We start from the raw sequence: 112,543 nt of genomic DNA, 5'->3' as shown, positions 1-112,543 counted from the left end.
GGTCCTCATCGCCACGCGCTGCCTCTCGGCGCTGAACGTGGCGCCGAGGATGGTCTGGCGTTCGAGACCCTGATTGGCCATGTCGAGCGTGACGCGTCCTTGCGCCATCACCACGATGCGCGTGGCGAGCATCAGGAGTTCCTCGATATCGCTGGTGACAAGGACGACGGCGGCACCATTCTCGGCGAGCCGCCGGCATAGGGCGTGGATTTCCGCCTTGGAGCGGACGTCGACGCCGCGCGTCGGCTCGTCGAGCAGGAAAAGGCGCGTGTCGCCGGCAAGCCAGCGCCCGATCATCACCTTTTGCTGGTTTCCTCCCGAAAGGGTGGAGACCGGGTCGGTCAACCGGCCGTATTTGACGTTGCGCTCCGACAGCATGGCGCGGGCGCCGATGCGCGCGGCGCGCCAGTTCACCACCGGCAGGAAGCCGGCGACCCGGTATCGCGACAGGCTCGGCAGTAGCGCGTTGTCGAGGATGGGATGGTGCATGACCAACCCCTTGGTGCGCCGATCCTCGGGCACGTAGGCGACGCCGGCTCTGATACGCTCGCCAATCCCCATCGCTGGAAGCCTCGATCCGTCGATCCGGATCTCGCCGGATGCCAGCGGGTTGGCGCCCCAGATCGTCTTGAGCAGGCTGGACCGCCCGCTGCCGACAATGCCGTAGAGGCCGACGATTTCCCCGGCGGCGACCGACATGTCGACGCCGGCGCGCACCGGCGAAGGGCGGATATCCGAGAGTTGAAGGACCGCCGCGCCAGTGTTGATCGCGCCGGAGGCATCCTCCTGGCGAAACCCTTCGCCGGCCATCAGGGCCACGATACCGTCCCGGTCGATCTGCTTCATCGTGCCGCTGCCGACCGAGCGGCCGTTGCGCAACACGGTGTATTCGTCCGCCACGGCGAACACCTCGTCCAGCCGGTGCGACACGAAGATCATGGCGCAGCCATGCGCGGCGAGACGCCGGACGATGCCGTGCAGCGTCTCGGCCTCCGCCTCGCTCAGCGAAGCCGTCGGCTCGTCCAGGACGAGCAGCCTCGCTTCGTCCATCAGCGCGCGCAGGATTTCGACCAGCTGGCATTTCGCCGTCGACAGGCGACCGACCGGCACGTCGATGTCGACGTCGAGCCCGTAGCGGTCGCGGATGCCGGCAAACCGGCGCCGCATGGCGCGCCAATCGATGAGGCCGGCCCGGCGCGGGTACCGGCGCCCGACGAAAGCGTTTTCGAAGGCGGAGAAGCCGGGCACAAGGTTCAACTCCTGATGCACGAATCTGAGACCGGCCGTTTCTGCCGCGATCGGGCTTTGGGGGGCGAAAGGCCGGCCGTCGAGGAACATCTCGCCGGCATCGGGTGCATGGACGCCCGACAGGCACTTGAACAGGGTGGACTTGCCGGCCCCGTTTTCGCCCAACAGGGCGTGGACCCGGCCCCGCGCGACGGACATCGCGACGCCGTCAAGCGCCACGATGCCGCCAAAACGCTTCGTGAGGCCGCGGATTTCGAGCATGGTCCGCAGGCTATTCGCAGCTGACGCCGAGGCTTGCGCGGTCGATCACCGTAGCGTCCACGAAGATTTCGCGTTCGGCCGGCTGCTGCCCCTCCATGATCGCGCCGATCTGCTCAACGGCCTTGCTGGCGATGCCGGCGAAATCCTGCCTGACGGTTGCGATCAGGTTGGTGCACTGGCGGATCAGGTCCACGGCCTGCGGATTGCCGTCGATGCCGGCGATCAGCGCCGCCGAATCCGGCAGATCGCTTTGGATCGCCAGCAGAGCGCCGATCGCCGGCTCGTCCCAGGCGGCCCACACGCCGTCGATGTCGGCGCTATACTGGCGCACGAAGGTCTCCATCGCCTGGCGGGCATTGTCGATCGGTCCCGGAACCTGGACGTAATGCTCGGCGATCACCTTGATGCCGTCGTTCTTCCCCAGCGCCTCGTCCAGCGCGAGTTCCCGCTGGCGCACGCCGGGATGCGCCGAATGGAAGAACTTGACGATATCGCCTTCGCCGCCCAGCGCCTCGAACAGGTAGTCGGACAGGATCGTGCCGAGACGGAAATTGTCTGTGGTGATGTTGACCGACACGCCATCGGCGAGCGCGCCGTCGAGGGCGACCACGGAAATGCCTTTCGCGGCGGCCGCGGCCACCTGGTCGCCGATCTGGTTGGGGTCGACGCTGACCAGGACAATCGCGGACACCCCGGCATTGGTGACATCCTCGACACGGCTGGCGAGCTGCTGGAAGTCGCCACGCGTGTCGACGACGTTGACCGTCCAGCCCTTCGCGCCGGCTTCCGACGTGAAGGTCTCGACCATCTCGTTGGTCGCGACTGAACTCAGATACGGCGTGAGCACGGCCACGTCCTCGGCATGCGCGGCGGATAATTGCAGCATCGTAAGCCCTGCAAGCATGGAAAGCGTTTTTCTCATGACGTCCTCCTGTCGTTTGAGTGCTTTTCTGTCTGTACGTCGTATGCGTGAAGGGTCGGCGACTGCTCGCACGCGAAGCGCGAGGCGGCAAGATAGGTGGAAAAACGGCGGTCGTGCCAGCCGACCCGCTCCCGCCGCGGCTTGACATGGCCATCCGCTGGCCGGGCCTTTGGCCTGATGCCGAGCTTCGGAGCGATCATGCGCAGGGCGCCGAGCGCGGCGGTTTCCTGGCTGTCGTCGAGCACGGCGATCTCACGGCCGAGCACGTCGGCCATGATCTGGCGCTGCATGTAGTGCCGCGCCGCACCGCCGATTACAGTGAGCGGCGAGGGCGGCAAACCCGCCATATCGAGGTTGTGGCGCACGGCGAAGGCAATGCCTTCGATCGCGGCATAAGCCATCGCCTCTGCGGTCGTTGCGTGGTCGAGGCCGAGGAATGCACCGCGCACGCGGCTGTCCTCGAACGGGCCGCGTTCTCCCTTCAGGTAGGGAAGGAACATCGCGGCGGGCGGCGACATGTCTTTCGCCGCGGCTCCCACAAGCAACTCTTCGAGATCTCGGTCCGTCGTCTCGGCCAGCCAGTCGAGCGCCGCGCCTGCCGTCAGGAAGGGAGAGACGATGATCACACGGTCGCGGCGAAGGGGATCGGCGAGCGTGTAGATTTCGCGGGGAGGGGCGGCGTCCGCCAGGTCGAGCGTGGCCGCCACCCAGCCGGTCGTGCCGAGATAGCAATAGGCCCGGCCGGGACTGTCGGCGTATGCACCCCAGGTCGCGGTGGCCGCGTCGCCGGCGCCGTTGAAGACCGGAATGCCGGCGGGAAGCCCTGTGAATTTTGCTGCCTCGACCGAGAGATGCCCGACGATTTCGTCGCCGGCCAGGATTTTCGGCAGGGCGGTGGGGTTGATGCCGGCGGCCACGACCAGGTCGCCGTCCCAGTCGCGCGTCGTGATGCCCATCAGGCCGGTCGTCGACGCTGTCGTCGGATCGATGGCACAACTGCCGGTGAGGCGGAACGAAATCGCATCCTTTGCCCCGAAGGCCCAACGCACATCCCGCCGACCTGTTGCCGCTGGAACGAACCTCGGCAGCATCATCAGCTTGAGGATCGTATGTGCCGGGTCGAGCCTGTTTCCCGTGCGCTTCGCGTAGTCGGCCGGAAGCCGGGCGCTGAGTGTGGCGATCTCCTCCTCGTCAAGACGGCGATCGGAATAAAGGACGGCCGGGGCGAGGGGACGGGCGGCCGCATCGAGTGCGATCAGGTTCTGCATGGAGCCGGTCAGGACGACGGCCGAAGCATGGCTGGAGTCCGGAAGCTCGGCGACGGCCCCGGCGAATGCCTGCCACCATTCGTCGGGATCCTGCTGATGCGAGCGCGGGTCGGGCGAATGGGTGGTGACCGGCCGCCTGGCGACGGCCCGCACCGCCCCTTCGCTGTCGAACTGGACCGCCTTCAACACCGAGGAACCGATATCTGCGGCGATCACCGCTCCCGTGCCCAATCCGCACCTCCCGTTCTTGCCCCGATTGTGCGGGGCAGGGGACACGGCCTGTCAATCGCCGGGAGGCGAAGGGCTCCATTCGGCGTCCTGAAATGGACCGGCGATGCCGAAAACGGCCTTTCAGTTATCGTCAGGGAAGGCGAGGCGGGAAGGATTGACGCCGAAATGGCCCCGGAACGCTGCCGCGAAACGGCCGGCATGCGCATAGCCAACGGCCCCGGCGATGCTGGCTATCGGCAGGTCGCTGCGCTCCAGCAGAACACGCGCATGCTCCATGCGCCGCATGGTCAGGTATTCGTGCGGAGAAAAGCCGGTGAAGCGCCGCATGCCCGCCGACAGCGCCCGCTGGGATATGCCGATCCTGGCTGCGAGCGCGCCAACAGGCTGCGGCAGTGCGGCCGGATCGTCGAGCAGGCGCCGAAAGCGGCCAACATAATGCGGTACCGGCCCGCCGGCTAGCGCCTCGACGGTCGCGACTGTCGTTGCCGGCACATGATCGAACAGCGTCTCGAGGACCGCGTGGACGAGCGGCATGGGCGCGAGCGCTGTCGCTTCCGCCTCGATTTGCTCGGTTACCATCACGCCGATCAGGCGTGCGATGCGGCGTCCCTCGGGTGAGCTCAGGTCGAGTTCGGGACGGAACATGGGTGTTTGGCGCACGGGTGATCCGGTGCGCCGCTGCCAGGCGCTTTCCACGAACGTCCGGTCCAGCCGCAGCATGATCTGCGTGGTGTCTTCATGCCAGTTCGAGCGGATATAGGTTCCGGGTGACAGGACGAGACCGCCGCCGACGCGGGAATGCACGCGGTTGTCGCCGTAAAGGATGTCCACGCCGCCTCTGAGCGGGAACTCAATCATGTAGAACGTGTCGAAGCTCCCCGCGTCGACGACCAGCCGCGGCCCGTAGCGCAACAGGTTGAGCGACGCCTTGCCAAGATCGATCGCGTGGTGCCTGAAATCGAGTTCGACACTCCTCTGGTGCCCGAATTCCAGCCGGTGGCTGCGGTAGCGCTGCGACAGCGCTGCGACGGCCTCGCCGACGCTCTGCGAGCGCAGGCCCGGCAGGCGGGCAAGCCGGTTCGATGCATCGACAAGCTCGAGCGTGCTCATGGGCCAACGATATTGGCAGGCCGCGGTGCTGTCCATTGCGGCGAAGGAGGGAACAAGTGCGTGGGGCACGCCCGCCAGACCTTCGCCAAGTTTGACTTGAATATCAGTTCGTTACCATTGCGCATGGCGTGCGTCGTGACGTTTGACTTGTTCCCGCCAGATACAGCCCAATTCGGTTCGGTCAACCGTCGGGAGCACAAAACATGTCACGCAACCCAGATCCGAACTCGTTCCGTTTTGGACCTGACGAGAGCGGGATGTTCGGGATTTTCGGGGGTCGGTTTGTCGCCGAGACCCTGATGCCGCTGATCCTGGATCTGCAGGCGCACTGGGACGCCGCGCGCAAGGATGATGCGTTCCAGGCCGAACTCGAACATCTGGGCCGGCATTATACCGGACGGCCGTCGCCGCTCTATTTCGCCGAGCGGCTGACCGGGAAGCTCGGCGGGGCCAAGATCTATTTCAAGCGCGACGAGCTGAACCACACCGGCTCGCACAAGATCAACAACTGCCTCGGCCAGATCCTGCTCGCCAGGCGCATGGGCAAGACCCGCATCATCGCCGAGACGGGTGCCGGCCAGCACGGCGTGGCGACGGCGACGGTGGCGGCGCGCTTCGGCCTGCCCTGCGTGGTCTATATGGGGGCGACCGACGTCGAGCGGCAGGCACCGAACGTCTTCCGCATGAAGCTGCTCGGCGCGGAGGTGCGGCCGGTATCGTCGGGCCATGGCACGCTCAAGGACGCCATGAACGAGGCGCTGAGGGACTGGGTGACCAATGTCGAGGACACCTATTACCTGATCGGCACGGCGGCGGGCCCGCATCCCTATCCGGAGCTGGTGCGCGAGTTCCAGTCGGTGATCGGGCGCGAGACCCGGGAGCAGCTGATGGAGGCCGAGGGCCGGCTGCCGGACCTGCTGGTGGCCGCCGTCGGCGGCGGCTCCAACGCGATCGGGCTCTTCCATCCCTTCCTCGACGACCGCGAGGTCGCGATCGTCGGCGTGGAGGCCGGCGGCAAGGGGCTTTCCGGCGACGAGCATTGCGCCTCGCTGACGGCCGGCCGGCCCGGCGTGCTGCACGGCAACCGCACCTATCTGCTCCAGGACGGCGACGGCCAGATCAAGGACGGGCATTCGATCTCGGCAGGTCTCGACTATCCCGGCATCGGGCCGGAACACTCGTGGCTGAAGGAAGCGGGCCGGGTCGAATATGTGCCGATCATGGATGACGAGGCGCTGGAGGCGTTCCAGCTCTTGACCCGGGTCGAGGGCATCATCCCGGCGCTCGAGCCGGCCCATGCGCTGGCCGAGGTGGTCAAGCGGGCGCCGAGGATGGGCAAGGATCAGATCATCGTCATGAACCTGTGCGGCCGCGGCGACAAGGACATCTTCACCGTCGGCAAAATGCTGGGCATGGAGCTCTAGGCACGTTTCGAGGCAAGCCATCCGGGAGGTGGACGCATGTTCGAAATCTACCGATCCAGACACAATCCGCATCATTACGTGGCGATCCGCACCGATGATGCGCGCGAGAACCCGCAAGGCATCCGCGAAAGCCGCAACCTCGCCTTCATGACGCGGATCGAGGACGACAACGAGCCGCGCATCGCGTTTGACGCCGGCATGGCGCGCAGCCGTATCGAGCGCGACGGCTTCTACGCCTTCGCGGTCACCATCGAGGTGCGCGAACATGCCGAGTGAGGTACGGCGATGATCGAGGTCCACGTGACGTTCGCCAGCGCCGAAGAGGCGGCCAGGCTGGCGCGCGCCGTCCTCGAGGCGCGACTTGCGGCCTGCGCCAACATCGTCGAGGGCGTGCGTTCGCTGTTCTGGTGGGACGGCCAGATCGCCGACGAGGCCGAGACGCTGGCGATCTTCAAGACCGGCGCGGAGCGCGCCGAGGCGCTGGAGGCGTTCATCGCCGAACATCATCCCTATGACACGCCGGCCATCATCCGCCACATGAATGTCGGCGCAAACCCGGCTTTCGAACAATGGATCGCGGCCGAGACCACGGCAGAAGGAAACGCATGACCGAGACCCGCATCGACCGCCGCCTGGCGAAGCTGAAGGCCGAGGGACGCCCGGCGCTCGTCACCTATTTCATGGGCGGCGATCCCGACTACGAGACCTCGCTGTCGATCATGAAGGCGCTGCCGGGCGCGGGCAGCGACATCATCGAGCTCGGCATGCCGTTCTCCGACCCGATGGCCGACGGGCCGGCGATCCAGGCGGCGGGCCTGCGCGCGCTCAAGGGCGGGCAGACGCTGAAGAAGACGCTTCAAATGGCGACGAGCTTTCGCGAAGATGACGACGAGACGCCGATCGTGATGATGGGCTATTACAACCCGATCTACATCTATGGCGTCGAGCGTTTCCTGACCGACGCCAAGGCGGCCGGCATCGACGGCCTCATCATCGTCGATCTTCCGCCGGAAATGGACGCCGAACTCTGCATCCCGGCCCTCAAGGCCGGCATCAACTTCATCCGCATGGTGACCCGCAATGGCGATGACGCGAGGTTACGACATTCCTTGGCCAATGCGAGCGGCTTCGTCTATTGCGTTTCGACCAACGGAACCACGGGACTGACTGCCCCCGACCCTTCGCAAGTCAGCGCCTTTGCCGAGCGGCTGCGCTCGATCACCCCTTTGCCGATCTGCATCGGATTTGGCATCAAGACCCGAGGCGATGTCATCACATTCGGCGGTATGGCCGACGGCGTGGCGATCGGGACCGAACTGGTCAGGACGATCGAGGGCGAGCCCGCCAGCGCTGTTTCGCGCGTCGTCGCCTATGTCGGTGGCCTGACGGAGCCGTGATCGCGGAGCGTGGCCGGGCTTTCAGACCGGCCACTCCGGGACCGGACCGTCTCCTATCGGCCCCTCTCCGGGCAAGCTCCTGCTGGCGGGTTTGCGCGCCCAAATCTGAAGTTCGCGGAATTTCGCTTTGCTCAGACAGCAGTCGTTCGCAGGGAGCCGATATTCGCTTCACCTAGTCGATGTTCGCCAAACTCTGAACCTGACACTCGTTGGGTCGGCACGCTGGCGCCCCATTCCCATGTCCCGTGTTTGGTCCGGGTGGTGGCCGAAAAGCAGAGATTCTCTTAGCGGCCCCGCAACAGCACTTTCTGATCGGCAACCTATCCTCATGCCATCGATCAGCACCAACAGCGACGTCCAACTGAATGCGCCGCGCGATTCGCCCGAAGGCTAATTCGCTGGAACCCACTCGTTCATCGCTCCAACCGCCAGCAAATAGCCGCGCGGGCCAAGTCCCGCGATCACTGCCGTAGCGACCTTCGATACCAGCGAACGGTGGTAGATTTCTTCGCGTCGGTGGATGTTCGAGATGTGCAGTTCGATGATCGGGCCGGGAAACATCTTCAGTGCGTCGAGGATGGCGATCGAGGTAAAGGTGAACGCGGCCGGATTGATGACGATGCCGACCGCCGGGCGATCGATTGCCTCGTGGATCCATTCGATGATTTCATATTCGCGGTTCGATTGCCTGAATTCCAACGGCGTCTCGCCGGCCGCTTCCCGGCAGATATTTTCCACTTCGGCCAGCGTCGTTCGACCGTAGATTTCGGGTTCGCGCGTTCCGAGGCGGTTCAGGTTGGGGCCGTTGATGACGTAAATCGGTGCGGTCATTGACAGTCAGCCTTGGTATCCCAGCATGCGGGGCAGGAAGAGAACGAGATCGGGAAAGAAGGTGATCAAGGCGAGTGAGGCGAGCATCGCGTAGAGGAAGGGCAGGATGTCGCGCACGAGCGCGCGCAGCGACACCTGGCCGATGTTCGTCATGATGAACAAAAGCAGACCATAGGGCGGCGTGATCAACCCGATCATGATGTTGACGACGCAGACGATGCCGAAATGGACCAGGTCGACCCCGAGGGCCTGGGCGGTGGGGATCAGCACCGGAATGACGATCAGGATGATGGTGGTACCCTCGAGCAGGCATCCGAGCACCAGCAGCAGGATGTTGACGATGATCAGGAACATCGTCGGCGTCAGGTCGAAACCCTGCAGGAAAGCGCTCAGCGTGCGCGGGATGTTTTCGACCGTGACCACGTAGTTGAAGACGAGCGCGCCGGCGATCAGCATGCCGATTGACGCGGTAGTCCGCGCGCTGGACAGAAGTGTCTGGTAGGTGCTGCGAAACGTGACCGTGCGATAGAGCAGGGCCGAGATCAGGAAGGCGTAGGCGGCCGCGATCGCGGCGGCTTCCGTCGGCGTGGTGAAACCCGAATAGATGCCGCCCAACAGCACCACCGGCATCATCAAGGCGGGAAAGGCGCGGATGGTGATGCCCGGGATTTGCCGCAGCGGAACCGGGTCCTCGACCGGGAAATTGCGGCGCCGCGCCCGCCAGACAACCAGGACCATCTGCAAAAGGCCCATCAGCAGGCCCGGCACCATGCCGCCGAGGAACAGGTAGCCGATCGACGCGTCGGACACGAGCGCGTAGAGCACCACGGGGATGGAGGGCGGGATGATTGGCCCGATGACCGCGGTTGCTGCGGTGAGGGCAGCGGCGAAGCTTGCCGGATAGCGGCCGCCATGGGTCATCATTTTCTGCATCATCTTGCCGACGCCGGCCGCATCGGCGATCGCCGAACCCGACATGCCGGCGAAGATGATCGACTGTACCACGTTGACCAGCGCCAGGCCGCCGCGAAACCGGCCGACCAGCGTATTGCAGAAGCGCAGGAGGCGCTCGGTCATGGAGCCGGTGTTCATGATCTCGGCGGACAGGATGAACAGCGGGACCGCCAATAGGATGTAGCTTGTGTACATGCCGTTGAGCAGCTGTTCGGCGGCCGTGCCCATGTCGAGGCCGGCCAGATAGAGATAGGCGATCGAACCCGCGATCATCGCGTGCCCGATCGGCAGGCCCAGCAGGCTGAGCGCTATGATGGTGACCAGGCAGAGTGCGAACGGGTCGGCGAGGCTCATAGGCTGGAGCCCGCATGCTCCGGATCGCGCCGGCGCGGATTGCGGCTTCGGATCGCGCCCCACAGCAGCCAAGCGTAGCGCACGATCACCGCCGCGGCGAAGAAAAGGTAGATGGAAAACAGCAGATCGAACCGGATCTTCATGTAGGCGGTCGCCTGCACCTTCATGAAGGTCACGTAGTCGAGGACGGCCGGATACGAAAAAAGGTAGATGACAAGCAGCACTACGGAGAAAACGATCGTCATCGCCCTGCGAACGCCCGGGCCCACCGCCCCGTAGATGAGATCGAACCGTATTTCCTCGTCCTCGCGCAGGACGAAGGCCGCCCCCCAGAGAACCAGCCACAGCCAGGTGATGACGGTTAGTTCCGAGGTCCAGCCGATGGGGAAGTTAAGAAAGTAGCGGAAGATGATCTGCGCCATGAAGGCGAGGAACATCACGACCAGCAGTATGGCCAGGACGTTCTCGGCGCGCCGATAGAGAAACTGCCCGATGCGAGCGAGCGGCATTGCGACCTCCGAGCCGGATGCCGCGCGGCATGGGCCGCGCTTCAGGTTGGCGCGGCCCGCCGGCTTGAAGCGGGCCGCGGATCGTTCAGGCGAGGATCAGAGCGCGTTGATGCGATCGACCATGCCGTCCGGCCAGTCCTTGGCCAGGTCCGATTCAAGATACATCTTCTGGGCATGCGCGCGGAAGGCGTCCACGTCCGGCTTGTAGAGTTCCAATCCCTGTTCCTTCATGAACGAAGCCAGTTCCTCCTCACGCTTGAGATGCTCGGCAGTGCTCCATTCGATGGCGGAGTCGGCCGCGGCCTGGACTTTCTCCTGCTGTTCGGGCGTCAGCTTGTTCCAGGCATCCAGCGAGATGGTCAGGAGATCGTAACCGACCAGATGGGAGGTCAGCACGATCTGCTTCATCACCTCGTAGAATTTCATGTTCTGGACGTTCGGGAGCGGATTGTCCTGCCCGTCGATCGCGCCGGTCTGCAGTCCCGTGTAAACCTCGGCATAGGCCATCGGCACGGGGTTCGCGCCAAGCGCGGAGCCCAGGAATTGCCATGCGTCGCCGCCCGGCATCCTGAGCTTGACGCCGGCCATGTCGGCAGGCGTGCTGATCTTCTTGTCGAGATTCAGACCAACCTGGCGCGAGCCGAAATAGGTGGGACCCAGGATCTTCACGCCGAGCTGGTCCTCGACCATCTGCGTCATTTCCTTGCCTGCATCGCTCTCGAAGAAGGTGCGCAGATGATCGGCGTCACGGAACAGATAGGCCGAGGTCAGCACTGACCAGGCCGGAATCTGGTTGGACATGTCCTGTGGGGCGATGTTGCCCATCTCCAGATTGCCGCGTTGCAGCGCGACCAGTTCTGTTCCCTGCTTGAACAGTGTGCCGCCGTAGTAGCCCTGATAGTCGAAATCCTCGCCGATCGCTTCGGCGAACCTCTTCATCATCTCGGCGCGGATGTCCTGTTCCGAGAACACGGCCGAAAAGCGCAGCCCGATCTTCTCCTGCGCGGTGGCTACCGTGGCAAAGGCAGTGAGCGCAAGGGCGGAGCCCGCCGCTACCAGCGTTCGTCTCGTGAATTCGATCATGGCTAATCCTCCCAGGCCATTGTGGCAACGGCCTCCCGGCAGGCGGACCGTCGTGGCCCAAGTCTTGCCACTAGACAGTTTCTTGATCAATAGGCATTATCAAAAATCTCATAGATTTCTGAATATGTCATTCGCCGGAGGAACGCAAGCGGATTGCCGCTTCAAGGCTGACCTGCGATGAAGGTGAGAACGGGAACGCCACCATGACCGATCTCAGCTCTGCCTTGGACACCGCTGGCGAAGCCGCCTATCGCGCCATCCGCCACGACATCATTTTCGGGAAGCTTCAGCCGGGGGCCCGGCTGAAGCTGGAGCGGCTGCGCGCGCCCTATCGGGCGAGCGTCAGCACGCTTCGCGAGACACTCAACCGGCTTTCGTCCGAGCGACTGGTACTGGCGGAAGGGCAGCGCGGGTTCGAGGTTGCGCCTGTTTCACAGGACCATTTCAGGGAGGTGGCGGCCCTGCGCGAACTCCTCGAAAGCCACGCCATGCGGGAATCGTTCGAGCGCGGCGACGTGGAGTGGGAGAGCCGGGTGCTCGCGGCACACCACAAGCTGGCGCGCATGGAAGTACGAATGGAAAGCGGCGACCGCTCTGGCACCGAGGACTGGAAGCGCTACGATCGGGAGTTCCATGCCGCGCTGATATCGGCCTGTGGCTCGGTCGAACTGATGGCGGCCCATCGGCAGATATTCGATCATTATCTGCGCTATCAGATCATCGCGGTGATCTATCGCGGCGGCGAAGCCTCGGGGGAACATCGGCAGTTGCTCGAATTTGCTCTCGAACGCGATCACGCGCAGGCCTCACAGGTGCTCGGCCGGCACATTGGCGCGTGCGTCGAGCATACCGTCCGGCACGGATTGCTGGTGACGTGACCGAAAGGTTGCGGGGTTGCCGATCTGATATTATCAGGATCGTATGAAGCACGATGTCTCGCTGCCTTCCGCCGCTCCGGTCCCGACAATCGGAGAAAATGCCTACCGTCGGATCAGGTCGGACATCATCTTCGGCCGCCTCGCACCCGGTCAGAAGCTGAAGCTCGAGCGCCTGCGCGATGCCTATGGCGCGAGCATCAGCACCTTGCGCGAAACCCTGAATCGTCTGGCATCCGAAAGCCTTGTCGTGGCGGAGGGCCAGAGAGGGTTCGAGGTCGCGCCGGTCTCGGTCGAGAATTTGCGCGAGATCGCGGCGTTGCGGCTGCTGCTTGAGGGGCATGCTCTCAAGCAGTCGTTCGCGGCCGGCGACATGGAATGGGAGGGGCGAGTTGTTGCCGCTTACCACAAGCTTGCGACGATGGAACGGCGCATGCACGATGGTGATCGCAGCGAAACCGAGCTCTGGAAGCGCTATGATTGGGAGTTTCATCAGGCACTGATTTCTGCCTGCGGTTCGACGGTCCTCATCGAGACCCATGCCGGCGTGTTCGACAAATATCTTCGCTATCAGATGATTGCCCTTTCTTTCCGCGGTGACATCGCGGCCGAGGAACACAAGATCATGCATGATTGCGCGCTGGATCGGGACGCGGCGCGTGCCCGGGACGTGCTGGTCAGGCATGTCGAAGGCGGGGTCGAGCACGCCCTCTCCAAGGGTACGATACGGTAGTCGTCTCCGGTCGAGGCCATGCTCTTGAGAGTTTGTGGAGGAGGGCTTGAAGCTGCTCGGCGATGCGGCCATCGCAATGTGGTGGAGCGTGGACGACGCTCACCTGGCTGAGTTCCATGAATGGCATTCGAGAGAGCATCTGCCGGAACGCTTGAGCATACCGGGCTTCAACAGAGGCTCGCGTTGGCGACAGGAGAACAGCGGCGCGTTTTTCGTTATCTACGAATTGGCCACCTATGCGATCTTGACGTCGGATGCCTATCGGGCCCGACTGAACAATCCCACACCCTGATCAACCAAGATGATGCCCCTCCATCGCGGCATGACCCGCAGCCAATGCCGCGTCGCCGCGAGCAAACGGCGGCGGGATCGCGCCATTCATGAAGACCATCCGGCTGTCCCCCGGCCCCGGCGCGGAGAGCGGACTGGAGAGCTTCCTGTGCGGTCTCGTTTCCCTGTTGCCGGAAAGGACGGGTTTGACCGGGGCCCATCTCCTGAAAACCGACACACCGAGCGCCGCCGAGACAACCGAGCAACGGATTCGCGGCGGCGATGCCACGGCTGACTGGGTATTTCTGTTGTCGGGGCATGACGTCGAAGCCCTTGAGGAGGCTTGCACCACCCATCTTGCCCTTGGGATGCTTCGCAGGTGTGGTGCCAGCGAACTTCACTGCGATGCGGCTTTCAGGCTTGTTCATGCGGTGACGTCAGCGGACGTTCGCTGACGAGTTCCGGCGGAGCCCGTGCGCCCGCACGGTCCTGCGGTAGCCCATCATGCGGACGGGCGCTCAAGGAGAATGTCATCGGATAAAACAAAAAACGCCAGACAAAACGGAGTTTGTGTGTTGCTGAAAGTGCGTTCGATCGCTAACTTGTCCGGAACAATCGGTTCGCAACACCAGAGATGATCATGGGTTCCGTCCGGCTCGGCCTCATCGGAGCCAACATCGCCCGCTCGCAATCGCCTCGGCTTCACGTGGAAGCGGGAAGGCTCTGCGGTGTCGAAGTTAGGTATGAACGCCTGGTGCCGCGCGATCTCGGGCTGGACTTCGGGGCCGTGTTCGATCGCTGCCTTGACGAAGGTTTCCGCGGCGTGAACGTCACCTATCCCTACAAGGAAGAGGTCGTGGCGCGCGTCAAGCTCTCCGATCCGCCCACGGCAAGAATCGGCGCCTGCAACACGGTGCTGTTCGGGAATGGCGGCCCGCTGGGACACAATACGGACCATTCCGGCTTCATTTCCGCATTCGAAGCGTCGTTCGGCAAGACGGCTCCCGGCAAGGTGGCGCTGGTGGGCGCTGGCGGAGTGGGCAAGGCGATCGCATTTGCACTGGTGCGCCTCGGCGCCGGCGAATTGCGCATCTTTGACACTGATCCGGGCAAGGCGCATCGTCTCGCGGCGATGCTGTCGGAGGCCGGGGCGGCGCCCCGGGTGATCAGGGCCACGTCCACCGAGGAAGCGGTCGAGCATGCGGACGGGCTGGTCAATTGCACGCCGATCGGCATGAGTGGCCATTCCGGATCTTCGATGGAACGCCGGCACATGGTCGGAGCGTCCTGGGCATTCGATGCTGTCTACACGCCGGTGGATACGGATTTTCTACGCTCCGCCGCCGACGCCGGACTGGCGATCATGACCGGGTGGGAACTGTTCTTTTATCAGGGACTGGATGCGTTCCGCCATTTCACTGGTGCCGAGGTTGACCCCCTGTCGCTGCGGCGAGTCCTGCGGGCCAACGACGAGAAAAAGCTTCACGCATGAAGACTTCGATCGCGACGGTATCGATCAGCGGCGATCTGCGCGAGAAGCTGGCCGCGATCGCCGCTGCGGGCTTCGATGGCGTCGAGATTTTCGAGAACGACTTTCTTGCCTTCGACGGGACCCCCGCGGAAGTCGGGCGCATGGTGCGCGAACACGGGCTGGAGATCACCTTGTTCCAGCCGTTCCGCGACTTCGAGGGCATGCCCGAACCGCAGCGCGCCCGAACCTTCGACCGTGCCGAACGCAAGTTCGACCTGATGGCCGAACTCGGCACCGACCTGATGCTGATCTGCTCCAATGTCTCGCCTCTTGCGCTGGGTGGTATCGATCGTGCCGCCGCTGATCTGCGCGAGCTTGGAGAGAGAGCCGCCAAACGTGGACTCCGCGTCGGTTACGAAGCGCTTGCCTGGGGGCGCCATGTCAGCGATCACCGCGACGCTTGGGAGATCGTGCGCCGTGCGGACCATCCCAATGTCGGCTTGATCCTCGATTCCTTCCACACGCTTGCGCGCGAGATCGATGCCGATACGATCCGGTCCATACCGGGCGACCGCATCTTCATCGTGCAACTGGCCGACGCGCCGCGTCTGGCGATGGACCTGTTGTCGTGGAGCCGGCACTACCGCAACATGCCCGGCGAAGGCGACCTGCCGGTTACCGCCTTCATGCGTGCGGTCGCCGCCACCGGCTATGCGGGGCCGCTGTCGCTCGAGATCTTCAACGACCAGTTCAGGGGCGGCTCGCCGCGCACCATCGCCGTCGACGGGCGTCGTTCGCTACTCAATCTGATGGACGAGGTGCGGCGGGAGGAGCCGGCGGTCGCGATCGCCGTGCCCGACATGCCGCCACGGGTCAGCGTTGAACGTGTCGAGTTCATCGAGTTCGCGACCAGCGAGGAAGAGGCTACCGAACTGGGCCGGATGCTGTCGACGCTTGGCTTTTCGCCACGCGCGCGGCACCGCTCCAAGGACGTGGTGCTGTGGCGCCAGGGACCCGAGCGGTCCGGCATCAACATCGTCATCAACACGGAGCGGGAAGGGCTCGCCCACTCCTCTCATCTCGTTCACGGCGCCAACGCGTATGCCATGGGGATCCGCGTGGCAGACGCGGCGGCCACGGTCACGCGCGCCCGCATTCTGGGTGCGGAGCCTTTCGAGCAGCGGCATGGGCCGGGCGAGCTTTCGATCCCGGCGATCCGCGGCGTGGGCGGCGGCGTCATCTACTTTATCGACGGCGGCGAGTTGTCTCGCGTGTGGGATATCGAGTTCGAGGCGCTGGCTCAGCCCGAGGAACAGGACGCCGGCCTGCTAGCGATCGACCACATCGCCCAGACGATGAACTACGAGGAGATGCTGACCTGGGTGCTGTTCTACACCTCGATCCTGAAGACGCGAAAACTGCCGATGGTCGACGTCGTCGACCCTGGCGGCCTTGTGCGCAGTCAGGTCGTCGAGGCCGACGGCGGCGCACTCCGACTGACCCTGAACGGCGCCGAGAACCGCAAGACCCTGGCCGGCCACTTCCTCGCCGAAAGCTTCGGATCGACCGTACAGCACCTGGCCTTCGCGAGCGCCGACATTTTCCGATCCGCCGATCGGGTGCGCTCGCTCGGGTTCCGGCCGCTGGAAATATCGCCCAACTACTACGATGATCTGGAGGCGCGCCTCGGGCTGGAACCGGAACTGACTGGTCGCATGCGGGCCGCCAACATCCTCTACGACCGGGATGGCGATGGCGAATATTTCCAGTTCTACAGCGGCAACTACGGCGAGGGCTTCTTTTTCGAGATCGTCGAACGCCGCGGCGGCTACCGGGGCTATGGCGCCGTCAATGCTCCGTTTCGCATCGCGGCGCAGAAGCGCGCGCTCAGGCCAAAGGGCATGCCGAAGGCGTGAACCAAGCCTGTGGCGCCTATATCACGATGAAATCCGCGCCACCCTAGCCGCGTTCCTTTGAATATCCGAGCCTGGAGCCGTCGGACGGCATCTGGGGCCGAAACGGGCCAGGCAGCTTCTACATGCGGAACGCAAAAAGCGGGCGTTTGCATTGGGGTGGTCCGCTCGACTGCCATTCCTGATGATTGACGTACCTCATCCAAATCGCGATATACGGCGCGGGAGGGTGCGAATGGCGCGGCCGACAGTCAACGATATCGCGAAGGCCGCAGGGGTGAGCCTTGCAACGGTCGATCGCGTCCTCAACGCGCGGCCAGGCGTGCGCGAAAAGACGGTTGCCCGCGTCAATAGTGCTATCGAACAGCTTGGCTACGTCCGCGATGTCACGGCGGCGAACCTGGCGCGCCAGCGCCGTTATCGGCTGGTGTTCGTACTCCCGGACATGCCGGCCCTCTTTGTCCGAACGCTGCGCGACGCGATTAACGAGGCCATTGCGAACTCGGTCACCGAGCGGACCGATGTTCGCATCCTGACGTTCCCGAACGACAATCCGCACGCCCTGGTCAGATCGCTGCGCGAACTCGGCGCCGACGATACCGACGGCGTCGCGATCTTCGCTCCGGAAACACCCCATCTCCGCGATGCCATTGTACGGCTGAAGGCCGAGGGCATACCTGTCGTGGCGCTGGTTTCCGACCTTCCGAACACGGAGCGCGACCATTTCATTGGCGTCGACAACGTCGCGGCCGGGCGCACAGCCGGCTTCCTGATGGGGAAATTCCTAGGAAATACAGGCGGTTCGGTCATGGTTCTGGTCAGCTCGATGCAGGCTCGGGATAATGTCGAGCGGCGTCTGGGCTTCGATCAGGTGATGGCTGAATCCTTCCCCGAGATTGAAGTGCTGCCGTCGCTGGAGAACCACGACAATGAAGACCTCACTGCACGTGTTGTCACCGCCGTGCTGGCGGAGCGAGGGGATATCAACGGCATATATTCGGTCGGCCACGGCAGTCACGCGCTGGTCGATCTGCTGCGCGGTTATGGGCGCCGGAGCAACATAACGGTCATCGGCCATGAGCTTACCGATGTTACGCGCGACGCGTTGCGCGATAATCTGATGGACGCCGTCATCAGCCAGAATGTCGGCCATATCGTGCGCAGCGCCCTGCGGGTATTGCGCGCCAAGAGTGACGGGCTCGACATAGTCCAGTCGCAGGAACGCATCAGAATCGAGATTGTGGTGCGCGAAAACCTGGTCTGATCCGCTGGGCCGCGGCCCTTTAAGAACCCGTGCAATTCCGGCTGCCAGTCGACGCAATCCACGATCGTCAGATTCTGAGTTGACATGAGGTACGTACCTCATTTAGTTTGAGGTACGTAAGCTTATGTTTGCGTCTTTTCGGGAGGACCCATCATGAAACGTGCCCATCTGGCATCCGTTGCCGCTATTTCGCTTACTGCAGCGTTCGCCTCGAGTGCCGCGCAGGCCGAGGACCTTACGCTTTGCTGGGCCGCCTGGGACCCGGCCAACGCTCTGGTCGCGCTGTCGAAGGACTTCGAGGCCCAGTCCGGCCACAAGATGAGCTTCGAATTCGTGCCGTGGCCGAACTTCGCCGACCGAATGCTCAATGAGCTGAATTCCGGCGGCCAGCTTTGCGATCTGATGATCGGGGACAGCCAGTGGATCGGCGGTTCCGCCGAGAACGGCCACTATATCAAGCTCAACGACTTCTTCGACGCCAACGGCATCAAGATGGACGACTTTATCGACGCGACGGTGGTCGGCTATTCGCAGTGGCCGAAGAACACGCCCAACTACTGGGCGCTGCCGGCATTCGGCGACGTCGTCGGCTGGACCTACCGTAAGGACTGGTTCGAGCGGCCGGAGTTGCAGGCCGAATACAAGGAGAAGTACGGGCGCGATCTCGCTGCGCCCAAGACCTTCGCCGAGCTCAAGGATATCGCCGAGTTCTTTCAGAATCGCGAGATTGACGGCAAGACCGTCTATGGCGCGTCGATCTACACAGAGCGCGGTTCCGAAGGCATCACCATGGGTGCGATGGACGTGCTCTACAGCTTCGGCTTCAAGTACGAGAACCCGGACAAGCCGTACGAGATGGAAGGCTTCGTCAACTCGCCAGGCGCCGTGGCGGGACTCGAATACTACAAGGCGCTGTATGATTGCTGCACGCCGCCGGGGTCTTCGAACGGCTACATGTCGGAAGGCATCGATGCCTTCAAGTCGGGCCAGGTCGCGATGCAGATGAACTTCGCCTTTACCTGGCCGGGCTTCGAGACCGACGCCAATGTCGGTGGAGGCAAGACGGGCTATTTCGCCAACCCCGCCGGCCCCGATGGCGACCAGTTCGCCCAGCTGGGCGGCCAGGGAATCTCGGTGGTGGCCTATTCGCAGAAGAAGGACGCCGCGCTTGAGTATATCAAGTGGTTTGCGCAGCCCGAGGTGCAGGCCAAGTGGTGGTCGATGGGCGGCTTCTCCTGCCTTAAGGCTGTTACTCTGGCGCCCGAGTTTCCGCAAAGCCAGCCTTACGCCCAGACCTTCCTCGACTCGATGGCGATCGTGAAAGACTTCTGGGCAGAGCCCAGCTACGCAACTCTGCTGCAGGACACCCAGAAGCGCTTCCACGACTATGTCGTGGCAGGGCAGGGCACGGCTCAGGAAGCCCTGGACGGCCTGGTCAGGGACTGGACGGAAAATTTCGAAGACGACGGCAGGATTTAAGATCGGTCCTCCCTCGAGCCCCCGCCCGGCGTCGGCCGGGCGGGGACCCCGTGCGCTGAAAGTCGTCCCGCGGTTTGCTGCGGAAAGGCGCCAGATCGTTTATTGCTAAAGTGTCCCAGCCATGTCTGAATCAGCGATGGACCGGATTGCGCAGGCAACGCCGTCAGGTATCGCGCGAAGAATGCGCGGACTGAGCGATCGCGCAATCGCCTGGATATTCGTTGCGCCTACCATCTTCCTGCTTCTGGCGATCAACATCTTCCCGCTCGCTTGGACGATCAGACTCAGCCTGACGAACTACCGGGCGAACCGGGCCGGCGCCGAGTTGGAGTGGGTCGGGCTCCGCAACTACACGCGCATTCTCACCGATCGCGACATCTGGCTGACCATGCAGGCGACCGCGCACTTCCTGATCTGGACATTGGTCCTGCAGGTCGTCTTGGGCTTTGCGCTTGCCTATCTGATCAACAAGAAGTTCCGCGGCAATGATCTCTGGACCACGATCATCGTCCTGCCGATGATGCTGTCGCCGGCGGTAGTGGGCAATTTCTGGACCTTTCTCTACCAACCGCAGATCGGGCTGTTCAACTACGCGGTGTCGTTCTTCACGGGCATCGACCCGTCATCTTTTTCCATGATCGGATCGGTTGATCTCGCCCCTTGGGCCATCGTCATCGTCGACACATGGATGTGGACGCCGTTCGTCATGCTGATCTGCCTGGCCGGCCTTCGCTCGATCCCAGGATACATCTATGAAGCGGCGGCGATCGACCGCGCTTCGCCCTGGCGGCAATTCTGGACGATCACCGTCCCGATGGTGCTGCCCTTCCTGATGCTGGCGGTACTGTTCCGCGGCATCGAGAACTTCAAGATGTTCGACCTCGTCGTGCAACTCACTGGCGGTGGGCCTGGCTCGGTGACGGAACTCACGTCCATCAATCTCAAGCGCGAAGCATTTGAGAAATGGCGTACCGGCTATGCCTCTGCTTACGCGATCATTCTATTTGTCACCGTCTTCGGCCTGGCGTCGATCTACGTGAAGGCGCTCAACAAGGTGAAGGAACGATGAGCAGCTATTCGATCACCGAGCCTTCTCCGAGGCAGAAATGGGTGGCCGGGACGATGGTCGTCCTTTATGCGGTCGTTACGCTTCTGCCACTGGTGTGGATCGTCGCTACCGGCTTCAAGTCGCCTTCGGACGCCATCGCCTACCCGCCAAAGGTGATCTTCGAACCGACCCTAGAAGGCTATGTGAACCTTTTCACGACGCGCACGCGAATGAACCCGGAGGCGCTTGAGGCACATGGCCCACCGCAGACCTGGTACGATGCCATCGTGCGCCAGTACGACATGGTTATCTCGGGCCCGTCGCGGTTCGGCGATAGGTTCCTGAACTCGGTGATCATAGGCTTTGGGTCTACGTTTCTGAGCGTCTTTCTCGGCACGCTCGCTGCCTACGCATTCAGCCGGTTCAAGGTGCCGCTGAAGGATGATCTTCTCTTTTTCATCCTTTCGACGCGGATGATGCCGCCAATCGCCGTGGCAATCCCGATCTTCCTCATGTTCCGCACGCTTGGCCTCTCTGACACGCATCTGGGGATGATCCTGCTCTATACGGCGGTGAACATCTCGCTCGCGGTCTGGCTACTGAAGGGGTTCATTGACGAGATCCCGCGGGAATACGAGGAGGCGGCGCTGATCGACGGCTACACGCGCTTCCAGGCCTTCTACAAGGTGGTCCTGCCGCAGGCTGCGACCGGCATCGCGAGCACGGCGATCTTCTGCCTGATCTTTTCCTGGAACGAATACGCTTTTGCCGTTCTGCTGACGTCGGGGACAGCGCAAACCGCGCCGCCGTTCATCCCGACCATCATCGGCATCGGCAAGGATTGGCCGGCCGTCGCGGCTGGAGCCACACTGTTTCTCCTCCCGGTGATGATCTTCACCATTCTGCTTCGCAAACATCTGCTGCGTGGCATCACTTTTGGGGCGGTGCGCAAATGAGCGAGATCATCAACGGACTGCTCCGCCTAAGGCGCGGCCCGTGGGAGATGCTGGCATCGATCCTCATTGGCCTTGGCGTCGTGATGCTGATGCAACCCTACGTGATGTGGGCCTATTCCTGGTCGTTCATCGTAACGCTCGCCGGCACGGTGATGTTCATCATCGTCAGCCATTTCCGGGAGTAGGAGGAATGGCCGAGATCGTCATCCGCAATCTGCGAAAGGAGTTCGGTGAGTTCGTTGCCGTGGAGGGATCGGACTTTACCATCCGAGACGGTGAGTTCTTCATGCTGCTCGGACCTTCGGGCTGCGGCAAGACGACAACGCTGCGCATGATCGCCGGGCTGGAATTGCCGACATCCGGCCAGATACTTCTTGACGGGCAGGATGTGGCGCAGATGCCGGCCAGTGCGCGTGACATCGCGTTCGTGTTCCAGATGTTTGCGCTCTACCCGCACATGAACGTTCGACGGAACATATCCTATCCGCTGATCAGTCAGGGCATGCGCCGATCGGATGTCCGGCAGCGGGTTGGCGAGGTTTCGCGCATCCTTGGCATCGAAGACATTCTCGATCGGCCGGTTGGCGCCCTGTCGTCAGGCGATCGGCAACGTGTCGCGCTCGGCAGGGCCATCGTGCGCGAGCCGAAGGCCTTTCTCATGGACGAGCCGCTTGGTGCGCTCGATGCCGAGTTCCGTGAGCACATGGCGGAGGAATTGCGGGCGCTGCACGACCGCATGGGCGCGACAACCGTCTATGTGACTCATGACCAGCTCGAAGCCATGCAGATGGGCGACAAGATCGCGGTCATGAACCACGGCGTCGTGGAGCAATGGGGAACGCCGCAGGAAATCTATGACGATCCCGCGACCATGTTCGTCGCCGATTTCATCGGCTCGCCGCCGATGAACTTCCTGCATTTTGATGGGCCTTTGGAGCCTCACGCGAACAGCGTGGCGCTTGCGGAAGCCGCGGTCGCAATTCCCAGACTGGAGCAGCAGACCCAGGCTCGGAAATTCGCACTGGGTGTCAGGCCAGAACATATCAGGCTGGAGGACGATTCATCCTATCGCGGACAGGTTATCGCGACCGAATATCTCGGCACGACACAGATCGTCACGCTCGATACGCCAAATGGCGACGTCAAGGCGCGTGTCCCCTCCGATCAGCCGGCGCGTATCGGCGACATGACCGGGCTCGCCTTCAACACCAAAACGCTATCATTGTTCGATGCCGAGACCGGCTCGAGCCTGATCCTGGACCGGCCGCATCTCAGAACGGTCGGAGCAAGGGAGATTGCTCATGGCTGAAGTTGTGCTCGAGGGCGTCTCCAAGTCGTTTGGAGACATCGATGCCGTCAGCAACGTGACGATGACAGTGCCCGACGGGGCATTCGTCGTGCTGCTTGGCCCCACCGGCGTTGGCAAGACGACCACGCTCAGGCTCATTTCCGGACTGGAGACGCCGGATGCGGGAGATATCCGGATCGGCGGCCGGAGCGTAATTGCCGACACGCCCGCCCAGCGCAACATCGCGATGGTGTTCCAGCAATACTCGCTCTATCCCCACCTGACAGTTCGCCAGAACCTCGAATTTCCGCTTCGCTCGCCGATCCTCAACACGCCGCAGACGCAGATTGAACGCCGCGTGGCCGAGGTGGCCGACGTGTTGCAGATCGCGCACAAGCTCGACAACAAGGCAACGGCGCTTTCCGGCGGCGAAATGCAGCGGGTGTCCATCGGCCGGGCGCTGGTCCGCAGACCTCAGGTCTTCCTGATGGATGAGCCGCTGAGTTCGCTTGACGCCAAGCTGCGCGCCGATCTGCGGATTGAATTGAAACGCATCCAGTCCGATCTGGGTTCGACCCTTGTCTACGTTACGCACGATCAGGTCGAGGCAATGACCATGGCCACTCATGTCGGCGTGCTTGACCGGGGTCAGCTTGTCCAGTTCGGAACACCGCGCGAAATCTACGAAAATCCGGCCAGCCTCTACGTGGCAACGAGGCTCGGCCAGCCACGTATCAATACCTTGCCAGCGGGGGTCTTCGGCGGCGCACCCGATAGGGCAGCGACCATTGCCTTGCGGCCCGAACACATCCGCGAGGGTGACGGCAAGCCGGCAAGTGTCACCCGGGTCGAGCATCTCGGGGATCAGACCCGGCTACACTTGCTCATAGAGAACCACGCGCTGGTCACGCTCGTCGACGCGCACACCACGTTGCGGCCCGGCGACACGATTTCGCTGCGGCCCGAGAGGCCGCTCTATTTCGACGACCGTGGCGCCCGTGTCATTTGAGGAGAAGTGCATGGCACAGTTTTACAATACGAAAGACACCCTCGTTGTCGACGCGGTTGACGGGGTGCTGCGTGGTTCCGGAGGACGGCTCGCCCGACTCGACGGCTACCCGCATATCAAGGTCGTCTTTCGCACCGACTGGGACAGGTCCAAGGTCGCGATCGTGTCGGGCGGCGGATCGGGCCACGAGCCAGCTCATGCCGGTTTCGTAGGCCAGGGAATGCTCACGGCCGCTGTCTGCGGCGATATCTTCGCCTCGCCTTCCGTCGATGCGGTTCTGGCCGCAATCCTTACCGTCACGGGCAAGGCCGGCTGCCTGCTCATCGTGAAAAACTACACGGGCGACAGGCTCAATTTCGGCCTTGCGGCCGAGCGCGCGCGCGCCTTCGGCCTCAACGTGAACATGGTCATAGTGGACGACGACATCGCTCTGCCGGACCTGCCGCAAGCGCGTGGGGTAGCCGGAACGCTGTTCGTACACAAGGTGGCTGGGGCGCTGGCCGACGCCGGTCAGGACCTCGACTCGGTCACGTCTGCTGCCCAAAAGGTTATCGACAGCGTCATATCGATAGGCATGTCGCTCGATACCTGCACCATTCCCGGCTCGCCGAAGGATGACCGCATCCGGCCGGGCCACGCCGAACTCGGCCTTGGCATCCATGGGGAAGCCGGTGCCGAGCAGGTGATCTACAAGGATGCCAAGCATGCCATGGCGACCGTGGTGGGGCGCCTTGAACGGTCGCTCAAACCAGGGCCGCATGTTGCGTTGCTGAACAATCTGGGGAGCACCACTCATCTGGAAATGTCGATTCTTGCCGAGCAACTGGCGCGTTCGGCGATCGGGGAGCAGATCAAGTGGATCGTCGGCCCGGCAGCGATGATGACCTCACTCGACATGCACGGTTTTTCCCTGTCGCTGGTGCCAGCAACCAAGGAACTCGAAAGTGCCTTGCTGGCGCCCGTCGCTCCAGCAGCCTGGCCGCCGCTCGAAGCATTTGGCAAGGTCGAGAAACATCCGCTGCCCGACGGTTTGACGCCGATTCAGCCGATGCCATCGGCATTCCCGGCAAGGCGCGATCTGATCCGCAGATGCTGCGAAATCATGATCCGCGCCGAAGCCGCACTGAACGCGCTGGATTCGAAGGCAGGTGACGGCGACACCGGAACCACCCTGGCAACCGCTGCACGTGCCCTGATGAACGCACTCGATCGCCTTCCTTTGGCCGATCTGACGCAGCTCTACCGTGCGGTGGGGATGGAACTCAGCCAGACCATGGGTGGCTCGTCCGGTGTTCTGCTGGCAATCTTCTTCACCGCCGCCGGAGATGCTTCGGCCAGCGGCAAGGACTGGATCGCATCACTGTCTGCCGGACTGAACCGCATTCGTCAGGTGGGAGGTGCAGAACCGGGCGACCGCACGATGATTGATGCGCTGGTTCCCGCCCTCGAAGCGCTGCCGCGGGGGATCGACGCTGCGGCCAGGGCCGCGCGCGGGGGCGCAGACTTCACGGGCACGATTCGGCGCGCCAAGGCCGGACGCGCCAGCTACATTTCCGAGGAACGGTTGCGCGATGTCAACGACCCGGGTGCGGAGGCGGTGGCGCGGCTGTTCGAAAGCCTGTCCGTCGGCGGTGGCATCGGACAGGCTGCGGAATAGGACAGGCCGGTGAATGACTGCCGCGGACATGGCGACGCGACGTAGGTCTCTATGGCCGAAAAGCGGGCGCAAAGCCGCTGAAGTGGCCGAAACAACCGGCACTCCAGGCGCTGTCGCGTCGATATCCAAACTGCCACACCCGGTGAGAATAAGGACCGGAGCCTTAGGCATCTGAGCAGGTTTCACACAGCCCCGACAGTTCCACCGTTGCCCCCTCGATCCGGAAACCCTGCTTGCGCGCTATCTCCGCCAGCAGCCGGGCAAGGGACGAATCGTGAGTCTCGGTCGCCTGGCCGCATCGGGCGCAGACGGCAAAGACCGCATGACCCCGCCTTCGGCAGTCAGTGTGGGTACAAAGCGCATATGCGCTGACGCTCTCGATCTTGTGGACGATGCCTTCGGCAATCAGCTGGTCGAGTGCTCGATAGACCTGTACAGGCGAGCAGAAGCCCTCGCCGCGAAGTTGCCGCAGGAGGTCGTAGGCGCCCACCGGTTTGTCCGTTTGTCTCAAGGCGTCCAATACCAGCCGCTGGTTGCGTCCGTGCCTGCCGCGGCCAGGCCCGGCAGCAGCCTCGTCTTCAACTGCGTTCATCAAACGCTCGATTCGTTACGGTATAACGTTCTTGACGAGCGTAATAACATAACATATTCACTCGTCAAGCGTGTCCACCGGCGCGCTCTCGGAGTTTGCAATGTCGGCCTGCGTGACCTTCAAAGACCTGACGCTCGGCTACAACAGCCATCCGGCTGTTCACCACTTGAATGGCGTTGTCCGCAAGGGGTCTCTCACCGCTGTCGTCGGGGCGAACGGATCGGGCAAGTCGACCCTCATGAAGGGCATCGTCGGTGTACTCAAGCCTATGGCAGGCAGCTGCAAGGTCACGCCCGGCCTGAGCCTCGCTTATCTGCCTCAGCAGTCGGAGCTCGACCGCACTTTTCCCGCGCGCGTCGTTGATCTCGTTTCGCTCGGCCTGTGGCCACGCCGTGGGCTGCTGGGGCGCTACGGGCCTGAGGATCGGGAGGCGGTGGCCAAGGCGCTTTCGGCCGTCGGCCTGGAAGGTTTCGAGAGCCGGCCCATCGACACGCTTTCAGGAGGCCAACTCCAACGCGCGCTCTTCGCGCGCGTGCTTGTCCAGGATGCGGATCTGATCTTGCTGGACGAACCCTTCAACGCCATCGACATGAAAACGGTCGCCGACCTTGTCGCGCTCATCAAGCGCTGGCACGGCGAGGAGCGGACCGTGATGGTGGTCGTTCACGACCTTGATGTGGTCCGACACCATTTCCCGGAGGCGCTGCTGCTTGCCCGCAGCCCGATTGCATGGGGCGAAGCCCGCAGGACGCTGTCGCCGGAGAACCTGCTGCGCGCCCGTCAGTTCCACGAGGCCTGGGACGAGGATGCTCCGTGGTGTGCGCCCGGCGATGTGAGCGGCCATGATCATCATGATCACGCTCATTCGCATGGCGATCATCAGCGAGGGACAGCCTGATGAGTGGATTGTACGACTTGCTGCTCGGGCCGTTCATCGAGTTCGCGTTCATGCAACGGGCTCTGCTGGGGGCGGTGCTTCTTTCGATCAGCGCTTGCCCGGTCGGCGTTTTTCTGATGCTGCGCCGCATGAGCCTGACGGGTGACGCGATGGCTCACGCCATCCTGCCCGGCGCGGCAGCCGGCTTTCTGCTGTTTGGGCTCGAGATCGTTCCGATGACGCTTGGCGGCCTGGTCGCCGGCGTGGTCGTGGCGATTGCGGCCGGCTCTGTGTCGCGTCTGACCGTCCAGAAGGAAGATGCCTCGATGGCGGCCTTCTACCTGATCTCACTCGCGCTGGGCGTGCTGATCGTGTCCATGCGCGGATCGAACGTCGATCTCATGCATGTCCTCTTCGGCACCGTCCTCGCCCTCAACAACGAGGCGCTGACGCTGATCGGCGGGATAACGGTACTCACCCTGGCATCACTGGCTGTCTTTTGGCGCGGCCTTGTCGCCGAATGCCTCGATCCGCTGTTCCTGCGTTCCGTGTCGCGATTGGGGCCGCCCGTCCACTTCGTCTTCCTCGGACTGGTCGTGCTCAACCTGGTAGGTGGTTTCCAGGCGCTTGGAACGCTGTTGGCCGTCGGTCTGATGATGCTGCCCGCGACTGCCGCCCGGTTCTGGACCGTTCGGTTGGAATGGATGTGCGTGCTTGCGGTCGCAATCGGCATTGCGTCCTGCGTCTCCGGACTTCTTCTTTCCTACCATGCATCTCTGCCCTCGGGTCCTGCCATCATCCTGTCGGCGGGCATGATCTATGTCGTCTCCATCGTTGCCGGCACGCGCGGCGTCCTCGCGACGCGGATCCAGCATCACTCTCATCGTACAGCCTGACAGAGGAGTTTATCGCAATGTCCAAACTGGCAAAGCTTGCCGCGGCCGCAAGCATCATGACGCTGGGCCATACGGCGATGGCTTCGGCGGAAAACCTCAACGTCGTGGCCAGTTTCTCGATCATCGCCGACTTTGCCCGCAATGTCGGTGGCGACAAGGTCGATATCACCACACTGGTGGGGCCGGACGGCGATGCTCACGTCTACGAACCCAGGCCAGCCGATGCGGCGGCCGTCGGGGCTGCCGATGTTGTTCTCGTGAACGGGCTGCAATTCGAAGGATTTCTTCAGCGCCTTGTCGAGGCGAGCGGCACCAAGGCGCCCGTGGTCGAACTGACCAAGGGCGGCGAGGTCCTCAAGAGTACGGAAGAAGACCACCACGACGGGGAAGAGGCCAGGCACGACCATGAGGCGGAGAAGCACAAGCACGAAGAGGGGGAAGAACACGCTCACGACAAGAGCGGCGAACACGCCCACGAGAAAGAGGAGGAACATGCCCACGAAGGAGATCATGGTCACCATCATGGCGAATTTGATCCCCATGCTTGGCATTCCGTCCACAACGCCGAGGTCTACGTGAAGAACATCGCCGACGCGTTCTGCGCAGCCGATGCGGCCGGCTGCGACACCTACAGGGCCAACGCCGAAGCCTATGGTGCAAAGCTCGAGGCGCTCGAGAAAGAGATCGAGGCCGTGGTGGCAGCGATCCCGGAGGACAAGCGCACGATCATCACCTCGCATGATGCCTTCGGATACTTCGAGCACGAATACGGGCTGAAGTTTCTGGCACCCGAGGGTGTCTCCACCGAGTCCGAAGCCTCGGCAGCAGATGTCGCAGCGCTGATCCGGCAGGTCAGGGAAGACGAGGCGTCGGCGATCTTTGTCGAAAACATCACCAACCCGCGCCTGATCGAGCAGATTGCGTCCGAGACCGGTATCAGGATCGGTGGCACGCTCTATTCCGATGCTCTGTCAGGGGAAGATGGTCCTGCCGCGACCTATATCGACATGATGCGGCACAACGTCACCACGATCAAAGGCGCTATCCTGGGCAGCTGACGGCCTTCATGACGAACGGAGAGGCGGGGTGATCCGCCTTTCTTTCGGCCTGAAGCAGTAATGTTATAACATATGAGACGAGAAGAGATGAAAAAAATCTTTGGCATGATCGCCTCCGGGTTATTCGCAGGTGTGAGCGTGGCGACCGCGCAAGCCGACGAAATGACGGCATGGCGCCTGTTCGTGTCGGATCATTCCGAGCCGAAGGTAACGGCGGTGGACGCCGTCAAACGCGAAGTGATCGACACTTTCCAGGTGAAGGCGCCAGCGGCACTCTACCGCAGCAGTAGCGGTGCCGCCGTCTTCGCCGTACAACGGGATGGCAACGTTGTTTCAACGATATCGACCGGCATTGCATTCGACGACCATGGCGATCATCGTGATCTGGACGTCGAAGCGCCGCGACTAACCGGTGCTGAGATTGCCGGCGGATATCCGGTCCACTTCGTCGAACACCACGGCCAGTTCGCCGTCTTCTTCGACAAGGAAGGTGCCGCCCGCATTTTCGGCGAACGGGACGCACTGAATGGCAAGGCGACAAGCCGCGAGGTGAGTTCCGGCGCTCCACATCACGGGGTCGCGGTCGCCTTTGGCGGTCACGATCTGGTGTCCGTTCCTGACTTACAAGAGCCCTCCAACCTGCCTGTTGGTATCGGCGTGCTGGATCGCGTGGGCGCGGAGTTAGGTACGGTCGCCGAGTGTCCCGACCTGCACGGTGAAGCGGCGTCGGGCAACATCCTTGCCTTCGCCTGCTCGACAGGACTTCTCGTCGTCACTTATGGCAAGGTTGCGCCTGAGATACGGCACCTGCCCTATGCAGATGGCCTTCCGGATGGAAAGGCGACGACGCTTCTGGGTGGTCGTGGCCTGCAGTACTTCCTCGGCAACTATGGACCGGACAAGGTCGTGCTGATCGACCCGACCGCCGAAGCCGATGCCTTCCGTCTGGTCGAACTGGCCACGCGCCGCGTCCACTTCGCCGTCGATCCGGTCCGGGCGAGGTTCGCCTATGTCTTCACCGAGGATGGACAGTTGCACCAGCTCGACGTGGTCCGTGGTGAAATGCTCGCCTCGCTCAAGCTGACCGACCCCTACTCGATGGATGGGCCTTGGTCCGATTCGCGCCCGCGCGTGGCTGTTGCAGGCGACAACATCGTTGTCACGGACCCGCTGCAATCGAAGCTCCATCTGGTCGATGCCGCCTCCTTCACGAAGGCCGTCGAGATCGCCGTCGAGGGCCGTCCCTTCACCATCGTGGCCGTCGGTGGTTCCGGCCAGACGCATGAGGGCAAGGAAACCCACGCTCATCACCACGGCGACGGCCAAATCTACAAGGGCTATTTCGAGGACAGCCAGATCAGCGACCGCCCGTTGTCGGACTATGCCGGCGACTGGCAGTCGGTCTACCCCTATCTTCAGGACGGCACGCTGGACCCTGTCTGGATGCACAAGGCGGAGAACGGCGAAACGAGCGCCGAACACTACAAAGCCTACTACGAGGCCGGGTACCGGACCGATGTCGAGCGCATCACGATCGAAGACGGCACGGTCACCTTCTACCGGGCGGGCAAGGCTTCGGCGGGCCGCTACGCATATGATGGCTATGAGATCCTGACCTACGAGAAGGGCAATCGCGGCGTCCGGTTCATCTTCAGGAAGACCGGGGGCGACAGCGATGCGCCGCAGTTCATCCAGTTCAGCGACCACAAGATCGCGCCGGAGAAGGCCGACCACTATCACCTCTATTGGGGCGACGACCGCGCCGAACTGCTGAAGGAACTGAGCAACTGGCCAACCTACTATCCGGCATCGCTGAGTGCCGGGGACATCGTCGCCGAGATGCTGGCGCACTGAAGGACAACGCTATGTTCGACGTCATTGTCATCGGCGGAAGCTTCGCCGGGTTGACTGCCGCGCTCCAACTCGGGCGCGCGAGCCGGTCGGTTCTCGTCGTGGATGCCGGTTCACCGCGCAACAGGACGTCTGCCGGGGCCCACGGGGTGGCTGGCTGGGATGGTGTCGCACCTGGAGAAATCCTGGCGCGCTTCCGCGACGATCTCGGGCGCTATCCCACCCTGCAAAGCCGGAATGGAGAGGTGATCCGCGTCGAGGGCAGCCGCGACTCCTTTGTTGTCTGCCTGGCGGACGGCGCGGCGATCGCGGCCAGGCGCATCATCCTGGCACATGGCGTCCACGACATCCTTCCGGACGTCCCCGGCCTCGGCGATGGCTGGGGCACGCGGGTGCTCCACTGTCCCTACTGCCACGGATACGAGGTCAGGGGAGAGCCGCTCGCCGTCCTCGCCGTTCACCCGTTGAGTGCTCATCAGGCACTGATGCTGCGTGCGGACTGGAGCACAAGCATCACGTTTTTCACCGGCGGCATGGACGGCTTCGATTTTGACGCGCTCGAACGGGCAGGGGTGCGGGTTGACGCTCGCGGCCTGAAGGCCGCGCAGCCCGACGACCACGGTATCAGTGTCGTGCTGTCCGATGGATCTTCCCAACAATATGCCGCGATGTTTGTCGGACCGCGAACGTCGCTCGCCGGCAGCCCTGCCGAACAGTTGGGCTGTGCCACGGCCGAAGGGCCAATGGGCAATTTTGTTCGGGTAGGGCCGATGGCCCAGACCACGATCCCGGGCGTCTTCGCCGCAGGCGACCTCGCAAGGCCGGCACCCAATATCAACTTCGCCCTGGCCGATGGTGCGCAAGCGGGAATCGCCAGCCACGCCTCCCTGCTTTCCTCCGATCTTGTCCCCCAACTTGAGATCGCCTCATGACAGACCAGCGCCTGCCCGTCACCGTGCTCTCCGGCTTTCTTGGAGCCGGCAAGACCACCTTGCTGAATCACGTTCTCAACAACCGCGAAGGCCGACGCGTCGCCGTGATCGTCAACGACATGAGCGAAGTGAACATCGATGCCGCACTGGTGCGCGACGGAGGCGCAAACCTCTCGCGCACCGAAGAGCAATTGGTGGAGATGACCAATGGCTGCATCTGCTGCACCTTGCGCGACGATCTTCTCAAGGAGGTGCGCCGTCTTTCACAACAGGGACGCTTCGATCACTTGCTGATCGAAGGAACCGGTATCGCCGAGCCGCTACCCGTCGCGACCACGTTCGATTTCCGCGACGAGAACGGCGAGAGCCTGTCAGACGTGTCGCGGCTCGACACGATGGTCACGGTCGTCGATGCCGTCAATCTGCTGAAGGACTATTCCTCGCACGACTTCCTGCGTGATCGCGGCGAGGTCGCCGGTGACGCCGACGACCGTGCATTGGTCGACCTTCTCGTCGAGCAGATCGAGTTTGCGGACGTCATCGTTCTCAACAAGGTTTCGGAGGCAACGGCCCATGACCTTGATCTGGCTCGCAAGATCGCGCGCGCCCTGAACCCCGACGCAGAGCTGGTTGAAACGGATTTCGCCAGGGTATCGCTCGACAAGATACTCGACACCGGCCGCTTCGATTTCGAGAAGGCGCAGACACATCCGCTCTGGTTCAAGGAGCTGAACGGTTTCACGGAACATGTTCCCGAAACCGAGGAATACGGTATCCGCTCCTTCGTCTATCACGCGCGCCGTCCGTTCGAACCAGCGCGGCTTCAGGCGTTCATCAACAGGCCGTGGCCCGGCGTCGTTCGCGCCAAAGGCTTCTTCTGGCTCGCCACAAGGCCGCATTACGTGGGTGAAATCAGCCAGGCGGGCGCGCTGATCCGCACCGGAAAGCGAGGGCTCTGGTGGGCAGCGGTACCGAAACACCGATGGCCGGATGATCGCGAATGGCGTGCTGCGATGAAGCCCTATCTGGATCCGATCTGGGGCGACCGTCGACAGGAGATCGTCTTCATTGGCTGCGACCCGATGAACGAGGCGCAAATCCGGGCGGAGCTGGATGCATGCCTCCTAGACGACCACGACTTCATGCCCGGGCGCTGGCAAGATCTGCCTGATCCATTTCCGTCTTGGGGTCAGCAAGCCGCGTGAAGCGAGGGAGAAGGAGGAGTTAGGCGTTGGCACTGGCCATGCCGGTCGTCCTTGCATCGTAGATCGGGCAAATCAGAACGCCGCCTGCCGGTGGCGATCGGCTTGGTCAGCAACTTGGGGCGGAGGACTTGCCTCCCAGCGGTTCCTCCGCGCCTGAGCTGGCCTGCCCGGCGGTGCGACCATTGGTGGGTCGCACCGCCGGTGTGCATTTCGCGGGCATCAAAGCATACCCTTTTGATCGACGCCGACGGAGAGAGCCATTGCCAGACCTCCTATCGGCGATCTCGATACCAAAAGGTTCTCAGACACCAACAAGGATAGCAACATCTCGCGTCATCGGACCAAGTTCGCTCAAATCCGAGCAAACACGTCGATTTGCGCCGATTTTGGCAAGAAATTAAATAAAATCAGTATATTGCGGATAGTTAAGCGTGGAAATTTCGGCGAAAGGGAGGGCGAGGAGAAGAGGGGCTGGTGCCCAGGGGCGGAATCGAACCACCGACACGCGGATTTTCAATCCGCTGCTCTACCAACTGAGCTACCTGGGCTTCGGCGAGCCGACTGGCCGCCACCTTGCATCTTGCCGAAAGTCTCCGGCCCGAAAGCGCGTGGGTTATAGCACGTGTTCCGGGCCTGTCCAGCGCCTGAAAAACGAAAATTCCGGCAGCGAAGATGGCGGCGCTGCGCGAAGCTGAGCGGCCGCCAAGCGCCCGGCATTGATACCGCCCCTCGCAATCGGGATTGCACCTGATCGGCGATGGCTGCGTCGAGTGAGCGTCAGCGTGCGTGATGGTTTCGCGGCCACCCCCTGCCGTTTCGTCCAGAGATACCCCGGCGCCGTCCAGTCGGGACAAGTTACGTGCTCCAGGTGGTCCAACGCCGACGAGCGCCATGAACGGCTTCTTAATCCACGCATGGCTAAAATTCCGGATGTGCGAGCTGCGAACGGGGACGACAGGGAGCCGGCATCGGCCGGCGCGGCTGACAGGCATGGAGCAACAGGAGGTCAGGGCCTTGTGCGAGGACGACGTGCCCGAGGTGGCGCGGCTGTTCCAGTCGATCCTGCGCAAGACCCGCGCCCCGGTCACGTCCGATCTCGAAGCCTATCTGGGCCGGATATTTCTCGACAGTCCCGACCGCGATCCGGAAATCAATTCGTTCGTTCACCTGCGTCACGACGGAAAACCCGACGGCTTCGTCGGGGTGTTGCCGCTGCCGATGCTTGTCGACAACCGCCATGTGCGCGGCGCCCTGTGCGGCACCCTGATGGTCGACAACCATGCCGGCAACCCCTTCGCCGGTGCCCGGCTGATGCGCGCCTTTCTCGGCGGACCGCAGGATATCTCGCTGACCGAGACGGCGAACGACATCTCCACCACGATGTGGCGCAAGCTGCGCGCCACCGTGCTGCCCGACCACAGCCTGGAATGGCTTCGCATCATCCGCCCGGCCGGGTTCGCGGCCGAGATGGTGGGCACCGCCTTTGCGCCGCTGCGTCTCTTGCGCCCCTTGGCGCGGCCGCTCGATGCCGTCATGCGCCGCCGGGGGGGAGGGCCGCAGTGGTCGCATCTGCCCGTCGAGGCCCCGGAAGGAACGCTCGAAAGTTCCGAAGTTGACGACGACGAGACGGCTGATCTCTTCACGACCTTCACGGTGGGCTACGCGGCGCGGCCATCGTGGCGACCCGACAGCCTGTCGCGAATGATAAGGGAGTCGCGGCGCAAGGCCGCCTGGGGCACGATGGTGCGGCGCAAGGTGGTTGCCCGCGGTGGCCGGCCGGTCGGCCTGTTTCTCTACTACGGTGACGCTGGCCGCATTGGCCGTGTCGTGCAGATTCTGTTTGCGCCCGGCCAGGCTGGCGCCGTCATCGATTCCATGCTGGCGGACGCCGCCGGCCGCGGCCTGGTGGCCTTGCGCGGCCGCACCATGCCGGCGCTGCTGGAAGCGATGCTCGGGCGCCGCTTCGCCTTCGTCCATGCGTCGTCAAGCATCGTGCATGCACGCGACAGGCAATTGCTCGAACCTTTCCTTGCCGGGAAAGCCTTCTTCAACGGCTTTGCGGGAGAATCCTGGTCGCGTCTCATCGGAGATCGCTTTGACTGAACGCGCAGCGAGGAGACCGGGCAGCCCATGTGCGGCATAGCGGGCTATTTCGGTGATGCCGTCGCGCCCGGTGACGGCGCGGCGCTCTTGTGGCGCATGTGCCAGGCGCTGGCGCATCGCGGCCCGGACGGGCAGGGTGCTCATATCGGCCGTGACATCGGCCTCGGCCATCGCCGCCTCGCCGTCATCGACCCCGGCCAACAGGCGTCGCAGCCGATGGCGAGCCACAGCGGCGAAGTCTTCATCACCTACAATGGTGAGGTGTTCAATTTCGTCGAGTTGCGCGAAACCCTGCGCGCACGCGGGTGCCGGTTCCGCACCGCGAGCGATACCGAGGTCGTGCTGCAGCTCTACGAGGAGTTCGGTCCCGATTTCGTCACCATGCTCAATGGCGATTTCGCCTTCGCAATCTGGGACGGGCGTTGCCGGCGGCTGATGCTGGCGCGCGACCGCATGGGCGTGCGCCCCTTGCTTTACGCGTGGCGGGACGGAACGTTCTATTTCGCCTCGGAGGCGAAGGCACTTCTCGAGGTGCCGGCGGTCACGGCCGAAGTCGACCCGCTGGCGCTCGACCAGATCTTCACTCTGTGGTCTCCGATCGCACCGCGCACCATCTTCAAGGACGTATTTGAACTCCCGCCGGCGCAGGTGATGATCGTCGATGACGGCCGCGCCCGGTCGTACGCCTACTGGTCGCTGACATTTCCGGACCGCGGGGAGCAGGCGGCAGATCGACCCGAGAGCGCGATTGCCGAGGAATTGCGGGCCTTGCTCGAGGACGCTACCCGCATCCGCCTGCGCGCCGATGTCGAGGTCGGCTCGTTCCTTTCCGGCGGGCTCGATTCGTCGCTCGTTTCCGCGCTGGCGGCGCGTGAAGCGCCGGGTGGCCTCCGCACCTTCGCGGTCACCTTCGACGACCCGGATTTCGACGAAAGCGGGTTCCAGGAAACGATGGCGGCCGCCCTCGGAACGCGGCACCATGGGGTGGCATGCCGCGGCGAGGACATTGCGGCGGCGTTCCCGCAAGTGGTCCGCCAGATGGAACGTCCCGTGCTGCGCACGGCACCGGTGCCGCTCTACCTGCTCGCGCAGGAGTTGCGGTCGCAGAACCTGAAGGTGGTGCTGTCGGGGGAAGGGGCCGACGAGGTCTTCGCCGGGTACGATCTTTTCAAGGAAGCCCGCATTCGCCGCTTCTGTGCCCGACAGCCGGCCTCGGGTTTGAGGCCAAATCTGTTCCGCAGGATCTATCCCTATTTGAGTTCGTTGCAGCAGCAGTCCCCGGAGTTTCTCGCGGCCTTTTTCGGGATCGGCGCTGATGCGGCGGACGATCCGCTCTATTCGCACCGGCCGCGCTTCCGCGCGACGGCGGGTGCGAAGAATTTCTTCTCGCAGGAGTTGCGGTCGACGCTTGCCGGCTACGACGCGGCCGACGAGCTGGCAGGCATGCTGCCAGCAGAGTTCGGGCGCTGGCATGTCCTGCATCAGGCGCAATATCTCGAAACGCGCTTCCTTCTGCCCGGCTACATCCTGTCGAGCCAGGGCGACCGAATGGTGATGGCGCACGGCGTGGAATCGCGATTTCCGTTCCTCGACCACAGGCTGGTCGAGTTCGCAGCCCGCATCCCGCCCGGCATGAAGCTCAAAGGCCTGCGCGAGAAGCATATACTGCGCGCCGCGGCGGAGGGCCTGGTGCCTGCCAAGATAGCCGAACGTCCCAAGCAGCCATACCGTGCGCCCGACAGCGCTTCCTTCGGCGGTGCCGAAGGCGCCTGCGCTGAACAGCTGTTCTCGGCCGACGCGCTCGCCGAGACCGGTCTGTTCAACCCGCGTGCGGCGGCAAAGCTTTACGAAAAAAGCCGGCGTGGTCTCATCGCCGGCTTTCGCGACAACGCCGCCTTCGTCGGCATCCTGTCAACGCAACTTTGGGCGAGGGAATTCGCCACACCGTCCCGGGCCGCGCCAACGGCGCTTGCCGGCTGAGAATTCGAACCGAGAAAGGCCATCGCCATGTCCGATACCGTCCACCAGCAGGTGCGCGACTTCATCGTCGAGAACTTTCTCTTCGGTGACGACAAATACCCGCTCGAGCACAGCGTTTCGCTGATCGAGAGTGACCTCGTCGATTCCACCGGCATCCTTGAGTTGGTCTCCTATCTCGAGGAGCATTTCGGGCTGACGATCGCCGACGCCGACATCGTACCGGCCAACCTCGATTCGATCGACAACATCGCCGCCTTCATCGCGCGCAAGCGCGGCGAGGGCCGAAGGCTCGCCGGCTAGGGCGCGGCGGTGCGCGTCGAAGACCTTCTGCGCGAAAGCGCGGCGGAGCGTCCCGAGAAGGTCGCGCTCGTCGACGGCCCGGCGCGCATGAGCTACGGCGACCTTGATGCAGATTCTGACCGGCTAGCTGCAGGGCTGGTGGCGTTGGGTGTCGAGCGGGGCGACCGCGTCGTCATCCTCATGGACAACATCGCCGAAGCGGCGCTGTCGATCTTCGCGGTGCTGAAGGCCGGCGCCGTGTTCTGCCCCGTCAATCCATCACTTAAGGGCAACGGGCTCGGCCAGTTGCTCGCCGACTGCCGACCGCGGGCGGCGTTGACCCAGGCGAAATACGCCTCCGGGTGCGCGGCCGCGGCGGAAGGATTGGCGGAGCCGCCGCGGATCGTGGTGGCGCGGGCGCAGGGGCCGCTCGTAGCCGGGCTTTTACCGTTCGAGACGCTCGTGGGGTCCGCCGCGCCCCGTCCAACGCACATCGGCGCCGAAGCCGATCTGGCGATGATCATCTACACATCGGGCTCGACCGGGCAGGCCAAGGGCGTGATGATGCAACACTCGGCGATGCTCGCCGTGTCGGCCTCGATCGCCTCCTATCTCGGCAACAGTGCCGATGACGTTGTGCTTGGTGCGCTGCCGCTCTCCTTCACCTACGGGCTCTACCAACTGATCGTTTCAGTCCGCACCGGCGCCACGCTGTTGCTGGCCAAGGGTTTCGCTTTCCCGCATGCGGTGATGGAGGAAGCACGCAAGGAGGGTGTCACCGGGTTGCCGCTGGTGCCGACCATGGCCGCGATGCTTTTGTCGATGAACGATCTTTCCGCAACGAGCCTGCCGGCACTGCGCTACATAACCAACGCCGCCGCCCCCTTGCCGGCGGCCCACATTGCCGGGCTGCGGCGTCTGTTCCCGGGCGCGCACCTGCATTCGATGTACGGGCTCAGCGAATGCGCACGGGCGACCAGCCTGCCGCCGGAGGAGATCGACCGCAAGCCTGAATCGGTCGGCAAGGCGATCCCGGGTACCGAAGTCACCATCGTCGACGGCGAGGGCCTACCGGTCGCGCGCGGCGACACAGGGGAACTTGTGGTGCGCGGACCGCATCTGATGCTCGGCTACTGGGAGAACGAGGCGGCCACGCGCGAGGCGCTCCGGCCCGACCCGGCGACCGGCGAGACGCAACTGCACACGGGCGATCTCTTCCGCGCCGACACGGAGGGTTTTTTGCATTTCGTCGGGCGCAAGGACGACATCATCAAGATCCGGGGTGAAAAGGTAGCCCCGTGCCGGGTCGAAGCCGTGCTTCACGGTTGCTCGGGTGTACGCGAAGCCGCCGTCACCGGCGTGCCGGATGCGCTCCTCGGCAACGTGCTGCACGCGACGGTCGTCGCCTCGGACCCCGACCTCAGCGCGCGCGCCGTCATGCGCCACTGCGCGCAGCATCTGCCTGACTTCATGGTGCCCAAGGCGGTCGCCTTCCGAGACGCCTTGCCAAAGACTGCGAGCGGCAAGGTCGTGCGCCGCCTCGTGCAAGCAACAGGAACAGTCGAATGAACCATCGTCCGACCTTCTCCCCTGCCGCGCTTTCGATCGATGCGGCCGCCGAAACCAATCGCATCGCCGCGGCCATGCGCGAGCAACTTCGCGGCCCGCTGCGCAAGCGCGGGCTCGTGCTCGGTCTCTCCGGCGGCATCGATTCCAGTGTCTGCGCGGGCCTTGCCGCGCGTGCCGTCGGCGCGAAAAACGTTCACTGCCTGCTGATGCCGGAGAACGATTCCGATCCCGAAAGCCAACGGCTTGGCCAACTGGTCGCCGACACCTTCGGGCTAACGGCCGAGGTGGAAGATATCGGGCCGGCATTGGAGGCAATGGGCTGCTATCGCCGCCGCGACCGGTTCATCCGCGAGATCGTTCCCGAATACGGGCCTGGCTGGACGTCGAAGATCGTCTTTGCCAACGCCATGACCACTTCGGGCTACAATATTTCCTCGCTGGTAGTGCGCAGCCCGGATGGCGAAGTCGCCAGGCACCGCCTGTCGGCCGCGGCCTATCTCGGCATCGTGGCCGCGACCAACATGAAGCAGCGCACGCGCAAGCAGCTCGAATATTATCATGCCGACCGGCTCAACTACGCCGTGATCGGCACGCCCAACCGGCTCGAGTACGATCAGGGCTTTTTCGTCAAGAACGGCGACGGGGCGGCGGATGTGAAGCCGATTGCCCATCTCTACAAGTCGCAGGTCTATCAGCTCGCCGAATATCTTGGCGTGCCGGAGGAGGTGCGCACCCGACCGCCGACCACCGACACCTATTCGCTGCCGCAGACGCAGGAAGAATTCTACTTCGCGCTGCCCTACGACAAGATGGACCTCTGCCTCTACGGGCTTGATCACGGATTGCCGGCAACGGCCGTCGCCGGTGCGGCCGCGCTCAGTGCTGATCAGGTCGATATGGTCTGGAAGGATATCGCGGCGAAGCGCAAAGTGGCGCACTACCTGCATCTTCCGCCACAGCTTGCGGCGCCGCTCGCATAGCTTCAGACTGCGCGCGGCGCGCCATCTGAAGGGGAAGTCGCATGTCCGATCTGCCGTCGACCGAGACGCTGGTGCTGGAGCGGGACGACGGCTGGCTCACGATCTGGCTCAATCGACCGGACGCCCGCAACGCACTCTCGGCGGAGATGTCCAGCGAACTCGCGGCGGTAGTAGCGGCGCTCTCCGGCGATCGCAGCATCCGGGGGATCACCTTTCGCGGCAAGGGCGAGGTTTTTTGCGCCGGCGGCGATCTCAAGGCCTTCCGGGCACTGATGCGCGAGGACGTCTCCAAGGCCGAGGTGGTCGCCTTCAGCCGTAGCGCCGGCGAGCTCTTCCACGCCGTCAACACCTTGCCTCAGGTCACGGTCATGCTGGTCCATGGCGCGGCCATGGCCGGCGGGCTGGGGCTTGCCTGCGCCGGCGACATGATCGTGGCGACCGAGGATGCGAAATTTGCGCTGACCGAGACCATGCTCGGCATTCCGCCGGCGCAGATCGCGCCGTTTGTCGTCCAGCGCACCGGAATAGCCGCGGCCCGGCGCATCATGTTGACAGCGGCGCGGTTTGACGGTCGGGAGGCTGCAAGGCTCGGGATCGTGGACAAGACCGTTCCCGATGTTGCGGCCTTCGCCGCAGTCGAGGCGAAAATCAGGGACAGTGTTCGCCGGTGTGCGCCCGGCGCCAACGCCATCACCAAGAACATCGTGCATGCCGCTGGTCGCATGGGTCCCGAAGCCATGCTCGACCTTGCCGCCGACGGCTTCGCCGAGTGCCTGCTCGGTGAGGAGGGGCGGGAAGGCGTGGCCGCGTTTCTTGAAAAGCGAAAACCGCGCTGGACGTGACGATATGGGGCGGGTCTTGAACGGAAAAATCGTTCGTATCGGCAGTTCGTCTGCCGCCTGGGGCGACACCACGCTCGCCGCTCGGCAACTCGTCGAAAAGGGCAAGCTCGACTATCTGGTTGGCGATTATCTCGCCGAGGTGACCATGGCCCTGCTCGCCCGGGCGCGGGTTAAGGCACCTGAAGGCGGCTTCGTGCCGGACTGGCTCGCCTCGGTGAAGCCGGTTCTGACGGATATCAAGCGGCAGGGTATCAGGCTGGTCACCAACAGCGGCGGCATGAACCCCGGCGCTTGCCGGGACGCCTTTCTGGTCGCGGCCGCCGAGGCCGGGCTCGATTTCAAGGTCGCCGTCGTGACGGGCGACGACCTGTCCGGGCAGGCTGCGGAGATCGCGTGCGCGGCGCCCGCGGAGATGTTTTCCGGTGCACCGCTGCCCGAACGCTTCGCGTCGGTCAACGCCTATCTCGGCGCCACCCCAATCGCGCAAGCGCTTTCCGACGGCGCCGACGTGGTGATCACCGGCCGCGTGGTCGATTCGGCGATGGTGCTCGGACCGCTGATCCACGAGTTCGGCTGGCAGGTCGAGGATTACGACCGCCTCGCCGCGGGCAGCCTTGCCGGCCACGTCATCGAATGCGGAGCCCAGGCGACGGGTGGGCTTTTCACCGACTGGGAAGAGGTTGCCGGCGGCTGGCACGATATGGGCTTCCCGATCGTCGAATGTGCGGCGGACGGCAGCTTCGTCGTCACCAAGCCGGCCGAGACGGGCGGTCTGGTTTCGGTCGGGACCGTCGCCGAGCAGATCGTCTATGAGATCGGCGACCCGCGCGCCTATCGGCTGCCGGATGTCACCTGCGACTTTTCCGAGGTGCGGCTCGAACAGCTCGATGTCGACCGCGTGCTGGTCAGGAATGCGAAGGGCAGAGCGCCAGGGTCGGACTACAAGGTCTGCGGCACCTACCTCGACGGCTTCCGGTTGATGACCACCTACATGATCGCGGGCTGGCGGGCTGCCGACAAGGGCCGCCGAACGGCCGACGCGCTGATCAGGCGCACCGGGGCGATCATGGCCGCACGCGGCTTTAGCCCCTATCGCGAGGTCTCGGTCGAATGCATCGGCGCCGAAGATACCTATGGCGCGGCACGCAGGGATTTCGAGGCGCGCGAGGTCATCGTCAAGATCGGACTGAGGCACGATGATCCCAAGGCGCTCGAAATCTTTGCCCGCGAGTTTGCCCATCCGGGCGTCGCGATGGCTCAAGGCCTCACCGGCGTCCTGCATGGCCGGCCCAAACCGACGCCGGTGCTGCGCGTGCATTCCTTTCTGTGGCCGAAGGCGCGAGTGCCGGTCGAGATTGAAGTCGATGGGGAAGCGCGCCGGGCGACGATCGCGGATGGGGGAGCTTCGAACGATTTGCCGCCCGACGCGCCGCCGCCTGCGCCGTTGCGGGGCGCCCGGACCGTGACCGTTCCGTTGCGGGCCCTGGCCTGGGGGCGAAGCGGCGACAAGGGCAACCATGCCAATATCGGCATCATCGCCCGCCGGTCCGAGTTCTATCCCTACCTTTGCGAACAGGTCACGGCTGAACGCGTCGGCGGTTTCTTCGCGCATTACCTTGAGGGCGAGGTCCGGCGCTACCTCTTGCCGGGGTTCAACGCGCTCAATTTCCTGCTCGAAGACGTGCTTGGCGGCGGCGGAACGGCATCGCTACGCTACGATCCGCAGGCCAAAACCTACGCCCAGATGCTGCTGGACCTGCCCGTCGAAGTGCCGGCGGCGTGGCTGGAACCGCGTGGCCCGCTTTCCGGATGGCAGCCCTGAGCGGCGTTGCGGCGCATGGAGCGAGCCCAAGCCCAAGAGCAAGCCCAGGGGCCTTATTCCTTCGCTCCGTTGTCCTTCCTGCGCAGCAGGTAGGTGTCCATCACCCAGCCGGCCTTGTCGCGGGCCTTCGCCCGCGCCTCTGTGATTTCAGAGGATTTCTCTGAAAGCCGCCCGGCAATCGCGACTTCGGATTCAGTGCCGAGATTGGCGCCCCAATAGATGTCGAACTCGTCGGCATCGACCGTTGTGAAGGCCAGTTCGCCGTCAAGCATCACGACGATGCTGTCGGCGGTACCGGGTCCTTCCTGGCCGAGCCTGCGGCCGGTTGTGACGTGGATCGGCCCACCGATCGTGTTGAGCGCGATCCGGTGCCGTGCGGCGAGCGCCTGAATACTGGTGATGCCAGGGATGACCTCATAGTCGAACGCGACATCGCCCTTCGCCGCCAGCCGCTCGACGATGCGCAGCGTCGAATCGTAGATCGAGGGATCGCCCCAGACGAGATAGGCCGCGGTCTCGCCGTCCTTCACGTCCTCGCTCAGCAGCCGGCCCCAGATATCGCCGATTGCCTCGTGCCAGTCGTCGACGACCTGCCGGTAGGACAGGTCGGGCGCGGCGCGCTTCGGTACCTTGTAGGCAACGGTCCGCCAGTCTGTCCTGGTCATGAAGCGGCGGCAGATGTCGTGGCGCAGCGCCGCGAGCCCGTCCTTGCCTTCCTTTTCAGGCACGAGGACAACGTCGGCGCTGTTGAGCGCGTCAATCGCCTGCACCGTCATGTGGTCCGGGTCGCCCGCGCCGATGCCGATGATCAGGAGCCTGCGCATGAGGCGGCTAGCCCTCCGAAACGCCTGCCTCCGCGAAGCTTGCCATGCCGTTGTGGCAGGCAAGCGCGGAACGCAGGATGTTGACGGCAAGGCAGGCGCCCGACGCCTCGCCGAGCCGCATGCCGAGGTCGAGCAGGGGCGACAGCGAAAGCGCTTCCAGCAGCCGGCGATGCGCCGCCTCGGCGGAGACATGACCGGCGATGGCATGATCAAGACCGCCGGCCGAGAGTTTTGCCAGGGGCGCGGCGGCCGCGGTGCAGACGAAGCCGTCGAGCACGACCGGAATGCGATGCCGGCGCGCGGCCAGGGTGGCGCCGAAAATGGCGGCGAGTTCACGACCGCCGAGCGCGGCCAGCACGGCAAGCGGGTCACCGAGCCGGCCTGCGTGCCGCGTCAGGCCCTCGTCGATCACCTCCGCCTTGCGTTTCAGCCCGGCATCGTCGACGCCGGTGCCGCGTCCGGCCCATTCGCCGCCGTTGCCGCCAAACAGCCCTGCCGCCACCGCGGCCGCGACGGTCGTGTTGCCGATCCCCATCTCCCCCAGCACGATCAGGTCGGCGTCCTGCGCGACCGCGTCATGGCCGGTGGAGACGGCCGTCAGGAACGCGTCATCGTCCATCGCCGGTGCTTGCGTGAAATCGGCCGTCGGCTTGTCGATGTCGAGCGGCACCACCGAGAGTTCGGCGCCGGCAGCCTTTGCCAACTGGTTGATGGCCGCGCCTCCGGCGGCGAAATTCGCCACCATCTGCGCCGTCACCTCGGCCGGAAAGGCAGAGACGCCGCGTGCGGTGACACCGTGCGAGCCGGCAAAGACGATGGCGCTCACCCTTTGCAGGGCGGGTCGCTCCTTGCCCTGCCAGCCGGCCAGCCGGATGGCGATCTCCTCCAGCCGGCCAAGGCTGCCCGGCGGCTTGGTCAGGACCCCCTGGCGCAAGCGTGCCGCTTCGGCCGCCTTCGGATCGATGAGCGGTAGGTCCGAGCAAGCTCTCCTGAGATCGTCGAGCGTGGCAAATCGCGGCATGAGGTCTCCCGTAAGGTCAGCCAAAGAGGATGCAGGCGCAAAGCAGCACGACGATCTCGGCCCCTTGCTGCAGGGTGCCGAGCACGTCGCCGGTGCGCCCGCCGACCTGCTGCATGGCCAGCGTGCGGAGCGCGAAGAACCAGAGCGCCAGCGCCAGCGCGACGAGCAGCGTGCCGCCGAAACCGAAGGGCAACAGCGCCAGCACGCCAAGAACGAGTGCGGCCTGCATTGCCGGCATGCTGATTTCGCCAGCACCGGCCGACAGGCCCTCGTCCCGGGCATTCGGCGTCAGATGCATGAAGGCGGGCAGCAGCGCGCGCGAGGCCATGTGCGCCGCCACCAGCGCGATCAGCAGATTGCCCGGCGTCACCAGCGCCGTCAGCGCCAGCCAGCGCAGCAGGATGGTGATGGCGAGCGCGCAGACGCCGTAGGTGCCGATGCGGCTGTCGCGCATGATGTCGAGCTTCTTCTGCCGGTCGTGACCGCCTCCGAAACCGTCGGCGACATCGGCAAGCCCGTCCTCGTGCAGGCAACCGGTCACCAGCATCGTCGCGGCAAGCGCCAGCGCCGCTGTCATTCCGGTATAGAGCCCGGCCCAGCCGGCCGCGACATGGACGAGCCAGGCGACCAGCGCGACGGCAAGGCCGGCGAGCGGGGCGGCCCACACCGATTCGCCAAAGCTGCGGCGATCTGCGGGCAGGGCAGTCACCGGCAGCCGCGTGAAGAAACCCAGCGATTGTCCGATGTCGGCCAGGAGCTGCCGCGCGGGTGGAAGGTCGGCCATTTCAGCCCCTCGCAATCGCGTGGAAGAAAGTGCCGGTGACATTGCCGCGCCGAGCGCCGGAAGGCCCGAGTGGATTGCCGCCGCCGTCGGCGATCTCTGCCAGCGGCTCGTCATTGCCGGGGTTGGTGACGCGGGCATAGTGGAATTCGTGGCCGCGAACGGTCTCGCCGGCCTTGCCGATCGGGCAGTCGGCACGAAGGCGCGCCTGACGATAACCGAGATTCATCTTGCGCTTGGCAAAGCTTGTCTCGTGACCAAGCAGACCGAGCATCGGATGCCGCACCTCTTCCGCATCCTCGATCGCGTCGCCGAGCACCATGAAGCCGCCACACTCGCCATGGACCGGGCGGGTCTGCGCAAAGCGCGTCATGCCCGCACGGAAGTTCGCGGCCTTCGCGAGTGTTCCCGCGTGCAGTTCGGGATAACCGCCCGGCAGCCAGCAGGCGTCGCACTCCTCGCCCGGTGCCTCGTCGGCGAGGGGGGAAAAGGGTCGGGCTTCGACCCCGGACTTTACCCAGTGGCCCAGAACATGTGGATAGACGAAGGAAAAGGCGGCGTCCTGTGCGATCGCGATGCGCCGCCCGGGCGGCGGCAGGATCGCGTCGAATGCACCGCCCATTGGCGCGAGCGGCGAGGCGAGGTCGGCGACCCGGTCGAGGTCGATGGATTTTTCCATCGTGTCGGCCAGCCGCTCGATGAAGGCGTCGATTGCGGCGTGCTCGCTTGCCTGGACGAGGCCAAGATGACGTTCCGGCAGGGCCATGTCGGGATTGCGGTGAATGGCGCCGACGACCGGGATTCCGATCGCCTCGATCGCGTCCCGCGCCAGCTGTTCGTGGCGAGGGCTGGCCACCTGGTTGAGCACGACAGCGGCGATCTCGACCTCCGGGTCGTGCGAGGAGAAGCCGCGCGCGATCGCGGCGGCGGTCTGCGACTGGCCGGAAACGTCGAGCACCAGCAGCACCGGCAACCGGTAGCGCCTGGCGAGGTCGGCGGCCGCACCCGAACGGCCTGGTTCGGCGACGATGCCGTCGAAAAGGCCCATCGCCGACTCCAGAACCACCAGTTCGGCATAGGCTGCCGTCTGGCCCGCGAGCGCGTCGAGCAGCGCCGGCGCCATTGCCCAGCTGTCGAGATTGACGCCGGGCAGTCCCGTCGCTGCGGCGTGGAAGCCCGGATCGATATAGTCCGGACCGGACTTCGCGCCGCGCACGCGCACGCCGCGGCGTCTGAAGGCGCGCAGGAGGCCTATCGTCACGCTGGTCTTGCCGGACCCGGAGCGTGCCGCGCCGACGATCAGGCCTCTGGCGCTCATGCGCTTTTCACCAGATTGGCGAGCTGGCCAAGTTGGGCGCGCATCGAGACGATCTCGCCAATGACGATCAGTCCCGGCGAGGTGATGCCGGTATTCGCAGCTTCCTGGGTGATTCTGCCGAGCGTCGAAACGAGCACCCGCTCCTCAGGCGTCGTCGCGGCGGTGATGATGGCTGCAGGTGTCGCCGGCGCGAGCCCACCCCGGACCAGCGCGGCGGCGATCTTGGCGAGATTGGCCAGCCCCATATAGACGACGATCGGCTGCCCGGTCTTCGCCAGTGCCGCCCAGTCGAGATCGTCGGGCGTTCCCGCGGCATGGCCGGTTGCCAGGATGATCGCCTTGTTGAAGCCGCGCATGGTGGCAGGAATACCGGCACTGGCGAGCGCGCCGAAGGCGGAGGTCACGCCGGGCAGGATGCGGAACGGGATGCCGGCGGCAGCCAGCGCCAGGGCCTCCTCGCCGCCGCGGCCGAAGACGTAGGGATCGCCGCCCTTCAGGCGCAGCACGCGCTTGCCGCGGCCGGCGAGCGCGATCAGAAGCGCGGTGATGTCGTCCTGGCGGGCCGATGCCTTGCCGCCGCGCTTGCCGACGAAATGCAGGTCCGCACCGTCGGCGGCGCGCAGGATCGAGGCGTCGACCAGGGCGTCGTAAATCACCGCGTCGGCCTGCGCGAGCGCTGAGACGACGTCGAGCGTCAACTGGCCGGCATTGCCGGGCCCGGCGCCGGCAAGCCAGACGTGACCGGGCTCGAACTCGACGATCTGTGGCGCCAGCCGGGCAAGGGCCTTGTCGAAACTCATGAAGCCTCCCTGCCACGGAAGCGGCGCTGATAGCCGGCGTCGTAGAGTGCGCTTTCGCGGAATTCCTGCGCCGTCAATCCCGGTCCCACGAAGATGATCGCGGTGCGCTCGATCGGCTCCGCGGCGACGAGGCCGGCAATGGTCGCCAGCGTGCCGCGCACGATGCGCTCGTCCGGCCAGGTCGCCCGGACGACGATAGCCACCGGGCAGTCGCTCCCGTAGAGCGGTGTCAGTTCAGCCACGACCTGCCCGAGCGCATGAATGGCGAGATGGATCGCGAGCGTCGCTCCGGTGGCGCCGAAGCCAGCCAGCGTTTCCCCTGACGGCATCTGCGAGGCGCGGCCGGACACACGCGTCAGCACCAGGCTTTGCGCGACCTCCGGAATGGTCAGTTCACGGCCCAGCGCGGCCGCCGCGGCCGCAAAGGCCGGCACGCCCGGCGTCAGCGAGTAGGGGATGCCGCGCCGGTCGAGCCGGCGCATCTGTTCGGCCACCGCACTCCACACCGAAAGATCGCCCGAATGCAGCCGCGCCACGTCCTTGCCTTCGGAATGCGCCGCGACCATGGCCTGCTCGATCTCGTCGAGTGACATCGGCGCGGTGTCGATGATCTCGGCCTCCGCCGGGCAATGTTGCAGCAGGTCCGGTGGCACGATCGAACCCGCGTAAAGGCAGACTGGCGAACGTGCGATCAGGTCGCGGCCGCGCACCGTGATGAGGTCGGCAGCACCTGGCCCAGCGCCGATGAAATGCACCGTCATTGGCCGCTCCCGTCGCGCGCGATGGCGCAGGTCACCGGTCCGCACACCGTGCGCGGGGCGAGCAGGCGGCCAGCGGGGCCGGCAGCCGCGAGCGCGGCGGCCTCCGCGAGCGAAGGCGAGCCAGTGGCGGCCTGGGACGCTGCCGAACGGGTCAGCAGACGCGGTTCCGCCGCATGGAGAAATTCCGCTTCGATCACACGCACCTCGCGCTGCAACCTTTGGCCCGCCTCGAATATCGCGGCCTCGCCGCGTTTCGTCGGGCCGGTCGCAAGAACGTCCGGCACCTGGTCGGGCAGGCCCGCGCCTCCCATGCCGGCGGCGACCGCGGCCAGAATGTCCTCCACGCCGACCCCGCGCCGGCTGCCGATCCCTGCCACGATCATGGCTTTGTCCAGCTCCATTGCAGGACCGGCATGGCCGGACGCCAGCCGCTCATCGAGCCGACAGGCGCGGCGCGTTCGATCGAGATACGGGTCAGCTCGCCGCCACGGGCGGCGTGGCTTTCCAGCAAGGCAGCTTCCATCTCGAGCGTGACCGCGTTGGCGACCAGCCGCCCGCCGGGGCGGAGCGCCGCAATGGCAACGTCAAGGAGGCCATCCTTCGAGCCACCGCCGCCGACAAAAATCGCATCCGGTTGTGGCAATCCGGCGAGCGCTTCGGGCGCCTCGCCCTCGATAATTTCGACGGCAGGCACGCCGCAGCGCAGCGCATTCTGGCGAATATTGGCGCAACGGTTGACATCGCGTTCGACCGCGATGGCCTGCATGGACGGGTCGGCGAGCATCCATTCGATGGCGACCGAGCCGCAGCCGGCGCCGATGTCCCACAGCAACTGGCCGCGCAGCGGCCTCAGCGCCGAAAGCGTGATCGCACGGACTTCGCGCTTGGTGATCTGGCCGTCATGCACGAACATGCCGTCGGCCAGCCCGGGTGCACGCGACAATATCCGCGCATTCGGCCCGCCCGCGACCTCGATCGCAACCAGATTGAGCGGGTTCACCGTGACCGGAAGGCTCTCGCCGACTGTCGTCGCTGTCACCTTTTCGTCCGGCCCGCCAAGGGCCTCAAGTATGGTCAGGCGGGAGCCGGCAAACCCGTCCGCCAGCAAGAGTTCGGCCAGGATTGCCGGGCCGTCGGCGTCTGATGTCAGGGCGAGGACCTTGCGTCCCGGATTGAGCAGCGGGCGGATCAGCTCGACCGGCCGCGCGTGCAGCGACACCGTCTCGACCTCCTGCAACGGCCAGCCGAGTCGCGAGGCAGCCAGGCTGAAGGACGAAGGCGCCGGCACGGCAAGCATCTCCTCGGCGGGAACGTGGCGTGCCAGCGTCGCCCCGACCCCATGGTAGAACGGGTCTCCGGAGGCGAGCACGCAGACCGAATGCCCGCGCAGCGCGACCACCTCCCGCATTGCCAGGCCGAAGGGCGACGGCCAGGGATGCGCGACGCCGCGAATGCGGTCGGCGGCGAGTGCAAGGTGGCGACGCCCGCCAAAGACATGCTCGGCGGTTTCGATCAGTTCGAGGGCGCCGGCGCTCAGCCCGTCGACGCCGTCCTCGCCGATGCCGACGATCGACAGCCAGCGTTTTTGGCTTGAGGGCACGGTGCGCGGCTCGCTAGATGGCATGATGGACCACCATGTGCTGATCCTCGGCGGCACGACCGAAGCGCGCCATCTCGCTGAAAGGCTTGACGGCCTTGGCCGCGTGACCCTGTCCCTTGCCGGCCGCACCAAACGGCCGGCAAGGCAGCCGGCGCCGGTGCGCGCGGGCGGTTTCGGCGGTGCCGAGGGGCTCGCGACTTTCCTGAGCGACAACGAGGTGACGGTGCTTGCGGATGCCACACATCCCTTCGCCGCGCGCATTTCGGCCAATGCCGCCATCGCCGCCGAGGCGGCGGGCGTTCCGCTCGTCCGGTTGGAGCGCCCGGCATGGTCGCTGGTCGCCGGCGATCGCTGGACCGAGGCCGATAGCGTCATGGAGGCGGTTGCCGCCCTTGGCTCCTCGCCGCGTCGTGTCTTCGCGGCGCTCGGCCGTCAGGAGCTTGCGCCGCTGGAGGTTGCACCGAGGCATTTCTATCTCGTACGCAGCGTCGATCCGGTGGAGCCGCCGCTCGATCTTCCGCACGTTGAATACCTTCTCGCCCGTGGCCCGTTTGCGATGGCGGATGAACTCGCACTGCTCAAGCGGGATCGCATCGATGCTGTGCTGTGCAAGAACAGCGGCGGCGCGGCGACCTATGCCAAGCTCGCCGCCGCGCGCGAACTCGGCATCGAGGTGTTGATGGTTCGGCGGCCGACGATGCCGGCTGCCGGCGTCGTCGCCTCGACCGTCGAGCAGGCTTTCGAGGCGATCGCTCATGCCATGGCCCTCGTCAGCGAACGCGGCGAATAGACGAGCGGTGGCCTTCCCGGCCGGTCGACGACGCGCGTTTCTGCCGAGCCGATGATCACGCACGTCGCCATGTCGGCCAGAAGCGCATCGGCGTCGGCAAGCGCGAGAATTTCGATCCTTTCGTCCGGTCGGCCTGCGGCGCGTCCGAAAATCACCGGCACGGTCGGCGGCAGAACCTCCGCAAGCAGTTCGAAGGTCCGGCCAAGTTGCCACGGGCGCGCCTTGCTGATCGGATTGTAGAGCGCGATCACGAAGCCGGCGCTTGCGGCCGCGGTCAGGCGCTGCTCGATCACGTCCCAGGGCTTCAGATTGTCGGAAAGGGAAAGCGCGCAGAAATCGTGTCCGAGCGGGGCGCCGGCACGGGCAGCGACGGCGAGCATTGCCGTGACACCGGGAACGATCTCCAGATCGACCGCGCGACAGGAGGGCGGTCCCTTCTCGATCGCCTCGCAGACCGCGGCCGCCATGGCGAAGACGCCGGGATCGCCACCAGAGACGACGGCTACCGAGGCGCCTGCAGCGGCGCGGTCGAGCGCGGCATTGGCACGCGACAGTTCCTCGCGGTTGTCGGAGGCGTAACGGTTCTGGTCCGGCCGCAGTTCCAGCCGGTCGAGATAGGGCCCGTAGCCGAAAAAGTCGCTGGCGGCGGCGATCGCGGCCGCCGCTTGCGGCGTGGTCTGGTCGGCCGCGCCGGGCCCGGTGCCGATGACGTAGAGCTTGCCGGTCATCGCTGCCGCTCCCGCCAGCCGGGCACCAGCACGATCGAAAAATAGGGCGCGTCGTCATCCGCCTTGTCGGCGAGCCGCGTCACGTAACTGTTTTCCATGGTGCCGCGCTCGACATAGATCGCCTCGCCGAGCTTGCCCGCCTCCGCCAGCGCCGCGCGGATCTTCGCCAGATTGCGGCCGACCTTCATGATGATCGCTGCGTCGGTGTCGCCGAGGCGGCGGCTGAGCTCTTCGCCGCGCATGGTGCCCGGCAGCACGGTCAGCACGTCGTCGCCCTGGACGATCGGCACGCCCCCTTGTGACCAGCAGCCTGACATCGCGGTGATGCCGGGGATCACCTCGGTCGCGAAGCGGTCGGCAAGACGGACGTGAAGATGCATGTAGGAGCCGTAAAAGAGCGGATCGCCCTCCGAAAGCACCGCGACGGTGCGGCCCTCCGAAAGGTGCCCGGCCACCGATGCCGCCGCTTCCTCGTAAAAGCAGCTGATCTGCGACTTGTAGCCGTTCTCCGACGTCGCGATCTCGGTGGTGACCGGGTAAAGCAGCGGCAGTTCGATCACGTCCGGGCGCAGCAGGCTGGCCACCGTCCGGCGCGCATTTGAACTGTTGCCCTTCTTGGCGAAGTGGGCCACGACGTCGGCCTCGGCGATGGCACGTGCGGCCTTCAAGGTCAGCAGCTCCGGATCGCCGGGCCCGGTGCCGACGCCGATCAGGCGGCCTGTCGATCGTTCCGTCACAGGCCGGCCCTCGCAAGCGCGTTGACGCAGGCGGCGGTCATGGCGCTGCCGCCGAGCCTGCCGCGCACGATTGCCCACGGGATACCCGCCGAATCGGCAGCCAGTGCATCCTTGGACTCGGCTGCACCAACGAAGCCGACCGGCATGCCGATGATCGCGGCGGGTGCCGGACCGCCGGTGGCCAGCATATCGAGCAGGTGGAAGAGCGCGGTCGGCGCGTTGCCGATCGCCACCACCGCGCCGTCGAGCCGGTCGCGCCATAGTTCGAGCGCGGCGGCCGAGCGGGTGTTGCCGATCGCTTGTGCGATTTCCGGCGTGCGTGGATCGCGTAAGGTGCAGACGACGTCGTTGCCGGCGGGCAGCCGAGCGCGGGTGATGCCGTGGGCGACCATCTCGGCGTCGCAGAAAATAGGCGCGCCGGCCCGCAATGCGGTTCTGGCGGCGTCCACGAAACCGCGCGCGAAGGCAAAATGCGCCGCCGCCTCGACCTGCCCGCAGGCGTGGATCATGCGCACGGCGATATCGGCCTCATCGTCGGAAAAGCGCGACAGGTCCGCCTCGGCCCGGATGATGGCGAAGGAACGCTCGTAGATGGCGTTGCCGTCGCGGATATATTCGGTGCCGGTCATTGTGGATCTCCGCGCAGCAGCGATGCGATTTCCGCCCTGTCCTGGCGGGCAAGGAAGGCGGCGGCCCTTTCCCCTGTTTTCCCATGGCGCGCGAAAGCCGCGTCCAAGCGCGCGAATGCGGCGGCCGCTTCATCAGGCGCGACATCGGCGATGGCGGTCGATGCTCCATCGCTTTCATCGAAAAGGGCGCAACTGCCGTCACGGCCTCCAACGAGAACCCACGCTGCACCGGTCGGCGCCGCGCAGCGTTTTTCGCAGCCTGACAAATGGAGGCGGAAGGAGCCGTCGAGCAGATGTGGCGTTGCCTTGGCGACGCCGGCGCCAACCGTTCGCGTCGCGACATTCCCGGCCGCACAAGCCGGCTGGCCGGCGCAAGCGACGATAGCAAGGCGCGGGTCGTCCTTGTCGGTGACAAAGTCCAGCCGATTAGCCGCTTCTCGCAAGTCGTCGACGGCGAGTACGGACTCCCCTGCCGGGAGAAACAGCAGACCGCGTCCGGGCGCGAGGCGGATTTCTTTCGCACCAACTTTCCCGGCTGAATCGGCCATTGCCGACATGTCATCCGCACGGATCTGCCCGAAGGGAAGGGCGATCCCGAGCGCGAAGCCGGTGGGCTTCAGCGCAAGAATGCCGACGGGATGGCTGACGCCGGTCATCGGCACGTGCTGTGGCTCGCTCGGGCCCCGGGGCAGGCAAATACCGAGGGCGACAAGGTCAGCGGCAGCGAGGTCCCGCCCTCTTGCGGTGCGGCCCTTCATCGCAATTGCCTCGAGGAGCGCTAAGACCAACTGCGCGGCCCGGGCTTCATCCACCGTCGCGACGGGGCGAGCGGTTGTGGTCGTGCCGCCGATCGCGATTTGCCAGCGCCCTGTTGCCATGGCGGCAAGGCGTATGTCGGCGATGATCCCGTCGAGAGGAAGACGCCCGCCGCCGTCGACGATTACCGACACCTTTGGCGCGAGGCGCCCGCTCAGCTTGCCTTCCACGATCCGGTGCCGGATTTTCGCTACCAGGTCGCGCGGATCGGCGACCTCGTCCGGATCGCGACCGGCCAGCGGTCCGGTTTCGACTGGTACGCCTTCGCGCACTGCAATGCCGAGTCGGTCCACCGCTTGCGTCAGATCGCCGACCGAAGCGCTGTCGAGGCCCCGAATCTGCAGGCTGCCGCGTGCGCTCACCTCCATCATGCCGTTGCCATAGCGTTTAGCTGCTGCGGACAACCCGGCGAGTTGAGCCGGGGTCAGTCCACCCTCCAGCGGACTCAGCCGCACCAGCAGGCCGTCACCGGTCGCCATCGGTGTCGACAAGGAGGGGCAGGCGCCGCGGCGCACGGGCGCGTTCATGCCGCCTTTTCCTCCGCGCGGGCTTCCGCGACGAGTGCGGTGAGATCGTCGTCGACCGAATTGCGCAGCGGGTGCCAAAGCCCGCGGTGGCGTGCGTCGAGGAAGCGCTCGGCGATGGCGCGGGCGGCGGCCGGGTTCTGGTCGAGCAGGAAGGCGCGCACTTGCGGGTCGCCGAGATAGGCGTCGTGCACGGCGTCGATCAGTGAGCCCGGAATGGCGGCGGTCGTTTCGGCGAAGCCGACCAAGCGGTCGACCGTTTCGGCAAACTCGGCCGCGCCGCGCGGGCCATGGCGCATCTGTCCAGCGATGAAGCGTGGATTGACGGCGCGGGCCCGGACGACCCTCGCCACCGCCTCTGCGACCGAGCGTGCCCGCGGCTTTTGCGGGTCGGTGGTGTCAAGCGCCACCAAATCGGCCTTGTTGCCGAGCGCCGCCGCCGCGGCGGCGAAGCCGCCGATAAAGGCGACGTCCGCCGAACCTTCGAGGATGTCGCGGCCGGGGTCGTCACCGGTGTGGATCAGCATTTCGGCGACGGCGACGCGCGTCGCGAAGGCGCCGGGCACGGCCTCGCCGTCGCCGTCGGGTCCGCCGAATGCGTGCGAGGTGGCCTCGAGGAAGGCGCGGCCGATCTCTGCCCGCTCGCTCCAGTCGCCGCTCGCCAGCAGGCGTTCGATACCGGTGCCATAGGCCCCCGGCGACGAACCGAAGATGCGGCGCGGCCTTTGGCGGTCTTTCCGGAACGCCTCTGCGAGCGGGTTGTCGCCGTCGGCTTCCTCGCGTGCCGCGACGGCGGCCACCGCCGCGTCGATCAGCGCGATCTGGGTCGGGAACATGTCGCGGAAGAGGCCCGAAATGCGGAAGGTGACGTCGACGCGCGGCCGGCCGAGGGTTGCCGGCGGCAAGACTTCGATGCCGGTCACGCGGCCCGTTGCCGGGTCCCATTGCGGGCGGCAACCCATCAGCGCCAGCCCTTGCGCGATTTCCTCGCCGCCGGTTCTGAGGCTGGCGCTGCCCCACAGGTCGATAACCAGCGAGCGCGGCCAGTCACCATGGTCTTGCAGGTGTCTGCGCAAGACCTCGTCGGCGGCAAGCCTGCCGAGTTCGAATGCCGTCGGCGTCGGCATGGTACGCGGGTCCGACGTGAACAAATTGCGTCCGGTCGGCAGGACGTCGGTGCGGCCGCGCGCCGGTGCACCGGAGGGGCCGGGAACGACATGGCGGCCGTCGAGAGCGTCGAGCAGCGCTTGCCGCTCCGCGGCCGCGCTTTGGCTGCGCAACGGGTCGGCTTCACCCTGCGCCTCGCGGCCATAGACATGAAGCCCGTCCTTGACCGCGAAATCCTTCAGGTCGCAGAGCCAGGCGTCGATCTTCATCAGCGCCGCGTCGGGGTCGTCGGCCGTGTCGACACCGGCCTCCGGCGACAGCCCTGTGCGCGCCGCGGTTTCCACGATCAAAGCCGCCAGCCTGTCGCGGCGGCGGCGGTCGAGCCCGTCGGCCTGCGCATATTCGTCGACCAGCCGTTCAAGTTCCTGCTGTTCGGGTGAAAGCCCGGCGCCGGTCAGCGGCGGCGGCAGATGGCCGAGGGTGACGGCGCTGATGCGGCGCTTGGCCTGAGCCGCCTCGCCTGGATTGGAGACGATGAAGGGATAGACGACCGGCAGGCCGCCGGTGACGATCTCGGGAAAGCAGTTGCGGGAAAGCGCCACCGTCTTGCCCGGCAGCCATTCGAGCGTGCCGTGAGCGCCGACATGGACGATGGCGTGGCAATCCAGTTCGTCGCGCAGCCAGACGCCGAAGGCTATCAGTTCGTGGCGCGGCGGCAGCGCCGGATCGTGATAGTCGGCGCGGCGGTCTTCGGTGCGCCCGCGGTCGGGCGCCAGCGCCACCGTGACATTGCCGAACGGCGCGGCGTGGAAGGTGAAATGGCTGTTGTCCTCGCGGTCGTCAGCCGGGGCGGGACCCCAGGCTGCCACCACCTCGTCGCGCGCTTCTGCCGGCAGTTTCGCGAATGCGGCCGTGTAGCTGCCGGGCGCGATGCCTTCGCGTTCCTCATCCAGCAGGCGAAGCAGTTCACGCGATGATTCAGGAATCTTGTCAACAGTATAGCCGGCATTGCTGAGGTCGTGCAGCATGGCGATGACGCTTGCCGGCACGTCGAGGCCGACGGCATAGCCGGTGCGGCCGGAGGCGCCGGGATAGTCCGGCATCAGGACGGTGATGCGGCGTTCGGCCGGCGGCGTGTCGCGCAGGCGCAGGAAGGCGGCGATGCGGTCGGCTAGGTGCGAGACGCGGTCCTGCACCGGCGCGTTGGCCTGGCCGCGAAAGGCGAGCGCGTCGCCGGATTGGGTCTCGTCCTTGAACGAGATGGCGCCGCCGAGGATGCGGCCGTCGAGTTCGGGCAGCACGACATGCATGGCGAGGTCGGCCGGCGCCAGGCCACGCTGGCCGTCCTGCCACGCCTCGCGCCGCGTCGTCGCGATGACCGCCTGGAAGACGGGAACGCCGATCTCGTCGAACAGCGTTTTTGCGCCCGGCTCGGCGCCGGTGGCGAAGGCTGTCGTGGTGACGATGGCGGCCGGCTGGAGGTCCTTCAGGGCGTCACGCACGAACTGTGCGACCGCGCCATCCTTCAGGCTGGAGACGAATACCGGCGCCGCGACGATGCCGCGCGTTGCGAGTTCGGCGGACAGCGCATCGATCGGCGCGACGTCGCTGGCGAGCAGCATTGAGCGGTAGAAGATGAGCGGGACGACCGGCTTCGTTGGCGGGCGCGCGGCCAAGATTGCATTCGACTCGACCACGCCCGAGCCGGGCCGATAGAAGCCGGCCTTGGGCAGCGGCGTTGCGGGCTCGACGGAAAGATCGGCGCCGGCTTTGCCGGCCAGACAACGCACCAGCGCGCGCATGTTCTGCGGCCCGCCCTCCCGGAAATAGGCGAGTATCTCGGCAAGGCCTTCCACATCGATGGTGGACAAGGCTGCTAGGCGCTCGTCGGTCTCGCGGCACTCACCCGGCAAGAGGGCCAGCGCGATGTCCTTCTGCCGCGCCAGTTCGGAGAGACGGTCGCAACCATAGCGCCACCAGTCGTAGCCACCCAGCACACGCACAAGAATGACCCTCGCATGCGCGGCAACGCTGTCGAGCCAGAGATCGACCGACATCGGGTGGCGCAGGTCGCGCAGGTTCGCCAACCGCAACGACGGCACCGCCTCGCCTTCGGCGCGCCAAGCGTCGGCGAGTGCTGCCAGATCGCTGTCGGTGAAGGACAACGCAACCATATCGGCCGGCGCCTGGCGCAGGTCGATCGGCTCGATCAGATCGTCGAGCGTCGCAGTGGACGTGGCGAGGATGTGCATGGGCGGAACCGTCCGTCTCCTTAACCCGCCAGTATAGTCTCGATCGCGCCCCTATCGAGGCCCTTGAGGCCGATCACGACCAGCCGCGTGCTGCGCGCCTCTCCCGCGCCCCACGGCCGGTCGAAATAGTGGTTGACTCGCGCGCCGACCGCCTGGACCAGCAGCCGCATCGGCTTGCCGGCGACATCGGCGAAACCCTTCAGCCGCAGCACACCTTCGCGCTCGGCCGCCTCGGCGACCCGCCGCGACAGCGCCTCGGGGTCGGCGACCGGCGGCAGGTCGATGACGAAGGTGTCGAAATCGTCGTGCTCATGGTCAAGCATGCCGTCATGATGCGACTTGCGGTTCTCGATGTCGTCTTCGACCGCGAGTCCGAGACCGAGCAGCACAGCCGGATCGATCTTGCCGTGCGCCGACGGCACCACCTTGACCGCCCGCGACAGATGCCGGCCGACGATGGCGCTGGCGCGCCCGGTGCCGTCATCGTCCAGCAGGTCGCTCTTCGACAGCACGATCAGATCGGCGCAGGCGACCTGATCCTCAAAGACCTCCTCGACGGGATCGTCATGGTCGAGCGAGTCGTCGGCGGCGCGCTGGGCGGCAAGCGCGTCCATGTCCGCTGCCACCTGGCCGTTGGCCAGCGCCGGCCCGTCGACCACCGCGATCACGCCGTCGACGGTGACCTTGCCCTTGATCGCCGGCCACTGGAACGCCTGCACCAGCGGTTTCGGCAGCGCGAGGCCCGAGGTCTCGATCAGGATGTGGTCGACCTTCGGTTCGCGCGACAGGATCTTGTCGAGCGCCGGCACGAAATCGTCGGCGACCGTGCAGCAGATGCAGCCATTGGCCAGTTCGAGCACATTCTCTTCCGGGCAGTTCTCGATGCCGCAGCTCTTGAGGATGTCGCCGTCGATGCCGACGTCGCCGAACTCGTTGACGATGATCGCCAGCCGACGCCCGTCGGCGTTTTCGAGCAGGTTGCGGATCAATGTCGTCTTGCCGGCGCCGAGGAAGCCGGTGACGACGGTACAGGGCACGCGATGGGCGGTTGTAGTCATTCGGCGGCCTTTCCGTTGGCGGCGTTGGCGATCGTCATTGCGGGCGGGATGCGCGAGACCAGCCCGCGCTTCAGGCAGTCGGGCCGGCCGCGCCACGGCAGCAGTCCGTCCTCGGAGGTCTGGAGCAGCTTGGCCCCGACGAGCAGGTCGGGCCCGTTCTCGACGGCGAGGTCGCCGAAGACGTAGCTCCAGGCGTCATCACGAAGCAAGGCCGCGCTCAGCCGGCGCTTGCAGTTGCCGAGACATTCGATCTCGACCACGCGCACATCGTCATGATCGTTGGCGGCGCGCGCCGCCGCGGCCAGATGCGCGCCGGGACGCGGACGGGCGTCGGAGCCGGTTTCGTCTCGGCAGGAGCTGCATACGAGGATCGTTACGGCGAGGTCGGACGGCGGAGGATCGCTGTCGTGCGGCGCCGGGCCACCGGTCCTGTCGTCAAAGGTCAAAGCACGCTCCTTGCCCGGGGCACCCGCCGGGCGGTCAGGATTGAAATTCGACGGCAGGTCTCCTGGCTTGCGGGTCGCCGCATTCGACCGCCTTCCCGGAAAACCAGTGGCAATCGGCCGGATGCTCGCCGCTCACAGTTGCGGGGACAGCCGCGGAGTAGAGGCATTGCGCCCCGCACCGCGTTCCCTCTTAGCTCCCCTGCCGGGGAGAACCGTCGCGGGCATTTAGGCCGCGAGCCGGCACGCTGTCAACGCGGCCAAGCGCTTCGCCGCGAAGCGTCGTAGGCTGGCCAGGCCGCGAGGCTTGCACGAATGTACAAGACCCTCGCGACATGCTGCGGCATGTTCGCGAGCGATACGCTCGGAACGTACGGGTAGGATCGTGGAAGAACTTATTGCTTTTCTTTTCGCCGGCTTTGCGCTCACCGGCAGCCCGGGCCCCAACACGCTCAGCCTTGCAGCGGCCGGTGCCGCCTTCGGGGCCCGAAGCAGCCTTAGCTACATGGCCGGCCTTCTGGTCGGCATGATGCTGGTCATGGCGCTGACCGCGAGCGGCGTCGTCGGCCTGCTTCTTGCTGCTCCGGCGGTGGCGCCTGCCGTCACCGTGGCTGCCGCAGCCTACTTCCTCTACCTGGCCTTTCGTATCGCGACCGCGCCGCCGCTTGCCGAAGCTGACGACACCGCGCGGGCGCCTTCGTTCGCGGCCGGCGTGTTCCTGTCGCTTGTCAATCCCAAGGCCTATGCGGCGATGGCCGCGCTTTATTCCGGCTTCGTGCTGATCGGCGGCGTGCCCTTTCTCGACGCTGTTGCCAAATGGCTGGCGCTGGTGGCGGTGATCGCCCTGGTCAACATCTGCTGGCTGTGGGGCGGGTCGCTCATGACGCGCCATCTGCGCGATCCTCGCCTCAACCGCATCGTCAATATAGGCTTCGCGGTGCTGCTGATTGTGTCGGTCGTTCTCGCTGTCAGGCTGTGACCCGTCGCGGCCCAAGCAATGTCGGCATTGCGACAGCGAGCGGGCGAATTGAGGTTTGCGCCCGGTCCGATTTACGTTATGAGTCCGCTGTCGATGGTTCCCCGAGGGGGACGAGAGGGAATGCGGTGCGGGCGAGAGCCCAAATCCGCGGCTGCCCCCGCAACTGTAAGCGGTGAGCTTGCCCGATAGCCACTGAAGCCGACGCTTCGGGAAGGCGGGACAAAGCGTCGAGCCGCAAGCCAGGAGACCTGCCTTCGACGTTGATCGGGACCAGACCCTCGGGTGGAGGGTGAAAGGACAGGACATGACTGCGAACACCACGACCCTCGGCACTGCGGCGACCGCGAAATCGCGTGTCATGCCGCTTCTCATGGCGGCCCTGCTCGGCGTCGTCATCATCGGCGTCTCGGGCTTTGCCCACATGGAAGTCGTGCACAATGCCGGGCATGACTATCGCCACTCGATGGCGTTTCCCTGCCACTAAGGGGTTCCTGACATGTCGATCTTTCGTAACGTCGTGTTCGTCGCGGCGATCTCCGGGCTTTTGGCCGGGCTGGTCATGACCGCCATGCAGGTCTATGCGACCGTGCCGCTGATCCTCGAAGCCGAAACCTTCGAGGGCGCCGGCGGCGGTCATCACCATGGCGAGGCTGCCGCTGCCGGGGAGGCCGCGCCGGCTGAAGGTGAAGAAGCCTGGGGACCCGCCGACGGTATCGAACGCAACTCCTATACCGCGCTGGTCAGCATCGTGACCGGAATCGGCTTCGCGCTGGTGCTGGTGGCTGCCTCCGAGTTCGCCGGCGGCATTGCCAATTGGCGCCACGGTTTGATCTGGGGTTTTGCCGGTTTCGGCGTTTTCACGCTGGCGCCCGGTCTCGGCCTGCCCCCGGAACTGCCGGCCATGCCCGCCGCCGACCTTGTTGCCCGACAGGTCTGGTGGATCGGCACGGTCATCGCCACCGCGGCCGGGCTGGCGCTGATCGCCTTCCGCTCTTCCGCGCTCTTCGCCGTCCTTGGCGTGGCGCTGATCGTTGCGCCACACATCATCGGCGCCCCGCAACCCGAAACGCACGAATCGCCGGTTCCGGCCGACCTTCACCACCGCTTCGTCGTCGCGGTGACGGTCGTCAACCTGATCTTCTGGCTCGTGCTCGGCGCGGCAGCGGGTGCGGTGCGGTCGCGGTTCCTCGGCGAGTCCGGCGCGCAGACGAGCCTTGCCTGACGACAGGCGGCTGGTTTTCATCATCGGCGGCGCGCGCTCGGGCAAGAGCGCGCACGCCGAGAGGCTGATCGAAGCCTCACCGGCGCCGTGGATCTATGTGGCGACCGGCCAGGCCTTTGACGGCGAGATGGAAGACCGTATTGCCGAACACAAGGCGCGGCGGGATCAACGCTGGCGCACGATCGAGGCGCCGCTCGAACTTGCCACCGCTCTGCGCGACGTGCCGGATGGCGAGCCGGTTCTGGTCGATTGCCTGACCCTATGGCTTTCGAACCAGATTCTGGCCGAATGCGATGTCGGAAAAGAAAGTGCCCGGCTCGTCGAGGTTCTGGCCGCGCCGCGCGGGCCATGGTTCGTGGTCTCCAACGAGGTCGGACTCGGTATCGTGCCCGACAACGCGCTGGCCCGGCGCTTTCGCGACGCCGCCGGCCGGCTCAACCAGGAGGTTGCCGCCGTCGCCGACGAGGTGTTGCTGATGGCGGCTGGCCTGCCGATCAAGGTGAAATAGGATGAAGGACGTCAGCGAAAAGGACGCCGAACGCCACCGGGCCAAGATGGCCAAGCGCAAGGCCGTGCAGGATGCGGAAGTCGCCGCTAAGACGATCGAGAAGGGGCTGTTGATCGTCAACACCGGCCCCGGCAAAGGCAAGTCGACCGCCGCCTTCGGCCTCGCGCTGCGCATGCTGGGCTACGGGCGCAAGGTCGGCGTCGTGCAATTCGTCAAGGGCGCATGGCACACCGGCGAGAAGGATGCGCTCGCCGCTTTCGGTGACAAGGTCGAATGGCATGCGATGGGCGAGGGCTTTACCTGGGAGACGCAGGACATCAAGCGCGACATCGCCGCAGCCGAAGCTGCCTGGGGCAAGGCGAGGGCGCTGATGGCCGATCCGGCGATCAGCCTGCTGATCCTCGATGAACTCAACATCGCATTGCGCTACGACTATCTCGACCTTGAGGATGTGGTGGCGGTGCTGAAAAAGCGCCGCGCCGACCTGCATGTCGTCGTCACCGGGCGCAACGCCAAGCCCGCGCTGACAGAGGCGGCCGACCTCGTCACCGAGATGGGCCAGGTGAAGCACCATTTCGCGGCCGGCGTGAAGGCGCAGCAGGGTATCGAGTTCTGAACTCATGGCCGCGCGTGCGATCATGTTCCAGGGAACCGGGTCGGATGTCGGCAAGTCGCTGATCGTCGCCGGGCTGGCGCGGGCACTGGCGAATCGCGGACTGTCCGTGCGGCCATTCAAGCCGCAGAACATGTCGAACAACGCTGCCGTGACCGTCGATGACGGCGAGATCGGCCGCGCCCAGGCGCTGCAGGCGCGCGCCGCGCGTGTCCCGCCGAGCGTCCACATGAACCCGGTGCTCCTGAAGCCGCAAAGCGAGACGGGTGCCCAGATCGTGGTGCAGGGTCGCGTGCGCGGAACCGCGCGGGCAGCGGACTACCAGGCACTCAAGGCGGGATTGCTGGCCGACGTGCTCGACAGTTTTGCCAGGCTGAAGGGCGAGGCCGACATCGTCCTGGTCGAGGGCGCGGGCAGCGCGTCGGAAACCAATCTCAGGGCCAACGACATCGCCAATTTCGGCTTTGCCCGTGCGGCAGGGGTGCCCGTGGCGCTGATCGGCGATATCGATCGCGGCGGCGTCATCGCCAGTCTCGTCGGCACGAAAGCCGTGATCGACCCCGACGATGCAGCCCTTGTGCGCGGCTTTATCGTCAACCGGTTTCGAGGCGATCCGGCTCTGTTCGCCGACGGCATGCGCGAGATCGCGCAGCGTACCGGCTGGACGGCCTTCGGTCTCTTGCCTTTCTTCGCCGATGCCCGCCGCCTGCCGGCCGAGGATGCGCTGGCGCTGACTCACAAGGACCGGCGGGCCAGGGCCGGCGGTCGTGTGAAGATCGCCGTGCCGGTCCTGCCGCACATCTCCAATTTCGACGATCTCGATCCGCTGGAGGCCGAACCCGACGTGGAACTGGTCCGCGTGTGGCCGGGGCAGGCGATCCCGGGCGATGCGGCGCTGGTGCTTCTCGTCGGCTCGAAAGCGACGATCGCCGATCTTCACGCGCTGCGTGAGGCCGGTTTCGACATCGACATTGCCGCCCACCGCCGTCGTGGCGGCCATGTGCTCGGGCTCTGCGGCGGCTATCAGATGCTCGGCCGGCGTCTTTGCGACCCGGACGGCATCGAGGGCGCGCCCGGAGAGACGGAAGGGCTGGGACTGCTCGATGTGGAGACGCGGCTGACGGGGGAAAAGACCCTCGCCGAGGTGCGCGGCGTTACCGCCGATGGCGTTCCCTTTCATGGCTACGAGATGCACATGGGTGCCACGATCGGGCCCGACACGGCGCGGCCGTTCCTGAGCATCGGCGGACGCGAGGACGGAGCGATGTCTGGCGACGGGCGCGCCGCCGGCACCTATGTGCACGGGCTTTTCGCCGACGATCGCCAGCGGGCGGCGTGGCTGGAGCGCCTTGGCGGCGCGGCGGCGGGGCTCGATTACGAGGCCGGCGTCGATGAAACGCTGGACCGGCTGGCAGCGCATATGGAGACGCATCTCGACATTGACGGCATCATCGCCAATGCGCGCTGAGAACCAGAGCAACGGCGCCGAAGAGCGCGATCAGCAGCGCGTCCGCCAGCGTGTAGAGGCGCAGCGCACGGCGGATGTCGGCCGCCGTTGCCGCGCGCCGGCCGCCGACGCCCATTTCGGCGTCGTCCACGAGTTCGCCGCCATAGCGGCGCGGGCCGGCCAGGGACAGGCCAAGCGCGCCCGCCATCGCCGCCTCCGGCCAGCCAGCATTGGGCGAGCGGTGCTTGCGCGCGTCCCGGCGGACGGCTTGCCAGGCGTTTGCGCCCGACATGCCGGGCAGGATCGCGGCCGCAACAACGATCAGCAGTGCCGTCAGGCGCGAGGCCGGCAGGTTGACGATGTCGTCGAGCCGCGCCGCCGCCCAGCCGAACTGGGCGTGGCGGGCCGTGCGGTGGCCGATCATGGAATCGGCGGTGTTGATCACCTTGTAGGCGGCAATACCGGGCAGGCCGGCGACCGCGAGCCAGAATGCCGGCGCCACCACGCCGTCAGAAAAATTTTCTGCCAGGCTTTCGATCGCGGCGCGGCTGACACCCGTCTCGTCGAGACTGTCCGGATCGCGGCCGACGATCATGGCGACCGCTTTCCTGCCGCCGGCAAGGCCGTCGTTTTCCAGCGCCCCGGCGACTGTGGCAACATGGGCGGCAAGGCTTTTCTGCGCGATCAGCGAGGTCGCCAGCAACGCCACTACGATCATGCCGAAGGGCAGGAAGAGCAGGCGCCAATGCAACAGAAGGGTCACGCCGCCGGCGATGGCAACGAGCGTGGCAAGGGCGGCGACACCGGCAAGTCGCCGGCGTCCGGGCGGGGCGGCATCGCGGTTCCAGCGTCGGTCGAGCCAGCCGATCAAAGTTCCGATCCACACCACCGGGTGGCGGACGGCGCGGAAGAGTGCGTCCGGATAACCCAGGAAACGTTCGACCAGAAGCGACAGGAAGGCGATGGCGAAATACATGGCGCTTCGGACGGCTGAATTGGCGGCGGTGCCGGACCACGGCGGCAGCCTCGAAAGGGCGAGGGCGCTTTTTCCCGAGGCGCCGCTGCCCTTCATCGACCTTTCGACCGGCATCAACCCGCACGCCTATCCGCTTTTCGACTTGCCGGCCACCGCTTTTTCGCGGCTGCCCGAGCCGGCGCGGATCGCTGAACTGGCGGCGGTTGCTGCCAATGCCTATGGCGCGGAAGGGGCCGATCGCGTCGTCCCCGCGCCCGGCACGCAGATCCTGCTGCCGCTGGTCTTGGGCCTGGTGCCGCCAGGCCATGCACGGGTGTTGGGTCCGACCTATGCCGAACATTCGCGCTGCGGGGCGCTGGCCGGACATGCGGTGCAGATGGTTGGAGCCGTCGAAGACCTTTTCGAGGCCGACCTCGCAGTGGTGGTCAATCCGAACAATCCGGACGGCCATATCGTTGCGCGAAGGGATTTGCACGCCCTTGCCGAACATCTGAGGGCAAAGGGCGGATTGCTGGTGATCGACGAGGCCTTCATGGATGTCGGCCCGCGCGCCGAAAGCCTGTGCGGCGATGTCGGCCGGGGTGGCGTCGTCGTCCTGCGCTCGTTCGGAAAATTCTTCGGGCTTGCCGGGCTGCGGCTGGGCTTTGCGCTTGCCGCCCCCGACATCGCTCGCCGCTTGGCCGCGGCGCTTGGCCCGTGGGCGGTGTCCGGACCGGCGATCGAGATCGGCATCAGGGCGCTGTCCGACCGGCAATGGCAGGACGCGATGCGGGAGCGCCTTGCCGACGACCGCGCGCGGCTTGACGGCCTCCTGACCTCGGCCGGATTCCCTGCCCCGGGCGGGACCTCTCTCTACGCCTTCCTGCGACATCCCGAGGCTCCCGCGCTTTTTGCGCGGCTCGGTGCGTCGGGTATATTTGTGCGCCGGTTCGATGACCGGGCGAACGAATTGCGGCTTGGCCTGCCCGGCGACGAAAGCGCGTGGGAGAGGCTGTCGCTGGCGCTGGGCCTGCCCGCGGGTCGGCCGGGTTTGGCGGAAACCGAGGAGAAGGCGCGATGATCTGGGTGTCTCCCCTGTCGAAACTCGACAGCACCATCAAGGCGACCGGCTCGACGCGGCTGGTGACCCTGCTCAGGCACGGGACGCCGTTCGACCGGCCGGCCGCCATAGGTGCCGACAATCACCTGCTGCTGCACATGCACGATATCGTCGAGGAAGCGGCCGACATGGTTGCGCCGGCGCGCGAGCATGTCGAGCGGCTGATCGCCTTCGGCCGCGGCTGGAATCGCCAGAAACCGCTGCTCATCCACTGCTTCGCCGGCGTCTCGCGCTCGACCGCCGCCGCCTACATCGTCGCCGCGGCGCTGACGCCGTCGCGCGACGAGGCCGATCTGGCGCGGCTGCTACGCCGATCCTCCCCGACGGCGACGCCCAACATCCGGCTGGTCGCGCTCGCCGACGCGCTGCTGGCGCGCGACGGCCGCATGGTGGCGGCGATCGAGGCGATCGGCCGTGGCGCCGATTGCTTTGAGGGTGCCCCGTTCGCGCTGCCGCTCGACGAGTAAGCAGACGACGCCTCAAGCACGTTCGGCGTAGGCGTCGATCGCCTCCATCAGGCGCCTCGGAATCCTCAGCCCTTCGCGCTGGGCATTTTTGAGCATCTCCGCCTTTCCGCGTCCGGGAATATGCACGCCTTCGGCTTCAAGGCGCCTGGCATGCGCGGCCAGCCGGTTCGGAAATTCGGGGCCGAAGGCGGCGGGTGCGATCGCCACGATGAATAGGCCGGTGCCAGGCGATGCTGACCCTTGCGAGATCGATGGTGCGTCGAGCGACCAGTTGGCCCCGCCCAGCCCGGCGGCGAGGATTTCGACCATCAGTGCGATGTTGGCGCCGCGGGCGCCGCCGAAAGTGAGAAGAGCGCCCTCGACAGCAGCGGCTGCGTCGGTGGTGGGCCTGCCTTCGGCGTCGATCGCCCAGCCTTGCGGGATCGTTTCGCCGCGCTCGGCAGCCTGCCTGACCTTGACGAAGGCCGTCTCACTCGACGACTGGTCGAAAAGCAGCACCCCGCCCTCGCCAAGTGGGGCGGCGAAGGCGAGCGGATTGGTACAGTAGACCGGCCGCCGACCGCCGGGCACGGTGATCAGCGCCGGGCCGTTGGTGGCGGCGATGGCGACCATCCCCTCATTGGCCAGCCGGCGCGCGAAATAGCCAAGCTCGCCGCAGGTGAACGCCTCCTTCTGTGCAAAGGTGGCCACCCCGAAGCTGCGTGCCGCGGTGCACAGGCGCTGATGCGCAAGATCGTAGCCGAGATGTGCGATGCCGCCATTGGCGTCGACGTGGAGGATGGCCGGCAACGGCTGTTCGATTTGCGGCTGGGCAGAACCGTCGATCCGCCCCTCGACCAAGGCCTCGAGATAGAGCGGCAGATGCGCGATGCCGACCGACCTGTTGCCAGCGGCCTCGGCCGCCACCACGGCGCGAGCAAGTGATTCGGCCGCCGCGGCATGCGCACCCGCACCAAGTGCGGCGGCGATGCACCGGGCGTGGCATTCCTCGATCGTCAGATGGATGGCACTCACGCTAGCCCATTCGCCATTTTCATTGCGGACCGTCCCACTCTACGACAAATGGCGGCCGAAAAAATGCCAACCCGATCGATTGACATTGGGCCGGCGGCCCTTAGTAGCTCGACCCGTCGGAGATCGCGGAACGCATGCCTTCCATCACCAATGTTGCACTGACCGGCCTGGCGCGCGAGCTGGCCCAGCGCGCCGAGGCGGGGCGGCCGGTGCGGATCGGCGTCATCGGCTCGGGCGAGATGGGTACCGATCTCGTCACCCAGGGCATGCTGATGCCGGGCATCGCAGTGTGCGCCATCTCGACGCGCCGGCCGCATACCGCGCGCGACGCCATCCGCATCGCCTATGGCGATGATGCCATGGCACGGGAGGCGGAGACGCCTTCGCAAGTCACCGCCGCCATTGAGGCCGGCAGGATTGCCGTCACCTCCAACGAGATGCTGGTGACCAATCCGCTGGTCGACGTGGTCATCGATGCCACCGGCAAGCCGGGTGTCGCTGCCGATTTCGACCTGATGGCGATGGAGAACGGCAAGCATGTCGTCATGATGAATGTCGAGGCCGACGTCACCATCGGCTGTTACCTGAAACAGCAGGCGGACCGGCTCGGCGTCGTCTATTCGGTCGGCGCCGGCGACGAGCCGTCGTCGTGCATGGAACTGATCGAATTCGCTTCCGCGCTCGGCTACCGCATCGTCTCGGCCGGCAAGGGCAAGAACAACCCGCTCAACCACGACGCCGTGCCGGACGACTATGTCGAGGAAGCGACACGGCGCAACATGAACCCGCGCATGCTGGTCGAGTTCGTCGACGGCTCGAAGACGATGGTCGAGATGGCGGCGATCGCCAACGCGACCGGGCTTGTCCCCGACAAGCCCGGCATGCATGGCCCGACCGCCGACCGCGACGAGATGGTGAAGGTGCTGATCCCCAAGGAGGATGGCGGCATCCTGTCGAGGAAAGGCGTTGTCGACTACACCGTGGGCAAGGGCGTGGCGCCGGGCGTGTTCGTCATCGTGGAAGCGACTCACCCACGCATCATCGAGCGTATGGACGACCTGCATGTCGGCGTCGGCCCGTATTACAGCTTCTTCCGTCCCTATCACCTGACCTCGCTCGAAGTGCCGCTGACGGCGGCGCGCATCATGCTCACCGGCAAGCCGGACATGGTCCCGCTGCCGCGTCCCGTGGCGGAGGTGTGCGCGGTCGCCAAGCGCGACCTGAAGGCCGGCGAGACCTTCGATGCCATAGGCGAGACCTGTTACCGCTCGTGGACGATGACGGTCGAGGAGGCGCGCGGGCAGAACGCCGTCCCGGTCGGCCTGCTCGAAGGCGGCAAGGTGCTGAAGCCAGTGCGCAAGGGCGCGCTTCTGACCAGCGACAATGCGGCGCCCGATCCCACTACCCGTCTCTTCGCGTTGCGGCGCAAGCAGGACGAAATGCTCTACGGTTAGCAGGCGGGTATTGCCACTTGGCGCAATGTAGACCATATTATGCCATATGGCATTGATCCTGCCCATTGAAACCGATCCGCCCGGCGTTGCGGAAACCGCGATCACCGACCAGGAAGCCGCGGCCATGTTCCGCGCAGCGATCAACCTGTTCCGGCTGTGGGGGCTGACCGACGATCAGGCGGCCGTGCTGCTCGACCTGCCGCCGCGCACCTTCGCGCGCTGGAAGGCGGGCGCGATCGGCCGCATCGGACGCGACGGCAAGGCGCGGCTTTCCAATCTCATGGGCATCCACAAGGCGCTGCGCATCATCTTCCGCGAGCCGCAGCGTGGTTATGCCTGGGTCGGCAAGCCGAACGAGTCCTTTGGCGGGCAATCGGCGCTGGAGGTCATGCTTGGCGGCGAACTGACCGATCTCATGCGTGTGCGCCGCTATCTCGACGCCGAGCGCGGCGGCTGGTGACCGGCCCGGCCGAGGTGCCGATCGCGCAAATCCGGTGGAATGGCGCGATCAGGATCATTCGCAGCATCCATCCGCCGATCGATCTTTTCGAGGACATAGCCGATCCGGCTGACTGGTCGCTCATCATAGCGGCCGAGCAGAAGACCAATCCGCGCTTGATGGCTTCCATCGGCAACCTCGATCTGGTGCCGCTCTCGCGGCGCGTCTCCGGTCCCGGCGCCAGCTACCTGATGGCGCCGTTCACCCATGTCAGCGCCGACAGGAAAAGCCGGTTCAGCGACGGTTCCTTCGGTGTTCTTTACGTCGGCGACCGCTTCGAGACGGCGCTGTTCGAGACCATCCATCACCATGCCCGTTTCATGGCGCGCACCGCGGAACCGCCGGGATGGACGTCGCAGTTCCGCGAGATCGTGCTCGACGTCGAGGCGGTCCTGCATGATATCCGGGGAAGCGAAGGCCGTTCGCCCCTGCTTGACCCCGACGCCTATGGTGCCGCCCAGGCCTTTGCCGGCCGGTTGCGGCAGGCCGGTTCTGAAGGCGTGGTCTATCCCAGCGTTCGCCTTCCGTCGGGCGAATGCGTCGGCCTTTTTCATCCCGATCTGGCGAAAGCCCCGGTTCAGGGCCGGCACCTCGACTATCACTGGGACGGCGAACGCGTCGACTTCTACCGCGACGCGGGCGCACGCCGGGTCTTCGGGATCGTCGGGGACTGATCCCGCCAGTCGAGCCTCGCCTACTTGCCCAGTTCCACCGAACGCTGTCTCGCCGCCTCGACGGCATCGGCCATCAGGTTCTTCAACCGGTCGTCGCCCATCAACACCGCCAATGCGGCGGCGGTCGTCCCGTTCGGGCTGGTCACCTGTTCGCGTAGCCGGCCCGGCTCCTCGGCGCTTTCGGCGGCAAGGCTCGCTGCGCCGTAGACCGTCTGCATGGCGAGCAGTCCAGCGGTGTCGCGCGGCAGGCCGGCCCGCTCGCCGGCCGCGGTCAGGCACTCGATCATGTGGAAGACATAGGCCGGCCCCGAGCCGGACACGGCCGTCACCGCGTCCATCAGGCTCTCGTCGGCGACGGAGGCGACCCGCCCGTTGGCCGCAAGCAGTTCGCTCGCAAACTCCTCGGCATCGCGGGTTACGTTGGCATTGGTCGCCGTCACCATCATGCCCTTGCCGATCGCAGCCGGCGTGTTGGGCATGCAGCGGATGACCGACGCCTCGCCGCCGAGCAATTCCTCGAACATGGCGATCGGTATTCCGGCGGCGATGCTGAGGAACGTCGCGCCGCTCGCCGCGAAGCGCCGGTAGGCCGGCACCACGTCGCGCATGACCTGCGGCTTGACGGCGAATATGACGAGGCGGGGCGCCACGTCTTCGGCAATCTGGTCTGGCGACGCGACAGCGTCGACGCCGAGTTTTTGTGCGCGCTCACGCAACGGATCGTTCGGTTCGATCACCGTCACTTCGGGAGGCTCGATGCGCCCGGCCTGGATCCAGCCCTCCAGCATGGCGAAGCCCATATTTCCGCAGCCCGCGAGCAAGATCATCGTGGCCATCGTCAAATCCTCCGGTTCCGGACCGGTTTGCATGCGTGGGCGGCAAGATGCAATGGGCCGAAACGAGAGGCCGGCTAGTCCGAGGCCCGGGTGCTGATCGGAAAGCGGGCTGCGAAACGCAACCCGAAAATCGCGATGACGAAAAAGATCCAGACCGGGTCGACGCGCCGGAAGAAGAAACTTTCCAGAAGCGCGTTGAGGGCCGTGAACAACAGGATGCTCATGAACAGGTCGGCCACCAGCACGTTTTCGCGCCGGTGCGGTACGCGAAGGAAGTCGCGAAGCGGCACCAGGATGAAGGCGATCATGGCCGCGGCCAGGGCCGGCAGGCCCATCAGCACGGCCAGATCGAGATACCCATTATGGCCATGGACGATGCCGCGAATGTCCCAGGCGCGGTCGAAGGGCTGGTCGATTGTGAAGATGAAGGGTGTGCCCCAGAAGCTTTCGTAGCCGTAGCCGAACCACGGTTTCTTGCCGATCATCTCGATCAGGAACGACCACAGCGCGGTGCGCCCGGTATAGGTGAGGCCGGGCGCGATCTGCTGCGAATAGCCCCACAGCGTATCCGACAGCACGATGCCGACCGTGCCGACGGTCGCCGCCCCCAGCGCGCCAAGGAAGACCAGGGGGACCAGCCGGCGCAGTCCGAACAGGCTGGGGCCGATGACCAGCAGGACGGCAAGCGGCACCAGGCCGACGGTGGTTTTCGAGCCGGTGTTGGACATGAAGAAGATTGCCAGCACGAAGAGACTGCCCCCCGTCCACGTCCAGCCGCGCCGCAAGAGGTGCAGCCCGGCGAGCGAAATGCAGGCCATCACCGGCCCGGCGATGTTCTTGTGCGAGAAGGTGCCGCGCCAGAACCCCGCGTGCTCGGGTTCGAGCGAGTTGGCGGTGTGCTTGGCAAGATCGGGGTAAAGCACGAGGCCGACGTAGCAGAAGCCGAGCAGCGCAAAGCCTGCGGCGGCCAGCGCAGCCGAGAAGGCATCGGCGTCGCGCGGCAGCACCACGACGGTGATCGCCGCCAGCACGCCGATCAGCGTGAAGACGGCCGTGCGGAAGGCTGACGAAGGATCGGTCGCGTTGAGCACCGACAGCATGAAGAAACCCAGCAGGACCAGCCACCAGGGGCTGAGCAGGCAAGCCAGGCGCCTTCGGTCGACGAGTGTGAACAGGCAGAAGATCGAGACCGCGCCCAGGCCACCGAAACCAAGCTGGTTGACGATGTCGCCGCCGGTCTCGCTCGGCCCCTGTTCGACGAACGGCTTGAAAGAGATCAGCAGAATGGCGAGCAGCACCGCCGCGACGGCGGTCGGCAGGCCGCGGCCGGCGAGGAGCCCCGCCAGCGCATCGCCCATCCGCGCGGCGTCAGTTCTTTTCAGGCTGCCGGTATTGTTCATTGGCGTAGCCGAATTCCGCCATCACACGACCAAGCGCCACGTAGAGCGGATAGATGCCGACCGATGCGGAGCCGGTGCGAATGAAGCGTATCATGCCGCGCAGCGGTGCGGCGGCAAGCAGTGCCAGGCTCTTGGCGGCGACGCGCATCGCACCCAGCGGCGCATCCGCCCGACGGCGCTTTTCGACCAGCGTCGAGATCACGCCGTTGCGCAATGAACGGGCCCTGATCCAGTCGCCTTCGAGCCGGCGTGCGGGGATCGTCTCCAGCACCGGTGCCTCGGCGCACCAGCCGAGCTTGAAGCCCTTGCGCGCCGCGCGGCTCAGGAAATCGGAATCGCCGCCGCCCATGAAGTTGAAGGCAGGCTCCAGGAACGGCCGTTCCATGGCGTCGAGCACCGGGCGCGAGACCAGCAGATTACCCGACGAATAGAGCGCATCGACCAGTCCGGTCGTGCGATAGGGCGGGGCAAAGACCGGATGATCGGCCCAGCGCTGGTCGGAAGCGTTCGGAAACACCGGAACCTGCGGCGCGCCGACGATGTCGGCGGAAAGCCGCTCGGCGGTGGCAACCATCGTTTCGAGCCAGTCCGGCTCGGCGAGTTCGTCATCGTCGATCACCTGCACATATTTCAGGTTGGGGAACTGATCGAGCGCGGTCGACCAGCCGGCATTGTAGGCGCTGCAGTTGCCGCGCTCCTCGGCGATGATCAGGAGTCCCGCCACCGTATCATTTTCGAACAGCGGCGCGGCTGCATCGGCTCCGGCGTGCCGTTCTGCGTCATTTTCCATCACGATCAGGGCAAATGGCCGCCTTGTCCGCTGTGCCGCGACCGAGCGGATGGTCTCGAGCACCTGCTCGGGCCGCCTGAAGGTCGGCAGGGTGACTGCAATCTCGATGGAATCGGCGCTAAGGCCCGGCGATCGTGCCACGAGCGTCACGTTCTCGACGTTGATGGACGGCTGCATTCGGCGACCTGCGGTGACGGTTTCGTTCATAAAGCGCTGTCCGCGTTAAGGTATGGTTAAGCACTCGGTCAGAACGACGCCCCCGGGAGGGCCACATCCGGCCGCAACCGGCATATGCCTTGCCTGCTTAAGCAAGACTTCATCGGAGCTTGCTAGGTAAGAATGCAGGTAGGCGACATGCATCTGGTCTTTGTCACATCCCTGGTACCCGACGGTGCGCCGGCGACCGGGTACGAGATAGCCAACGCCGCGATCATTGATGCGCTGCGCCGGGTCGGCGCGCGGGTCACGGTGCTCGGCTATACATGGCCGGGCAAGGCGCCCAGCGACCCGCAAAACACCGTTTCACTGGGCTCCGTCGACGTGCGTACGGAAGGTGCGTCGGCGGCGCAGAAGGCGAAATGGCTGGCTGGGGCGCTGATGTCGGGCCTGACCGTCTCCTCGGCCAAGATGCGGGCCGTTTCGGAAACGCGCATTCGCGAAGCATTGGCAAGCATCGGCCCGTTCGACGCCTATGTCCTGAACGCCGTGCAATTGGCTGGCGCTTACGAAACGCTTTTTGCCGACCGACCGTCCATCTTCGTGGCCCACAATGTCGAGCATCGCTCCGCGCAGGAAAATGCCGACGCCGCGACCGACGCAATACAGCGCACGCTGTTCCGCCGCGAGGCCAGGCTGCTCGAATCGATGGAGCGCAGGCTCTGCCGGCGCGCGCGGTTCGTTTTCACGCTCGCCGAGGAGGATCGCGACGCGCTCGGCGTGCGCGGAGAATACTCGGCATCGCTGCCGCTGGTGACGCGGCCGTCTGCGCCAGTCTTTGAACCAAACCGGGCCATCGAATGCGACGCCGGCCTGATCGGCACTTGGAGCTGGCAGCCCAACCGCATCGGGCTTGAGTGGTTCCTGCACGAGGTGGCGCCGCGGTTGAGGCCGGATTTCCGTATCAGGATCGCCGGCCACATCCCTGCCGGGCTCGGTCCGGTGCCAGACAATGTCGAGCTGGTCGGGCGCGTGCCGGACGCCACCGCCTTCGTCCGTCAGGCTGCGGTCATACCGTTGGTGGCGCGGGCCGGGACCGGGGTGCAGTTGAAGACCATCGAGACCTTCGAGCTCGGCCTGCCGTCGGTGGCGACCAGCCGTTCGCTGCGCGGCATCTCCCATCTGCCCGCCAATTGCACGGTCGCCGACGACCCGGCGGCGTTCGCCGCCGCACTTGAAAGCGCTGCGGCCGAATTGCGTAGCGATCTCGACGGTGCCGAATTCTTCGCCCGTCAGCGCCGGGATCTCGACGCGGCTGTCGCGAAAGGGCTCGCCGTTCTTGGCGGCACCAGCGTTCGGGGGGTGGCGGCATGAACGTGCATCCATCCTCCACCGCCGCAGTCGCCCTTGGCGCCAGGGCTCAGGAGCCCGGTCGCCGAATCCTCGGTGTCGATGTGGTACCGCTCGACCAGGAACAGGCGATCCGGCTGCTCGGCCGGCGCGTCGCCGACAGGCAGTTCACGAAGGTCGGCTTTCTCAACGCACACATCGCCAACATAGCCAGCAAAACCCCCGAATTTTCGCGGATTCTCGAGGATTTCCTGGTGTTTTCCGATGGGATTGGCGTCGATCTGGCGTCGCGTATCCTTTATGGGGCGCCGTTCCCGGCCAACCTCAACGGCACCGACTTCGTGCCCGCCTTTCTGAAATCACAGAAGGGACCGCTGACGGTCGGCCTGCTCGGCGCGACACGCAAGAACGCCGAGGAGGCAGTCAACCGCCTGCAGCGCCTCGTGCCGCAGCACCGCGTCGTGCTGATCCATGACGGCTATTTCGACCCGACACGGGAGGAAGAGATTCTTTCCAGGCTGAAGCGGGAACGGCCGGACGTGCTTCTGGTGGCGATGGGTGTTCCGCGGCAGGAATGCTGGATCGCCAGCCGGCTGACCGGCGAGCACTGCACCATGGCATTTGCCGTGGGCGCGTTGCTCGACTTCCTGAGCGGCGCTATCCCGCGCGCGCCGGGCTGGGTCCGGCGCTTACGCCTGGAGTGGCTCTTCAGGCTGATACTCGAGCCGGGGCGGCTGTGGCGGCGCTACATCGTCGGCAACCCTATGTTCTTGTTCAGGGTTCTGCGCCAGCGGCTGCGGATGACGGTGCCGCGCTCATGAACATGGCCGTTCGCGAAACACGACGCGGCGGTGCCGCGCGCCGCGCTGCCGGCAGTTGCGCCATCGTCACGGCAAGCTATGCGCCGGATTTCGAGCGCTGCCGGCTGCTCTGCGAAACGATCGACCGCCATGTCTCCGGCCATGCGCGGCATTATATCCTGGTCGCCCATGCCGACGTGGCGCTGTTCAAGAGCCTGGAGGCACGCAACCGCGTGGTCATCAGTGAGCGTGATCTGCTGCCACGCTGGCTGCGTCCGGTCCCGGACCCGACGAGCCTGTTCCGCAGGAAGTTCTGGCTGTCGACCCGCACCAAGCCGTTGCGCGGCTGGCATGTCCAGCAACTGCGCCGCATCGCGGTGGCTGCGCATGTCGAAGAGGATGCGCTGATCTATATCGATTCCGATGTCGTCGTCTTGAAGGACCTGGACTGCGCCGCCTTCTGGCGCGGCGGCGACGTGCGGCTGTTCCGCCGCGACGGCGCGCTCGAAGGCGCGGTCGACGGCGATCACAAGGTCTGGTCGCGCAATGCCGGCCGCGTCCTCGGCATCACCAAGCCGCGCGTTTCCGCGCATGACTACATTGCCACCTTCATCGCCTGGCGGCGCGAGAGCGTGCTAGGCATGTGCGAGCAGATCGAGGCGATCAGCGGCACGCATTGGGTCGAGGCGATCGGCGCCGACCGGAAGTTTTCCGAATGCATGATCTATGGCCGCTACGCCGACGAAGTTCTGGGCGGCCGGGGTCATTTTCTCTCCGACGAGGAACTGTGCCGCGTCTACTGGCGCGGGCCTCGCCTCGATGAAGGCACCTTCCGCGCTTTCGTCGACGGCATGGGGCCCGGCCAGGTGGCAATCGGCATGCAGTCTTTCATTGGCACGGACATGAAGCACGTCCGTTCACTGGTCAACGCCGCCGGCTGAGGCCGGAAGGCATAGGACCAAGCGGTCGGCGCATGCCGTTCAGGCCCGTCTGGCCGGTAACCGCAGCGCCGAATAGGTCAACACCGCCGAGATCAGATAGAGCGCCAGGAAGGCGCCGTTCAGCATGTTGACCAGCCGTTCGGCCTCGATCTCACCCATCAGCAGATAGGCCAGGATCACCGCCTTGCCGGCCGCCAGCAAGGCCAGGTTGATCGCCCGCACCAGCATCTGGCCGCGCGCGAACAGGAGTTCCGCCTGGTATTCGATCAGGTTGCGCAGGCCCGGCACCGCAAGCGCCAGCGCGATGATCGGCGCTGCGACGGCGACGTTGCTGCCGAGCAGGTTGGGAAAGAAGCGCAGCAGACCGGCCAGCGTCAGCAAGCCGATCGTCGAGACGATGAAGATCGCCGCCTCGATGCCGACGCGCAACGAGAGACGCGCCAGGCTTTCGGGCGTACGCATGAGCTTTTGGACCAGCAGCATGGTGAAGGTGCGGATCGGGATGGCGGTCAGGTCGACGAGCCGCATCACGATGGCATAGATGCCGGCAAGGTGTGGTCCGCCCATGGCCAGAACTAGGAGCTTGTCCATTTCCATCTGCAGGTAGAACAGGAGCTCGGCGCCGGCGACGTAAAGGGAGTCGGCGAAGCGGCGCCAGTAGAGCGCCGGTCTGAGCCGCAGCCGCAGCCGCGGGCAGAAAAAGACGAGGGCGACAAGAAGCGAGGCGGCATTTGCTGCCAGGTACCAGTCGACCCAGGTGCCGAGCGCCGGGGTGGCGGTCGCAAAAGCGAAGATGGCGGCGGCCAGCGCCCGCGCGGCGGTTCCGAAGATGACCAGCGTGGCGGCGCGCGCAAACCGGTTGAGACCATTGTTGACGATGACGATCGTCTCCACCACACGCCAGACGAGCGCCTCGGCGATGATGACGATGGCGAAGGTCGCGAGCGGCATGTCGGCGGCGAAGAAGATCGCGTGCGTCGCCCAACTGGCGAGCGCGAGCGCAGGCAGCGACAGCAATGACATGAACAGGAACCCGGCGGCGAACACCCCGAGCAGCAACGGTTTCACCGTCGCGATCCGGTAAAGCGCGGAGACGAAGCCGAAACCCAGGATGCGCGACAGCATCACGCCCGCCGCCGAGGCGGTCGCGAACAGGCCGAAGTCCGCCAGCGGCAAGGCGTTGGCGAGCACGACGAAATAGAGCAGCGAAAAGACCAGCCGGCCGACGGAGCCGCTGACGGCGGTGAGATAGTCGCGCACGACCGCGGTGCGCGCGACAAGAAAGTCGGAAATGCGATCCATCGCTCCGAAGCCGGGTTCGGTCGCTCCGTTGCCGGGTTGGGTCGTCATGCACCGCTTTCTGCTAGCCTGCCTCCTGCGATCCTAGGCTACAAAAATTAATGTGGTGTTCTGGCCGGCAGTTGCCTGCGCCTGCGTGGGTGTGTGTGGCGCCAAAACTTAAAAATCTTAACCATTTGTTTTCCACGCCTGTTTAGCGTGCCTTAACGAATGGCGCCCGCCGGGTGTCCGGAGGCTTTCTAAACCTGTCGCTCATGCCGAAATCCGACGCCCGCGACCGAATCACGAAGAAGGGATCGCTGCTGTCCCTCGCGGGCGCGCGCCCGTCCGACGCCGAAGCGCAGGCCGAAACGGATCACCGGACGGTCGGCGCTGCCGGCCGTTCCGCGGCCGAGCGCCATGCGGTCGCGCGTTCGCGCCGGGAAGCCTCGCGAAGCCCTTTGCTCAAGGCGCTGTCGCAGCCGACCCGGGAAAAGGTGCTCCCGGATGAAGCATCGCGGCGGTCCAGCGGAAATGTGGGCTATGGGTCGCCGGTTGAAAAGCGAATCTCGCGATTGCAGGAACTGCTCGAATCGCCTGCCGACGCCGAAACCAGACGGGATGCCGAAGCGGCTGATGCCGAGCCGCGGGGGCTGCCGCGGCGGCAGGCTCGGCCGGAAGGGCCGGGCGCCGCGATGGCCCAGGCGCCGGATCTGCCGGCACCCGGCGATCGGGCGGCGGGCGGGGGCGATCCCTACTGGAAGCCGCTGATCGACCCTTTCGCGGTCATCGGCGGCATCGTGAAGTCGCGCTATCTGATCGTCGGCACCACGATCTGCGGGGCGGTGGTGGGTGCACTGATCGCGCTCGCCACTCCGAAGGAATACCAGGCGGTCTCCGAACTCCTGGTCGACCCGCGCGAGATCAAATACACCGACCGCGAACTCACCGCAGGCGGTTTGCCGTCCGATGCGACTCTAGCGCTGGTCGAAAACCAGGTCCGCGTCATCCTGTCGGGCACGGTCATCAACAAGGTGATCGACCGCCTCGGGCTCGAAAGCGATCCCGAATACAATGGCGAAGGGACCTCCGGAGGCATTGCAAACCCGTTTTCGGGCTTGATGTCGCTTTTGCGCAGCGGCGGCGGCGGCGAGGAGGGCAATCGCCGCGCCATCACGGTCGAGAACGTGTTCGAGGCGCTGGACGCCGAGCGCGGCGGCAAGACATTCGTCGTCTCCATCGCGGCGAAATCGGAAAGCCCTGAGAAGGCTGCGCTGATCGCCAATACTGTTTCGGACGTGTTCCTGGAGACCTATGGCGAGTTGCAGGCGCGCACCGCGGGAAGGGCATCGACCGAGCTGACGGCCCGGCTGGAGGAGTTGCGGGCCGGCGTCGAGGACGCGGAACGCAAGGTCGAGGCCTTCAAGGCACAAAACGACATCGTCGATGCGCAAGGGCGCCTGATCACCGATGACGAGATCGTGAAGCTCAACGACCAGCTGTCGGTGGCGCGGGCCCGCACGCTGGAGCTCAACGCCAAGGCGGCGTCGGCGCGGTCGGTATCGGTCGACACGATCCTGACCGGCAACCTGCCGGAGCAGATCAATTCGCCCGTGCTCACCGAGATGCGCGCGCAATACTCCACCCTGCAGCAGGAGGCCGAGCGGCTGGCCGCGCGCCTTGGTCCGCGGCATCCCGAGCGCGCGGCTGTCGAAGCGCAGCTTGAAAGCGCCCGCGGCCAGATCAGCAGGGAATTGCGCCTGGTCGCGTCATCGATCCAGGTCGACCTGAAGCGGGCCGTGCAACTGGAGCAGGAGCTGGCCTCGCGGCTGGCCCAGCTCAAGGCGCGGCAGGCCAATCTCAGCGAAGAACTGGTGACGCTGCGCGAGTTCGAGCGCGAAGCGGCGGCCAAGCGCGCTGTCTACGAGAACTTCCTGCTGCGGGCCCGTGAGGCCAACGAGCAGAAGGCCTTCAACGCGGCCAATATCAGCGTGATCTCGACCGCGACCCCGCCGCTCGAGCCTTCCGGCATGTCTCGCAAGACGATGACGGTGATTGCGACCATGCTCGGCTTCATGGCCGGCGTCTCTATGGGAGCGGTGCGTGGCGCCTATGACAGCTTCCGCGCCAGCGCGGGTGCGCCGCGCGTGCCACCGCCATCGTCGCCAGCTGCGGTCAGGCCGGCCTCGCGGCGCGAGGCTGAGGCGGCCATGGATGATGGCGTGCCGCCGATGGCGAAACCCGCGGCGGTACCGGCAGCGGTCGGCAAGTCTGAACCGTTGGCCGGTAAGCGGCAAGAACCCGCCTCCACCGACGAACCGGCCCGAGCGCGCGCAGAAGAGGCGCGCGCCATGGCCGCGGAGGGCCGGCTCGACGCCAGCGCCGACAAGACAGAGCCCGACGACGAAACCCACCCGGCCGCGCCTGCGGCCAAAACCGCCGAGGAGGCAGAAATGCATCGCATGCCGAGCCCGCCGACATGGCCGGAGATGATGTCCCCGCAGCATCAGGCTCCCGCCGCGGCGGATGCGCCGCGCTGGGGCGCGCCCTATCCGTCCGCTCACTATCCCAATCCGGGTGCGGCGGCGTGGCCGCATTACCCGCAGCAGATGCCGCCCGCGCAGCAGGCCGCCATGGCGGCCCCGTATCATCCGGCCTACGTGCAACCGCAGCCCGCGCCGTATCAGCCTGCCGCGAATCAGGCATGGCATGAGCAGCAGGGCGGCCCGTTCGCTCCCGCTCACCACCAGCAAGGCCCATGGCAGCAACCACCGGCACAAGGACCCGGGCCCCACTGGGCAACGCCCCCTTACGATCCGCGCCTTCATGGCTGGCACACCGGCACGCAGCCGGGCGTCCACCCCGGCGCCTATGCTTCGCCGCCGCAGCCAGTGGCGCATCCCGCGCCGCCCGCACCGTTCGCCGCCAACGATCAGGTGACGCGTGAGGCCCGGGCCGAAGCAAGGGCAACGGAGGACGCCGAACGGAGCGCGATCGAGGAGATCCGCGACAGCCTGCGTGAGTTCAAGGACGCCTTGCGGGAACTTTCGGAAAGCCGCGGGCGGCGCCGCTTCATCTGATCAGCGCCGACTTTCGGTTTTGCGGCACAGTGCGGCGCTATGACGGGGTTACCGCCGCGTCATTTGTCGCATAAGGCTCTCGTTTCGAGACGAACCGGGAGTGTCGCATGGCCGAGAAGATCGACGGCAGGAAGGTTGCCGAGGACGTTGTTGCCGCCGCCAAGACGGGGGCCGATCGGCTGAAGGCCGAAAAGGGCGTCGTGCCCGGCATCGCCGTCGTCATTGTCGGTACCGACCCGGCGAGCCAGGTCTATGTCGCCTCCAAGTCGAAAAAGGCCAAGGAGTGCGGGTTCCATTCCGTCCAGCACGAACTCGCTGCAGACACCAGCGAGGCGGCGCTGCTGTCGCTGATCGGCGATCTCAACGCCGATCCGGCCATCCACGGCATCCTGGTGCAGCTGCCGCTGCCGGACCATATCGACTCCGGCCGTGTCATCCAGTCGATCGATCCGGACAAGGATGTCGACGGATTCCATTTCATCAATGTCGGCAAGCTCGGCACCGGGGAGACCGATACCGCCTTTGTGCCGTGCACGCCCGCCGGATCGATGATCCTGATCGAGCGGGTGCGGGGGCGCGACCTTTCGGGCCTCACCGCCGTCGTCGTCGGACGCTCAAACATCGTCGGCAAGCCGATGGCCAATCTGCTGCTGGCGGCCAATGCCACGGTCACCATCGCGCATAGCCGTACGCCGGACCTGCCGGGCCTTTGCCGCACGGCCGACATCCTTGTGGCCGCGGTCGGGCGCCCCCAGATGGTCAAGGGCGACTGGGTCAAGCCGGGCGCGACCGTCATCGATGTCGGGATCAACCGGATCGCGGCCCCGGAACGCGGCGAGGGCAAGACCAGACTGGTCGGCGACGTCGACTACGATGCCGCGGCCGCGGTCGCCGGGGCGGTCACGCCAGTGCCCGGCGGCGTCGGGCCGATGACGATCGCCATGCTGATGGCGAACACGCTGGTCTCGGCCTGCCGGCGCGCGGGTGTCGAGCCACCGCGCTTCTAGGCGGTCGAGAGGCGGCAGCACTCTTTGCCCCCTCTGTCACTTCCTGTAGAAGCGCCATTCATGTCCGATCACGTTCTGCCGGCCCGACAGTTTGCCTTTCTGCTCGTCGACAGGTTTTCGATGTTTTCGCTGGCGGCCGCCATCGATACCTTCCGCTCGGCTAACCGGTTGATCGGGCGTGATCATTATGGCTGGCTGACCGTGTCACCCGACGGCGAATCGGTGATCGCCTCGAACGGCTTGCCGCTGAAGGTTGACTATTCCGTCGCCGACATGCCGTCGGCGGAGATCCTTTTCGCCTGCGTGGGCCTGGCGACCGAGTTTCCCGGCAAGAGCAAGGTTCTGGGGGCGCTGCGGTCATGGGGGCGGCGCGGCGGCATGCTGGGAGCGCTGTCGGTCGGCTCCTACCTGCTGGCGGAGGCCGGTCAGCTCGACGGCTATCGCTGCACGCTGCACTGGGAAAACCGTGCCAGCTTCCAGGAGCGTTTTCCGGAGATCGAATGCACCGGCAATGTCTTCGAGATCGACCGCAAGCGCTATACCTGCGCCGGCGGCACGACCTCGATTGACTTGATGCTGGAGATCGTGCGCGCCGAGTTCGGCTCCAACCTCGCCAACGAAGTCGCCAACCAGTTCCATCACGAGCGCATTCGCGGGGCAACCGACCGCCAGCGTATCGGGCCCGAACGCGACCTGACCGGCAAGTCGGAAAAGCTCAAGAAGATCGTCGCCATGATGGCGGAAAATCTCGACGAGCCCTATTCGGCGGTCGAACTCGCCAAGGGTGCCGGACTATCGGTGAGGCAGGTCGAAAGGCTGTTCCTGCGCCATCTCAACATGACGCCCGGCCGCTACTACATGCGGCTGCGCCTTGAGCGGGCGCGCGAACTGCTGCGCCAGACCAACCTGCCGATCCTCGACGTGGCGATCGCGACCGGCTTTACCTCGCATTCCTATTTCGCGCAGAGCTACCGGCTGCAGTTCGGCCGCCCCCCGAGCGAGGAACGGCGCACCACCTACTGAGGCTGGATGCCAAAGGGGCGCGCCTATGTTTCCGCCTAGTTGGCCTCGCCCTTGGCGCGCTCGACACGGCGTGCGGCCCAGATTTTTTCGTCGATGGCCTCTTGTTCGACGCTTGCAGCGGTCGGCGACCTCGTCTCGACGCTGTAGGGCGAGCCGATGCCGCAGGCCGACAACAGCAGGGCGATCAGGGACAGGACAAGCGATATCTTCATGGCGCGGACACTAGACACAAAAATGCGGGCGCGACAATGGCGATCGCCGATCCGGCAAAGGCGTTTCGCACCTTACGCGACACTGTGCAGATCGGCGAGGAAGGCGTCGGTGTCAGCCGGGCGGAAATGCGGATCGCGCGCGTTCCAGCTGTCTGGCCGGAAACCCGGCTCCTTGGTCATCAGCGCCCGGTAGACCGCCTTCGCCTCGGCGGTCTTTGACTGGCGGACCAGCGCCACCACGAGGCCGATATGGGCGCGCACATAGTCAGGGTCGGCCGCGATCACCTGCTCGAAGACACTCTGTGCCTCGGCCGGGCGTTTGTCCCAGAGCAGCGCGAGGCCGAGATTGGCCTTCATCCACGAGCCGGGCTGCGGCGTCAGCTCGAGCGCCCGGCGATTCTGGAGCACGGCTTCGGCCGCGTCGCCCTGCATCCACAGCATGCCGGCGTAGTAGGCGACCATCTCGCCATTGCGGGGCGCGATGCGAACGGCGCTGGCCATCGTCGCCAGCGCCTCCTCGTGCCTGCCCTGCGCGCGCTGGACGTAGGCAAGCAGCGAGATCGCATAGGGGTCGTCGCGGTCGCCGGCGATGGCCCGTTCGGCGAGTTCGAAGGCCTGTGCGAGGTCTGCCGTGCGATCGACGGACCAGCCGAGGCGAACGGCGTCGAGATGGTTGAAACCGAGGCCGACGATCGCCGCGACGAAACCCGGGTCGAGCGCCACGGCGCGCGAGAAATGCGTGCGGGCGAGCGCGTTGCTTTCGCTGGTGTAGCGCGCCTCGCACATGCGGCCGCGGTGAAAATGCTCCCAGGCGGCAAGCGAAGTCGGGCGGTTGGACCATAGCCGCGCGGTTTCGCCGTCGGTCAGTTTCAGCTGAAGCGCGGTGATGACCGCGACGGCGATGCGCTCCTGCGCGTCGTAGCTGGCGTCGTTACCGAAATCGAAGCGGTCCGCCCACAGCGTGTCGCCGCTGCTCCGGTCGACCAGGTGGCAGGTGATCCGCAGCCGGTCGCCGTTCCTGACCTGGCCGGCGATTTCGAAGCCGTCTTCGCCTGCCTCGGCCGTTGTCGCCTGCACCGTGCGGAAGACGTCGGAGAACATGCCCAGAGTGGTGACCAGTTCCTCGACCAGCCCGTCGGCGAAGACCAGGGCACGCTCGGCCTTGCCAAGGGCGCGAAACGGACGGATGTAGATGCGCGGCCGGGATTCCCCGCGCCGCCGGGCCGACCGCTGCGCGGCCGCGGCTTGGGGCGACGGTGCAGGCGCGGCATCGACGGGCAGGCGCAGTTCGTAGGCGTGGACCGGCTCGGCGACGTTTTTCAGGCGCAGCGGGCCGATCTCCTGAACCGGCAATTGCAGCCGCCCCGGCAGGCTCTCGCGAAAGGTATGCGACATCACGATGCCGCCCACCGGCGCCGATTGCTGGAGCCTGCTCGCGATATTGATCGCCACGCCGAGCGCGTCGCCGGATTGTTCGAAAACGTCTCCGACGTGAAGGCCGACGCGGAACTGCAACGGCACCAACGCGCCTTGGAGGTCGGCCGGTTCGAGGAACTCCATCGCTGACGTCAGCGCGTCGCCCGCTCCGGTGAACAGCGCCAGCAGATAGTCGCCGGGAAAGCCGGCGTCGCGCCCGCCATGGCGGCGCACGATGTCGCGCATGCGCTGCCTGTGGCGTTTGAGGCTGGCAATGGTGCCGGCCGGGTCTTCAGGCATCAGCCGTGAATAGCCGGCAGCGTCAGCCACCAGCACGGCGCGCAACACGCCGTGGAAGGGTGGTTCCTCTGTCGTGTTTTCCTTGATTTCCGACATCGACCTTCGTCCTGTCGAAAACCGGGACGTCCTAAAGGCCGCAGCCCCGGATCACGATATAGCCCATCGCCTCGTTGGCGAGGTTGTTGTCGGAATAGACCGCCTCGCCGAGATAGGGGATGACGATGTGGACCTTGTTCGGGGTATCGTAGACGACCTCGATGTCGCCGGAAAAGTTGATCATGTCGCGCAACTGGCCCTTGAACAGGCTCTTCTGGCCTTCGTCCAGTTGCCCGCCATTCTTGCCGGCCTCCTCGGCTATCTCCAGCACGAGCTTGCCGAGTTGCTTGTCGTCAACACCTTGAGTCAGTCCAAACCGGGCCATGATCCACGTGCTCCGCTAGGTGGTGAATTCTCTGCGCCTTCCTTGAGAAGATGCCATATTGGCGATTGCTTGGGAATTGGACGCGTCGTTGAGCCTCGCTGATCTTGCCGCCGCCGCAAATCGCTGCATCGGCCGCCATGTCGGCGAACCGAGTCCGGCGACCTTGCCTCCGCGCTCTCCTCTATCGATCTTCGTTTGCCGCGTCTCACTGCCGGCCGGATGCCTGCCTCCGCCGGGCCGGCTGCCGTTCCGTATCGGCGCTGGCGCTGCGCTCGAACCCTGGCGGGCACGCGACTTGTGCCTGCTCGAGGGGATCGAGCGTTTCAGTGCCCAGTTCCGCGAGGGCGACCCGCGGGTACAGCCAGCCATCGCGCTGCCGGGCTGCCGCAAGGTCGTGCTGCCGGCCGCGCGCTTGCGGCTTGGCCATCCGGAGCCGCAGGATGGACCTGTCGACAGCCGCGGATGCGCCGCAGGCGAAACGCTGGAAGACGCGGCGGCAAGGGGCGTGCTCGAACTGGTGGAACATGACGCACTCGCGGCCTGGCATCAGGACGCAGCCATTTTCGAAGGCCTGGCAGCGGAGGGATTATCCGCGGAACTCGACACGCTCTGCGCATGGTTGTCGGCAAAAGAACTTCGCCTGCAACTTGGCCGTTTTCGACACCGTTCAGGAGCCGTCGTTCACCTATGCATTTGCTGCGACCAGGCCGGCCGGCGTCCGGCGAGCGGCAGCGCGGCGGATATCGACCCTTGCCATAGCGCCCTGCGGGCCTGTGTCGAAAGCGTGGTGGCGTGGTTCAACTTCGACGCCATCCGCCGCAACGGGACGCCAGTCGAGGCGCTTGCAGGCGAGGACCGGCGGGCGTTTGAATGCTATCTGGGCCTGGCGTCCGCACCCGGCTTTTTGACGAAGCGGACGCCGGATGGCGATGCAAAAGCGGTCGTTTCCGCAGGTACACCGCAGTCCGCGCTGGCCGAACTCGTGGCGAACTGGGGCGCCGACATCGCCATCTTCGAGCTGACGCGTGCCGAGACCGGAATTGCGGTCGCTCGTGCCGTCCGCCTGGATTGAGGCCGCCTGGCTAGCCGAAAGCCGCGGCGCCTTCGTCGGCGCGGCTCGCGAGATGGCGGAACCCGGCGAAGAGTTCGCGGCCGAGGCCGTGCTGGTTGGCGGAAAGGTCGGGGTCAGGGGCGGCGCGACGCTCGAGTTCGGCCTCGTTGACGAGAACTTCCAGGATGCCGCGTTCGCCGTCGACGCGGACGATGTCGCCGTCGTGGATACGACCGATGGCGCCACCGGCAATCGCTTCCGGCGTCACGTGGATCGCCGCTGGAACCTTGCCCGACGCGCCGGACATGCGACCGTCGGTCACCAGCGCGACCTTGCGGCCGCGATCCTGCAAGATGCCGAGCACGGTCGTCAGCCGGTGCAGTTCCGGCATGCCGTTGGCCTTCGGACCCTGAAAACGGACGACGGCGACGAAGTCGCGGTCAAGCTCACCGGCCTTGAAGGCGGCATTGAGCTGTTCCTGGCTGTCAAAGACGATCGCCGGCGCCTCGACGACACGGCGCTCCGGCTTGACGGCTGAGGTCTTGATGATGGCGTGACCGAGATTGCCGGAAAGAACCACCAGACCGCCGGTCGGCTGGAACGGCGCGCGGTATGTGGTCAGGACCTTGTCGTCGCCGCTTTTTTCCGGCGCGGGCCGGCGTTCAACGCTGCCGTCGGTACCAAGCTTCGCCTCGACGGCGTAGGGGCGCAGCCCGCTGCCCCAGATCGTCTCGGCGTCCTCGTGCAGGAGGCCGGCGTCGAGCAGTTCGCGGATCAGGAAGCCGAGACCGCCGGCGGCGTCGAAATGGTTCACGTCGGCGAGGCCGTTGGGGTAGACGCGGGCCAAAAGCGGCACGTGGTCGGACAGGTCGGAAATATCCTGCCAGGTGAGCTTGATGCCGGCGGCGGCGGCCATGGCGATCAGGTGGATGGTGTGGTTGGTCGAGCCGCCGGTGGCGTGCAGGCCAACGACGCCGTTGACGATCGAGCGCTCGTCGATGACCCGTCCGACCGGCCGGAAGTCGTTGCCGAGCGCGGTGATCGACAGCGCACGCTTCGCCGCTTCCCTGGTCAGCGCATCGCGCAGCGGCGTGCCGGGATTGACGAAGGAAGCGCCCGGCAGGTGCAGGCCCATGATCTCCATCAGCATCTGGTTGGAGTTGGCCGTGCCGTAGAAGGTGCAGGTGCCGGGACCGTGGTAGGATTTCGATTCCGCTTCCAGCAGCTCGTCGCGCCCGACCTTGCCTTCGGCGTAGAGCTGGCGGATGCGCGCCTTCTCGTCGTTCGGCAGGCCCGACGTCATCGGCCCGGCGGGGATGAAGACGGCCGGGATGTGCCCGAAAGTGAGGGCTCCTATCAGGAGGCCAGGCACGATCTTGTCGCAGACGCCGAGGAAGACGGCGGCGTCGAACATGTTGTGAGACAGGCCCACCGCCGTCGCCATCGCAATGACGTCGCGCGAAAACAGCGACAATTCCATGCCAGGCTGGCCCTGGGTGACGCCGTCGCACATCGCCGGTACGCCGCCCGCGACCTGCGCGACGCCGCCGGCTTCGCGGGCAGCTTCCTTGATGAGGGCGGGAAAAGTCTCGAACGGCTGATGCGCCGAAAGCATGTCGTTGTAGGAGGTGATGATGCCGAGGTTCGGCGTCACGTCTCCAGCTAGCGCTGCCTTGTCGGCGGGCGCGCAGGCGGCAAAGCCATGGGCGAGGTTCCCGCAGGACAGGACCGTGCGGTGCGGTCCCTTGCCGGCCGCGTCGTCCAGCCGGGAGAGGTAGATGTCGCGGGTCGGCCTGGAGCGCTCGCGGATGCGTCCGGTGATCTGTTCGATGGCTCTGGTGGCGGTCATGGGAGCTGACCTTCTTGGTTAGGCTGTCCAGTAGATTTGGGGCGGCGAGGCGGCGGCGTCGAGCACGCGGCGGATCGGCGCGGTGGGCTTGGCGTCGGAGAGGGTCGCGTCGAGGACGTCGCGCTTGGCCTCGCCCTCGATATGCAATGCGAGAAACCGGGCGGATGCAAGGATCGGCAGGGTCAGCGTCAGGCGCGGCTCGCCGGCCGATGGCGCGGTCACCGGCATGACGACGCGGGTTTGCGACGGATCGAGCAGTGCATCGAGATTTTCGGCGTCGGGGAAGAAGGATGCGGTGTGGCCGTCGAGGCCCATGCCGAGCACCACCACGTCAAACGGCAACGGCAAACCGGCGAACTTCCTGTCGGCGCTTGCCGCTGCCTGGTCGGGATCGCTGTCGGCGGAAAACAGGCCGGCGAAGGACGCGTTGGCGACCGGACCCTGCAGCAGCTTCTCGCGAACCAGCCTTTCGTTCGAGCGCTCGCTGTTCGCCCCGACGAACCGCTCGTCGACAAGGGCGATCGTCACGTCGTCCCACGCAAGAGCCTTGGCGGAGAGCGCCCGGAAGAACCTGGCCGGCGTGCTGCCGCCGGAAACAGCGAGCGTGGCGTGGCCGCGCGACTTGACCGCGCCCGCCAAATGCTCGGCGACGGTGCCGGCCAGTGCCTCGGCCAGTTCCTCCGGCGACGCGAATTCGTGCCAGGCGGTCTCGACAGGCCGCGCCATCAGGCCGGATCGTGCCATGTGCGCCCGTCGCGTTCGATCAGGGCCACGGAACCCGACGGGCCCCAGGTGCCGGCGGTGTAGCCCTGCGGTTCGACGCCCGAATCCTCCCAGGCGGCGAGGATCGGGTCGATCCAGCGCCACGCCGCCTCGACCTCGTCGCGGCGCATGAACAGGGTCTGGTTGCCGCGCACCACATCCATGACCAACCGCTCATAGGCGTCGGGATTGCGCACGTTGAAGGCCTCGGCGAAGCTCATGTCGAGGGGAACGTGGCGCAGGCGCATGCCGCCCGGGCCGGGGTCCTTGATCATGATCCACTGCTTGACGCCCTCGTCCGGCTGCAGGCGGATGACCAGCTGGTTGGCGTGCACCCGTCCCGCGCCGGCGCCGAAGATCGAGTGCGGAATCGGCTTGAAGGCGATGACGATCTCGGATGCGCGGGCGGTCAGGCGTTTGCCGGTGCGCAGGTAGAACGGCACGCCGGCCCAGCGCCAGTTGGCGATTTCCGCCTTGATGGCGACGAAGGTCTCAGTCGTGCTTTCGCCGTTGGCGAGTTCCTCGGCATACCCCTTGACGGCGCCGCCGGCCGATGCGCCGGCGCGGTACTGGCCGCGCACGGTCAGCTTGGTAGCAATATCCGGGTCGATCGGCGCCAGCGAGCGCAGCACCTTCAGCTTTTCGTCGCGCACGGCGTCGGCGTCCATCGAAGCCGGCGCCTCCATCGCAACAAGGCAGAGCAACTGCAGGATATGGTTCTGGACCATGTCGCGCAGCGCGCCGGCCTTGTCGTAATAGCTGACCCGGTCCTCCAGTCCGACCGTTTCGGCGACGGTGATCTGGACATGGTCGATATGGGCCGAATTCCACAGTGGCTCGTAAAGCGCATTGCCGAACCGCAGCGCCATCAGGTTCTGCACCGTCTCCTTGCCGAGATAATGGTCGATGCGAAAGATCTGATGCTCGTCGAAGACCTTGCCGATCTGGTCGTTGAGGGCGCGCGCGGAAGCGAGATCGCGGCCAATCGGCTTTTCCAGCACGATGCGGGCGCTGTCATTGACCAGTCCGTGCTCCTTCAGCTTGGCGCAGATGTCGCCAAACAGCGATGGGGCGACGGCCATGTAGAAGACGCGGATGCGCGTGCTGTCGCCGATGGCCTTGCCGAGGTCGGCGAAGCCGTCGCCGCTCCTGGCATCGACAGCCACATAGCTCAGCCGTTGCAGAAAGGCATCCAACTCGCCGTCGTCGATCTCCTCGGCCTTGACGTGCTCGGTGATCGCCTTGCGCGCGAAATCGCGGTAGTCGTCGTCGGAAAGCTTCGAGCGCGAGGCGCCGATGATGCGCGTCGGTTCGGAGAACTGCCCGGCCTGCTGGCGCTGGAACAGGGCAGGCAGCAGCTTGCGTTCGGCAAGGTCGCCGGTGCCGCCGAAGGCGATGAAGTCGAAAGGCTCGACGGGGATGATCTGGCTGGTCATCGGGATTTGGGTCCTCTCGGCGCCCGTATAATCTAATCGATTTAAAATTGCCAGCCCCATCCTGTCGGCGCTTGTGGCTTGACACTTTGCCGGCGGGCAGGTTTCACCAGAGACGACAAACCCGCGCCGCGGCCATCGCAGCATGCCGCAGGGGCGGAGCAAAGACCATCCGGAGGATCGGCTGATGGGCACACATATTTCGCGCACGGTCGCGGAAGGCCTCGCCTTCATGAACTTCATCGACGGCAAGCAGGCCGAGGCCGCGTCTGGCGCGCGGATCGAGGTCGCCTCGCCCTCCGACGGCAAGGTGTTCGCCTCGATCCCCGAGAGCGGCAAGGAAGATGTCGACCGCGCGGTGAGGGCGGCCCGGCGGGCCTTTGACGAAGGGGCGTGGAGCCGCATGCCGGCGGTCGAGCGCGGGCGTTGCCTGACGCGCCTCTTCCAACTGGTCGAACGGCATGGCGAGGAACTGGCCGCGCTCGAGTCGCGTGATACCGGCAAGCCGGTGCGCCAGGGCAAGGCCGACGTGACCGCGACCATGCGCTATTACGAGTTCTATGGCGGCGCCGCCGACAAGATCCATGGCGACACGATCCCGTTCCTCGACGGCTACACGGCACTCACTCTGCGCGAACCGCATGGGGTGGTTGCCGGCATCATCCCGTGGAACTATCCGCTGCAGATCCTGGCCCGTGTCGCCGGCGCGGCGCTCGCCATGGGCAATACGCTGGTGGTCAAGCCGGCCGAGGATGCATCGCTGACGGCGATCAGGATCGCCGAACTCGCCCACGAGGCCGGCATCCCCGAAGGCGTCTTCAACGTCATCACCGGCTACGGTCGCGACGCCGGCGCGGCGCTTTCGGCGCATCCGCTGGTCGATTACGTCACCTTCACCGGCTCGACGTTGACCGGCACGGCGATCCAGCAGGCCGCGGCTGTCAACAACCGCGGCGTGACGATGGAACTCGGCGGCAAGTCGCCGCAGATCGTGTTCGAGGACGCCGACATCGAGGCGGCACTGCCGGTGCTGGTCAACGCCATCATCCAGAACGGCGGACAGACCTGCTCGGCCGGCAGCCGCATCCTTGTCCAGCGCCCGGTCTACGAGGCGGTGTCGCGAGGGCTGTCGGAGCGTTTCGCCAAGCTGACGGCCGGTCCCCACGACGCCGATCTCGATCTCGGCGCGCTGATCAACCGGCGCCAGGCGGAGCGTGTTGCAGGCATGGTCGCAGCGGCCGAGGCGGCCGGCATCCCGATTCTGGCGCGCGGCAGCGTGCACGCCGAGGCGCCCGACGGCGGCTATTATTTCGCGCCGGTCCTGTTCGGCGCTGTCGATCCCGAGGCGGCCATTGCCCAGGAAGAGGTGTTCGGGCCGGTGCTCGCGGTCACCCCGTTCGAGGACGAGGCGGACGCGATCCGCATCGCCAACGCGACCGAGTTCGGCCTTGTCGCCGGCATCTGGACAAAGGATGGGGCGCGCCAGCATCGCGTCGCCAAGCGCGTGCGCGCCGGCCAGGTCTTCGTCAACGGCTATGGCGCCGGCGGCGGCATCGAGCTCCCGTTCGGCGGCTTCAAGAAGTCGGGCCATGGCCGAGAGAAGGGCTTCGAGGCGCTTTTCGACATGAGCGCGACGAAGACGGTCGTCTTCAACCACGGCTGAGGGCTTTTGCCCCTCAGGCGTTCGCAAAGGGCGCCAACTACTTGCCAGCAGCAGGAGCAGACATGGCACGCCTCAAGGACAAGGTTGCAATCATCACCGGCGCGGCGTCGGGTTTCGGTGAAGGCATGGCGAAGCGTTTCGCCGAGGAGGGCGCCAGCGTTGTGGTCTCCGACCTCAACGCCAAGGGTGCGGAGCGCGTGGCCGGCGAGATCGGCGACGCCGCCCTGCCGGTGACGGCCGACGTGTCGCAGAAGGCCGACATCGACGCGATGGTGGCCGCCGCCATGGAGCGCCACCGCCGCATCGACATCATGGTCAACAATGCCGGCTTCACCCACACCAACCAGAGCATGCTCGACGTCGACGAGGCGACCTTCGACCTGATCGGCGCGGTCAACATGAAGGCGATCTATTTCGCCGCGCTCGCGGTGGTGCCGATCATGGAAAAGCAGGGCGGCGGCTCGATCATCACCACCGCGTCGACGGCGGGCCTCCGGCCGCGGCCCGGCCTTGCCTGGTATAACGCGTCCAAGGGCTGGGCGATTACTGCCACGAAGTCGATGGCGGTCGAACTGGCGCCGAAGAACATCCGCGTCAACTGCCTTTGCCCGGTCGCCGGCGAGACGGGCATGCTGGCCCAGTTCATGGGCGAGGATACCCCGGAAAAGCGTGCCCTGTTCCGTGCCTCGATCCCGCTCGGCAGGCTGTCGATGCCGCGCGACATCGCCAATGCGGCGCTGTGGCTCGCCTCCGACGAGGCCGACTTCATTACCGGGGTCGCGCTCGAGGTGGATGGCGGGCGCTGCATCTGAACACTCTTTTCCGGAACCAGACCAGGACGACGACGTTCCAACGACGCGCCGACGGCAGCAGCGGACGATTTCATGACCGGACCCCAGCTTTTCATCTTCTGCCTGCTCGGCATCGTCTTCGCCATGCTGGTCTGGGGGCGGGTGCGCTATGACCTTGTCGCCTTCGCGGCCTTGATCGTTGCCGTCATCGGCGGCGTCGTGCCGGCCGAACACGCATTCGAAGGGTTCGGCCACGAGGCCGTCGTCATCATCGCGCTGGTGCTGATCGCCTCTCGCGCGATGATCAATTCGGGCGCGGTGGAACTGATCGCGCAATATGTCGTCGATGCCGGCCGCTCGCTGTCGAACCATATCGGCATCATGTCAGTTGCCGGCGCAGCACTCTCCGCCATCATCAACAATGTCGCCGCGCTCGTCATCCTGATGACGCTCGACATGGAAACGGCAAAGAAGGCCGGCCGTTCGGTCTCGCTGTCGCTGATGCCGCTCTCCTTCGCCACCATTCTCGGCGGCATGGTGACGATGATCGGAACCCCGCCCAACATCGTGATCGCGCAGTTTCGCGACCGTGCGCTGGGCGAGCCGTTCTCGATGTTCGACTTTTCGCCGGTGGGGCTGGTCTGCGCCATTGCCGGCATCGTTTTCGTGGCCGGGGTCGGCTGGCGGCTCATCCCGCAGCGGCTGGCGCCGCAGAAGAACGGCGAAGCCGAGAGCGGGTTGTTCGTCACGGAGGCGGGTTTTCCGGGCGATTCCGAATGGGTGGGCAAGACCCCGCGCGACCTGGTCGAAAAGGCCGACGAGTTCGACGTGGCGGTCCTCGGGCTGGTGCGGCGGGGCAAGCGCCTGCCGGGTTTCGCTTTCGGTGAGGAAATCCGCAAGAGCGACCGGCTGGTGGTGGAGGGCGATCCGAAATCGATCGAGGCTTTTGTCGGCGGCGCCAAGCTTGAGATTGCGGTCAAGCCCAAGGAAGACGGGCTGATCGGACGCTCGATGACCTTGTCGGAGGCGATCGTGCCGCCCACGGCCCGCGCCATCGGCCGCAGCGCGATGGACATGCGGCTTCTCGAGCGGCGCGGCGTGACGCTGATCGGCGTGTCGCGCCAGGGCAAGCGCTTCCGCGAGCGTGTGCGCAACCTGACCATCCAGCCCGGCGACGTGCTCCTCCTGCTTGGGCCTGAAAACCGGGTCGCCGATGCGATCGACTGGATGGGCGCAATGGCGCTCGCCGACCGCAGCCATGCGGTCATCCAGCGCAGCAAGGCGCTGCTCGCCATCGGTATCTTCGCGGCCGCGATCGCCGCCTCGGTGGTTGGCTTCGTGACGCTTCCGATCGCGCTCGCCGCGGCCGTGGCGCTTTATGCGCTGTTCAACATCGTCGGCGCGCGCGAGGTTTACGAGGCGGTCGAGTGGCCGGTCATCGTGCTGCTCGGCTCGCTGATCCCGCTGGGCCTCGCGCTGGAGGACACCGGCGGCACGGCGCTAATTGCCAACTCGATCGTTGCGCAGACGTCGTTCTTGCCCGCCTGGGCGATCCTCGCGGTTTTGATGGTCGTGACCATGACCTTGTCCGACTTTCTCAACAATGTCGCGACGGCGCTGATTGCCGCGCCGATCGCAGTCGGCATCGCGCAGTCTATCGGCGTTTCGCCGGACCCTTTCCTGATGGGCGTCGCCGTGGCGGCTTCCTGCGCCTTCCTGACGCCGATCGGCCACAAGAACAACACCATCATCATGGGCCCAGGCGGCTACCATTTCGGCGACTACTGGCGCATGGGCCTGCCGCTGGAACTGCTCATCATAGCGGTCTCGGTGCCGGCGATCCTGTTCTTCTGGCCGCTCTGAGGCGAAGCGCGGCGCAACGAACTGGGGACACAGGCGAATTGGCTTGACCAGTCGCGGCTGGCACCCGATTCTTTGCCAAAAGGGTCGGGGAAACGTCATGCACAAGGTCGCCATCAGCGGCACCGGCATCTTCACACCGGAAAAAATCATCACCAACGCCGAACTCGTGGCCTCCTACAACGCCTACGCCGAGGCGTGGAATGCGGCGCATCGGGCCGAGATCGATGCCGGGGAGATGGCCGAGAAACCGATGTCGAGCGAGGAGTTCATCCTGCGCGCGTCCGGCATCGAACGCCGCTACGTGATGGAGAAAGACGGCGTCCTCGATCCCGAGGTCATGCATCCATTGCTGGCCGAACGTTCCGATGACGAGCTTTCGATCATGGCCGAAATTGCCGTTGCCGCGGCGCGCGAGGCGCTGGCAAAGGCCGGCCGCCGCGCCGATGACATCGATGCGGTGATCTGCGCTGCCTCCAATCACGAGCGCGCCTATCCGGCGATCGCCATCGAGATCCAGCAGGCGCTCGGCATCAAGGGGTTTGCCTTCGACATGAACGTCGCCTGTTCGTCGGCGACCTTCGGTATACAGGCGGCGGCGGACATGATCCGCTGCGGTTCGGCGAAGGCGATCCTGATGGTCAACCCGGAGATCACGTCGGGACACCATGAATGGCGCGACCGGGACTGCCATTTCATCTTCGGCGATGTGTGCACGGCGGTCGTCCTGGAACGGACCGAAGGCCTCGCGTCGGACGGCGCCTGGGAAATTCTTTCCACCCGCTGCCTGACCGAGTTTTCCAACAACATCCGCAACAACAACGGCTTCCTGCGCCGCACCCGCGACGGCCACATGGCGGACCGGCGCGACATGCAATTCTACCAGGAGGGCCGCAAGGTCTTCAAACAGGTCGTGCCCATCGTCGTCGACCTGATGCAGTCGCATCTGGCCGACGAGGGGCTGGCGCCGTCGCAACTGGCGCGCATGTGGCTGCATCAGGCCAACAAGAACATGAATGACCTGATCGGCGAGAAGGTGCTGGGCCGCGTTCCGGACGCGCAAGAGCAGCCCAATGTGCTGCAGGACTACGCCAACACCTCTTCGGCCGGCTCGATCATCGCTTTCTCGAAATACTCCGACGACCTGCCTGCCGGCAGTCTCGGTATCATCTGCTCTTTCGGAGCCGGTTATTCCGCCGGCAGCGTGCTCGTCCGCAGGATGTAACCGGCCCAACGGACGGCCACGAGCGAGGAGAGCCATGTCGGACGCACCGCGCTACGAAATCGACGTCCAGCGCTTCTGGGCCGATCCCTATCCCGACCTCGCGCGCATGCGCGCCGAGGCGCCGATCGCCTTCGTGCCACAGTTGGGAGCGACGCTGATCACGCGGCGCGACGACATCTTCGTGTGCGAGAAGAACATCGCCGTCTTCTCCTCGCACCAGCCGCAAGGGCTGATGAACCGCCTCATGGGCCACAACATGATGCGCAAGGACGGCGAGGCGCATCTGGCCGAGCGCCGCCAGGCCTTTCCGGCCCTGTCTCCGAAGACCGTGCGCAATGCCTGGACGGCAAAATTCCAGGCCCATTGCGACCGGATCCTGGAGGAGTTGGCGCCAGCCGGCGAGGCCGAACTCGTCAAGGCGTTCGCGCTGCGTTTTTCGGCCGAGTGCCTGAAGGACATCACCGGCCTCACCAATATGCGGTTTGAGGACATGGACGCGTGGTCGCAGGGCATGATCGACGGGATCGCCAACTATGTCGGCGACCCGGAGGTCGAAAGGCGCTGCCACGCCGCGACGGCCGGCATCGACGCGGCCATCGACGACATGCTGCCGGTGGTGACGAACACGCCGAACCAGAGCTTGCTCAGCGTGCTCTTGCAAGCGGGCATGCCGATGGAAAGCGTGCGCGCCAACGTCAAGCTGGCGATCAGCGGTGGCCAGAACGAACCACGCGATGCCATTGCCGGTGCGGTCTGGGCATTGCTTTGCCATCCCGCGCAACTACGGAAGGTGTATACTGGCGAGGCTTCCTGGTTGCAGGTCTTCGAGGAGTTCGCGCGCTGGATCGCGCCGATCGGCATGTCGCCGCGGCGCGTGGCCAAACGTCACGCGTTTGCAGGCGTCACATTCGAGCCGGAGGACCGCGTCTTCCTGATGTTCGGTTCGGCCAATCGGGACGAGGCTCATTTCGACGCGCCGGAGAGGTTCGATGTTTCGCGCGACACGTCGAAGTCGGTGTCGTTCGGAGCCGGGCCGCATTTCTGCGCCGGCGCGGCGGCATCGCGCGCCATGGTCGCCGATGTCGCCCTGCCTGCGGTTTTCGCCAGGCTGAAAAACCTGCGCGTGGATGAGGGCGAGGCGATCAGGATCGGCGGCTGGGCTTTCCGGGGGGTGCTCAATCTGCCGGTGGCCTGGAACTGAGCGCGGAAATGCCGGTTGCCGGCCGGCGGAGGTTTCGCGGTCTCAGTTCCAGAAGGCCGGCGACAACAACACCAGAACGGCGAGAATCTCGAGTCGGCCCAGGATCATGACGGCGTCGAGGATCCACTTCGCCGTATCGGGAAGCGACGCGAAATTGCCCGCGGGTCCGACGATCTCGCCCAGCCCCGGGCCGACATTGGTCAGCGCCGTCAGGGCGCTGGTCGCCGCGGTCATGAAATCGAGCCCGGTCGCCGCCAAAAGGATGAGGGCCAAAGCCCAGATCACGACGAACGCGCTGATGAAGAGCACCGCGGCGTCCTGCATGTCCGGGGCGATGTTGCGGTCTCCATAGCGGATGGAGGCGACGCTGCTCGGGTAGATCAGCTGCCGCAGTCCGAGCCGCACCATCTCGAACAGGATCAGGAAACGGTAGGCCTTGATGCCGCCGGCGGTGGAGCCCGAGCAGCCGCCGATGATGGTGGCGACGAAGGCGCAGGCGACCGGATAGGTGCCCCAAAGCGAATAGTCGGCGCTGGCAAAGCCGGTCGTCGTGATCAGCGACACGAAATTGAATGCGGAATGGGTCAGCGCCTCGAACAAGGAAAAGCCCGAACTCGCCCTCAGGAAAACAGCGACGGAGAGGCTGAAGATGGCGCAAAAGGCGGCATAGACCGCGATCTGGGGGTCTCGCAGCGCGTCCAGCCGTCGGCGCAGGGCCAGGAGGATGAGGATCGAGAAGGGCAGCCCGCCGACGAACATGAAAATGGTGCCGGTCCAGATGACGGCGGGGTTGTGCCCGTAGAAGCCCAGCGAGGCGTCGTGGGTGGAGAAGCCGCCGGTCGAAAGCGTGGTCATGGCGTGGTTGATCGCGTCGAAGCCCGTCATGCCGGCGGCCGCATAGAACATGGCGCAGACGAGCGTCAGGCCAGAGTAGATGGCCAGGAGCGCCAGGCTGAATGTCGAGAAGCGTGCGAAGGGTCGATCCGAGCGGTCAGAAGACTCGATGCGGAAGAAGGCAATACCGCCGATCCGGAGCAGCGGCAGGACAAACAGGCCGAGCGCCACGACCCCGAGCCCCCCAACCCATTGCAGGATCGAGCGCCACAGGAGCAGGCCCGGCGGCAGGCCGTCGAGACCGGAGATGACCGTCGAGCCGGTCGTCGTCAGCCCGGAGACCGACTCGAACACCGCGTCGGCAATATCGAGCCCGATCGAGGCCAGCGTGAAGGGAATGGCGCCGATCAGCGATGCGGTGACCCACAGGAGGTTTACCAGCAGGAAGCCGAAGCGGGCATTGAGATGCACCGCGGGCGAGCGGGTAGCAAGCGCGCAGGCCGCCGCTGGGATGCCCACGAGAAGGGCAGAGTTGGCGAAGACGCGCCAGTCGGGGTTGTCGGCAAAATAGTCGACGACCGCCGGCAACAGCATCGCGCCAGCGAGGTAAAGCGCGAAGATGGCGGTCAGATAGGCCGCGTAGCGTATCTGGGCTTCCGACATGGGCGCATGATGGGGCTGGGTAACGGACCGGTTCCGTCCTGGGGCGGGGAGCGGAACCTACTCCCGCGCGCCTCTGGCGACAAGTCCGATCTCCGCTCGCGGCTTCGGCAGGCGTGGCGGGCCCCTCGGGGCTATAGCCGGTCGCGCAAGGCGTACCAGTTGAGCGCCAGGAACAGCAGCGGCGCGCGCAGGCGCGGGCCGCCGGGGAAGGGCGGTATCTTCAGGTCTTCCAGCAGTTTCAGTCGGTCGCGATTGCCGGCGACAGCCTCGGCGTAGAGCTTGCCGGTGAAGTTCGAGAGCATGACGCCGTGGCCGGAAAATCCGCCGGCCGAGATCACGCCGGGCATGACCTCACGCACGAACGGCTTCCGCGGCATGGTGATGCCGACATAGCCGCCCCATGCATGGGTGATCTCGACATCGCCGAGCGCGGGGTAGATTTCGGCGATCTGCCTGCGGATCTGATGGGCGATGTTTTTCGGGTCGTTGTCGGAATAGATTTCGCGCCCGCCGAACAGCAGCCGACCGTCCGCCGAACGGCGGAAATAGCGCACCACGAAACGCGAATCGTCAACCGCCTCGCCGCCCGGGATCACCGGACTGTCGTCGCCGAGCGGCGGTGTGGCGCCGATGAAGGAACCGATCGGCATGATATGGGCTGCGCTCACGGGCTCGAGCGTTCCTCCATAGGCGTTCACGGCGATCAGGCACCTGTCGGCAGTGACTGCGCCGTGTCCGGTCGAAACCACGACCTTGCCGCCGGCGGACCTGATGCCCGTCGACTGCGTCTGTTCATGGAGCCGGGCGCCGGCGGCCGCTGCAACGCGCGCGGTGCCGATCACCAGCTTGAGCGGGTGGATATGGCCGGTGCCGGTGTCGCGCACGCCGCCGAAATAGCGCTCCGACCCGACGCGGCGCGCGGTCTCCGCGGCATCCATGTAGGACAGGTGCTCGTAGCCGAACCGCGTCGCCATGATCTCCGGATGGGCGCGGTATTCGTCCACATAGCGCTTCTTGTGCGCGACAGAGAGCTGCCCGGGCCGGTAGTCGATCTCGATGTTGTTGGCGGCGGCGAAGTCGAGCAGATGCGCCTTGGCCTCCTCGGCAAGGTCGAACAGCGCCCTGGCGCGCGACAAGCCGAGTTCGGCCTCGAGGTCTTCGGCCCAGGCGCGCTGCCCCGTGCCCATCTGACCGCCATTGCGGCCGGAAGCACCGTCGCCGAACCGATGTGCCTCGATCAGGACGACATCGGCGCCGGCCTTTGCCAGGTGTGCTGCCGCCGACAGGCCGGTGAAGCCGCCGCCGATGATGATGACGTCGGCGCGCGCGTCGCCATCAAGCGACGCATATGACGGGCGCTCGCCGGCCGAGGCCTCGTACCAGGATGTGCCGGGGGAGATCGGGGATTGGTATTTCATGAAACCGGGCAGATTTTTTCGAGGATTTCCCGTTGGTTGCGTCGGGTGCGCGGCGAGCCGGTCAAGTTTCGCATCGCGGTTTCGCCAAGTTTGAAAACCGGCGTCACATTGCGGGCACCGGCGCCACCTAGCTGATTGCCGCCGTGGATGACCGTTTTCGGGCGTTCACGGAAACACAGTCGAATGGAGTCAAGAACATGAATAAGTTTCTCTCGACCGCAAGCAGCGCTCTTGTGGCAACCGCCCTTCTCGCCGCGCCGGCCTATGCTCAGGTGGGTGGCGGTGTCACAGGTGGCGTCGGGGCCGATCTCGGCGCGGATGTCGGAATCGGCGGAGCCGGCGTCGGCGTCGACGTGGGAACCACGGCTTCCACCGCGGCCAATGTCGGCATCGACGAGGCCGTGTCTTCGCTCGGCAGCGTGACGGGCAAGCTCCAGGGCCTGAGCCGGATCACCGCGGTGAAGATGGTCAAGGTCGACGCCTCCGCGGACGCGGACGCCCAGTCCAAGCTTGAAGGCCGCGCGGCGGAGATTGCCGCGCTGCGCAGTGCGATCAGTTCCCATGCCGAACTGGATGCCGCGCTGAAGGCCAACAATGTGGATGTCTCGACGGTCGTGGGTGCGGATGTCGCGGCTGACGGCAGCCTGACGCTCTATACGCTCTGAGCGATACACGGATTGCGACCCGCCGCCGAGGCGGCGGGTCGTTCTGCGCGGCACCCGAAACGTCAAACATTCAAAAGCAGAAACTCGCGTTCCCACGGGCTGATCACTTCCATGAAGGTTTCGAACTCGGCCTTTTTCAGCGCAGCGTAGGTCGACACGAAAGGCGCGCCGAGGATCTTGTGCAGCGCCTCATCCTCTTCCAGCAGGCCGACGGCTTCCAGCAGTCCGCGCGGCAGGTCGATCTCGTCCTGGTTGGCTGCCTGGCCGACCGGCGGTTCCGGTTCGAGCTTGTCGAGGATGCCGATAAGCCCGCAGGCGAGCGAGCCGGCGAGCGCCAGATAGGGGTTGGCGTCGGAGGAGGGGATGCGGTTTTCCACCCGGCGCGCTGCCGGGTCGGAACGCGGAATGCGAAAGGCTGTCGTGCGGTTGTCGTAGCCCCATTTGGTGTTGACCGGCGCCGACACGCCCTGGGTCAGCCGCCGATAGGAATTCACATAGGGCGCCATCATGACGAGGGCGCCGGGCATGTGCTTCTGCATGCCGCCGACGAAATGCCGGAAGATGGCGCTTTCGCCGCCGTCTTCATTGCTGAACACGTTGCGGCCGCTCTTCAGATCGACGACCGACTGGTGGATGTGCATGGCCGAGCCGGGCTGGCCCTGGATCGGCTTCGCCATGAAGGTTGCGTAGGTGTCATGCTTGAGCGCTGCCTCGCGGATGGTGCGCTTGAACATGAACACCTGGTCGGCAAGCTCGACAGGGTCGCCGTGGCGCAGGTTGATCTCCAGCTGGCCCGCGCCTTCCTCGTGGATCAGCGTGTCGATCTCGAGACCCTGCATCTCGGAGAAATGGTAGATGTCGTCGATCAGTTCGTCGAATTCGTTGACGCCGGCGATCGAATAGCCCTGGCCGCCGCCGATGGGGCGGCCCGACCGGCCGACGGGCGGTGTCAGCGGGTAGTCCGGATCGGGGTTCTTGAAGACGAGGTAGAACTCGATCTCCGGCGCCACAATGGGGCGCAGCCCATGCTCGTGATAGGCCTCGACCACGCGGCGCAGCACGTTGCGCGGGGTGAACTCGACCGAGCGGCCATCCTGGTAGACGAGGTCGCAGATAACCTGAGCGGTCGGGTCCGATTCCCAGGGCACCGCCGATAATGTGTTGAGGTCGGGCAGCAGCTTCAGGTCGCCGTCATCGGCCGGATAGGTGAAGTCGGGACTGTTTTCCGGATAGCCGCCCGAAATCGTGGTCATGAACACCGCCGAGGGCAGCGCCAGCGAGGTGTTCGAGGTGAACTTGTTCGACGGCATCATCTTGCCGCGGGCAACACCGGCCTGGTCGGGCGTGATGCATTCGATGTCCTCGATGCTGCGCCAATCGAGCCAGGCGCCGGCTTCCTTCCAGCTTTTCACGCCGCGCAGGTTTTTCACAAAGGCGGGAAGCCGTTTTCGGCCAGAACGGCCGGCGGCGCGGGCGTCCTTCTTTTCGGGAGGCATCAGTCACCAGAACAACGTTGCGGTGCGCGGACTATAAACGCCGGCCACGCGGATGGGAAAGGGGTCAGGCCCGTGGGGCGGAATAGTCGCCATTGCGCGCCCGCAACGCCTCGATCGCCGGCTGCAGGCGATCGATCGTCACCGGCCGGGCGACGACCATGTCGACGACGGGCCCGGCTTCCACCGTCCCGGGCACCGTGTTGGTGGTCGACAGCAGCAGCACCGCCGGCAATGACCGCGACGTCCGGCTGCGCATGGCGCGAAGCTGTTCGAAGAGCTCGGCACAATCCCCGTCGGAGGGCTGCAGATCGAGGATGACGATCGCCGGTTCCTCGCGCGTCAGGCGTTCGGTCGCCTGCCGAGGCGCGACACTGGACACGCGAATGCCGAACCTTTCGACGACCCGTGAGATGACGACGCAATTGATGGGGGAGCTGCCGACGACAAGTGCCTGTGCCTTCGCAACGTCGGTCATGCGCTTCCTGTCTCCCGCCATCAGGGTGCACGCATCGCGTGCGGTTCACGCCGCGAGGCAGCCGGAAGTGTTCAATGCAGGGTTGTGTTCAGGTGTCGCGTTCTTAGGCAATCTCGGTGCCGTTGCGCAAGTGGTTTCTTGCGTGGAAGCTAATTCTTTCTTTGCGCTTGCCACCGCGCCGCGAATCCGGTCGGAGGGCGCTCGCGCGAAAGCATAACGGCCGCGACCGCCGCGTCTTGCCCAAATGGCTGGCAAGGCGAGGCCTTTCAGCCATTCCCCTTCACACTATAGACGGCGTCCACCTCACCAACGGTCAGCTCTGCTTTGCTTGCGGAACCGGCGCGGCTTTCGCCGGAGGCATGTCGGATATCCGCCCGTTCAGACGTCTTCACTTAGCCACTGACTGGAGAACGACCATGGTCCCTATCATCACCGCCTTTGAAAGCTCGCCGGACGGCGGCCAGGGACTGGCGCGCGACATGCGCGTCCGCTGGGCGCTGGAGGAGGTCGGGCAGCCCTACGATGTGCGCCTCGTGTCCTTCGAGGCTATGAAACAGCCTGCGCATCTCGCGCTGCATCCTTTCGGCCAGATCCCGACCTTTGAGGATGGCGATCTCGCATTGTTCGAGTCCGGATCAATTGTCTTCCACATTGCCCAACACCATGCCGGCTTGCTGCCGGAGGAACCGAATGCGCGGGCGCGGGCGATCAACTGGTTGTTTGCGGCGCTCAACACGGTCGAGCCGCCGATCGTCGAGTTGGAGCAGTCACGGTATATGGTTGGAGGCAGGCCATGGTACGGCGATCTTCGCGCGGTTCTTGAGGATCGCGTTCGTTGCCGCCTCGACCAGTTGGCCCGCCGACTCGGTGATGCCGAATGGCTCGACGGCGGCGCCTTCAGCGCCGGCGACCTGATGATGGTGATGGTTCTGCGCAGGCTCGACGGCATGGGCATACGTGAAGACTATTCAAACCTCTCCGCTTATGTAGCCAGCGGCGAAGCGCGCCCAGCTTACCGGCGGGCGTTCGCGGCGCAAAAGGCGGTCGCGGCGTCCGCACGCTCGCAGGGGCTTTGACGCCGAGGCGTGTTGCTCTATAGAGCGCCCCGTTCCCTTGCCAACGGTCCGATCCGCTTTGCCTACGTAACCGCCGGTCTCGTCAGTTCCACTCACAAGAGCGTGGCCGCGCCAATGCGTTGCCGCGCAGGTCTTGCATGAAGCTCTTCATGGCGGCGGTTCGAGACCGGTTTGGCATGGCTGAACCGCGCCGGCTTCTGTGGGCCGCCATTTTTGAAAACTCCCTGTCATACCGTGTTGTGGGTCGTCGCCTGACGAGCTTCCGAACAGGAAGCACGAACGGGCATGTCCGAACACCTATGCGTCAAATGGACGATCACCGCGAACGAATATCCGCAACCGCTGCTGCATTGCAGGCGATGCTGCTCGGTCAGAGCTTACCGCGCCGGCGGCAAGATGAGAGTCAATGCCAACGGCAAGCGCATTGACGCCTGGCTCGTCTACAGATGCACCGCGTGCGATAGCACCTGGAACCGGCCGATCCTGGAGCGCAGCCTTGTCCACTCCCTCGGCCCCGGCTTCCTGTCGTCGCTATGCGCCAATGATCCGGCGCTGGTGGATCGTATCGCCTCGGATGTCGACGATTTGAAGCGCTGGGCGCCCCGGCTGCAGGAAGCCGGCAAGGTCGTGGTGAGCAGGGAGGTGCTTTCTGAAACCGCCGGCGAGCCGCCGCGACTCCGCATTGTCTGCGCCGTGCCGAGGCCGGTGCGGGTTCGACTCGACCGGCTGCTGGCCGATGAACTGAAGCTGTCGCGCAGCCGCGTGCAGGCGTTGGCCCGGTCCGGGGCGCTGGCTGTTGCCTCCGCGAGTACGACGCGCGCCTTGCGCAGGCCGCCGGGCGATGGGACGGAACTCTTCGTCAGGCTTCCTGTTTCCGACGCAAGGTGGATAGCGCGGGCGGCCGCGGGGGACGGCTAGCAGCACGTGTTCCGATTCCTGACCGGGCACAAAAAAAGCCGCCGGGCGAACCGGCGGCTTGGCTTAAAGTCGTCCGTATCGGAGCTATTCGTCGCTGGTGCGGTTGGTCACGATCACCGGGATCAGGAGATCGCCCCAATTGCCGTTGCCGCCGTGGTGGCGGGCGGAGCGCACCAGTTCGACCGACACACCGGCCTCGACCGCCTTCATCACCGACTGGTTGAGCCGGTGGAGGTCGTTCGCCACCATCCGGATCGCCGCCTGCTGGTCGGCGCTCATGCTCGAAGACTGCTCTTCGGCGCGTTCCTTTACACGTGTCCTCGGCGCCATCTGCGCACTCCCTTTCCATTGGGTTCTCGCCGGCCCGCGGGGTCGCCGCGGGTGGTTCCGGGCCGGCTGGCCCGGAGCCGTCGTCCGTCCTTAGCCTATTCAGCGGCGGGGCGGAACTGCGCGGTTTCGGTCGATTCCTTCATCGCCGTCGTCGACGAGGTGCCGCCGGTGATCGCCATGGAAACGGCGTCGAAATAGCCGGTGCCGACCTCGCGCTGGTGCTTGGTCGCGGTGTAGCCGTTGACCTCTGCCGCGAACTCGGCTTCCTGCAGCTCCGAATAGGCCGCCATCTGCCGGTCCTTGTAGCCACGGGCCAGCTCGAACATGCCGTAGTTGAGCTGATGGAAGCCGGCGAGCGTGATGAACTGGAACTTGTAGCCCATGGCGCCCAGTTCGCGCTGGAACTTGGCGATGGTGGCGTCGTCCAGGTTCTTCTTCCAGTTGAAGGACGGCGAGCAGTTGTAGGCCAGAAGCTGGTTCGGATGCTCCTTGCGCACGGCCTCGGCAAACTTCCTCGCCTGCTCCAGATCCGGCTTGGAGGTCTCCATCCAGATCAGGTCGGAGTAGGGCGCCATGGCGATCGCGCGGGCGATGCAGGGCTCCATGCCGTTCTTGACGTTGTAGAAGCCTTCGACGGTACGCCCCGATTCGTAATCGACGAAGGGCTGGTCGCGCTCGTCGATGTCCGAGGTGATCAGCTTCGCTGCCTCGGCGTCGGTGCGGCAGATGATCAGCGTCGGCGTGCCCATAACGTCGGCGGCGAGCCGCGCGGCGGTGAGGTTGCGAATATGTGCCGCGGTCGGGATCAGGACCTTGCCGCCGAGATGGCCGCACTTCTTTTCCGAAGCCAGCTGATCCTCGAAGTGGACGCCCGCCGCACCTGCCTCGATGTAGGCCTTCATCAGTTCGAATGCGTTGAGCGGGCCGCCGAAGCCGGCTTCGGCGTCGGCGACGATCGGCGCAAACCAGGTGTCGACCGAAAGGCCCTTGCCTTCCGAGGTCTCGATCTGGTCGGCGCGCTGCAAGGTCTTGTTGATGCGCTTGGCAAGTTCGGGGCCGGCATTGGCCGGGTAGAGCGACTGGTCCGGGTACATGGCGGACGCGGTGTTGGCGTCGGCCGCGACCTGCCAGCCGGAGAGGTAGATCGCCTTCAGCCCGGCGCGCACCATCTGCATGGCCTGGTTGCCGGAGAGCGCGCCGAGCGCGTTCACGAAGTCTTCCTCGTGGATCAGCTTCCACAGCCGGTTGGCGCCCATCTCGGCCAGCGAATGGCGGATCTGCACCGAGCCGCGCAGCCGCTTCACATCCTCGGGCGAATAGGGACGCTCGATGCCGTCATAGCGGCCTTCGGGTGCGGAGGGAACGAGATTGTAAAAATCAGTCATGGCGGGCGCTCCTGCCGAATGGGTTGCTGGTGACGATCACGCGGTTTGGGAGGTTGGCCGCCGGATCGGATGTGACATCATTTACATTGCATCGCGAAACAATCCCAGAAAATGGCACGGATTCGGCCCGACAAAAGGGAAAATCTGTGTTGCCTTTCACAGGATGATCCCGTAAATTTGTAAAAATTGTAAAACAATCATCCACGGCAATCACCGCGCTGATACTGTAAAATCATTACAAAGGCAGTCTGAATGGCCGAACAGAAGATTTTCGCGGGCCCGCGCATCCGGCGCATTCGCAACGCCAAGGGGCTGACCCAGACGGCGATGGCGAACGGCCTCGGTATTTCACCTTCCTATCTCAATCTCATCGAGCGCAACCAGCGCCCGCTCACCGTGCAACTGATCCTGAAGCTTGCCTCGGTCTACAAGGTCGAGCCGGAGGAACTGCAGGCGGAGGCGGGCGGTTCGATCGCGGCGCTGCGCGAGGTCTTTGCCGACCCGCTGCTTTCCGACGAACTGCCCGGCGAGCAGGAACTGGTCGAGATCGCGGAAGCGGCGCCGAATGTTTCGGCCGCCGTGGTCAAGCTCTACCGGGCCTATCGCGAGCAGGCCGACCGGCTCACCGACCTTTCCGAGTTGCTCGCACGCGAGGGCAGGGCCACGGCGCTCTCTGCGGCGCGTCTGCCGGTCGACGAGGTGCATGAGACCTTCGAACGCCGGCCCAACCATTTCGCCCGCCTCGAGGAGGAGGCCGAGGCGTTCCTGTCGATGCTCGATCCCGGCGACGACCTCATCGGCGCATTGAAGGCCTGGCTGAAGCGTGAATATGGCGTGGTGGTCAGGGTCCTGCCAGTGGCGACCATGCCGAACTGGCGGCGGCGCTATGACCGCCATTCGCAGCGTCTCTTCATCTCCGAGCGGCTGTCGCCCTTCGATCAATTGCGCGAAATCGCGATCGAGGCCTGTCTGATGCGCATGAGCGTGGCCGTCGGAGCGGAGATCGAGGCCTTGAAACTCTCCTCCGACGAGGCGCGGCGGCTGGCCCGCTTCGAACTCGGCCGTTACGCCGCCCACGCGGTCATGATGCCATATGGCGCGTTCCAGTCGGCGGCGCAGCGGGCGCGCTACGACGTCGACGTCCTGAAGTCGCGCTTCGGCGTTTCCTTCGAGCAGGCTGCGAACCGGCTGACCATGCTGCAGCGTCCCGGCGCTCAGGGTGTTCCGTTCTTCATGCTGGAAGTCGACAATGCCGGTTATCGCTTCCGCAAGGCCGGCGCCCAGGGTTTTCCGCAGGCCCGTTTCGGCGGCGGCTGCCCCAAGCTCGCAGTGCATGCGGCCTTCGAACAGCCGGGCCGCATCCTGGTCGAGGCGGTCGAGATGCCGGACGGGGCCGAGTTCCTGACGATAGCGCGCACGCTGGAAGGGCCGCAGGGCGCCTTCAGCGAACGGCCGCGCCGTACGGCTCTGCTGCTTGGCTGCGATATCGGCTTCCGCGACGAAATCGTCTATTCGGCGGCGTTGCCGGGTGGCAACGGGCAGGGCGCCAAGGCGGGTGCGGTGGCCGCGACGGCCGTCGGCCCGGCGTGCCGGCTGTGCGAACGGACCGGCTGCCTGGCGCGCGCCGAACCGCCGGTGACGCGGCCTCTCGGCCTCGACGAGATGGTGACCGGGCTGAGCGCGTTCGATTTTCGCTAGGCTTGTCGGCGGCAGGCCGCCGCCCGCTACGCCAGGAAGGCCACGATCTCCCGCAGCACCCGGTCGGGCGCTTCGAGCTGCGGCAGATGGCCGACGCCTGCGAGGGTCTCGAAGCCGGCTTGCGGTATCAGCCGGTTCAGGGCCTTGCCGCGCTCGAGCGGGATCCAGGGGTCGTCCGCTCCCCACACGATCTTGACCGGGCAGCGGATATCGCCGAAGCGCGATTCGACCTCTGCGGTGTATCTTTCATCAGCCTGCGCGAACTGGCGGTAGAAGCTGGTCTGGCCGTCCGCGCCCAGCCATGGTTCGACCAGCCGCTCGAACTCGCCGGTATTGATCGGGTTCACCAGGGCGCCCTTCATGTAGGCTTCGACGATCGCGCGATGGATATGCGGCGGCAGTCCCAAGAAGGCGTCGACGTGACGGCCGACATGGTCGAAGAAAGCCGACCCCCAGGGCCGCATGGCAACCACGTTCATGAGCAGGTAGCGCCCGTATTCGCATCCGTGCAGAAGATGCGCCCGCAATGTCGTGGCGCCGCCGAAATCATGGGCGACGACGCCTGGCCGATCGAGCTTCCAGTGCGCAAGCATCTCGGCAAACACCACGCCCTGAACATCCAGCGAGGTGCGCTGATCGGCGAATTTCTCCGATTGCCCGAAGCCTGGCATGTCGTACCAGTGGATCCGGAAATGTTCGGCGAGTTGCGGGATCAGCCGGTGCCAGGAGAAGGACGACCACGGCCAGCCATGCGCGAGCACCAGCGGCGGCCCGTCGCCGGTGCGTCCGGCTGCCACCGTACCGGCGGAGGTTCGCACCGTCTCGTCGAGGCTCCATTGCATCGCGCCGCTCCCTTTCCCGAAGCGGCGACCCTACCGTGCAGGCCAAGCCGCGGCCATCGGCGCGGGGCGGTTTGCTGCCAGGTTGCTGCCAGCAACTGAAAGCCCGCTGGGCACGACAGTCTCAGCCGGTGCCGAAAGGCCGCTCGCCGGCAAACAGTGCCGCATGCGCCAGCGACAGCGCCACGAGGCGGTCGATCACGCGGCGCACGTCCGGGCGATGGCGGTCGTCATTGTGCATGACGATCCATTGTTCGCCACTCAGTTCGGCAATCGCCTCGCCGGCCCTTTCGAGAAGCGGGTCGCGATCGCCGACGAAGCACGGCAGGACCCCGATGCCGACACCGGCGCGGATCAATTCGTGCAAGGTGCGGACCGTGTTGGCCCAGGCGGCGATCACGATGTCCGGCCGAGCGTTGACCCATCTGGCCGAACGCGTCGTGGCGTCCTCGGGCGTGATCGCTACCCAGTCGGCACGCCCCGACTGTGCCTGGTTGCGCGCCCGGAACGGGGCCTGCGCGATCGTCACCGTGCGCCTGCCGGCAAGGCTCTGGCTTTCGGGGCGCGCGTTGCGAATGCCGATCTCGACCTCGCGATGGGCGATGTCGAGCTTAGCCTCCGTGGTCTTGAAGGCGATGCGAAACGGGTCGTCCGGCTGCCAAAGCCGGGCGAAGTTGGCGGCGAGGAAGTTGGCGGTGCCAGTGCCGGTCGAAATACGGACCAGCGAACGGCCACCCTCGGCGCTGCGCCACTCGTCGATCGGCCGCGCGCCAGCCTCCATCACGCTGACCCGGGCCCTGAGCGCGCGGCCGTCCTCGGTCAGCGAATAACCTGACTGGCGGCGCACGAAGAGCGGCCGGCCCATTTCGGTCTCCAGCGCCAGCATGCGCCGGCCGACGGTCGCCGGGCTCAGGCCGTGCTCGCGTCCGGCCGCCGACAGGCTGCCGGTGCGGGCGACAGCGCCGAAAAGCTGCAGATCGTCCCAGCGCATGTTTTTCATCAATGAAAAATAGCTTGCGCAAAGCGACCGTTCAAGCGGCTCTCGGGCGCCTCTATTTTCCAGTGGAGAAAATCAGGAGGCTGTGGATGGAATTCATGCTCGGCTGCGCGCTTCTCCATCATGAGGCGACCCGGCAGGCCCGGCGGGCGAGCGGATGGCATGAAGGCGCCGGCTGGTGGCTGTTAGGCGATTGCGGAGCGGATGACGGGCGGGCGCAGGTTCGCGAGCGAATCTCAGTCGATCGCCAGCACCACATTGCCGATCGTGTCACCCTTCTCGACCGCCTCATGCGCCTCGGCCGTCTGTTCAAGCGGAAAGGTCGCGCCGATCGAATGCTTGAGCACATCCGCAGCCAGCATGCGCGTCAGGTCGAGCAGGGCGGCGGCGCGCACCTCGGGCAGCAGTTCGTAGACCACAAAGACCTGCAGCGTCAGGCTGTTCCATAACATGGCCGGGAAGGACACCGGGATGTCGGCCGGCACGTTGGAGCCGTAGCAGACCAGCTTGCCATGCGGCGCCAAAGCGCCCTCGGGCAACAGCGCCGCCGTGGTGGAAAGGTCCATGTCGACGATGCCGTCGGCACCCTTGCCGCCGGTCAGTTCCTTCAGCTGCTCGGCAGTCTTGCCCTCCCGATAATCGATCACCTCGTCCGCGCCGGCGGCCAGCGCGTGCCCGCGGCGGGCGGCCGACGCGGTGCCGATGACGCGGGCGCCGCGCCGTTTGGCGATCTGCACGGCGTAGTGCCCGACCGCATTGGCGGCGCCGGTTATCAGCAGCGTCTTGCCGGCCACGTCGCCCTGCAGGTCGATGGCGCGCAGTGCGGTCAGTGCCGGGATTCCGAGGCAGGCGCCTGCGGCGAAATCAATATTGTCGGGCAGCGGCACGGCCTGCGCCTCCGGCAGGGCGACATATTCGGCCGCCGTGCCGAAGGGGCGCTTCCATTGCGCGTTCCAGGTCCAGACGCGCTCGCCGATCCTGCCTGCCGACACACCGTCGCCCACGGCCTCGACGACGCCGGCGCCGTCGGAATGCGGGATGATGCGCGGTCCGATCAGCGGCCGCCCGCGCCGCGACTTGACGTCGGACGGGTTGACGCCGGAGGTGGCCAGCCTCACCAGCACCTCGCCCGCTCCGGGGCGAGGTGTTTCCATCTCGCCGACCACGATCACGTCGCGCGGTTCGCCGTTCTTCTCGTACCAGGCCGCCTGCATCTCCGCCTCCACTTCACTCCAGGCTCATCGCCCCTGCCTCACCCTGAACCGGAAAGCCAGAAACGCCGGCCACGGGTGTTGCGCCCTCGGCCCTTAGCCTCCACACTTGAACGCGATCGACAAGGGGCTGCGATGGCTGAAGACCGCAAGGTCGTGCTGGCACGCATCACCGGACGGGTCCAGGGTGTCAGCTTCCGCGCATGGACACGATCCGAGGCCGAGGCGCTCGGCCTGTCGGGATGGGTACGCAACGAGGCCGACGGCTCGGTCGTGGCGCTCATTGTCGGAACCAAGATTGCGGTTTCGCACATGGTCGAGCGTCTGCACGTCGGCCCGGCGGGCGCTTCGGTTGAACAGGTGTATGTCGAGGACGCGGACCCGGGCTTTGCGCCGCGGGGTTTTCGCATCACGGGGTGACCCGCTGCGGCGATCTCTGGACGCAAGATTGACAAGTTCGCGACACCGCTGGCAGCTTAGGCGATCTTTAACAGCCATACAGGCCCATCTTGCCCTTGACAGTTCCCGGCACGGCGTCCGCCGGCACAAAGGACGACCGCCCAGCCGCGTCGGTACCGGCTTCACCGGGCCACCGTGCCGACAAGGCCAGCCCGTTCGCCACACCCGAGCACGAGGCCGAATACAAGTCCTTCGTCGAAAAGCACCCCGACCTCGAGGCTGTCGAGTTCCTGCTTGTCGATCCGAACGGCGTCATGCGCGGCAAATGGGCGCCGGGCGACGCGCTGAAGAAGGCCTATCACGAAGGCGTCAATTTCCCGATGTCGCTGCATGGCCTCGACGTCTGGGGGCGCGAAGTCAACGAGACCGGCCTGCATATCGAGACCGGCGACAAGGACGGCTATTGCCGCGCCACACGCGGAACGCTGGCGATCGTGCCGTGGGCCAAACGCAAGACGGCGCAGGTGCTGCTGCAGACCTTCACGCCCGAAGGAGAGCCGTTTTTGGCCGACCCGCGCCAGGTTCTGAAGAAGAAGATCGCCGAGGTGAACGACAAGGGCCTGTTCCCGGTCGTAGCCTTCGAGCTCGAATTCTACCTGCTCGATCCCGACACCGACTGGGATGACGGCATGCCGGCGCCGGTGGGCGCCACGGCCGGGCCGGACCGGCTCAGGATGTACGGGCTCGACGACCTCGCCGAGCATGCCGAACTCTTCGACATGATCCGCGACGCGGCCCACGAGATGGACCTGCCGATCGACACGATCATCAAGGAGGCCGCGCCCGGCCAGTTCGAGGTCAATCTGAAGCACCGCGCCGATCCGCTGAAGGCGGCGGACGACGTCATCCTGCTGCGGCGTATCGTGATCGGCTGCGCGCGGGCGCATGGGCTGACGGCGACCTTCATGGCCAAGCCGTTCCTGGAATATGCCGGCAACGGCATGCATGTGCATGCCTCGATGCTCGACGGGGACGGCAACAACATCTTCGGCGGCGATGGCGGGCGCAGGAAGCTCGAATCGGCGGTTGCCGGCCTGCTCAAGACCATGCCGGAATCGCTGCTTTTGTTCATCAACACCTGGAACGGCTTCCGGCGCATCACGCCTGGTTCCTACGCGCCGACGCGGGCGGTGTGGGCGGAAAACAACCGTTCCGTCGCCCTGCGCATTCCGGTCTCCAGCGACGAGAACCGGCGCGTCGAACACCGCATCGCCGGGGCCGACGCCAACCCCTATCTGGTCATGGCAACGCTGCTTCAGGGCATGGTCGAAGGCATCGAGGGCAACCTCGTGCCGCCGCCGCCGGTGGAGGGCAACGCCTATGACGATGACGGGCTGTTCCTGCCAGACGACATGGACGACGCGCTGCAGCTGATGGAAAAGAGCCGCTTCGTCGACCGGGCGCTCGGGCCGCTGCTTTCCAAGGTCTACAAGGACCTGAAGCGCGCCGAGATCATCGCCTTCTGGGGCGAGATCACGGCGCTTGAGAGGACAACCTATCTGTGAGCAGGGGACGCAATTTCCCGCTTGTCGCTCCGGCGAAACGCCAATAG

107 protein-coding genes, 1 tRNA gene and 2 riboswitches (1 of these 110 running past the window's edge) are annotated in these 112,543 nt (G+C 65.6%); of the genes, 61 read left to right on the top strand and 47 right to left on the bottom strand.

Annotated elements, in window-relative coordinates; all coding sequences use genetic code 11:
• From FQ775_RS13200 to FQ775_RS13185, 4 genes are all read right to left on the bottom strand, one after another.
• Window positions 1-1,509: the 5' portion of a sugar ABC transporter ATP-binding protein gene (locus tag FQ775_RS13200; RefSeq protein WP_146298757.1), read on the bottom strand. Its footprint begins 9 nt before the window's first position; 1,509 of the gene's 1,518 nt are visible here — the first part of the coding sequence; the start codon lies at window positions 1,507-1,509; its stop codon lies beyond the left edge, outside the window.
• A gap of 10 nt (window positions 1,510-1,519) precedes the next feature.
• Entirely contained in the window at window positions 1,520-2,431 is a 912-nt protein-coding gene (locus tag FQ775_RS13195; RefSeq protein ID WP_246730115.1) for a sugar ABC transporter substrate-binding protein, read from the bottom strand.
• Complete coding sequence (locus FQ775_RS13190; protein ID WP_146298758.1) at window positions 2,428-3,930, bottom strand: xylulokinase; 1,503 nt, start codon at window positions 3,928-3,930, stop codon at window positions 2,428-2,430. Before FQ775_RS13190 ends, FQ775_RS13195 begins: the two co-directional genes overlap by 4 nt.
• A 120-nt stretch (window positions 3,931-4,050) precedes the next feature.
• The gene (locus tag FQ775_RS13185) at window positions 4,051-5,040 is read right to left on the bottom strand and encodes an AraC family transcriptional regulator (RefSeq protein WP_146298759.1); all 990 of its coding nucleotides are present in this window, start codon (window positions 5,038-5,040) and stop codon (window positions 4,051-4,053) included.
• Window positions 5,041-5,243: 203 nt separating this feature from the next.
• Here FQ775_RS13185 and trpB point away from each other — a divergent pair, with 203 nt between their 5' ends.
• Genes trpB through trpA form a run of 4 tightly spaced genes read left to right on the top strand, consistent with a single transcriptional unit; the run spans window position 5,244 to window position 7,861 of the window.
• Window positions 5,244-6,464, top strand: coding sequence for a tryptophan synthase subunit beta (gene trpB / locus FQ775_RS13180; RefSeq protein ID WP_167812968.1), 1,221 nt, complete (start codon window positions 5,244-5,246; stop codon window positions 6,462-6,464).
• A gap of 36 nt (window positions 6,465-6,500) precedes the next feature.
• The gene (locus FQ775_RS13175; protein WP_146298170.1) at window positions 6,501-6,740 is read left to right on the top strand and encodes a hypothetical protein; all 240 of its coding nucleotides are present in this window, start codon (window positions 6,501-6,503) and stop codon (window positions 6,738-6,740) included.
• 9 nt (window positions 6,741-6,749) lie between these two features.
• Window positions 6,750-7,073, top strand: coding sequence for a divalent-cation tolerance protein CutA (cutA, locus tag FQ775_RS13170; protein WP_146298169.1), 324 nt, complete (start codon window positions 6,750-6,752; stop codon window positions 7,071-7,073).
• Window positions 7,070-7,861 (top strand): tryptophan synthase subunit alpha, encoded by a 792-nt coding sequence (gene trpA / locus FQ775_RS13165; RefSeq protein ID WP_146300220.1) that lies wholly within the window; start codon window positions 7,070-7,072, stop codon window positions 7,859-7,861. Before cutA ends, trpA begins: the two co-directional genes overlap by 4 nt.
• A gap of 390 nt (window positions 7,862-8,251) precedes the next feature.
• Here trpA and FQ775_RS13160 read toward each other — a convergent pair whose 3' ends face one another.
• The 4 genes from FQ775_RS13160 to FQ775_RS13145 form a co-directional block, all read right to left on the bottom strand.
• Window positions 8,252-8,692 carry a type II 3-dehydroquinate dehydratase gene (locus FQ775_RS13160; RefSeq protein WP_146300221.1) on the bottom strand — a complete coding sequence of 147 codons (441 nt, stop codon included), beginning with the start codon at window positions 8,690-8,692 and terminating at the stop codon, window positions 8,252-8,254.
• 6 nt (window positions 8,693-8,698) lie between these two features.
• Complete coding sequence (locus tag FQ775_RS13155; RefSeq protein ID WP_146300222.1) at window positions 8,699-10,000, bottom strand: TRAP transporter large permease; 1,302 nt, start codon at window positions 9,998-10,000, stop codon at window positions 8,699-8,701.
• Window positions 9,997-10,509: a TRAP transporter small permease gene (locus tag FQ775_RS13150; protein WP_146300223.1), complete on the bottom strand. Its 513-nt coding sequence runs from the start codon at window positions 10,507-10,509 to the stop codon at window positions 9,997-9,999. Before FQ775_RS13150 ends, FQ775_RS13155 begins: the two co-directional genes overlap by 4 nt.
• Before the next feature lie 96 nt (window positions 10,510-10,605).
• On the bottom strand, window positions 10,606-11,592 hold the full coding sequence (locus tag FQ775_RS13145) for a sialic acid TRAP transporter substrate-binding protein SiaP (protein ID WP_146300224.1): 987 nt from the start codon (window positions 11,590-11,592) through the stop codon (window positions 10,606-10,608).
• Between the two features lie 203 nt (window positions 11,593-11,795).
• Here FQ775_RS13145 and FQ775_RS13140 point away from each other — a divergent pair, with 203 nt between their 5' ends.
• The 14 genes from FQ775_RS13140 (at window position 11,796) to FQ775_RS13075 (ending at window position 25,555) form a co-directional block, all read left to right on the top strand.
• On the top strand, window positions 11,796-12,470 hold the full coding sequence (locus tag FQ775_RS13140) for a GntR family transcriptional regulator (protein ID WP_146300225.1): 675 nt from the start codon (window positions 11,796-11,798) through the stop codon (window positions 12,468-12,470).
• A gap of 43 nt (window positions 12,471-12,513) precedes the next feature.
• Window positions 12,514-13,200, top strand: a complete 687-nt coding sequence (locus tag FQ775_RS13135) for a GntR family transcriptional regulator (RefSeq protein WP_146300226.1) — start codon at window positions 12,514-12,516, stop codon at window positions 13,198-13,200.
• A 46-nt stretch (window positions 13,201-13,246) separates the two neighbouring features.
• Window positions 13,247-13,492, top strand: coding sequence for a DUF4286 family protein (locus tag FQ775_RS13130; protein WP_146300227.1), 246 nt, complete (start codon window positions 13,247-13,249; stop codon window positions 13,490-13,492).
• Between the two features lie 88 nt (window positions 13,493-13,580).
• On the top strand, window positions 13,581-13,925 hold the full coding sequence (locus FQ775_RS13125) for a hypothetical protein (protein WP_146300228.1): 345 nt from the start codon (window positions 13,581-13,583) through the stop codon (window positions 13,923-13,925).
• Between the two features lie 179 nt (window positions 13,926-14,104).
• Window positions 14,105-14,962: an NAD(P)-binding domain-containing protein gene (locus FQ775_RS13120; protein ID WP_146300229.1), complete on the top strand. Its 858-nt coding sequence runs from the start codon at window positions 14,105-14,107 to the stop codon at window positions 14,960-14,962.
• On the top strand, window positions 14,959-16,857 hold the full coding sequence (locus FQ775_RS13115; RefSeq protein ID WP_146300230.1) for a bifunctional sugar phosphate isomerase/epimerase/4-hydroxyphenylpyruvate dioxygenase family protein: 1,899 nt from the start codon (window positions 14,959-14,961) through the stop codon (window positions 16,855-16,857). Before FQ775_RS13120 ends, FQ775_RS13115 begins: the two co-directional genes overlap by 4 nt.
• Before the next feature lie 232 nt (window positions 16,858-17,089).
• Window positions 17,090-18,118: a LacI family DNA-binding transcriptional regulator gene (locus tag FQ775_RS13110; RefSeq protein WP_146300231.1), complete on the top strand. Its 1,029-nt coding sequence runs from the start codon at window positions 17,090-17,092 to the stop codon at window positions 18,116-18,118.
• A gap of 153 nt (window positions 18,119-18,271) precedes the next feature.
• Window positions 18,272-19,597 carry an ABC transporter substrate-binding protein gene (locus FQ775_RS13105; protein ID WP_146300232.1) on the top strand — a complete coding sequence of 442 codons (1,326 nt, stop codon included), beginning with the start codon at window positions 18,272-18,274 and terminating at the stop codon, window positions 19,595-19,597.
• Window positions 19,598-19,718: 121 nt separating this feature from the next.
• Window positions 19,719-20,666: a carbohydrate ABC transporter permease gene (locus FQ775_RS13100; RefSeq protein WP_146300233.1), complete on the top strand. Its 948-nt coding sequence runs from the start codon at window positions 19,719-19,721 to the stop codon at window positions 20,664-20,666.
• On the top strand, window positions 20,663-21,601 hold the full coding sequence (locus tag FQ775_RS13095; RefSeq protein ID WP_146300234.1) for a carbohydrate ABC transporter permease: 939 nt from the start codon (window positions 20,663-20,665) through the stop codon (window positions 21,599-21,601). Before FQ775_RS13100 ends, FQ775_RS13095 begins: the two co-directional genes overlap by 4 nt.
• Entirely contained in the window at window positions 21,598-21,786 is a 189-nt protein-coding gene (locus FQ775_RS13090; RefSeq protein ID WP_146300235.1) for a hypothetical protein, read from the top strand. Before FQ775_RS13095 ends, FQ775_RS13090 begins: the two co-directional genes overlap by 4 nt.
• Window positions 21,787-21,791: 5 nt before the next feature.
• Window positions 21,792-22,910 carry an ABC transporter ATP-binding protein gene (locus FQ775_RS13085; protein WP_146300236.1) on the top strand — a complete coding sequence of 373 codons (1,119 nt, stop codon included), beginning with the start codon at window positions 21,792-21,794 and terminating at the stop codon, window positions 22,908-22,910.
• Complete coding sequence (locus FQ775_RS13080; RefSeq protein WP_146300237.1) at window positions 22,903-23,898, top strand: ABC transporter ATP-binding protein; 996 nt, start codon at window positions 22,903-22,905, stop codon at window positions 23,896-23,898. The genes FQ775_RS13085 and FQ775_RS13080 overlap by 8 nt, the downstream gene beginning before the upstream one ends.
• 10 nt (window positions 23,899-23,908) lie before the next feature.
• Entirely contained in the window at window positions 23,909-25,555 is a 1,647-nt protein-coding gene (locus FQ775_RS13075) for a dihydroxyacetone kinase subunit DhaK (RefSeq protein WP_146301986.1), read from the top strand.
• 163 nt (window positions 25,556-25,718) lie between these two features.
• On the opposite strand, the gene FQ775_RS13070 is transcribed toward FQ775_RS13075, so the two are convergent.
• Window positions 25,719-26,147 (bottom strand): Fur family transcriptional regulator, encoded by a 429-nt coding sequence (locus tag FQ775_RS13070; RefSeq protein WP_146300238.1) that lies wholly within the window; start codon window positions 26,145-26,147, stop codon window positions 25,719-25,721.
• 100 nt (window positions 26,148-26,247) lie between these two features.
• On the opposite strand from FQ775_RS13070, the gene aztA reads away from it, so the two are divergent.
• The 6 genes from aztA to zigA all read left to right on the top strand — a co-directional run bounded on the left by aztA (window position 26,248) and on the right by zigA (window position 32,966).
• Window positions 26,248-27,045 (top strand): zinc ABC transporter ATP-binding protein AztA, encoded by a 798-nt coding sequence (aztA, locus tag FQ775_RS13065; protein WP_146300239.1) that lies wholly within the window; start codon window positions 26,248-26,250, stop codon window positions 27,043-27,045.
• Window positions 27,045-27,920, top strand: a complete 876-nt coding sequence (aztB, locus tag FQ775_RS13060; protein WP_146300240.1) for a zinc ABC transporter permease AztB — start codon at window positions 27,045-27,047, stop codon at window positions 27,918-27,920. The genes aztA and aztB overlap by 1 nt, the downstream gene beginning before the upstream one ends.
• A gap of 17 nt (window positions 27,921-27,937) precedes the next feature.
• Window positions 27,938-28,978 carry a zinc ABC transporter substrate-binding protein AztC gene (gene aztC, locus FQ775_RS13055; protein WP_146300241.1) on the top strand — a complete coding sequence of 347 codons (1,041 nt, stop codon included), beginning with the start codon at window positions 27,938-27,940 and terminating at the stop codon, window positions 28,976-28,978.
• 87 nt (window positions 28,979-29,065) lie between these two features.
• Window positions 29,066-30,832 carry a zinc metallochaperone AztD gene (gene aztD / locus FQ775_RS24120; protein ID WP_206064747.1) on the top strand — a complete coding sequence of 589 codons (1,767 nt, stop codon included), beginning with the start codon at window positions 29,066-29,068 and terminating at the stop codon, window positions 30,830-30,832.
• Between the two features lie 11 nt (window positions 30,833-30,843).
• Complete coding sequence (locus tag FQ775_RS13045; RefSeq protein ID WP_146300242.1) at window positions 30,844-31,761, top strand: NAD(P)/FAD-dependent oxidoreductase; 918 nt, start codon at window positions 30,844-30,846, stop codon at window positions 31,759-31,761.
• On the top strand, window positions 31,758-32,966 hold the full coding sequence (zigA, locus tag FQ775_RS13040) for a zinc metallochaperone GTPase ZigA (protein WP_146300243.1): 1,209 nt from the start codon (window positions 31,758-31,760) through the stop codon (window positions 32,964-32,966). Before FQ775_RS13045 ends, zigA begins: the two co-directional genes overlap by 4 nt.
• A 472-nt stretch (window positions 32,967-33,438) precedes the next feature.
• Here zigA and FQ775_RS13035 read toward each other — a convergent pair.
• Window positions 33,439-33,514: transfer RNA gene (locus FQ775_RS13035), tRNA-Phe, on the bottom strand.
• 466 nt (window positions 33,515-33,980) lie between these two features.
• Between FQ775_RS13035 and FQ775_RS13030 the strand changes: the two genes are divergently transcribed.
• From FQ775_RS13030 to FQ775_RS13000, 7 genes are read left to right on the top strand one after another with little or no spacing between them, the layout of a single operon-like run.
• A complete protein-coding gene (locus FQ775_RS13030) occupies window positions 33,981-35,069 on the top strand; it encodes a hypothetical protein (protein WP_246730114.1) in 1,089 nt (362 codons plus the stop codon).
• 27 nt (window positions 35,070-35,096) lie between these two features.
• Entirely contained in the window at window positions 35,097-37,049 is a 1,953-nt protein-coding gene (gene asnB, locus FQ775_RS13025; protein WP_146300244.1) for an asparagine synthase (glutamine-hydrolyzing), read from the top strand.
• 27 nt (window positions 37,050-37,076) lie between these two features.
• Complete coding sequence (locus FQ775_RS13020; RefSeq protein ID WP_146300245.1) at window positions 37,077-37,349, top strand: acyl carrier protein; 273 nt, start codon at window positions 37,077-37,079, stop codon at window positions 37,347-37,349.
• A gap of 9 nt (window positions 37,350-37,358) precedes the next feature.
• On the top strand, window positions 37,359-38,897 hold the full coding sequence (locus tag FQ775_RS13015; protein WP_146300246.1) for a class I adenylate-forming enzyme family protein: 1,539 nt from the start codon (window positions 37,359-37,361) through the stop codon (window positions 38,895-38,897).
• Entirely contained in the window at window positions 38,894-39,877 is a 984-nt protein-coding gene (gene nadE / locus FQ775_RS13010) for an NAD(+) synthase (RefSeq protein ID WP_146300247.1), read from the top strand. Before FQ775_RS13015 ends, nadE begins: the two co-directional genes overlap by 4 nt.
• Window positions 39,878-39,918: 41 nt before the next feature.
• Window positions 39,919-40,719: an enoyl-CoA hydratase/isomerase family protein gene (locus FQ775_RS13005; RefSeq protein WP_146300248.1), complete on the top strand. Its 801-nt coding sequence runs from the start codon at window positions 39,919-39,921 to the stop codon at window positions 40,717-40,719.
• 16 nt (window positions 40,720-40,735) lie between these two features.
• Window positions 40,736-42,541, top strand: coding sequence for an acyclic terpene utilization AtuA family protein (locus FQ775_RS13000; RefSeq protein WP_146300249.1), 1,806 nt, complete (start codon window positions 40,736-40,738; stop codon window positions 42,539-42,541).
• Between the two features lie 53 nt (window positions 42,542-42,594).
• Here FQ775_RS13000 and cobF read toward each other — a convergent pair whose 3' ends face one another.
• Genes cobF through cbiE form a run of 8 tightly spaced genes read right to left on the bottom strand, consistent with a single transcriptional unit; the run spans window position 42,595 to window position 49,670 of the window.
• Window positions 42,595-43,365 carry a precorrin-6A synthase (deacetylating) gene (cobF, locus tag FQ775_RS12995; RefSeq protein ID WP_146300250.1) on the bottom strand — a complete coding sequence of 257 codons (771 nt, stop codon included), beginning with the start codon at window positions 43,363-43,365 and terminating at the stop codon, window positions 42,595-42,597.
• Between the two features lie 7 nt (window positions 43,366-43,372).
• The gene (cobT, locus tag FQ775_RS12990; RefSeq protein WP_146300251.1) at window positions 43,373-44,386 is read right to left on the bottom strand and encodes a nicotinate-nucleotide--dimethylbenzimidazole phosphoribosyltransferase; all 1,014 of its coding nucleotides are present in this window, start codon (window positions 44,384-44,386) and stop codon (window positions 43,373-43,375) included.
• Window positions 44,387-44,402: 16 nt separating this feature from the next.
• On the bottom strand, window positions 44,403-45,170 hold the full coding sequence (cobS, locus tag FQ775_RS12985) for an adenosylcobinamide-GDP ribazoletransferase (protein WP_146300252.1): 768 nt from the start codon (window positions 45,168-45,170) through the stop codon (window positions 44,403-44,405).
• Window position 45,171: 1 nt separating this feature from the next.
• Window positions 45,172-46,485 carry a cobyrinic acid a,c-diamide synthase CobB gene (locus tag FQ775_RS12980; protein WP_146300253.1) on the bottom strand — a complete coding sequence of 438 codons (1,314 nt, stop codon included), beginning with the start codon at window positions 46,483-46,485 and terminating at the stop codon, window positions 45,172-45,174.
• Complete coding sequence (gene cobA, locus FQ775_RS12975; protein ID WP_146300254.1) at window positions 46,482-47,285, bottom strand: uroporphyrinogen-III C-methyltransferase; 804 nt, start codon at window positions 47,283-47,285, stop codon at window positions 46,482-46,484. The genes FQ775_RS12980 and cobA overlap by 4 nt, the downstream gene beginning before the upstream one ends.
• Window positions 47,282-48,046, bottom strand: a complete 765-nt coding sequence (cobM, locus tag FQ775_RS12970) for a precorrin-4 C(11)-methyltransferase (protein ID WP_146300255.1) — start codon at window positions 48,044-48,046, stop codon at window positions 47,282-47,284. The genes cobA and cobM overlap by 4 nt, the downstream gene beginning before the upstream one ends.
• The gene (locus tag FQ775_RS12965; RefSeq protein ID WP_246730113.1) at window positions 48,043-48,447 is read right to left on the bottom strand and encodes a cobalamin biosynthesis protein; all 405 of its coding nucleotides are present in this window, start codon (window positions 48,445-48,447) and stop codon (window positions 48,043-48,045) included. Before FQ775_RS12965 ends, cobM begins: the two co-directional genes overlap by 4 nt.
• Window positions 48,426-49,670: a precorrin-6y C5,15-methyltransferase (decarboxylating) subunit CbiE gene (cbiE, locus tag FQ775_RS12960; RefSeq protein ID WP_146300256.1), complete on the bottom strand. Its 1,245-nt coding sequence runs from the start codon at window positions 49,668-49,670 to the stop codon at window positions 48,426-48,428. The genes FQ775_RS12965 and cbiE overlap by 22 nt, the downstream gene beginning before the upstream one ends.
• A 1-nt stretch (window position 49,671) precedes the next feature.
• Between cbiE and FQ775_RS12955 the strand changes: the two genes are divergently transcribed.
• Entirely contained in the window at window positions 49,672-50,436 is a 765-nt protein-coding gene (locus FQ775_RS12955; protein ID WP_146301990.1) for a cobalt-precorrin-6A reductase, read from the top strand.
• Here the strand turns inward: FQ775_RS12955 and FQ775_RS12950 are convergent.
• Genes FQ775_RS12950 through FQ775_RS12920 form a run of 7 tightly spaced genes read right to left on the bottom strand, consistent with a single transcriptional unit; the run spans window position 50,400 to window position 58,733 of the window.
• Complete coding sequence (locus FQ775_RS12950) at window positions 50,400-51,164, bottom strand: precorrin-3B C(17)-methyltransferase (RefSeq protein WP_146300257.1); 765 nt, start codon at window positions 51,162-51,164, stop codon at window positions 50,400-50,402. The two genes, FQ775_RS12955 and FQ775_RS12950, sit on opposite strands and share 37 nt — an antisense overlap.
• The gene (locus FQ775_RS12945; protein ID WP_146300258.1) at window positions 51,161-51,901 is read right to left on the bottom strand and encodes a precorrin-2 C(20)-methyltransferase; all 741 of its coding nucleotides are present in this window, start codon (window positions 51,899-51,901) and stop codon (window positions 51,161-51,163) included. Before FQ775_RS12945 ends, FQ775_RS12950 begins: the two co-directional genes overlap by 4 nt.
• Entirely contained in the window at window positions 51,898-52,530 is a 633-nt protein-coding gene (locus FQ775_RS12940; protein WP_146300259.1) for a precorrin-8X methylmutase, read from the bottom strand. The genes FQ775_RS12945 and FQ775_RS12940 overlap by 4 nt, the downstream gene beginning before the upstream one ends.
• Window positions 52,527-53,873 (bottom strand): precorrin-3B synthase, encoded by a 1,347-nt coding sequence (cobG, locus tag FQ775_RS12935; protein ID WP_146300260.1) that lies wholly within the window; start codon window positions 53,871-53,873, stop codon window positions 52,527-52,529. Before cobG ends, FQ775_RS12940 begins: the two co-directional genes overlap by 4 nt.
• On the bottom strand, window positions 53,870-57,229 hold the full coding sequence (gene cobN, locus FQ775_RS12930) for a cobaltochelatase subunit CobN (RefSeq protein WP_146300261.1): 3,360 nt from the start codon (window positions 57,227-57,229) through the stop codon (window positions 53,870-53,872). The genes cobG and cobN overlap by 4 nt, the downstream gene beginning before the upstream one ends.
• A gap of 20 nt (window positions 57,230-57,249) precedes the next feature.
• Window positions 57,250-58,287: a cobalamin biosynthesis protein CobW gene (cobW, locus tag FQ775_RS12925; protein WP_146300262.1), complete on the bottom strand. Its 1,038-nt coding sequence runs from the start codon at window positions 58,285-58,287 to the stop codon at window positions 57,250-57,252.
• Window positions 58,284-58,733, bottom strand: coding sequence for a DUF1636 family protein (locus FQ775_RS12920; RefSeq protein WP_146300263.1), 450 nt, complete (start codon window positions 58,731-58,733; stop codon window positions 58,284-58,286). The genes cobW and FQ775_RS12920 overlap by 4 nt, the downstream gene beginning before the upstream one ends.
• Window positions 58,734-58,768: 35 nt before the next feature.
• A riboswitch (cobalamin riboswitch) is annotated at window positions 58,769-58,965 on the bottom strand.
• Between the two features lie 150 nt (window positions 58,966-59,115).
• Here FQ775_RS12920 and FQ775_RS12915 point away from each other — a divergent pair.
• The 6 genes from FQ775_RS12915 (at window position 59,116) to FQ775_RS12890 (ending at window position 63,520) form a co-directional block, all read left to right on the top strand.
• The gene (locus FQ775_RS12915) at window positions 59,116-59,709 is read left to right on the top strand and encodes a LysE family translocator (RefSeq protein WP_246730112.1); all 594 of its coding nucleotides are present in this window, start codon (window positions 59,116-59,118) and stop codon (window positions 59,707-59,709) included.
• Between the two features lie 77 nt (window positions 59,710-59,786).
• A riboswitch (cobalamin riboswitch) is annotated at window positions 59,787-59,979 on the top strand.
• 34 nt (window positions 59,980-60,013) lie between these two features.
• Window positions 60,014-60,193: a CbtB domain-containing protein gene (locus tag FQ775_RS12910; protein WP_146300264.1), complete on the top strand. Its 180-nt coding sequence runs from the start codon at window positions 60,014-60,016 to the stop codon at window positions 60,191-60,193.
• A 12-nt stretch (window positions 60,194-60,205) separates the two neighbouring features.
• Window positions 60,206-60,931, top strand: coding sequence for a CbtA family protein (locus FQ775_RS12905; RefSeq protein WP_146300265.1), 726 nt, complete (start codon window positions 60,206-60,208; stop codon window positions 60,929-60,931).
• Entirely contained in the window at window positions 60,924-61,439 is a 516-nt protein-coding gene (gene cobU, locus FQ775_RS12900) for a bifunctional adenosylcobinamide kinase/adenosylcobinamide-phosphate guanylyltransferase (protein WP_146300266.1), read from the top strand. The genes FQ775_RS12905 and cobU overlap by 8 nt, the downstream gene beginning before the upstream one ends.
• Before the next feature lies 1 nt (window position 61,440).
• Window positions 61,441-62,055 (top strand): cob(I)yrinic acid a,c-diamide adenosyltransferase, encoded by a 615-nt coding sequence (cobO, locus tag FQ775_RS12895; protein ID WP_146300267.1) that lies wholly within the window; start codon window positions 61,441-61,443, stop codon window positions 62,053-62,055.
• 4 nt (window positions 62,056-62,059) lie between these two features.
• Window positions 62,060-63,520: a cobyric acid synthase gene (locus tag FQ775_RS12890; protein WP_146300268.1), complete on the top strand. Its 1,461-nt coding sequence runs from the start codon at window positions 62,060-62,062 to the stop codon at window positions 63,518-63,520.
• Here FQ775_RS12890 and cbiB read toward each other — a convergent pair.
• The gene (gene cbiB / locus FQ775_RS12885) at window positions 63,501-64,475 is read right to left on the bottom strand and encodes an adenosylcobinamide-phosphate synthase CbiB (protein ID WP_146300269.1); all 975 of its coding nucleotides are present in this window, start codon (window positions 64,473-64,475) and stop codon (window positions 63,501-63,503) included. The genes FQ775_RS12890 and cbiB overlap by 20 nt on opposite strands.
• On the opposite strand from cbiB, the gene cobD reads away from it, so the two are divergent.
• Window positions 64,474-65,535, top strand: a complete 1,062-nt coding sequence (gene cobD / locus FQ775_RS12880; protein ID WP_146300270.1) for a threonine-phosphate decarboxylase CobD — start codon at window positions 64,474-64,476, stop codon at window positions 65,533-65,535. The genes cbiB and cobD overlap by 2 nt on opposite strands.
• Window positions 65,532-66,041, top strand: a complete 510-nt coding sequence (locus FQ775_RS12875; protein WP_146300271.1) for a tyrosine phosphatase family protein — start codon at window positions 65,532-65,534, stop codon at window positions 66,039-66,041. The genes cobD and FQ775_RS12875 overlap by 4 nt, the downstream gene beginning before the upstream one ends.
• Window positions 66,042-66,053: 12 nt before the next feature.
• Here FQ775_RS12875 and FQ775_RS12870 read toward each other — a convergent pair whose 3' ends face one another.
• Window positions 66,054-67,055, bottom strand: coding sequence for an Ldh family oxidoreductase (locus FQ775_RS12870; RefSeq protein ID WP_349291477.1), 1,002 nt, complete (start codon window positions 67,053-67,055; stop codon window positions 66,054-66,056).
• Window positions 67,056-67,198: 143 nt separating this feature from the next.
• Between FQ775_RS12870 and FQ775_RS12865 the strand changes: the two genes are divergently transcribed.
• Genes FQ775_RS12865 through FQ775_RS12855 form a run of 3 tightly spaced genes read left to right on the top strand, consistent with a single transcriptional unit; the run spans window position 67,199 to window position 69,682 of the window.
• Entirely contained in the window at window positions 67,199-68,509 is a 1,311-nt protein-coding gene (locus tag FQ775_RS12865) for an NAD(P)H-dependent oxidoreductase (RefSeq protein ID WP_146301993.1), read from the top strand.
• Window positions 68,510-68,561: 52 nt separating this feature from the next.
• The gene (locus FQ775_RS12860) at window positions 68,562-68,969 is read left to right on the top strand and encodes an MbcA/ParS/Xre antitoxin family protein (protein ID WP_432420023.1); all 408 of its coding nucleotides are present in this window, start codon (window positions 68,562-68,564) and stop codon (window positions 68,967-68,969) included.
• Entirely contained in the window at window positions 68,966-69,682 is a 717-nt protein-coding gene (locus FQ775_RS12855; protein ID WP_146300273.1) for an RES family NAD+ phosphorylase, read from the top strand. Before FQ775_RS12860 ends, FQ775_RS12855 begins: the two co-directional genes overlap by 4 nt.
• Before the next feature lie 20 nt (window positions 69,683-69,702).
• On the opposite strand, the gene proC is transcribed toward FQ775_RS12855, so the two are convergent.
• The 3 genes from proC to FQ775_RS12840 form a co-directional block, all read right to left on the bottom strand.
• The gene (gene proC / locus FQ775_RS12850) at window positions 69,703-70,518 is read right to left on the bottom strand and encodes a pyrroline-5-carboxylate reductase (RefSeq protein WP_146300274.1); all 816 of its coding nucleotides are present in this window, start codon (window positions 70,516-70,518) and stop codon (window positions 69,703-69,705) included.
• A gap of 74 nt (window positions 70,519-70,592) precedes the next feature.
• Complete coding sequence (locus tag FQ775_RS12845) at window positions 70,593-71,918, bottom strand: O-antigen ligase family protein (RefSeq protein WP_146300275.1); 1,326 nt, start codon at window positions 71,916-71,918, stop codon at window positions 70,593-70,595.
• Window positions 71,887-72,885 (bottom strand): glycosyltransferase family 2 protein, encoded by a 999-nt coding sequence (locus FQ775_RS12840; protein WP_146301994.1) that lies wholly within the window; start codon window positions 72,883-72,885, stop codon window positions 71,887-71,889. Before FQ775_RS12840 ends, FQ775_RS12845 begins: the two co-directional genes overlap by 32 nt.
• A gap of 177 nt (window positions 72,886-73,062) precedes the next feature.
• On the opposite strand from FQ775_RS12840, the gene FQ775_RS12835 reads away from it, so the two are divergent.
• The 3 genes from FQ775_RS12835 to FQ775_RS12825 are packed head-to-tail and all read left to right on the top strand — an operon-like array spanning window position 73,063 to window position 75,955.
• Entirely contained in the window at window positions 73,063-74,238 is a 1,176-nt protein-coding gene (locus FQ775_RS12835) for a glycosyltransferase (protein ID WP_146301995.1), read from the top strand.
• The gene (locus FQ775_RS12830) at window positions 74,235-75,035 is read left to right on the top strand and encodes a WecB/TagA/CpsF family glycosyltransferase (RefSeq protein ID WP_146300276.1); all 801 of its coding nucleotides are present in this window, start codon (window positions 74,235-74,237) and stop codon (window positions 75,033-75,035) included. Before FQ775_RS12835 ends, FQ775_RS12830 begins: the two co-directional genes overlap by 4 nt.
• A 2-nt stretch (window positions 75,036-75,037) precedes the next feature.
• Window positions 75,038-75,955, top strand: a complete 918-nt coding sequence (locus FQ775_RS12825; RefSeq protein ID WP_146301996.1) for a DUF6492 family protein — start codon at window positions 75,038-75,040, stop codon at window positions 75,953-75,955.
• Between the two features lie 39 nt (window positions 75,956-75,994).
• Here FQ775_RS12825 and FQ775_RS12820 read toward each other — a convergent pair whose 3' ends face one another.
• Window positions 75,995-77,305 carry a polysaccharide biosynthesis protein gene (locus FQ775_RS12820; protein ID WP_432420022.1) on the bottom strand — a complete coding sequence of 437 codons (1,311 nt, stop codon included), beginning with the start codon at window positions 77,303-77,305 and terminating at the stop codon, window positions 75,995-75,997.
• Between the two features lie 503 nt (window positions 77,306-77,808).
• On the opposite strand from FQ775_RS12820, the gene FQ775_RS12815 reads away from it, so the two are divergent.
• From FQ775_RS12815 to FQ775_RS12805, 3 genes are all read left to right on the top strand, one after another.
• A complete protein-coding gene (locus FQ775_RS12815) occupies window positions 77,809-80,313 on the top strand; it encodes a GumC family protein (protein WP_246730110.1) in 2,505 nt (834 codons plus the stop codon).
• Between the two features lie 107 nt (window positions 80,314-80,420).
• Window positions 80,421-81,320 carry a bifunctional methylenetetrahydrofolate dehydrogenase/methenyltetrahydrofolate cyclohydrolase FolD gene (gene folD, locus FQ775_RS12810; protein ID WP_146300277.1) on the top strand — a complete coding sequence of 300 codons (900 nt, stop codon included), beginning with the start codon at window positions 80,421-80,423 and terminating at the stop codon, window positions 81,318-81,320.
• Between the two features lie 60 nt (window positions 81,321-81,380).
• Window positions 81,381-82,343 carry a GlxA family transcriptional regulator gene (locus tag FQ775_RS12805; RefSeq protein ID WP_146300278.1) on the top strand — a complete coding sequence of 321 codons (963 nt, stop codon included), beginning with the start codon at window positions 81,381-81,383 and terminating at the stop codon, window positions 82,341-82,343.
• Between the two features lie 35 nt (window positions 82,344-82,378).
• Here FQ775_RS12805 and FQ775_RS12800 read toward each other — a convergent pair whose 3' ends face one another.
• The 4 genes from FQ775_RS12800 to FQ775_RS23945 all read right to left on the bottom strand — a co-directional run bounded on the left by FQ775_RS12800 (window position 82,379) and on the right by FQ775_RS23945 (window position 85,218).
• Window positions 82,379-82,555: a hypothetical protein gene (locus tag FQ775_RS12800; RefSeq protein ID WP_167812957.1), complete on the bottom strand. Its 177-nt coding sequence runs from the start codon at window positions 82,553-82,555 to the stop codon at window positions 82,379-82,381.
• A gap of 72 nt (window positions 82,556-82,627) precedes the next feature.
• The gene (locus FQ775_RS12795; protein ID WP_146300279.1) at window positions 82,628-84,367 is read right to left on the bottom strand and encodes a tetratricopeptide repeat protein; all 1,740 of its coding nucleotides are present in this window, start codon (window positions 84,365-84,367) and stop codon (window positions 82,628-82,630) included.
• A 31-nt stretch (window positions 84,368-84,398) separates the two neighbouring features.
• On the bottom strand, window positions 84,399-84,692 hold the full coding sequence (locus FQ775_RS12790; protein WP_146300280.1) for a hypothetical protein: 294 nt from the start codon (window positions 84,690-84,692) through the stop codon (window positions 84,399-84,401).
• A gap of 205 nt (window positions 84,693-84,897) precedes the next feature.
• Window positions 84,898-85,218 (bottom strand): hypothetical protein, encoded by a 321-nt coding sequence (locus FQ775_RS23945; protein WP_246730417.1) that lies wholly within the window; start codon window positions 85,216-85,218, stop codon window positions 84,898-84,900.
• On the opposite strand from FQ775_RS23945, the gene FQ775_RS12785 reads away from it, so the two are divergent.
• Entirely contained in the window at window positions 85,105-85,764 is a 660-nt protein-coding gene (locus tag FQ775_RS12785; RefSeq protein ID WP_246730372.1) for a YcaO-like family protein, read from the top strand. The genes FQ775_RS23945 and FQ775_RS12785 overlap by 114 nt on opposite strands.
• A gap of 10 nt (window positions 85,765-85,774) precedes the next feature.
• On the opposite strand, the gene edd is transcribed toward FQ775_RS12785, so the two are convergent.
• The 3 genes from edd to zwf are packed head-to-tail and all read right to left on the bottom strand — an operon-like array spanning window position 85,775 to window position 89,790.
• A complete protein-coding gene (gene edd, locus FQ775_RS12780) occupies window positions 85,775-87,592 on the bottom strand; it encodes a phosphogluconate dehydratase (RefSeq protein ID WP_146300282.1) in 1,818 nt (605 codons plus the stop codon).
• 18 nt (window positions 87,593-87,610) lie between these two features.
• Window positions 87,611-88,336, bottom strand: coding sequence for a 6-phosphogluconolactonase (gene pgl / locus FQ775_RS12775; RefSeq protein ID WP_246730109.1), 726 nt, complete (start codon window positions 88,334-88,336; stop codon window positions 87,611-87,613).
• Window positions 88,318-89,790 carry a glucose-6-phosphate dehydrogenase gene (gene zwf, locus FQ775_RS12770; protein ID WP_146300283.1) on the bottom strand — a complete coding sequence of 491 codons (1,473 nt, stop codon included), beginning with the start codon at window positions 89,788-89,790 and terminating at the stop codon, window positions 88,318-88,320. Before zwf ends, pgl begins: the two co-directional genes overlap by 19 nt.
• Before the next feature lie 184 nt (window positions 89,791-89,974).
• On the opposite strand from zwf, the gene FQ775_RS12765 reads away from it, so the two are divergent.
• The 5 genes from FQ775_RS12765 to FQ775_RS12745 all read left to right on the top strand — a co-directional run bounded on the left by FQ775_RS12765 (window position 89,975) and on the right by FQ775_RS12745 (window position 96,527).
• Complete coding sequence (locus tag FQ775_RS12765) at window positions 89,975-91,450, top strand: aldehyde dehydrogenase family protein (RefSeq protein ID WP_146300284.1); 1,476 nt, start codon at window positions 89,975-89,977, stop codon at window positions 91,448-91,450.
• Window positions 91,451-91,512: 62 nt separating this feature from the next.
• Window positions 91,513-92,262 (top strand): SDR family oxidoreductase, encoded by a 750-nt coding sequence (locus FQ775_RS12760; protein ID WP_146300285.1) that lies wholly within the window; start codon window positions 91,513-91,515, stop codon window positions 92,260-92,262.
• A gap of 72 nt (window positions 92,263-92,334) precedes the next feature.
• Window positions 92,335-94,104, top strand: coding sequence for an SLC13 family permease (locus tag FQ775_RS12755; RefSeq protein ID WP_146300286.1), 1,770 nt, complete (start codon window positions 92,335-92,337; stop codon window positions 94,102-94,104).
• A 97-nt stretch (window positions 94,105-94,201) separates the two neighbouring features.
• Window positions 94,202-95,326 carry a beta-ketoacyl-ACP synthase III gene (locus tag FQ775_RS12750; RefSeq protein ID WP_146300287.1) on the top strand — a complete coding sequence of 375 codons (1,125 nt, stop codon included), beginning with the start codon at window positions 94,202-94,204 and terminating at the stop codon, window positions 95,324-95,326.
• Window positions 95,327-95,360: 34 nt separating this feature from the next.
• The gene (locus FQ775_RS12745; RefSeq protein ID WP_146300288.1) at window positions 95,361-96,527 is read left to right on the top strand and encodes a cytochrome P450; all 1,167 of its coding nucleotides are present in this window, start codon (window positions 95,361-95,363) and stop codon (window positions 96,525-96,527) included.
• 42 nt (window positions 96,528-96,569) lie between these two features.
• Here FQ775_RS12745 and FQ775_RS12740 read toward each other — a convergent pair whose 3' ends face one another.
• Complete coding sequence (locus tag FQ775_RS12740; protein WP_146300289.1) at window positions 96,570-98,024, bottom strand: TrkH family potassium uptake protein; 1,455 nt, start codon at window positions 98,022-98,024, stop codon at window positions 96,570-96,572.
• Window positions 98,025-98,155: 131 nt separating this feature from the next.
• Window positions 98,156-99,442, bottom strand: coding sequence for an NAD(P)/FAD-dependent oxidoreductase (locus tag FQ775_RS12735; protein WP_146300290.1), 1,287 nt, complete (start codon window positions 99,440-99,442; stop codon window positions 98,156-98,158).
• Between the two features lie 197 nt (window positions 99,443-99,639).
• Between FQ775_RS12735 and FQ775_RS12730 the strand changes: the two genes are divergently transcribed.
• On the top strand, window positions 99,640-100,107 hold the full coding sequence (locus FQ775_RS12730) for a hypothetical protein (protein WP_146300291.1): 468 nt from the start codon (window positions 99,640-99,642) through the stop codon (window positions 100,105-100,107).
• A 62-nt stretch (window positions 100,108-100,169) separates the two neighbouring features.
• On the opposite strand, the gene FQ775_RS12725 is transcribed toward FQ775_RS12730, so the two are convergent.
• Both FQ775_RS12725 and FQ775_RS12720 read right to left on the bottom strand, forming a co-directional pair.
• Window positions 100,170-101,603, bottom strand: coding sequence for a glutamine synthetase family protein (locus tag FQ775_RS12725; protein WP_146300292.1), 1,434 nt, complete (start codon window positions 101,601-101,603; stop codon window positions 100,170-100,172).
• A gap of 64 nt (window positions 101,604-101,667) precedes the next feature.
• Window positions 101,668-102,078 carry a response regulator gene (locus FQ775_RS12720; RefSeq protein ID WP_146300293.1) on the bottom strand — a complete coding sequence of 137 codons (411 nt, stop codon included), beginning with the start codon at window positions 102,076-102,078 and terminating at the stop codon, window positions 101,668-101,670.
• A 416-nt stretch (window positions 102,079-102,494) separates the two neighbouring features.
• Between FQ775_RS12720 and FQ775_RS12715 the strand changes: the two genes are divergently transcribed.
• Window positions 102,495-103,154, top strand: a complete 660-nt coding sequence (locus FQ775_RS12715) for a glutathione S-transferase family protein (protein ID WP_146302000.1) — start codon at window positions 102,495-102,497, stop codon at window positions 103,152-103,154.
• Window positions 103,155-103,439: 285 nt separating this feature from the next.
• Window positions 103,440-104,072, top strand: a complete 633-nt coding sequence (locus FQ775_RS12710; RefSeq protein ID WP_146300294.1) for a DUF1062 domain-containing protein — start codon at window positions 103,440-103,442, stop codon at window positions 104,070-104,072.
• A gap of 84 nt (window positions 104,073-104,156) precedes the next feature.
• Here FQ775_RS12710 and FQ775_RS12705 read toward each other — a convergent pair whose 3' ends face one another.
• Together FQ775_RS12705 and aceA are read right to left on the bottom strand one after the other, a co-directional pair.
• Complete coding sequence (locus FQ775_RS12705) at window positions 104,157-104,402, bottom strand: SMc00767 family acetate metabolism repressor (protein ID WP_146300295.1); 246 nt, start codon at window positions 104,400-104,402, stop codon at window positions 104,157-104,159.
• A gap of 95 nt (window positions 104,403-104,497) precedes the next feature.
• The gene (gene aceA / locus FQ775_RS12700; RefSeq protein ID WP_146300296.1) at window positions 104,498-105,787 is read right to left on the bottom strand and encodes an isocitrate lyase; all 1,290 of its coding nucleotides are present in this window, start codon (window positions 105,785-105,787) and stop codon (window positions 104,498-104,500) included.
• Window positions 105,788-106,039: 252 nt separating this feature from the next.
• On the opposite strand from aceA, the gene FQ775_RS12695 reads away from it, so the two are divergent.
• On the top strand, window positions 106,040-107,485 hold the full coding sequence (locus FQ775_RS12695) for a helix-turn-helix domain-containing protein (RefSeq protein ID WP_146300297.1): 1,446 nt from the start codon (window positions 106,040-106,042) through the stop codon (window positions 107,483-107,485).
• A gap of 26 nt (window positions 107,486-107,511) precedes the next feature.
• Here the strand turns inward: FQ775_RS12695 and FQ775_RS12690 are convergent, their stop codons facing one another.
• The 3 genes from FQ775_RS12690 to FQ775_RS12680 all read right to left on the bottom strand — a co-directional run bounded on the left by FQ775_RS12690 (window position 107,512) and on the right by FQ775_RS12680 (window position 110,535).
• Complete coding sequence (locus tag FQ775_RS12690; RefSeq protein WP_146300298.1) at window positions 107,512-108,327, bottom strand: alpha/beta fold hydrolase; 816 nt, start codon at window positions 108,325-108,327, stop codon at window positions 107,512-107,514.
• Window positions 108,328-108,448: 121 nt separating this feature from the next.
• Window positions 108,449-109,315, bottom strand: coding sequence for a LysR family transcriptional regulator (locus FQ775_RS12685; protein WP_246730108.1), 867 nt, complete (start codon window positions 109,313-109,315; stop codon window positions 108,449-108,451).
• A 242-nt stretch (window positions 109,316-109,557) separates the two neighbouring features.
• The gene (locus FQ775_RS12680) at window positions 109,558-110,535 is read right to left on the bottom strand and encodes an NADPH:quinone reductase (protein WP_146300300.1); all 978 of its coding nucleotides are present in this window, start codon (window positions 110,533-110,535) and stop codon (window positions 109,558-109,560) included.
• A 132-nt stretch (window positions 110,536-110,667) separates the two neighbouring features.
• On the opposite strand from FQ775_RS12680, the gene FQ775_RS12675 reads away from it, so the two are divergent.
• Window positions 110,668-110,952 carry an acylphosphatase gene (locus tag FQ775_RS12675; RefSeq protein WP_146300301.1) on the top strand — a complete coding sequence of 95 codons (285 nt, stop codon included), beginning with the start codon at window positions 110,668-110,670 and terminating at the stop codon, window positions 110,950-110,952.
• Window positions 110,953-111,047: 95 nt separating this feature from the next.
• The gene (locus FQ775_RS12670) at window positions 111,048-112,496 is read left to right on the top strand and encodes a glutamine synthetase family protein (protein WP_146300302.1); all 1,449 of its coding nucleotides are present in this window, start codon (window positions 111,048-111,050) and stop codon (window positions 112,494-112,496) included.
• The last annotated feature ends 47 nt before the right edge of the window (window positions 112,497-112,543 follow it).

It is taken from the genome of Nitratireductor mangrovi (assembly GCF_007922615.2).
Lineage (GTDB): Bacteria > Pseudomonadota > Alphaproteobacteria > Rhizobiales > Rhizobiaceae > Mangrovimarina > Mangrovimarina mangrovi.
This window is presented reverse-complemented; position numbering and strand designations above follow the sequence as displayed.

Coding starts and splice junctions, on each gene's coding strand:
- zwf (WP_146300283.1), bottom strand. CDS start 89,790: ATGACCAGCCAGATCATCCCCGTCGAGCCTTTCGACTTCATCGCCTTC.
- FQ775_RS12730 (WP_146300291.1), top strand. CDS start 99,640: ATGAATAAGTTTCTCTCGACCGCAAGCAGCGCTCTTGTGGCAACCGCC.
- FQ775_RS12750 (WP_146300287.1), top strand. CDS start 94,202: ATGCACAAGGTCGCCATCAGCGGCACCGGCATCTTCACACCGGAAAAA.
- FQ775_RS13135 (WP_146300226.1), top strand. CDS start 12,514: ATGAAGCACGATGTCTCGCTGCCTTCCGCCGCTCCGGTCCCGACAATC.
- FQ775_RS13195 (WP_246730115.1), bottom strand. CDS start 2,431: ATGAGAAAAACGCTTTCCATGCTTGCAGGGCTTACGATGCTGCAATTA.
- FQ775_RS13160 (WP_146300221.1), bottom strand. CDS start 8,692: ATGACCGCACCGATTTACGTCATCAACGGCCCCAACCTGAACCGCCTC.
- FQ775_RS13185 (WP_146298759.1), bottom strand. CDS start 5,040: ATGAGCACGCTCGAGCTTGTCGATGCATCGAACCGGCTTGCCCGCCTG.
- FQ775_RS13150 (WP_146300223.1), bottom strand. CDS start 10,509: ATGCCGCTCGCTCGCATCGGGCAGTTTCTCTATCGGCGCGCCGAGAAC.
- cobN (WP_146300261.1), bottom strand. CDS start 57,229: ATGCACATCCTCGCCACGTCCACTGCGACGCTCGACGATCTGATCGAG.
- FQ775_RS12685 (WP_246730108.1), bottom strand. CDS start 109,315: ATGCGCTGGGACGATCTGCAGCTTTTCGGCGCTGTCGCCCGCACCGGC.
- FQ775_RS12830 (WP_146300276.1), top strand. CDS start 74,235: ATGAACGTGCATCCATCCTCCACCGCCGCAGTCGCCCTTGGCGCCAGG.
- aztC (WP_146300241.1), top strand. CDS start 27,938: ATGTCCAAACTGGCAAAGCTTGCCGCGGCCGCAAGCATCATGACGCTG.
- FQ775_RS12710 (WP_146300294.1), top strand. CDS start 103,440: ATGTCCGAACACCTATGCGTCAAATGGACGATCACCGCGAACGAATAT.
- FQ775_RS23945 (WP_246730417.1), bottom strand. CDS start 85,218: ATGTTCCACCAGTTCGAGCACGCCCCTTGCCGCCGCGTCTTCCAGCGT.
- FQ775_RS13105 (WP_146300232.1), top strand. CDS start 18,272: ATGAAACGTGCCCATCTGGCATCCGTTGCCGCTATTTCGCTTACTGCA.
- FQ775_RS12805 (WP_146300278.1), top strand. CDS start 81,381: ATGTCCGATCACGTTCTGCCGGCCCGACAGTTTGCCTTTCTGCTCGTC.
- FQ775_RS12720 (WP_146300293.1), bottom strand. CDS start 102,078: ATGACCGACGTTGCGAAGGCACAGGCACTTGTCGTCGGCAGCTCCCCC.
- cobM (WP_146300255.1), bottom strand. CDS start 48,046: ATGACGGTGCATTTCATCGGCGCTGGGCCAGGTGCTGCCGACCTCATC.
- aceA (WP_146300296.1), bottom strand. CDS start 105,787: ATGACTGATTTTTACAATCTCGTTCCCTCCGCACCCGAAGGCCGCTAT.
- FQ775_RS12905 (WP_146300265.1), top strand. CDS start 60,206: ATGTCGATCTTTCGTAACGTCGTGTTCGTCGCGGCGATCTCCGGGCTT.
- FQ775_RS12820 (WP_432420022.1), bottom strand. CDS start 77,305: ATGACGACCCAACCCGGCAACGGAGCGACCGAACCCGGCTTCGGAGCG.
- zigA (WP_146300243.1), top strand. CDS start 31,758: ATGACAGACCAGCGCCTGCCCGTCACCGTGCTCTCCGGCTTTCTTGGA.
- FQ775_RS13110 (WP_146300231.1), top strand. CDS start 17,090: ATGGCGCGGCCGACAGTCAACGATATCGCGAAGGCCGCAGGGGTGAGC.
- FQ775_RS12800 (WP_167812957.1), bottom strand. CDS start 82,555: ATGAAGATATCGCTTGTCCTGTCCCTGATCGCCCTGCTGTTGTCGGCC.
- FQ775_RS12740 (WP_146300289.1), bottom strand. CDS start 98,024: ATGTCGGAAGCCCAGATACGCTACGCGGCCTATCTGACCGCCATCTTC.
- FQ775_RS13020 (WP_146300245.1), top strand. CDS start 37,077: ATGTCCGATACCGTCCACCAGCAGGTGCGCGACTTCATCGTCGAGAAC.
- cobO (WP_146300267.1), top strand. CDS start 61,441: ATGAAGGACGTCAGCGAAAAGGACGCCGAACGCCACCGGGCCAAGATG.
- aztD (WP_206064747.1), top strand. CDS start 29,066: ATGAAAAAAATCTTTGGCATGATCGCCTCCGGGTTATTCGCAGGTGTG.
- cobW (WP_146300262.1), bottom strand. CDS start 58,287: ATGACTACAACCGCCCATCGCGTGCCCTGTACCGTCGTCACCGGCTTC.
- FQ775_RS13090 (WP_146300235.1), top strand. CDS start 21,598: ATGAGCGAGATCATCAACGGACTGCTCCGCCTAAGGCGCGGCCCGTGG.
- cobG (WP_146300260.1), bottom strand. CDS start 53,873: ATGAACGCGCCCGTGCGCCGCGGCGCCTGCCCCTCCTTGTCGACACCG.
- FQ775_RS12745 (WP_146300288.1), top strand. CDS start 95,361: ATGTCGGACGCACCGCGCTACGAAATCGACGTCCAGCGCTTCTGGGCC.
- FQ775_RS12690 (WP_146300298.1), bottom strand. CDS start 108,327: ATGCAATGGAGCCTCGACGAGACGGTGCGAACCTCCGCCGGTACGGTG.
- FQ775_RS12695 (WP_146300297.1), top strand. CDS start 106,040: ATGGCCGAACAGAAGATTTTCGCGGGCCCGCGCATCCGGCGCATTCGC.
- FQ775_RS12980 (WP_146300253.1), bottom strand. CDS start 46,485: ATGAGCGCCAGAGGCCTGATCGTCGGCGCGGCACGCTCCGGGTCCGGC.
- FQ775_RS12795 (WP_146300279.1), bottom strand. CDS start 84,367: ATGTCGGAAATCAAGGAAAACACGACAGAGGAACCACCCTTCCACGGC.
- FQ775_RS13005 (WP_146300248.1), top strand. CDS start 39,919: ATGTCCGATCTGCCGTCGACCGAGACGCTGGTGCTGGAGCGGGACGAC.
- FQ775_RS12965 (WP_246730113.1), bottom strand. CDS start 48,447: ATGGAGCTGGACAAAGCCATGATCGTGGCAGGGATCGGCAGCCGGCGC.
- cutA (WP_146298169.1), top strand. CDS start 6,750: ATGATCGAGGTCCACGTGACGTTCGCCAGCGCCGAAGAGGCGGCCAGG.
- FQ775_RS13080 (WP_146300237.1), top strand. CDS start 22,903: ATGGCTGAAGTTGTGCTCGAGGGCGTCTCCAAGTCGTTTGGAGACATC.
- FQ775_RS13140 (WP_146300225.1), top strand. CDS start 11,796: ATGACCGATCTCAGCTCTGCCTTGGACACCGCTGGCGAAGCCGCCTAT.
- FQ775_RS13085 (WP_146300236.1), top strand. CDS start 21,792: ATGGCCGAGATCGTCATCCGCAATCTGCGAAAGGAGTTCGGTGAGTTC.
- FQ775_RS13155 (WP_146300222.1), bottom strand. CDS start 10,000: ATGAGCCTCGCCGACCCGTTCGCACTCTGCCTGGTCACCATCATAGCG.
- FQ775_RS12725 (WP_146300292.1), bottom strand. CDS start 101,603: ATGCCTCCCGAAAAGAAGGACGCCCGCGCCGCCGGCCGTTCTGGCCGA.
- FQ775_RS13120 (WP_146300229.1), top strand. CDS start 14,105: ATGATCATGGGTTCCGTCCGGCTCGGCCTCATCGGAGCCAACATCGCC.
- FQ775_RS13125 (WP_146300228.1), top strand. CDS start 13,581: ATGAAGACCATCCGGCTGTCCCCCGGCCCCGGCGCGGAGAGCGGACTG.
- aztA (WP_146300239.1), top strand. CDS start 26,248: ATGTCGGCCTGCGTGACCTTCAAAGACCTGACGCTCGGCTACAACAGC.
- FQ775_RS12845 (WP_146300275.1), bottom strand. CDS start 71,918: ATGAACAATACCGGCAGCCTGAAAAGAACTGACGCCGCGCGGATGGGC.
- FQ775_RS12940 (WP_146300259.1), bottom strand. CDS start 52,530: ATGACCGGCACCGAATATATCCGCGACGGCAACGCCATCTACGAGCGT.
- edd (WP_146300282.1), bottom strand. CDS start 87,592: ATGACCGCCACCAGAGCCATCGAACAGATCACCGGACGCATCCGCGAG.
- FQ775_RS13075 (WP_146301986.1), top strand. CDS start 23,909: ATGGCACAGTTTTACAATACGAAAGACACCCTCGTTGTCGACGCGGTT.
- FQ775_RS12715 (WP_146302000.1), top strand. CDS start 102,495: ATGGTCCCTATCATCACCGCCTTTGAAAGCTCGCCGGACGGCGGCCAG.
- FQ775_RS13100 (WP_146300233.1), top strand. CDS start 19,719: ATGTCTGAATCAGCGATGGACCGGATTGCGCAGGCAACGCCGTCAGGT.
- pgl (WP_246730109.1), bottom strand. CDS start 88,336: ATGGCACGATCCGGCCTGATGGCGCGGCCTGTCGAGACCGCCTGGCAC.
- cobA (WP_146300254.1), bottom strand. CDS start 47,285: ATGAGTTTCGACAAGGCCCTTGCCCGGCTGGCGCCACAGATCGTCGAG.
- FQ775_RS12955 (WP_146301990.1), top strand. CDS start 49,672: ATGGACCACCATGTGCTGATCCTCGGCGGCACGACCGAAGCGCGCCAT.
- FQ775_RS12760 (WP_146300285.1), top strand. CDS start 91,513: ATGGCACGCCTCAAGGACAAGGTTGCAATCATCACCGGCGCGGCGTCG.
- cobD (WP_146300270.1), top strand. CDS start 64,474: ATGGCGCTTCGGACGGCTGAATTGGCGGCGGTGCCGGACCACGGCGGC.
- trpA (WP_146300220.1), top strand. CDS start 7,070: ATGACCGAGACCCGCATCGACCGCCGCCTGGCGAAGCTGAAGGCCGAG.
- asnB (WP_146300244.1), top strand. CDS start 35,097: ATGTGCGGCATAGCGGGCTATTTCGGTGATGCCGTCGCGCCCGGTGAC.
- cobS (WP_146300252.1), bottom strand. CDS start 45,170: ATGGCCGACCTTCCACCCGCGCGGCAGCTCCTGGCCGACATCGGACAA.
- FQ775_RS12835 (WP_146301995.1), top strand. CDS start 73,063: ATGCATCTGGTCTTTGTCACATCCCTGGTACCCGACGGTGCGCCGGCG.
- nadE (WP_146300247.1), top strand. CDS start 38,894: ATGAACCATCGTCCGACCTTCTCCCCTGCCGCGCTTTCGATCGATGCG.
- FQ775_RS12790 (WP_146300280.1), bottom strand. CDS start 84,692: ATGGCCCGGTTTGGACTGACTCAAGGTGTTGACGACAAGCAACTCGGC.
- FQ775_RS12890 (WP_146300268.1), top strand. CDS start 62,060: ATGGCCGCGCGTGCGATCATGTTCCAGGGAACCGGGTCGGATGTCGGC.
- aztB (WP_146300240.1), top strand. CDS start 27,045: ATGAGTGGATTGTACGACTTGCTGCTCGGGCCGTTCATCGAGTTCGCG.
- FQ775_RS12675 (WP_146300301.1), top strand. CDS start 110,668: ATGGCTGAAGACCGCAAGGTCGTGCTGGCACGCATCACCGGACGGGTC.
- FQ775_RS12735 (WP_146300290.1), bottom strand. CDS start 99,442: ATGAAATACCAATCCCCGATCTCCCCCGGCACATCCTGGTACGAGGCC.
- cbiB (WP_146300269.1), bottom strand. CDS start 64,475: ATGTATTTCGCCATCGCCTTCCTGTCGCTTCTGGTCGAACGTTTCCTG.
- FQ775_RS12825 (WP_146301996.1), top strand. CDS start 75,038: ATGGCCGTTCGCGAAACACGACGCGGCGGTGCCGCGCGCCGCGCTGCC.
- FQ775_RS12765 (WP_146300284.1), top strand. CDS start 89,975: ATGGGCACACATATTTCGCGCACGGTCGCGGAAGGCCTCGCCTTCATG.
- FQ775_RS12680 (WP_146300300.1), bottom strand. CDS start 110,535: ATGCAGGCGGCCTGGTACGAGAAGAACGGCGAACCGCGCGACGTGATC.
- FQ775_RS13115 (WP_146300230.1), top strand. CDS start 14,959: ATGAAGACTTCGATCGCGACGGTATCGATCAGCGGCGATCTGCGCGAG.
- trpB (WP_167812968.1), top strand. CDS start 5,244: ATGTCACGCAACCCAGATCCGAACTCGTTCCGTTTTGGACCTGACGAG.
- FQ775_RS13045 (WP_146300242.1), top strand. CDS start 30,844: ATGTTCGACGTCATTGTCATCGGCGGAAGCTTCGCCGGGTTGACTGCC.
- FQ775_RS12875 (WP_146300271.1), top strand. CDS start 65,532: ATGATCTGGGTGTCTCCCCTGTCGAAACTCGACAGCACCATCAAGGCG.
- FQ775_RS12705 (WP_146300295.1), bottom strand. CDS start 104,402: ATGGCGCCGAGGACACGTGTAAAGGAACGCGCCGAAGAGCAGTCTTCG.
- FQ775_RS12910 (WP_146300264.1), top strand. CDS start 60,014: ATGACTGCGAACACCACGACCCTCGGCACTGCGGCGACCGCGAAATCG.
- FQ775_RS12840 (WP_146301994.1), bottom strand. CDS start 72,885: ATGCAGCCGTCCATCAACGTCGAGAACGTGACGCTCGTGGCACGATCG.
- cbiE (WP_146300256.1), bottom strand. CDS start 49,670: ATGCCATCTAGCGAGCCGCGCACCGTGCCCTCAAGCCAAAAACGCTGG.
- FQ775_RS13175 (WP_146298170.1), top strand. CDS start 6,501: ATGTTCGAAATCTACCGATCCAGACACAATCCGCATCATTACGTGGCG.
- FQ775_RS12950 (WP_146300257.1), bottom strand. CDS start 51,164: ATGACCGGCAAGCTCTACGTCATCGGCACCGGGCCCGGCGCGGCCGAC.
- folD (WP_146300277.1), top strand. CDS start 80,421: ATGGCCGAGAAGATCGACGGCAGGAAGGTTGCCGAGGACGTTGTTGCC.
- FQ775_RS13145 (WP_146300224.1), bottom strand. CDS start 11,592: ATGATCGAATTCACGAGACGAACGCTGGTAGCGGCGGGCTCCGCCCTT.
- FQ775_RS12755 (WP_146300286.1), top strand. CDS start 92,335: ATGACCGGACCCCAGCTTTTCATCTTCTGCCTGCTCGGCATCGTCTTC.
- proC (WP_146300274.1), bottom strand. CDS start 70,518: ATGGCCACGATGATCTTGCTCGCGGGCTGCGGAAATATGGGCTTCGCC.
- cobF (WP_146300250.1), bottom strand. CDS start 43,365: ATGCGCAGGCTCCTGATCATCGGCATCGGCGCGGGCGACCCGGACCAC.
- FQ775_RS13070 (WP_146300238.1), bottom strand. CDS start 26,147: ATGAACGCAGTTGAAGACGAGGCTGCTGCCGGGCCTGGCCGCGGCAGG.
- FQ775_RS13095 (WP_146300234.1), top strand. CDS start 20,663: ATGAGCAGCTATTCGATCACCGAGCCTTCTCCGAGGCAGAAATGGGTG.
- cobT (WP_146300251.1), bottom strand. CDS start 44,386: ATGCCGCGATTTGCCACGCTCGACGATCTCAGGAGAGCTTGCTCGGAC.